General features: G+C 61.5%; 108 protein-coding genes, 2 tRNA genes, 12 pseudogenes, 1 riboswitch and 1 other annotated feature (1 of these 124 only partly in view). Of the genes and pseudogenes, 61 read left to right on the top strand and 61 right to left on the bottom strand.

The genetic code is table 11. The annotated features are described in order from the left end of the window. Window positions 1–837 carry the 5' portion of a sterol desaturase family protein gene (locus NKI67_RS02700; RefSeq protein WP_023674312.1) on the bottom strand. Its footprint begins 207 nt before the window's first position, so only the first 837 of its 1,044 coding nucleotides appear in the window; it begins with the start codon at window positions 835–837; the stop codon falls past the left edge of the window. Between the two features lie 195 nt (window positions 838–1,032). On the opposite strand from NKI67_RS02700, the gene NKI67_RS02695 reads away from it, so the two are divergent. Next, on the top strand, window positions 1,033–2,067 hold the full coding sequence (locus NKI67_RS02695; RefSeq protein WP_023674313.1) for a LacI family DNA-binding transcriptional regulator: 1,035 nt from the start codon (window positions 1,033–1,035) through the stop codon (window positions 2,065–2,067). 649 nt (window positions 2,068–2,716) lie between these two features. Then, entirely contained in the window at window positions 2,717–2,980 is a 264-nt protein-coding gene (locus NKI67_RS02690; RefSeq protein WP_023674314.1) for a hypothetical protein, read from the top strand. A 1,148-nt stretch (window positions 2,981–4,128) separates the two neighbouring features. Here NKI67_RS02690 and NKI67_RS02685 read toward each other — a convergent pair. From NKI67_RS02685 to NKI67_RS02620, 14 genes are all read right to left on the bottom strand, one after another. After that, entirely contained in the window at window positions 4,129–5,196 is a 1,068-nt protein-coding gene (locus tag NKI67_RS02685) for an ABC transporter ATP-binding protein (protein ID WP_352571235.1), read from the bottom strand. Next, window positions 5,197–5,985: an ABC transporter permease gene (locus NKI67_RS02680; protein WP_023674318.1), complete on the bottom strand. Its 789-nt coding sequence runs from the start codon at window positions 5,983–5,985 to the stop codon at window positions 5,197–5,199. Continuing rightward, window positions 5,985–6,854, bottom strand: coding sequence for an ABC transporter permease (locus NKI67_RS02675; RefSeq protein WP_031211130.1), 870 nt, complete (start codon window positions 6,852–6,854; stop codon window positions 5,985–5,987). The genes NKI67_RS02680 and NKI67_RS02675 overlap by 1 nt, the downstream gene beginning before the upstream one ends. A 68-nt stretch (window positions 6,855–6,922) precedes the next feature. Further along, complete coding sequence (locus NKI67_RS02670) at window positions 6,923–7,984, bottom strand: ABC transporter substrate-binding protein (protein ID WP_352644417.1); 1,062 nt, start codon at window positions 7,982–7,984, stop codon at window positions 6,923–6,925. Window positions 7,985–8,023: 39 nt separating this feature from the next. Continuing rightward, window positions 8,024–9,010, bottom strand: coding sequence for a PfkB family carbohydrate kinase (locus NKI67_RS02665; protein WP_023674321.1), 987 nt, complete (start codon window positions 9,008–9,010; stop codon window positions 8,024–8,026). Further along, entirely contained in the window at window positions 9,007–10,041 is a 1,035-nt protein-coding gene (locus NKI67_RS02660; protein WP_352644415.1) for an ADP-ribosylglycohydrolase family protein, read from the bottom strand. The genes NKI67_RS02665 and NKI67_RS02660 overlap by 4 nt, the downstream gene beginning before the upstream one ends. Window positions 10,042–10,068: 27 nt before the next feature. Beyond that, window positions 10,069–10,794: a GntR family transcriptional regulator gene (locus tag NKI67_RS02655; protein ID WP_023679209.1), complete on the bottom strand. Its 726-nt coding sequence runs from the start codon at window positions 10,792–10,794 to the stop codon at window positions 10,069–10,071. A 411-nt stretch (window positions 10,795–11,205) separates the two neighbouring features. Beyond that, window positions 11,206–11,979 carry a hydroxymethylpyrimidine/phosphomethylpyrimidine kinase gene (locus NKI67_RS02650; RefSeq protein WP_023679208.1) on the bottom strand — a complete coding sequence of 258 codons (774 nt, stop codon included), beginning with the start codon at window positions 11,977–11,979 and terminating at the stop codon, window positions 11,206–11,208. Further along, entirely contained in the window at window positions 11,970–12,575 is a 606-nt protein-coding gene (locus tag NKI67_RS02645) for a thiamine phosphate synthase (RefSeq protein WP_023679207.1), read from the bottom strand. The genes NKI67_RS02650 and NKI67_RS02645 overlap by 10 nt, the downstream gene beginning before the upstream one ends. Continuing rightward, on the bottom strand, window positions 12,572–13,345 hold the full coding sequence (locus NKI67_RS02640) for a thiazole synthase (RefSeq protein WP_352644413.1): 774 nt from the start codon (window positions 13,343–13,345) through the stop codon (window positions 12,572–12,574). The genes NKI67_RS02645 and NKI67_RS02640 overlap by 4 nt, the downstream gene beginning before the upstream one ends. Window position 13,346: 1 nt before the next feature. After that, window positions 13,347–13,544: a sulfur carrier protein ThiS gene (gene thiS, locus NKI67_RS02635; protein ID WP_126104944.1), complete on the bottom strand. Its 198-nt coding sequence runs from the start codon at window positions 13,542–13,544 to the stop codon at window positions 13,347–13,349. Continuing rightward, complete coding sequence (gene thiO, locus NKI67_RS02630) at window positions 13,513–14,514, bottom strand: glycine oxidase ThiO (RefSeq protein ID WP_352644411.1); 1,002 nt, start codon at window positions 14,512–14,514, stop codon at window positions 13,513–13,515. Before thiO ends, thiS begins: the two co-directional genes overlap by 32 nt. Continuing rightward, window positions 14,511–16,346, bottom strand: a complete 1,836-nt coding sequence (thiC, locus tag NKI67_RS02625; RefSeq protein ID WP_352644409.1) for a phosphomethylpyrimidine synthase ThiC — start codon at window positions 16,344–16,346, stop codon at window positions 14,511–14,513. Before thiC ends, thiO begins: the two co-directional genes overlap by 4 nt. Window positions 16,347–16,450: 104 nt before the next feature. After that, a riboswitch (TPP riboswitch) is annotated at window positions 16,451–16,567 on the bottom strand. Between the two features lie 182 nt (window positions 16,568–16,749). Further along, window positions 16,750–18,294: a Fic family protein gene (locus NKI67_RS02620; RefSeq protein WP_023679202.1), complete on the bottom strand. Its 1,545-nt coding sequence runs from the start codon at window positions 18,292–18,294 to the stop codon at window positions 16,750–16,752. 1,142 nt (window positions 18,295–19,436) lie between these two features. Here NKI67_RS02620 and NKI67_RS02615 point away from each other — a divergent pair. Next, the gene (locus NKI67_RS02615; RefSeq protein ID WP_352644407.1) at window positions 19,437–19,670 is read left to right on the top strand and encodes a YybH family protein; all 234 of its coding nucleotides are present in this window, start codon (window positions 19,437–19,439) and stop codon (window positions 19,668–19,670) included. Window positions 19,671–19,688: 18 nt separating this feature from the next. Next, window positions 19,689–19,892, top strand: a complete 204-nt coding sequence (locus NKI67_RS02610; protein WP_352644405.1) for a YybH family protein — start codon at window positions 19,689–19,691, stop codon at window positions 19,890–19,892. A gap of 965 nt (window positions 19,893–20,857) precedes the next feature. Here NKI67_RS02610 and NKI67_RS02605 read toward each other — a convergent pair. Then, window positions 20,858–21,103 carry a DUF6074 family protein gene (locus NKI67_RS02605; RefSeq protein ID WP_084641544.1) on the bottom strand — a complete coding sequence of 82 codons (246 nt, stop codon included), beginning with the start codon at window positions 21,101–21,103 and terminating at the stop codon, window positions 20,858–20,860. A gap of 118 nt (window positions 21,104–21,221) precedes the next feature. Next, on the bottom strand, window positions 21,222–21,569 hold the full coding sequence (locus NKI67_RS02600; RefSeq protein WP_352644403.1) for a hypothetical protein: 348 nt from the start codon (window positions 21,567–21,569) through the stop codon (window positions 21,222–21,224). Here NKI67_RS02600 and NKI67_RS02595 point away from each other — a divergent pair. Further along, window positions 21,568–21,930, top strand: coding sequence for a cysteine hydrolase family protein (locus tag NKI67_RS02595; RefSeq protein ID WP_352644401.1), 363 nt, complete (start codon window positions 21,568–21,570; stop codon window positions 21,928–21,930). The two genes, NKI67_RS02600 and NKI67_RS02595, sit on opposite strands and share 2 nt — an antisense overlap. Continuing rightward, a complete protein-coding gene (locus tag NKI67_RS02590) occupies window positions 21,927–22,241 on the top strand; it encodes a cysteine hydrolase family protein (RefSeq protein ID WP_352644399.1) in 315 nt (104 codons plus the stop codon). Before NKI67_RS02595 ends, NKI67_RS02590 begins: the two co-directional genes overlap by 4 nt. Window positions 22,242–22,377: 136 nt before the next feature. Here the strand turns inward: NKI67_RS02590 and NKI67_RS02585 are convergent. The 3 pseudogenes from NKI67_RS02585 to NKI67_RS02575 form a co-directional block, all read right to left on the bottom strand. After that, a pseudogene (locus NKI67_RS02585) lies at window positions 22,378–22,519 on the bottom strand (transposase domain-containing protein); the annotation flags it as partial. Window positions 22,520–22,635: 116 nt separating this feature from the next. Beyond that, a pseudogene (locus NKI67_RS02580) lies at window positions 22,636–22,854 on the bottom strand (tyrosine-type recombinase/integrase); the annotation flags it as partial. Window positions 22,855–23,247: 393 nt separating this feature from the next. Then, window positions 23,248–23,770, bottom strand: a pseudogene (locus NKI67_RS02575) (IS3 family transposase); the annotation flags it as partial. Next, window positions 23,515–23,629 (bottom strand) — a sequence feature (AL1L pseudoknot). (Overlaps the previous pseudogene by 115 nt.) A 127-nt stretch (window positions 23,771–23,897) precedes the next feature. On the opposite strand from NKI67_RS02575, the gene NKI67_RS02570 reads away from it, so the two are divergent. Continuing rightward, window positions 23,898–24,449 carry a hypothetical protein gene (locus NKI67_RS02570; protein WP_352644397.1) on the top strand — a complete coding sequence of 184 codons (552 nt, stop codon included), beginning with the start codon at window positions 23,898–23,900 and terminating at the stop codon, window positions 24,447–24,449. A 383-nt stretch (window positions 24,450–24,832) separates the two neighbouring features. Here NKI67_RS02570 and NKI67_RS02565 read toward each other — a convergent pair. Further along, window positions 24,833–25,040, bottom strand: a pseudogene (locus NKI67_RS02565) (IS66 family transposase); the annotation flags it as partial. A 261-nt stretch (window positions 25,041–25,301) separates the two neighbouring features. Then, window positions 25,302–25,562, bottom strand: a complete 261-nt coding sequence (locus tag NKI67_RS02560) for a hypothetical protein (protein WP_352644395.1) — start codon at window positions 25,560–25,562, stop codon at window positions 25,302–25,304. 497 nt (window positions 25,563–26,059) lie between these two features. Between NKI67_RS02560 and NKI67_RS02555 the strand changes: the two genes are divergently transcribed. The 4 genes and pseudogenes from NKI67_RS02555 to NKI67_RS02535 form a co-directional block, all read left to right on the top strand. Further along, window positions 26,060–26,359 (top strand): DUF1236 domain-containing protein, encoded by a 300-nt coding sequence (locus tag NKI67_RS02555; protein ID WP_352644394.1) that lies wholly within the window; start codon window positions 26,060–26,062, stop codon window positions 26,357–26,359. Between the two features lie 237 nt (window positions 26,360–26,596). Further along, window positions 26,597–26,854, top strand: coding sequence for a hypothetical protein (locus tag NKI67_RS02550; RefSeq protein ID WP_352644392.1), 258 nt, complete (start codon window positions 26,597–26,599; stop codon window positions 26,852–26,854). A gap of 796 nt (window positions 26,855–27,650) precedes the next feature. Next, window positions 27,651–29,087, top strand: a pseudogene (gene traG / locus NKI67_RS02540) (IncP-type conjugal transfer protein TraG); the annotation flags it as partial. Continuing rightward, window positions 29,060–30,478, top strand: a pseudogene (locus NKI67_RS02535) (transketolase-like TK C-terminal-containing protein); the annotation flags it as partial. The pseudogenes traG and NKI67_RS02535, both read left to right, overlap by 28 nt. 104 nt (window positions 30,479–30,582) lie before the next feature. On the opposite strand, the gene NKI67_RS02530 reads toward NKI67_RS02535, so the two are convergent. Genes NKI67_RS02530 through NKI67_RS02500 form a run of 7 tightly spaced genes read right to left on the bottom strand, consistent with a single transcriptional unit; the run spans window position 30,583 to window position 38,254 of the window. After that, a complete protein-coding gene (locus NKI67_RS02530; protein ID WP_352644390.1) occupies window positions 30,583–31,335 on the bottom strand; it encodes an ATP-binding cassette domain-containing protein in 753 nt (250 codons plus the stop codon). Window positions 31,336–31,344: 9 nt separating this feature from the next. Next, a complete protein-coding gene (locus NKI67_RS02525) occupies window positions 31,345–32,544 on the bottom strand; it encodes an alanine racemase (protein WP_352644388.1) in 1,200 nt (399 codons plus the stop codon). A 12-nt stretch (window positions 32,545–32,556) separates the two neighbouring features. Beyond that, window positions 32,557–33,531, bottom strand: coding sequence for an ABC transporter permease (locus NKI67_RS02520; RefSeq protein ID WP_352621950.1), 975 nt, complete (start codon window positions 33,529–33,531; stop codon window positions 32,557–32,559). A 35-nt stretch (window positions 33,532–33,566) separates the two neighbouring features. Further along, window positions 33,567–34,628, bottom strand: coding sequence for a substrate-binding domain-containing protein (locus NKI67_RS02515; protein ID WP_352644386.1), 1,062 nt, complete (start codon window positions 34,626–34,628; stop codon window positions 33,567–33,569). Between the two features lie 60 nt (window positions 34,629–34,688). Continuing rightward, entirely contained in the window at window positions 34,689–35,750 is a 1,062-nt protein-coding gene (locus NKI67_RS02510; protein WP_352644384.1) for a substrate-binding domain-containing protein, read from the bottom strand. 33 nt (window positions 35,751–35,783) lie between these two features. Then, on the bottom strand, window positions 35,784–37,043 hold the full coding sequence (locus tag NKI67_RS02505; RefSeq protein WP_352644382.1) for a M20 family metallopeptidase: 1,260 nt from the start codon (window positions 37,041–37,043) through the stop codon (window positions 35,784–35,786). Continuing rightward, window positions 37,040–38,254 (bottom strand): ROK family transcriptional regulator, encoded by a 1,215-nt coding sequence (locus NKI67_RS02500; RefSeq protein ID WP_352644380.1) that lies wholly within the window; start codon window positions 38,252–38,254, stop codon window positions 37,040–37,042. Before NKI67_RS02500 ends, NKI67_RS02505 begins: the two co-directional genes overlap by 4 nt. 218 nt (window positions 38,255–38,472) lie before the next feature. Between NKI67_RS02500 and NKI67_RS02495 the strand changes: the two genes are divergently transcribed. After that, window positions 38,473–38,554: transfer RNA gene (locus NKI67_RS02495), tRNA-Leu, on the top strand. A gap of 193 nt (window positions 38,555–38,747) precedes the next feature. Here the strand turns inward: NKI67_RS02495 and NKI67_RS02490 are convergent. The 8 genes from NKI67_RS02490 to NKI67_RS02455 form a co-directional block, all read right to left on the bottom strand. Beyond that, window positions 38,748–39,440, bottom strand: coding sequence for an amino acid ABC transporter permease (locus NKI67_RS02490; RefSeq protein ID WP_023679368.1), 693 nt, complete (start codon window positions 39,438–39,440; stop codon window positions 38,748–38,750). 20 nt (window positions 39,441–39,460) lie between these two features. Next, window positions 39,461–40,177 (bottom strand): amino acid ABC transporter permease, encoded by a 717-nt coding sequence (locus NKI67_RS02485; RefSeq protein WP_023679367.1) that lies wholly within the window; start codon window positions 40,175–40,177, stop codon window positions 39,461–39,463. A gap of 68 nt (window positions 40,178–40,245) precedes the next feature. Beyond that, window positions 40,246–41,073 carry a transporter substrate-binding domain-containing protein gene (locus NKI67_RS02480; protein ID WP_352644377.1) on the bottom strand — a complete coding sequence of 276 codons (828 nt, stop codon included), beginning with the start codon at window positions 41,071–41,073 and terminating at the stop codon, window positions 40,246–40,248. A 23-nt stretch (window positions 41,074–41,096) separates the two neighbouring features. Further along, window positions 41,097–41,837 (bottom strand): amino acid ABC transporter ATP-binding protein, encoded by a 741-nt coding sequence (locus tag NKI67_RS02475; RefSeq protein ID WP_023679366.1) that lies wholly within the window; start codon window positions 41,835–41,837, stop codon window positions 41,097–41,099. A gap of 168 nt (window positions 41,838–42,005) precedes the next feature. Then, window positions 42,006–42,572 (bottom strand): peroxidase-related enzyme, encoded by a 567-nt coding sequence (locus NKI67_RS02470; protein ID WP_352644375.1) that lies wholly within the window; start codon window positions 42,570–42,572, stop codon window positions 42,006–42,008. Beyond that, the gene (locus tag NKI67_RS02465; protein WP_352644373.1) at window positions 42,569–43,051 is read right to left on the bottom strand and encodes a CMD domain-containing protein; all 483 of its coding nucleotides are present in this window, start codon (window positions 43,049–43,051) and stop codon (window positions 42,569–42,571) included. Before NKI67_RS02465 ends, NKI67_RS02470 begins: the two co-directional genes overlap by 4 nt. Continuing rightward, a complete protein-coding gene (locus NKI67_RS02460; protein ID WP_352644371.1) occupies window positions 43,048–44,517 on the bottom strand; it encodes an NAD(P)-binding domain-containing protein in 1,470 nt (489 codons plus the stop codon). The genes NKI67_RS02465 and NKI67_RS02460 overlap by 4 nt, the downstream gene beginning before the upstream one ends. Next, on the bottom strand, window positions 44,514–45,485 hold the full coding sequence (locus NKI67_RS02455; protein ID WP_352644369.1) for a LysR family transcriptional regulator: 972 nt from the start codon (window positions 45,483–45,485) through the stop codon (window positions 44,514–44,516). Before NKI67_RS02455 ends, NKI67_RS02460 begins: the two co-directional genes overlap by 4 nt. Before the next feature lie 319 nt (window positions 45,486–45,804). Here NKI67_RS02455 and NKI67_RS02450 point away from each other — a divergent pair, with 319 nt between their 5' ends. The 4 genes from NKI67_RS02450 (at window position 45,805) to NKI67_RS02435 (ending at window position 49,103) form a co-directional block, all read left to right on the top strand. Then, window positions 45,805–46,875, top strand: coding sequence for an NAD/NADP octopine/nopaline dehydrogenase family protein (locus NKI67_RS02450; RefSeq protein ID WP_352644367.1), 1,071 nt, complete (start codon window positions 45,805–45,807; stop codon window positions 46,873–46,875). Between the two features lie 142 nt (window positions 46,876–47,017). Continuing rightward, window positions 47,018–47,299 (top strand): metal-sensing transcriptional repressor, encoded by a 282-nt coding sequence (locus NKI67_RS02445; RefSeq protein ID WP_352622689.1) that lies wholly within the window; start codon window positions 47,018–47,020, stop codon window positions 47,297–47,299. Window positions 47,300–47,309: 10 nt separating this feature from the next. Further along, window positions 47,310–48,644, top strand: a complete 1,335-nt coding sequence (locus NKI67_RS02440) for a cation diffusion facilitator family transporter (RefSeq protein WP_352644365.1) — start codon at window positions 47,310–47,312, stop codon at window positions 48,642–48,644. A 24-nt stretch (window positions 48,645–48,668) separates the two neighbouring features. After that, window positions 48,669–49,103: a YqaA family protein gene (locus NKI67_RS02435; protein ID WP_352644363.1), complete on the top strand. Its 435-nt coding sequence runs from the start codon at window positions 48,669–48,671 to the stop codon at window positions 49,101–49,103. Window positions 49,104–49,314: 211 nt separating this feature from the next. Here NKI67_RS02435 and NKI67_RS02430 read toward each other — a convergent pair whose 3' ends face one another. From NKI67_RS02430 to NKI67_RS02415, 4 genes are all read right to left on the bottom strand, one after another. After that, window positions 49,315–50,088, bottom strand: coding sequence for a sulfite exporter TauE/SafE family protein (locus NKI67_RS02430; RefSeq protein ID WP_352644502.1), 774 nt, complete (start codon window positions 50,086–50,088; stop codon window positions 49,315–49,317). Window positions 50,089–50,312: 224 nt separating this feature from the next. Then, window positions 50,313–51,200 carry a DUF1259 domain-containing protein gene (locus NKI67_RS02425; protein WP_352644361.1) on the bottom strand — a complete coding sequence of 296 codons (888 nt, stop codon included), beginning with the start codon at window positions 51,198–51,200 and terminating at the stop codon, window positions 50,313–50,315. Window positions 51,201–51,269: 69 nt separating this feature from the next. Then, complete coding sequence (locus tag NKI67_RS02420; protein WP_352644359.1) at window positions 51,270–51,710, bottom strand: chromate resistance protein ChrB domain-containing protein; 441 nt, start codon at window positions 51,708–51,710, stop codon at window positions 51,270–51,272. Then, window positions 51,707–52,681 (bottom strand): Fe-Mn family superoxide dismutase, encoded by a 975-nt coding sequence (locus NKI67_RS02415; RefSeq protein WP_352644357.1) that lies wholly within the window; start codon window positions 52,679–52,681, stop codon window positions 51,707–51,709. The genes NKI67_RS02420 and NKI67_RS02415 overlap by 4 nt, the downstream gene beginning before the upstream one ends. Window positions 52,682–52,793: 112 nt before the next feature. Here NKI67_RS02415 and NKI67_RS02410 point away from each other — a divergent pair, with 112 nt between their 5' ends. The 4 genes and pseudogenes from NKI67_RS02410 to NKI67_RS02395 all read left to right on the top strand — a co-directional run bounded on the left by NKI67_RS02410 (window position 52,794) and on the right by NKI67_RS02395 (window position 57,189). Beyond that, a complete protein-coding gene (locus tag NKI67_RS02410) occupies window positions 52,794–53,771 on the top strand; it encodes a chromate resistance protein ChrB domain-containing protein (RefSeq protein WP_352644355.1) in 978 nt (325 codons plus the stop codon). Between the two features lie 17 nt (window positions 53,772–53,788). After that, on the top strand, window positions 53,789–55,201 hold the full coding sequence (chrA, locus tag NKI67_RS02405) for a chromate efflux transporter (RefSeq protein WP_352644500.1): 1,413 nt from the start codon (window positions 53,789–53,791) through the stop codon (window positions 55,199–55,201). A 155-nt stretch (window positions 55,202–55,356) separates the two neighbouring features. Then, window positions 55,357–56,522: pseudogene (locus NKI67_RS02400) on the top strand (MFS transporter). A gap of 160 nt (window positions 56,523–56,682) precedes the next feature. Then, on the top strand, window positions 56,683–57,189 hold the full coding sequence (locus NKI67_RS02395; RefSeq protein WP_352644353.1) for a hypothetical protein: 507 nt from the start codon (window positions 56,683–56,685) through the stop codon (window positions 57,187–57,189). Here the strand turns inward: NKI67_RS02395 and NKI67_RS02390 are convergent, their stop codons facing one another. Continuing rightward, window positions 57,190–57,771, bottom strand: coding sequence for a TetR/AcrR family transcriptional regulator (locus tag NKI67_RS02390; protein ID WP_352644351.1), 582 nt, complete (start codon window positions 57,769–57,771; stop codon window positions 57,190–57,192). 152 nt (window positions 57,772–57,923) lie between these two features. On the opposite strand from NKI67_RS02390, the gene NKI67_RS02385 reads away from it, so the two are divergent. Next, window positions 57,924–58,808, top strand: a complete 885-nt coding sequence (locus NKI67_RS02385; protein WP_352644349.1) for a class I SAM-dependent methyltransferase — start codon at window positions 57,924–57,926, stop codon at window positions 58,806–58,808. A gap of 135 nt (window positions 58,809–58,943) precedes the next feature. Beyond that, window positions 58,944–59,135, top strand: a pseudogene (locus NKI67_RS02380) (DUF1007 family protein); the annotation flags it as partial. A gap of 88 nt (window positions 59,136–59,223) precedes the next feature. Here the strand turns inward: NKI67_RS02380 and tnpA are convergent. Further along, window positions 59,224–59,586 carry an IS66-like element accessory protein TnpA gene (tnpA, locus tag NKI67_RS02375; RefSeq protein ID WP_352621733.1) on the bottom strand — a complete coding sequence of 121 codons (363 nt, stop codon included), beginning with the start codon at window positions 59,584–59,586 and terminating at the stop codon, window positions 59,224–59,226. 392 nt (window positions 59,587–59,978) lie between these two features. Between tnpA and NKI67_RS02370 the strand changes: the two are divergent. The 3 genes and pseudogenes from NKI67_RS02370 to NKI67_RS33845 form a co-directional block, all read left to right on the top strand. Then, window positions 59,979–60,188, top strand: a pseudogene (locus NKI67_RS02370) (biotin/lipoyl-containing protein); the annotation flags it as partial. A gap of 167 nt (window positions 60,189–60,355) precedes the next feature. After that, complete coding sequence (locus NKI67_RS02365) at window positions 60,356–60,811, top strand: Ros/MucR family transcriptional regulator (RefSeq protein WP_352644347.1); 456 nt, start codon at window positions 60,356–60,358, stop codon at window positions 60,809–60,811. A gap of 45 nt (window positions 60,812–60,856) precedes the next feature. Beyond that, window positions 60,857–61,693, top strand: a complete 837-nt coding sequence (locus tag NKI67_RS33845) for a hypothetical protein (RefSeq protein ID WP_502897604.1) — start codon at window positions 60,857–60,859, stop codon at window positions 61,691–61,693. Here NKI67_RS33845 and NKI67_RS02355 read toward each other — a convergent pair. The 3 genes and pseudogenes from NKI67_RS02355 to NKI67_RS02345 all read right to left on the bottom strand — a co-directional run bounded on the left by NKI67_RS02355 (window position 61,662) and on the right by NKI67_RS02345 (window position 62,496). After that, window positions 61,662–61,924: pseudogene (locus tag NKI67_RS02355) on the bottom strand (hypothetical protein). The gene NKI67_RS33845 and the pseudogene NKI67_RS02355 overlap by 32 nt on opposite strands. A gap of 171 nt (window positions 61,925–62,095) precedes the next feature. Next, on the bottom strand, window positions 62,096–62,305 hold the full coding sequence (locus NKI67_RS02350; RefSeq protein ID WP_352621742.1) for a hypothetical protein: 210 nt from the start codon (window positions 62,303–62,305) through the stop codon (window positions 62,096–62,098). Window positions 62,306–62,316: 11 nt separating this feature from the next. Continuing rightward, the gene (locus NKI67_RS02345) at window positions 62,317–62,496 is read right to left on the bottom strand and encodes a hypothetical protein (RefSeq protein WP_352621744.1); all 180 of its coding nucleotides are present in this window, start codon (window positions 62,494–62,496) and stop codon (window positions 62,317–62,319) included. 379 nt (window positions 62,497–62,875) lie between these two features. On the opposite strand from NKI67_RS02345, the gene NKI67_RS02340 reads away from it, so the two are divergent. From NKI67_RS02340 to NKI67_RS02330, 3 genes are read left to right on the top strand one after another with little or no spacing between them, the layout of a single operon-like run. After that, window positions 62,876–63,118: a hypothetical protein gene (locus tag NKI67_RS02340; RefSeq protein WP_352644344.1), complete on the top strand. Its 243-nt coding sequence runs from the start codon at window positions 62,876–62,878 to the stop codon at window positions 63,116–63,118. A gap of 35 nt (window positions 63,119–63,153) precedes the next feature. Beyond that, window positions 63,154–63,816: a nucleotidyltransferase domain-containing protein gene (locus NKI67_RS02335; protein WP_352644342.1), complete on the top strand. Its 663-nt coding sequence runs from the start codon at window positions 63,154–63,156 to the stop codon at window positions 63,814–63,816. After that, a complete protein-coding gene (locus NKI67_RS02330; protein WP_023722279.1) occupies window positions 63,813–64,229 on the top strand; it encodes a hypothetical protein in 417 nt (138 codons plus the stop codon). The genes NKI67_RS02335 and NKI67_RS02330 overlap by 4 nt, the downstream gene beginning before the upstream one ends. Window positions 64,230–64,270: 41 nt before the next feature. Here the strand turns inward: NKI67_RS02330 and NKI67_RS02325 are convergent, their stop codons facing one another. Next, entirely contained in the window at window positions 64,271–64,600 is a 330-nt protein-coding gene (locus NKI67_RS02325) for an FCD domain-containing protein (RefSeq protein ID WP_352644340.1), read from the bottom strand. An 866-nt stretch (window positions 64,601–65,466) separates the two neighbouring features. After that, window positions 65,467–65,778, bottom strand: a complete 312-nt coding sequence (locus NKI67_RS02320) for a hypothetical protein (RefSeq protein ID WP_352644338.1) — start codon at window positions 65,776–65,778, stop codon at window positions 65,467–65,469. A 448-nt stretch (window positions 65,779–66,226) separates the two neighbouring features. Between NKI67_RS02320 and panB the strand changes: the two genes are divergently transcribed. Together panB and panC are read left to right on the top strand one after the other, a co-directional pair. Next, the gene (panB, locus tag NKI67_RS02315; protein ID WP_352644336.1) at window positions 66,227–67,063 is read left to right on the top strand and encodes a 3-methyl-2-oxobutanoate hydroxymethyltransferase; all 837 of its coding nucleotides are present in this window, start codon (window positions 66,227–66,229) and stop codon (window positions 67,061–67,063) included. After that, window positions 67,060–68,019: a pantoate--beta-alanine ligase gene (gene panC / locus NKI67_RS02310; protein ID WP_352644334.1), complete on the top strand. Its 960-nt coding sequence runs from the start codon at window positions 67,060–67,062 to the stop codon at window positions 68,017–68,019. The genes panB and panC overlap by 4 nt, the downstream gene beginning before the upstream one ends. 140 nt (window positions 68,020–68,159) lie before the next feature. Here the strand turns inward: panC and NKI67_RS02305 are convergent, their stop codons facing one another. Continuing rightward, window positions 68,160–68,840, bottom strand: a complete 681-nt coding sequence (locus NKI67_RS02305) for a GntR family transcriptional regulator (RefSeq protein WP_352644332.1) — start codon at window positions 68,838–68,840, stop codon at window positions 68,160–68,162. A 240-nt stretch (window positions 68,841–69,080) separates the two neighbouring features. Here NKI67_RS02305 and NKI67_RS02300 point away from each other — a divergent pair, with 240 nt between their 5' ends. The 7 genes from NKI67_RS02300 to NKI67_RS02270 all read left to right on the top strand — a co-directional run bounded on the left by NKI67_RS02300 (window position 69,081) and on the right by NKI67_RS02270 (window position 77,538). Next, on the top strand, window positions 69,081–70,208 hold the full coding sequence (locus NKI67_RS02300) for a sugar ABC transporter substrate-binding protein (protein ID WP_352644330.1): 1,128 nt from the start codon (window positions 69,081–69,083) through the stop codon (window positions 70,206–70,208). A 72-nt stretch (window positions 70,209–70,280) separates the two neighbouring features. Then, entirely contained in the window at window positions 70,281–71,819 is a 1,539-nt protein-coding gene (locus tag NKI67_RS02295; protein WP_502909316.1) for a sugar ABC transporter ATP-binding protein, read from the top strand. Then, a complete protein-coding gene (locus tag NKI67_RS02290; protein ID WP_352644328.1) occupies window positions 71,816–73,888 on the top strand; it encodes an ABC transporter permease in 2,073 nt (690 codons plus the stop codon). The genes NKI67_RS02295 and NKI67_RS02290 overlap by 4 nt, the downstream gene beginning before the upstream one ends. A 13-nt stretch (window positions 73,889–73,901) precedes the next feature. Continuing rightward, window positions 73,902–74,708: an SDR family oxidoreductase gene (locus NKI67_RS02285; protein ID WP_352644326.1), complete on the top strand. Its 807-nt coding sequence runs from the start codon at window positions 73,902–73,904 to the stop codon at window positions 74,706–74,708. A 9-nt stretch (window positions 74,709–74,717) separates the two neighbouring features. Then, a complete protein-coding gene (locus NKI67_RS02280; protein WP_352644325.1) occupies window positions 74,718–75,665 on the top strand; it encodes a 3-hydroxyacyl-CoA dehydrogenase in 948 nt (315 codons plus the stop codon). Next, window positions 75,662–76,624: a 3,5-dioxohexanoate:acetyl-CoA acetone transferase gene (gene kce / locus NKI67_RS02275; protein WP_352644323.1), complete on the top strand. Its 963-nt coding sequence runs from the start codon at window positions 75,662–75,664 to the stop codon at window positions 76,622–76,624. The genes NKI67_RS02280 and kce overlap by 4 nt, the downstream gene beginning before the upstream one ends. Before the next feature lie 35 nt (window positions 76,625–76,659). Beyond that, window positions 76,660–77,538: an SMP-30/gluconolactonase/LRE family protein gene (locus tag NKI67_RS02270; RefSeq protein ID WP_352644321.1), complete on the top strand. Its 879-nt coding sequence runs from the start codon at window positions 76,660–76,662 to the stop codon at window positions 77,536–77,538. Window positions 77,539–78,076: 538 nt separating this feature from the next. Here NKI67_RS02270 and NKI67_RS02265 read toward each other — a convergent pair. Then, a complete protein-coding gene (locus NKI67_RS02265) occupies window positions 78,077–78,925 on the bottom strand; it encodes a nucleoside phosphorylase (protein WP_352644319.1) in 849 nt (282 codons plus the stop codon). A 23-nt stretch (window positions 78,926–78,948) separates the two neighbouring features. Then, window positions 78,949–79,617, bottom strand: coding sequence for an ArsR/SmtB family transcription factor (locus NKI67_RS02260; RefSeq protein ID WP_352644317.1), 669 nt, complete (start codon window positions 79,615–79,617; stop codon window positions 78,949–78,951). A 73-nt stretch (window positions 79,618–79,690) separates the two neighbouring features. Between NKI67_RS02260 and NKI67_RS02255 the strand changes: the two genes are divergently transcribed. The 6 genes from NKI67_RS02255 (at window position 79,691) to NKI67_RS02230 (ending at window position 84,279) form a co-directional block, all read left to right on the top strand. After that, window positions 79,691–80,431 carry an MBL fold metallo-hydrolase gene (locus tag NKI67_RS02255; protein WP_352644315.1) on the top strand — a complete coding sequence of 247 codons (741 nt, stop codon included), beginning with the start codon at window positions 79,691–79,693 and terminating at the stop codon, window positions 80,429–80,431. Between the two features lie 9 nt (window positions 80,432–80,440). Further along, a complete protein-coding gene (locus NKI67_RS02250; protein WP_502909315.1) occupies window positions 80,441–81,733 on the top strand; it encodes an MFS transporter in 1,293 nt (430 codons plus the stop codon). Window positions 81,734–81,917: 184 nt separating this feature from the next. Beyond that, complete coding sequence (locus tag NKI67_RS02245; RefSeq protein WP_352644312.1) at window positions 81,918–82,355, top strand: EF-hand domain-containing protein; 438 nt, start codon at window positions 81,918–81,920, stop codon at window positions 82,353–82,355. 487 nt (window positions 82,356–82,842) lie between these two features. Continuing rightward, a complete protein-coding gene (locus tag NKI67_RS02240; protein WP_352644310.1) occupies window positions 82,843–83,196 on the top strand; it encodes a DsrE/DsrF/TusD sulfur relay family protein in 354 nt (117 codons plus the stop codon). A gap of 4 nt (window positions 83,197–83,200) precedes the next feature. Continuing rightward, a complete protein-coding gene (locus NKI67_RS02235) occupies window positions 83,201–83,554 on the top strand; it encodes an aminotransferase class V-fold PLP-dependent enzyme (protein ID WP_352644309.1) in 354 nt (117 codons plus the stop codon). Further along, a complete protein-coding gene (locus tag NKI67_RS02230) occupies window positions 83,551–84,279 on the top strand; it encodes a cysteine desulfurase family protein (protein WP_352644307.1) in 729 nt (242 codons plus the stop codon). Before NKI67_RS02235 ends, NKI67_RS02230 begins: the two co-directional genes overlap by 4 nt. On the opposite strand, the gene NKI67_RS02225 is transcribed toward NKI67_RS02230, so the two are convergent. The 4 genes from NKI67_RS02225 to selD all read right to left on the bottom strand — a co-directional run bounded on the left by NKI67_RS02225 (window position 84,201) and on the right by selD (window position 87,940). Further along, a complete protein-coding gene (locus NKI67_RS02225) occupies window positions 84,201–85,208 on the bottom strand; it encodes a hypothetical protein (protein WP_352644305.1) in 1,008 nt (335 codons plus the stop codon). The genes NKI67_RS02230 and NKI67_RS02225 overlap by 79 nt on opposite strands. A 132-nt stretch (window positions 85,209–85,340) precedes the next feature. After that, a complete protein-coding gene (locus tag NKI67_RS02220; RefSeq protein WP_352644303.1) occupies window positions 85,341–86,030 on the bottom strand; it encodes a DUF899 family protein in 690 nt (229 codons plus the stop codon). Continuing rightward, entirely contained in the window at window positions 86,027–86,395 is a 369-nt protein-coding gene (locus NKI67_RS02215; protein WP_352644301.1) for a sigma-70 family RNA polymerase sigma factor family protein, read from the bottom strand. The genes NKI67_RS02220 and NKI67_RS02215 overlap by 4 nt, the downstream gene beginning before the upstream one ends. Window positions 86,396–86,863: 468 nt before the next feature. Beyond that, window positions 86,864–87,940, bottom strand: a complete 1,077-nt coding sequence (gene selD / locus NKI67_RS02210) for a selenide, water dikinase SelD (RefSeq protein WP_352644299.1) — start codon at window positions 87,938–87,940, stop codon at window positions 86,864–86,866. A 477-nt stretch (window positions 87,941–88,417) separates the two neighbouring features. On the opposite strand from selD, the gene fdnG reads away from it, so the two are divergent. The 9 genes and pseudogenes from fdnG to NKI67_RS02165 all read left to right on the top strand — a co-directional run bounded on the left by fdnG (window position 88,418) and on the right by NKI67_RS02165 (window position 98,913). Continuing rightward, a complete protein-coding gene (gene fdnG, locus NKI67_RS02205; RefSeq protein ID WP_352644297.1) occupies window positions 88,418–91,504 on the top strand; it encodes a formate dehydrogenase-N subunit alpha in 3,087 nt (1,028 codons plus the stop codon). A 12-nt stretch (window positions 91,505–91,516) separates the two neighbouring features. Then, a complete protein-coding gene (gene fdxH / locus NKI67_RS02200; RefSeq protein ID WP_352644295.1) occupies window positions 91,517–92,467 on the top strand; it encodes a formate dehydrogenase subunit beta in 951 nt (316 codons plus the stop codon). Continuing rightward, window positions 92,454–93,152 carry a formate dehydrogenase subunit gamma gene (locus tag NKI67_RS02195; RefSeq protein ID WP_352451684.1) on the top strand — a complete coding sequence of 233 codons (699 nt, stop codon included), beginning with the start codon at window positions 92,454–92,456 and terminating at the stop codon, window positions 93,150–93,152. The genes fdxH and NKI67_RS02195 overlap by 14 nt, the downstream gene beginning before the upstream one ends. Before the next feature lie 114 nt (window positions 93,153–93,266). Beyond that, window positions 93,267–94,187: a formate dehydrogenase accessory protein FdhE gene (fdhE, locus tag NKI67_RS02190; protein ID WP_352644293.1), complete on the top strand. Its 921-nt coding sequence runs from the start codon at window positions 93,267–93,269 to the stop codon at window positions 94,185–94,187. Window positions 94,188–94,194: 7 nt separating this feature from the next. After that, entirely contained in the window at window positions 94,195–95,616 is a 1,422-nt protein-coding gene (selA, locus tag NKI67_RS02185; RefSeq protein WP_352644291.1) for an L-seryl-tRNA(Sec) selenium transferase, read from the top strand. After that, window positions 95,603–96,391, top strand: a complete 789-nt coding sequence (locus NKI67_RS02180) for a tetratricopeptide repeat protein (RefSeq protein WP_352644290.1) — start codon at window positions 95,603–95,605, stop codon at window positions 96,389–96,391. Before selA ends, NKI67_RS02180 begins: the two co-directional genes overlap by 14 nt. After that, window positions 96,388–98,223, top strand: a pseudogene (gene selB, locus NKI67_RS02175) (selenocysteine-specific translation elongation factor); the annotation flags it as partial. The gene NKI67_RS02180 and the pseudogene selB, both read left to right, overlap by 4 nt. Before the next feature lie 123 nt (window positions 98,224–98,346). Further along, window positions 98,347–98,442: transfer RNA gene (locus NKI67_RS02170), tRNA-Sec, on the top strand. Window positions 98,443–98,562: 120 nt separating this feature from the next. Then, window positions 98,563–98,913, top strand: a complete 351-nt coding sequence (locus NKI67_RS02165; protein ID WP_352644288.1) for a hypothetical protein — start codon at window positions 98,563–98,565, stop codon at window positions 98,911–98,913. A gap of 563 nt (window positions 98,914–99,476) precedes the next feature. On the opposite strand, the gene NKI67_RS02160 is transcribed toward NKI67_RS02165, so the two are convergent. The 3 genes from NKI67_RS02160 to NKI67_RS02150 are packed head-to-tail and all read right to left on the bottom strand — an operon-like array spanning window position 99,477 to window position 102,572. Next, on the bottom strand, window positions 99,477–100,349 hold the full coding sequence (locus NKI67_RS02160; protein ID WP_352644286.1) for a carbohydrate ABC transporter permease: 873 nt from the start codon (window positions 100,347–100,349) through the stop codon (window positions 99,477–99,479). Then, complete coding sequence (locus tag NKI67_RS02155) at window positions 100,346–101,236, bottom strand: carbohydrate ABC transporter permease (RefSeq protein WP_352644284.1); 891 nt, start codon at window positions 101,234–101,236, stop codon at window positions 100,346–100,348. The genes NKI67_RS02160 and NKI67_RS02155 overlap by 4 nt, the downstream gene beginning before the upstream one ends. A gap of 43 nt (window positions 101,237–101,279) precedes the next feature. After that, window positions 101,280–102,572, bottom strand: coding sequence for an ABC transporter substrate-binding protein (locus NKI67_RS02150; protein WP_352644282.1), 1,293 nt, complete (start codon window positions 102,570–102,572; stop codon window positions 101,280–101,282). 323 nt (window positions 102,573–102,895) lie between these two features. Between NKI67_RS02150 and NKI67_RS02145 the strand changes: the two genes are divergently transcribed. The 7 genes from NKI67_RS02145 to NKI67_RS02115 are packed head-to-tail and all read left to right on the top strand — an operon-like array spanning window position 102,896 to window position 109,161. Continuing rightward, window positions 102,896–104,161, top strand: a complete 1,266-nt coding sequence (locus NKI67_RS02145) for an extracellular solute-binding protein (RefSeq protein ID WP_352644280.1) — start codon at window positions 102,896–102,898, stop codon at window positions 104,159–104,161. Between the two features lie 27 nt (window positions 104,162–104,188). Further along, a complete protein-coding gene (locus NKI67_RS02140; protein WP_352644278.1) occupies window positions 104,189–105,121 on the top strand; it encodes a carbohydrate ABC transporter permease in 933 nt (310 codons plus the stop codon). A gap of 2 nt (window positions 105,122–105,123) precedes the next feature. Continuing rightward, the gene (locus tag NKI67_RS02135) at window positions 105,124–105,957 is read left to right on the top strand and encodes a carbohydrate ABC transporter permease (RefSeq protein ID WP_352644276.1); all 834 of its coding nucleotides are present in this window, start codon (window positions 105,124–105,126) and stop codon (window positions 105,955–105,957) included. Beyond that, complete coding sequence (locus NKI67_RS02130; RefSeq protein WP_352644274.1) at window positions 105,954–106,694, top strand: PIG-L deacetylase family protein; 741 nt, start codon at window positions 105,954–105,956, stop codon at window positions 106,692–106,694. Before NKI67_RS02135 ends, NKI67_RS02130 begins: the two co-directional genes overlap by 4 nt. Next, window positions 106,691–107,566 (top strand): ROK family protein, encoded by an 876-nt coding sequence (locus NKI67_RS02125; protein ID WP_352644272.1) that lies wholly within the window; start codon window positions 106,691–106,693, stop codon window positions 107,564–107,566. Before NKI67_RS02130 ends, NKI67_RS02125 begins: the two co-directional genes overlap by 4 nt. Beyond that, window positions 107,563–108,333 (top strand): GntR family transcriptional regulator, encoded by a 771-nt coding sequence (locus NKI67_RS02120; RefSeq protein ID WP_352644270.1) that lies wholly within the window; start codon window positions 107,563–107,565, stop codon window positions 108,331–108,333. The genes NKI67_RS02125 and NKI67_RS02120 overlap by 4 nt, the downstream gene beginning before the upstream one ends. 36 nt (window positions 108,334–108,369) lie before the next feature. Then, entirely contained in the window at window positions 108,370–109,161 is a 792-nt protein-coding gene (locus tag NKI67_RS02115; RefSeq protein ID WP_352644268.1) for a sugar isomerase domain-containing protein, read from the top strand. A gap of 51 nt (window positions 109,162–109,212) precedes the next feature. Here NKI67_RS02115 and NKI67_RS02110 read toward each other — a convergent pair. The 3 genes and pseudogenes from NKI67_RS02110 to NKI67_RS02100 all read right to left on the bottom strand — a co-directional run. Continuing rightward, window positions 109,213–109,841: pseudogene (locus tag NKI67_RS02110) on the bottom strand (IS5 family transposase); the annotation flags it as partial. Window positions 109,842–109,998: 157 nt separating this feature from the next. After that, entirely contained in the window at window positions 109,999–110,427 is a 429-nt protein-coding gene (locus NKI67_RS02105) for a type II toxin-antitoxin system VapC family toxin (protein WP_023678722.1), read from the bottom strand. After that, entirely contained in the window at window positions 110,427–110,672 is a 246-nt protein-coding gene (locus NKI67_RS02100) for a type II toxin-antitoxin system VapB family antitoxin (protein WP_352644266.1), read from the bottom strand. The genes NKI67_RS02105 and NKI67_RS02100 overlap by 1 nt, the downstream gene beginning before the upstream one ends. Before the next feature lie 401 nt (window positions 110,673–111,073). Here NKI67_RS02100 and NKI67_RS02095 point away from each other — a divergent pair, with 401 nt between their 5' ends. Then, window positions 111,074–111,322, top strand: coding sequence for a hypothetical protein (locus tag NKI67_RS02095; RefSeq protein ID WP_352644264.1), 249 nt, complete (start codon window positions 111,074–111,076; stop codon window positions 111,320–111,322). A 122-nt stretch (window positions 111,323–111,444) separates the two neighbouring features. Further along, window positions 111,445–111,546: IS630 transposase-related protein (locus tag NKI67_RS02090; protein ID WP_352644496.1), on the top strand; the 102-nt coding region annotated here is incomplete at its 3' end.

The raw sequence follows: 111,546 nt of genomic DNA, 5'->3' as shown, positions 1-111,546 counted from the left end.
ATGGCTATCGAGATTCATCTTGTCGGTGAGTTCGAATGTCTCGAAGCCAAGATGGCCGTTGACTGCGCCGAAACCGGCGCCGTGCAGCGTGAAATAGGCACAGACCGGGTTGGATGGGATCAATAAGTGCAGCCAAGCCTCGGCATGGTACAGGAAACCCTCGACCGGATGCATGGACAGAGACGACCACGGGCTCGGGTTGATCGAGTTGTGGTGGACCGAATGCACCCATTTATAAAGGGGTGGCCAATGGATCGCGCGATGCAGCAGAAAGAAATAAACCTCGTGCACAAACGGTCCGATCAACACCAGGAAGGACAAGTAGAGCCAATTGGTTGTCCAGGGCAGCCAGGCCGCCCAGCTGTTGGCATAGACCCACAGCATCATGATCTCGACCACGGTCCACAGCGGGATGGTCACAAAGAAAGACCGCAGGAAATTGTCTAGGTTCTGGCGCTGGAACCAGAAAACGTCGGACGGCACATCAGACGGAAATTTCGCATTGTATTTGAAGCGCGTCCCCTGCCGGCGATGAACGTAGTAGCGCAGCTCGAAGAAACCATAAAACAGGAAAATGCCGGCGGCGTTCAGACCGTATAGCCAGAAATAGTTGAGTAGCGACAAGCTTGCGAGGCTCTGCCAGCTCGGGATGAGCAGGTTGACCCAAAGGATCGCTGTGGCGATGTGGAAAGCGTTCCATGGCCAAAAAAAATCGGGAATCCAGGCAACCACCTTTTTTGCATTGAACGGACAATGCCACAACGGCGCCGGCTCTGCACGGCGGTGCGGTGCCCAATTGCCGCGTTTGTCGCGTGTTCCATACTGAAGGTCATCCATCGTAACAGCACCTCCTTGCCCGGATCAGTCGTGTGCTTGCGGGTCCAGTCGCCCCGGGGCTCATCATCAAATTGAGCCCTAGCTCGGCACGTTTTATATCGGAGGGTTGATATTTGTAGAAGTCGAAAATAATATCAAAATGACATTTGTATCATTTAGCTTCAATCATGATGATACAAAAGAGGGTTAACATTCATGAAACGGCCGACAATTCGCGATCTCGCTACCGCCGCAGGCGTATCTACAGCGACTGTAAACAGAATTCTGAGTGGGACCGTTTCCGTACGCCCGAAAACCGTTCAACGCGTCCAAAGCGCGGCGGAAGAAATAGGGTTTTACGCTATCGGAGCGATTGATAACCGGGCCCGTCAGCTATCGCCCCAGTACCGATTAGGTTTCCTGCTCCAGCAGTCCACCCGCGACCTCTACCAGCTGTTCGGGAAGAAAATCGTCGGCGCCTGTCGCGATCGTCGGGACGAGGTGATTGAACCTGTCGTCGACTTTGTGGATCTGCTGACGCCAGAGACTATCTCGAGCCGCCTCATCGCACTCGGCGACGCATGCGATGCCGTCGCGGTGGTCGCCGCAGATCACCCGATCATTGGTCAGGCCATCCGTTCATTGAAGGAGATGGGGAAACCAGTCGTTTCTTACATTACGGACCAATCAGCGCCGGAACGGGCGGCGTATGTGGGCACCGACAACTGGAAACTGGGGCGCACTGCAGCCTTCCTGATTACCCAAACGACCCATGGTCCTGGTCGCATTGCGGTTTTCATAGGGAATCATCGGTATCAATGCCAAGACGTCGCAGACGCTAGCTTTCGCTCCTACTTGCGCGAGCACGCTCCAAGGCTCACGGTGGAGGAAAGTCGCCCCACCCACGAGGAATCGAGCGAGGCTTACCGAATGGTGGCCGAGTTGCTGAAGGCGACTGACGATCTTGTGGGAATTCTGATCGTCGGCGGCGGAATAACCGGTGTACTTCGCGCACTGAGGGAGGTTCCTTCCGAAAGGCGGTCGGGGATCAAGTTGGTTTGCCGTGACATTGGCCCCGAGACCCGAAAGGGATTATCTGAAGGGTTGATCACCGCAGCCCTTTGTCATCCGCTGGAGGCGATCTCTGCACTTCTTGTGCAGACAATGATTGATGTCATGGGGCCACAAGCACCGTTCGCTACGCTTCAGCGGTCCATACCTTTCGAAATAGTCACGCCGGAGAATATTTGAGACAAATATCTCGGCGGATGAATCAGGAGATCCCTCGGGATAGCTCAACCGGTGCAAGCTTCAGACTGCCAATTCGCGCTTCCAGCAGTGAACGCGCAAATGCGCATCCCGACCCCGACCGTATCGATCCGTCAAGCGGTCGACCGCAATGCTTCGCCGCCGAGGTCGCGGTAAAGAATGATGGGCCCAGCAACTGTCAGATCGCCAACGTTGGCAAAGCATCGTCAGCTAGCGGTCAGCGTCAGCCATCAACTTTGTGATCTGAACGGCACCAAAGGCTCCTTTTCGACGAGCCGCCGTCGTACGACATACCTTGCCTAGACACAGGTTGTGAAAACGCGTGATAAGGTCGGCCCGCGCTAGACTCAAAGATGGCCCGGGGCACCAGAAGATGGCACACCGCATGTGCAACGCAATGCTTGGCTTCGCGGCGCTTGCTTTAGCCGCGTGCCAATCGGCTCCTGAAACGCCGTAACCCGCCACTCTCGAACCTGCGTTAGAACCTGATAGTATTCCTTCACAACCTGCCTTGGATCCTGGCGCTGTTCCTTCCGGCTCAGCGATCTTAGATCAATCCGTGGCGGTCACTCCCCCTGGCAAGGGCGTTCCAACAAAGTATGCTGCTTTTTCGGGTCTATGGGCCGGACAATTGGACGGGATCTATGACGCCAAACTTGCCGTTCAGACGATTTCTTCCAATGGAAAGGTGACGGTCACCTATGCGTGGGGAAATCTGGGCGACAACTATCCGGGAGAGGCCGCCGGCGCTGGAAGAATTGTAGGGAGCACGTTGAAGCTTGAGCGCTTACCGAATGGCGCGGACGTCAGTTTTGTCATGCGGCCCGACGGGGCCCTGGCCGGAACCGTTACGCTTGCCGGCCAGACCTACACGGGCGCGTTCCTCAAGCAATAATCAAAGACGCATCTGAAGGGCTATGCAGAGGGCCAGGCGACTGTTCCATATTGCAGTTGCCTGTTGTTACCGGAGTGGAGGGCCGTTCAAGGCCCAAACTGGTCGTCTACGACACTGGCGGACATCTTCTGGTTGGACAGCAGCAGGATGTTCGCATCGCAGTTCGCAGGTTCCTAGCTGGCGCCGGCCTCATCTCGTCATCCGACAGACCAAGACGGTGATACAACATCCGCTTGGGGCAGTACCGCTTCACAGCTCGTTCGTTGCTGTCGCCGATCGAAGGAACAATCGCACGGGGAGGGGCAGCGCATCATGCCGGCGCTCGCCTTCGTAGCCGGTTGTGAGCTAAAAGATTGATATGATCCGGGACTAACCGTTTCATAGCCTAGGCGCGGCTCCGATTTGTCTTTCGGGACCGCGCTGGAGACAGTTCCGGTTGAACGGCAATCCAAATCTGTTCCCCTCTTTTTCTTGACCGTGCCTGACAAGTCGGGGCAGGCTGACGTGACTTCTGTTCTGACCACCATCTTCTTCTCGTGCGCAACGGTGGCGGTGGATCCGGCAATCACAATTGCCGCACAAATAATCGTCAATCTCATTGAATTTCCCCCTTAGAGCGCACCGCAAAAAATGTCGTCGGCTGTCTTGAGACAGTGGCGGAGACGGTACTCGCGCTTGGCCGGTCGATGCGGCTTCCGGCTTGATAAGATTGTAATTACATTAGCTACAGCGCAAGTAATCATTTCGGACTAGGAACGGGCTCACGCGCCTACCACCTTGAAAGCCCTTCGATGGAAAGCGGCTGAGCTGCGGCGAAAAGGGGGGCGTTTCAGCCTTTTCCGTCATGCTCCGCTAAGGGCCGACGGTGCCAAGACCTATAACGCCATAGAGGGCTCGGAAGGCCCATCGGCTTCGCCGTCGATCTGCCGCGCTGAGGTCGAGCCGTGCATGAATGCGCCGAAGATGCTGCGCCCCATGCCGGCAATGCCGTGGCCGAGGAACCAGAGCCGGTAAAGAAGGAAGGCATGCCCATCGTCACCACGACGCGAGAGGTGCGGCCGCGAAGCAGCGTCTTGGTAAATCCGCCACCCTTGCCCGGATAGGCCACCGCGGCAACGCCGACGACAAAATCGACGGTGATTGTCAATCTAACCCGCCGCGATCAAGACCGTGCTTTCTGGCGACCAGCTCAGCACGACGTCCTGACCTTCCGCCAGCCTGCCAGCGCCGGTGTTCTGCACAATCACCTTGAGTGTCTGGCCGGCACGCTCGACAAAGTAAGTGCTGCTATTTCCGGCGAAGATGCGTTTGGACACTTGCCCTCGCAGCACATTCGCATTGGCCGCATCCGGAGCCTCGGCATCAATGAAGATGCGGAGGCGTTCGGGCCGCACGGCGCAGCTTGCCTTGGCACCAGCGGCAAGCTTGGCACCCGCGCCAGCGGCAATCGCTGTGCCGTCCGGCAGTCGGATGCCGTTGCCCGTGCTGTCGCCGCGAAGGATGTTGGCGTCGCCCAGGAAAGTGGCGGCAAACTCGCTCTTCGGCCGATCGTAGATCTCCTCGGGCGAGCCTTCCTGCACCAGCTTGCCATCGCGCAGAATGCCGATGCGGTCGCTCATCGTCAGCGCTTCTTCCTGGTCGTGGGTGACGAAGATGGTGGTGATGCCGATCTCGCGCTGGATGCGCTTGAGCTCGATCTGCATGTCGACGCGCAGCGCCTTGTCCAGCGCGCCGAGTGGCTCGTCAAGCAACAGCACGCGCGGCCGGATGACGATCGCGCGAGCGAGCGCAACCCGTTGGCGCTGGCCGCCGGACAGCTGGTGCGGCCGGCGGCCGCCGAGCCTGCCGAGTTGCACGAGGTCGAGTGCGCGCTGTACCTCGCTGGCAATCACTGCCTTGGGCTCGCCGCGTACCGACAGGCCGAAGGCGACATTGCCGGCAACACTCATGTTGGGAAACAGGGCGTAGTTCTGGAACACCATGCCGATGCGCCGTTTTTCGACCGGCACCCGCTCGACGCTCTCACCACCTATGGTGATGCGGCCGGAATCGGGAAAGTCGAAGCCCGCGATTTGTCGCAGCAGCGTGGTCTTGCCGCTGCCTGACGGCCCGAGCAGGGCATAGAAGCCGCCATCGGCGAAATCGATGGAGACATCGTCCAGCGCCTTATGGGCACCGAAAGCGCGCGACACGTTCGCTACTTGGACGCCAGCCATTTATTTCTCTCCGCCGAATTTGAAGAAGCGCGCCGTCAGCAGCATCAGTGCCATCGACACGACAATGATGATCGTCGAGACCGCATTGATCTCGGGTGTGAATCCCTTGCGGATCGCGGCGTAGATTTCGACCGGCAGCGTCGTCTGGCCGGGCGTCGACAGGAAGTAGGATACGACGAACTGGTCGAAGGACACGGCGAAGGCGAACAGCCCGCCGGCAATGACGCCCGGCATGATCCAGGGCAGCGTGACGCGGTTCGTCACCTGCCATTGATTGGCGCCGAGCGAGCGCGCCGCCTCTTCCAACTCGGGCGCGAAGGTCTGCAGTCGGGCCGACACGACGACAATGACGTAGGGCAGCGCAAGCGCGACGTGCCCGAGCAGGATGGCGAACAGGCCGCGCCCAATGCCGACGCCGAAGAAGAAGATCAACATCGCCGTGCCGGTTATCAGCCACGGAATGGCGATTGGCGGAAACAGCAGCGCCTGCAGGAATTTCTTGCCGCGAAACTCATAGCGGTAGAGCGCAAGTGACGCGGCCGAGCCAAGCACGACGCAGATGATGGTGCTGATGACTGCGATTTCGACGCTGTTCCAGGTGGCTGAGATAAGCTGGGCGTTCTGCCACAGCGAGACATACCATTCCGTCGTCCACTCGAACGGCAGCTGGTAGAAGGGCGAAACGTTGAAAGACATCAGGGCCATGATGACGATGGGCACATAGAGGAAGGCGAGCAATAGCCAGATGTAGAGGCGGCCGAGCCATTCGAGAACACGTGTCGTCGCCATCACGTAGCCCTCCGCAGCACCGGCGAGGCAACCGCCAGGATGACCAGCACGACGGCCAACAGGATAAAGGAGAGCGCAGCACCCAGCGGCCAGTTGAACACTGCGACGAACTGGTCCTCGATGACAGTGCCGTAAAAGGTGCCGGTACGGCCGCCGAGGATGCGCGGTTCCATGAACGAACCAACAACCGGGACGAAGATGAGCGCTGCGCCCGCCACCAGCCCCGGCAACGACAGCGGAATGATGACCCGATTCAGCACCTGCAGCCGCGAGGCACCGAGCGAGCGCCCGGCCTCTATCAGCGAGTCATCGATGGCCTGCAGGGTCAAGTAGCAGGTCAGCACCATGTAAGGCACGTAGGAGTGCACCAGCCCGATGATGACCGCCGGATAAGAATACATCAGGTCGATGTTGATCTTGAACGGCAGCACGGCGTTGAGCGCGGTGTCGAGAATGCCTCCTTCACGCAGCACCATCGCCCAGGAGAAGATGCGCACAAGCCCATTCGACCAGAACGGCAGGATGACGAGAAGGAAAATCGCCTCTCGGCTGCGGCCTTTCAGCACCTTGGCCAGCACATAAGCGGCGGGATAACCGATGACGATGCACCACAGCGTCACCTCGAGGCCGAGGCGCAGCGAGGCCAAAAGCAATGTCAGATAAAGGCTTTGTGAAAAGAAGGCGGCATAGTTTTCGAGCGTGAACGCCCACGGCTTTCCCGACAGCGGCAGGTCGGTCATGAAGGAGAAGAAGACCATGGCTGAGAGCGGCAGGAAGATCGCAACCGTCAGCCAGAGATAGGCAGGCGCCAGCAGTGGCAAGGCCGATCTCAATCCGCTGCGCGACGCGGCCGCAACCTGTGCTGCCATGACATCCACCTCCCAGGATGGGGAAGCATCAGCCGACATGGATGGTCGGCTGATCCCGGCTTCTGCTGTTACTTCACGTCGACCTTGAGCTGCTGCCAGAGCGACAGATAGGTTTCGCGCTGGGCGTCTGTGATCGGCGCCTGGAACTGAATGCGCTTGGCGACTGCCGGGTCACCCATCACCTTGCGGTTGAACGCATCCCCGGGAAGTGCTTCTACAGCCTTGGTGTTGGCGGATACCGGGGCTCCGACCTTGGTGACCCATTCGACATAGAACTTCGGGTCGATCATGTAGTTGATGAAGGCCTCGGCGCCGGCGACATTCTTGGAACCGACCGGAATGGAGAAGGCGTCGAGCCAGGCGACAGCGCCCTCCTGCGGGATCACGAGCGCGACCGGCAGCTTGAAATGGGTCTTGGCGCGGTCGGCCGAGCCGCTCCAATAGGTGCCGATGTCGATCTGGTTAGAGGCAGCCATCTGGTTCCAGTCGTTCTCCGAGCTCCAGAACGTCTTGATCTGCGGCATCAGCGAGGTGAGCTTCGCCTTGACCGCCTCGATATCCTTGATGTCGTTGATGTTCTGGCCGGTGGCAATGGCGCCGAACTGAACCGCCTCGACGGCATCATCACGGATGGTGACGCGGCCTTTGTGAGCGGGATCCCACATTTCGGCGATGCTCGTCGGCGGCTTATCGAAGGATTTTTCATTGATGGCGAGCGCCGTCAGCCCCCAGACCCACAGCACGCCATAGACCTTGCCGTCATGGACGAGCATCGGCGATCCGGCCTTGTCCTTGCTGATGTCGGGAAAGTTCGGCAGCTTGGACGTGTCGATCGGCTGGATCAGCTTTTCCGCCATCGCCTGGTCGTTGAAGGCGGCGTTGATCATGACGACATCGTAAAGGCCGGGATTGGTCCTGAGCTTGGTCAGCATCTCCTGTTCGGAATTGAAAAAATCGTTGACGACCTTGTTGCCGGTCGCCTTCTCGAAGGCTTCGATGGCCCACGGCTCGTCGGCGCCGTAGCCCTTCCAGTTGAGTACGTGCACCTCGTCGGCCTTGGCGGCAAATGCGAGTGCGGAGGTGAAGACGGCGGTCGCCGTCAGCAGGGCAGTCAAGTCGGGCATGCGCATGTTCGTTCCTCTCTGTGTTTGCCCGCTTCCCGGGCTTTGTCAGGCTGTCGGGCGTTTGGCCTCTTGCTTCCGGCCATGGAGGCCGATCGGCGGACCGCCGGCATGGCTTAGGAATGTCTGGATCTCGTGGTCGGTCGGCGCTGATGAACCACCGTGGCGGGTGACGGAAATGGCCGCCGCCGCATTGGCGTAGCGCGCTGCTTCAAAAGGCGGCACGCCGCGCGCCAGCGCACTCACGAAAGCGCCGATATGGGTGTCGCCGGCGCCATTGGTGTCGATGGCGTCGACCTTGAAGCCGGCACTCGTTTGCGCCGAGCCATCGGCCAGCCGTATGTGGCAGCCTTTCGCTCCGGCGCGAATAACGACGCCGACGGCCTTCGGGGAGTGGTCGCTAAGAAGCCGTGACGCGAGTGTCTCGACGCCGCCCGGACCGGCAATCGCGGCCGCTTCCGTCGTGTTGCAGCTCAACCAGTTGGTGCGGGCGAGTATCCGCGACAGGATAGGGCGGGGAATGTCGACGACGACAGGTGTCGGGTCGAGGACAAGCGGTGTGTCGGCCGGAAGTGCCTCGATCCAGTCGACAAGCGCGTCTCGGCTTCCCGGATAGCTAAGCGTATAGCCGGAGGTGAACACCCAATCCCCCGGTGCGACCGAGACGGGCGCCATCATGTCAAGGCTGAGCAAGCTCTCCGCACCAGGCCACGAGACGAAGGTGCGCTCGGCATCGCTGCTGATCATGGCGACGCAATTGCCGCTGTCCATGACGGGCGATGGCGGCGTCAGTGTCTCGATCCCCTCACTGGCTAAGGCCGTGCGCAGGAAGTCGCCATTGGGTCCGCTGCCGAGCTGGCCGCCGAACACCACCTTCATGCCGGTGCGGCTGGCCGCGGCCATCATGTTGAAGCCGCCGCCGGCGACTTGCGTGTAGCTCGACGCCGTCTTCTCCGTACCCGGCGCCGGCAAGGCGTCGATGCGATAGACATAGTCGACCACCGTGCTGCCGACATGGACGAGACGCCCACTCATGCCGCCGCATCCTTGCCGGGACCGGTCCTGTCCGCACGGCGCTTGGATATACGGGCCGCAACAAGGTCGGCGGTGAGCGCGCCAACCGCCGCTATGTCGATGCCCTTGAGGTCAGCAATGCGGTTCTGAGGCAATCGGGAAAAGCCGGTGCAGGCGCCGGCCATGCCGGTCGCGATGGCGCCGATCGTATCGGTGTCGCCACCGAGATTGGCACTAATCACCGCCGCTTGCCAGGGATCACCGCCGGCGATTTCCAGCACCGCGAATGCAGCCGGAATGGACTCCTGACTGGCGACGCCGGTGCCGACCAGATCGGTGATCAGCCGGATCGCGTCCTTCGTCGCCTTGCCGCGCACAAGCTCCTGCGCCCACCCAATGCGCGCGGCAATGTCACCGCCGGTCACCCAATGGCCGAGCGTTGCTCCGCCCCTCGCCGCGGCGATGGCGCTGTCGGAAGCGGCGCGCCAGTCGCCGCCGGCGACGCCGCGGCTGACGGCCGCCGCAACGGCGGCTGCGGCCGCAATGGCAATCGAGGTGTTGTGCGTGGCCCGGCAGGTCTCGGCAACTTTGGCGACCAGCGCGTCCAGCGGCTCTGGCGGCATCATGATGCCGACCGGCGCAATGCGCATGGCCGCACCATTTGTGTCGCCGCTGCGCCCCGCTTCCTCGGCCGGCACGCCATTGTTGATGGCGTCGATGGCGCGTTTGGTCGATGGTCCCAGCAGATCGTAGCTGCCGCGCGCTTTGACGTCGCGCTCCCAGTCGAGCAGCGCGTTGACCCACCGCGTATGATCGAAGCGGTTACCGGATTCGACCAGGATACGGCCAAGCAGAAGCGCCTGTTCGGTGTCGTCGGTGATCGTTCCAGCGGGAAGCCCCTTCGACACCGGATGGTCGGCGAAAGGAGCAATGAAGCCCTCTACATGGGCGTAGAGTTCGGCAATCCGGGCCGGCGACAAAAGCTGCGTCGGCATGCCCAGCGCATCCCCCAGTGCCCCGCCGACAAGCGCCCCCATGGCCCGATCAGTCATATTCCCGGTGTTGTCGTCCGGCATCACTCAGAACCTCATATGCAGCGCAAAATGCGCCGGGTTGAGCAGGCTGGTCACATATTCGATCGGCCGGTCATCGGCGGCGCGGGTCAACCGGCGACCGCGAAGGAACGGCGTGCCTTGCGGGCAACCGAGGATTGCAGAGTCCTCGGCGTTGAGCATTTCGATGCCGACCCATTCCTCGCCATGGTCGGGAATGAGGCCCGCGCCGCGCAGCGTCTGGTGCAGCGAGCCTTCGCGCAGGCCGCGCAACGGCACATCCTCCAGTTCCGGCGATAATGGCAGGCGGCTGCGCTCGATGGAGATGGCGTGGCCGTCGCTGGCATTGGTGCGCACCCGGTCGACAGCGATGAAAAACGGGTTTTCTATACCAAGCAGTGCGGCAAGACCGGGGTCCTCGATCACCTCGAGCCGCAGCGTCCGCGTCTCGGCGTTGGCGCCGGCGTTGGCGAGCGCCCGCGACCAACCGATGGAGTCATCAACGGGTTTGCCATCGAAGGTGACGAAAGAGCCGATGCCGACTTTGGTGGTGATCAGCCCGCGGTTGGACAGTTCCTCGAGGCCTTTGCGGACGGTGTTGCGGCTGACGGAGAAACGCTGGACGAGCTTGTTCTCGCTTTGCAGCCGGTCGCCGAAGCCGAGAACACCGGAGCGGATTTCATGTTCGAGAACGGTGGCGATCTGTTCGGGTTTGCCCGTGCCGGGAGACAGTTGAACCGAGCGCCGCTTCATATGGTACCTGTTCAGTGAGCCTGTATAATCCTGTTCATATCACGGCAGGCTTGTCAACGAGTGCCGCATGGAGCAGTTCGTGATCCCGAGTCCGGTTCAACAGGACGGCATAAGGAGCGTCAGCCTAGCGCCGCCGCAGCCGAGACGCGGGATCGACCGCTCCCGTCGAGGGGCGTCGTTTAGCAGGAGCTCGCGACCAAGGTGAATTCCAGGATCGCAGTCGGATGTGGGGAAAGGATGCCACACAACGCACTAGATACGGCGCACGACGGCCGCCTCGCCATCGTTGATCTCGCGGTCGCCGCCTGGCGAGGCCGTCAAACTACTCCTGTCGAGTGAGGTGAATTACGAAGGGAAATTACCAGCCCGGACCCGCGAGAGGCAGGCGTGTCTTTCGAGAGTTGGAAAATCTTACAAGTTTCGTCGGTCTGCTGCATTCTTCTTAAACATGGCCAAGACAAGCCGCTTGCCTTCGCGCACACTGTCTTCGAGCGGCTTCGCCTTCGCCAGATGCGCCGCAATCGCGCTAGCCAGCATGCAACCCGTCCCGCGCATTGATGCGACAAGACGAGGTGCGTCGAAGCGGATTGGTTCTTGATCCGAACGCAACAGAATATCGGTTGATCGAGGTCCTGATGCGTGGCCCCCTTTGATCAGCAGGCCCGGCACGCCGGCTGCCAGCAATTTCCGTCCCAGTCTCACCGCGTCGCTCTCGTCGGCTGGCGGTTCCGCACCAACAAGGAGCGCCAGCTCGAGGAGATTGGGGGTCACAAGGCAGCAAAGCGGCATCAGATCGCGCCTCATGGCAGCGATGGCACCTGCTTCCAGAAGCCCCCGGCCGGAGCTCGAGGCCAGCACCGGATCGAGCACTGCCGGCACCTGCGGATTTTCGCGCAGCACGCCGGCAATGGCAACGACGATCTCAGCCGTTGCGAGCATGCCGATCTTAATTGCCGCCACCTTGTTGGCCTGCAGCGCGGCGCACATCTGATCGGCCACAAGATCGGGCTGCGAAGGATGGATTTCCATCACGGCTTCGTGCGTCTGCACCGTCAGCGCTGTGACAGCCAGGCAGGTGCGCACGCCAATGGAAGAGATCGTCTCGATATCACGTGCAATTCCAGCCCCACCGCTGGAGTCTGATCCGCCGACCACGAGCACATGCGGTTCTCGCCTCAGCGCCATGGCTTTGTCTTTTCGATCCATTCTCGCGTGCGCGCTTCGGGATCGGCATTCAACGTGATGTCGGTGACCACCGCCGCGCTGTCCGCACCAGCCTCGAAGACACCGTCGAGCCGGTCGGGGTTGAGGCCGCCGATGGAGACCAATGGGATCGGCGCCACCCGATACTTCCACTCGCTCATCCGCTCGAGCCCTTGCGGCGCCCATTTCATCTGCTTCAGGATGGTGGGATAGATAGGGCCGAGCGCGATATAGTCGGGCTCGGCAGCGATCGCCGTTTCCAGTTCGAGATGATCGTGCGTGCTGAGCCCGAGCTTCAATCCGGCGTACTTAATCGCCAGCAGGTCGGCCGCGGCCAAATCCTCTTGGCCGAGATGGACGAAGTCGCAGCCTTCCTCAATGGCGAGCCGCCAATAGTCGTTGACGATCAGTTGGCAACCATGGACCGCGCAGACGTCGTTCGCGCGGCGGATTTCCGTCCGCAGCGTGGTCTCGTCCCTATCCTTGATGCGCAACTGAACCAGCTTGACGCCAAGTGGCACCAGCCGTTCGATCCAGGCGGCGCTGTCGACGATCAGGTAGAAGGGATCGAGCTTCATGAGAAAACCGCCCTGCCGAATGTTGGTGTCGATGGCACCGCGACGTCGCGGGGTTCGAGCATCCCCGAGCTGAAAGCTTCTCGACCGGCCTCGACCGCCTTGCCGAACGCACACGCCATGCCGACCGGATCGGCCGCCTTGGCGACCGCTGTGTTCAGGAGCACAGCATCAAAGCCGAACTCCATGACTGTTGCCGCGTGCGATGGCCGTCCGAGACCAGCATCCACGATCAGCGGGACATCAGGGAAATGTCCGCGCATCGAGCGCAGCGCCATGATGTTGACCGGCCCGAGGGCGGAACCGATCGGTGCGCACCAGGGCATCAAGACCTTGCAGCCCGCCGCAAGCAGCCGCTCGGCGACGACAAGGTCGTCGGTAGTATACGGGAACACCGCAAAACCGTCCTCGCACAGGATGCGGGCGGCTTCGAGCAGACCGAACACGTCCGGCTGCAGCGTGTCGTGATTGCCGATCACTTCGAGCTTGATCCAGGGCGTGCCGAAGACTTCGCGCGCCATTTGTGCGGTCGTGACCGCTTCCTTGACGGAGTGGCAGCCAGCAGTGTTGGGCAGGATTCTGACACCAAGCGAGCGGATCAACGACCAGAATTTTTCGCCAGCCCTGCCGCCTGCCATTTCACGGCGCAACGAGACGGTCACCACCGAGGTGCCCGACACCTTGACCGCGTCGGCAAGGATGGCCGGCGAAGGGTATTGAGCCGTGCCCAGAAGCAGGCGAGAAGGAAGCGTCGTCCCGAGAAGGTCGAACATGCTAGCCTCCCTGCATGGGCGAGAGGATTTCAATCCGGTCGCCATCGCTCAACCGGAATTCTGCCCGGTTGGCCTTATGTACGAGGTCGCTGTTGACGGCGGTCGCCAGCCAATCGCCCTCATAGTCAAGCGCGGCAAGCAGCTCGGCCAGCGTGGTGGCGGCAACCTCATGCGCTTCGCCGTTGACCATCAGTTTCATGAGCAAGCTCCTTGGTTCTGTCTTGATTGAAAACCAGGTCGGCAGCCTGGCGCGCCATGGCGGGGGCGAGAAGAAAACCGTGACGATAGAGCCCATTGATCGCGATGATCTCACCGTTCGTTTCGACGCGCGGCAAATTGTCGGGAAAGGCTGGACGGACGCCGACACCGGCTTCAACGATCTCGGCCTCGCCAAAGGCCGGATGAAGGGCATAGGCGGCACCCAGAAGCTCCATCATCGAACGCGCCGTGACTGGTCGGGCGGACTGGCTTTCAATCATCGTCGCGCCGATCATGAAACGGTGGTCGGTGCGCGGCACTGCATAGAGTGGAAAGCGCGGATGCAGCATCCTGACGGGGCGCGACAGCGAGAAGTCTGGCGTGTTTAGGATCAGCATTTCGCCGCGAACGCCGCGAAGCCTGTCATCGACGGCGGCCATCCCCGGGCAGTCGATCTGACGATCGAAACCGGAAACATGCCGGGCGTCGGTGCCGAAGTGGAATTTGACACCCATGGCTGCGAGCTTGTCATGAAGTGCTGCCATCGCCTGGCGCGGGTCGAGATGAGCCTCATCTGGGAAGAGCAGTCCGCGCCGGAAGCGGCCGGCGAGGTCGGGTTCCAGGAGCGCAATTTCGTCTTCATCGACACGCCGATGGCCCGACGTGCGGCTGGCGAAGCGGTCGAGCTCGCCGGCATCACGCGGGGGGGCCACGACAAGTGTTCCGCCCCGTGTCACCTGACCCGGCAGCACCGCATCCCACCAGTCGGCAGCGTCACGTCCAAGGTCCAGCACCGGCTGCTCGGCGCTTTCACGCTCGCACCATGGCGCCAGCATGCCGCCGGCGAACCACGACGCATTGCCTCCAAGGCCATGCCGGATCTCGGCGACAGTGACCGTCGCGCCGCGGGCGGCGAGTTCGAAGGCGGCGGTGAGGCCGGCGACGCCGGCCCCCTTTATCAGCACCTTCATGATGGCTTACCTGGCTGAGGCGTGAGCGGTGCGCCGGTCTCGTCCGCTGGCACGTAGAGATCGCCGCCCTCGCGGTATTTCGCCGCCATCGCCGCCATGCCCTCTTTCTGTGCCTCGGCGCGGATGTCGTGAGAGATGCGCATCGAGCAGAATTTCGGTCCGCACATCGAGCAGAAATGCGCCAGCTTGTGCGCCTCCTTGGGCAAGGTCTGGTCGTGGAAGGACCGTGCGGTTTCGGGGTCGAGCGACAGGTTGAACTGGTCCTCCCAGCGGAACTCGAAGCGCGCGCGGGAAAGGGCGTCATCCCTGACTTTCGCCGCCGGGTGGCCCTTCGCCAGGTCGGCCGCGTGCGCTGCGATCTTGTAGGTGATCACGCCGGTCTTGACGTCATCGCGGTCGGGAAGGCCGAGATGCTCCTTGGGCGTGACGTAGCAGAGCATGGCCGTTCCGAACCAGCCGATCATCGCCGCGCCGATGCCGGAAGTGATGTGGTCGTAGCCCGGCGCGATGTCGGTCGTCAGCGGTCCAAGCGTATAGAACGGCGCCTCGCCACAGACGGCGAGCTGCTTGTCCATGTTCGCCTTGATCTTGTGCATCGGCACGTGGCCGGGCCCCTCGATCATCACCTGGCAATCTTTCGCCCAGGCGATCTGCGTCAGCTCGCCGAGCGTTTCCAGCTCGGCGAATTGCGCCGCGTCGTTGGCATCGGCAATCGAGCCGGGACGAAGGCCGTCGCCGAGCGAAAAGGACACATCATAGGCGCGGCAGATGTCGCAGATTTCAGCGAAATGCTCGTAGAGGAAGCTCTCCCGGTGATGGTGCAGGCACCATTTGGCCATGATGGAGCCGCCGCGCGAGACGATACCCGTGACCCGGTCAACGGTCAGCGGGATGTAGTGCAGCCGCACGCCGGCATGGATGGTGAAATAGTCGACGCCCTGTTCGGCCTGCTCGACCAGCGTGTCGCGATACACTTCCCAGGTCAGGTCCTCGGCAATGCCGCCGACCTTTTCGAGCGCCTGGTAGAGCGGCACAGTGCCGATCGGCACCGGCGCATTGCGCACGATCCATTCGCGGATGTTGTGGATGTTGCGGCCGGTCGATAGGTCCATCACTGTGTCGGCGCCCCAGCGGATCGCCCACACCATTTTTTCGACCTCTTCCGCCATCGAGGAGGTGACGGCGGAATTACCGATATTGGCGTTGATCTTCACCAGGAAATTGCGGCCGATGATCATCGGCTCGCTCTCGGGATGATTGATGTTGGCGGGAATGATCGCGCGTCCGCGCGCTACCTCTTCGCGCACGAATTCAGGCGTGACGAAGTCGGGGATCGCCGCGCCGAAGGCCTCGCCGTCGCGCTCAAGCTTGCCGTGCAGGATCTCGCGACCAAGGTTCTCGCGGATGGCGACGAACTCCATTTCGGGCGTGATGATGCCAGCGCGCGCATAGGCAAGCTGTGTCACCGCCTTGCCGGTCTGGGCCCGGAGTGGCCGGTTGCGGACTGGAAATTCCGGTGTTAGGCGCTCGCCCGCCGCAAACCCATTGTCTTCTGGCCGGACGTGGCGGCCGTCATAGGCTTCGACATCGCCGCGCGCGGTGACCCATTCATGGCGAAGCCGTGCAAGGCCGTTTTCGATGCTGGTTTCGACAGTCGGGTCGGTATAGGGGCCGGACGGATCGTAAGCGGTCACCGGCGGCTCGCCTGCCGTCGGATGGACGGAGATTTCGCGCATCGGCACCCTGAGCTGCGGGTGGATGGTACCGGATTTGTGGATTTTGCGTGAGGCAGGCAGCGGTCCCGTCGAGACGGCGGGGGTGAGGGCATTCATCTTGAGGCTCCTTTGCTCGTTGCATTGGAGACCCAGTTCTGTGCCGGAAGGATGAAAAGACGCTTCTAGCGACCTGCTGAAACAGGACCTCGGGCGTAAACTCCCGCAAAGCGCTTGCACCGTCCCTACGCCAGTATGAACTGGATCAGGTTCAACGGGTCACTGCGCCGCGAATGCCAGCAGTATCTCAGCCCCTTGCCGGGACTCCCCTGGTGAATGCGTGAGGTTGGACGGGACGGCTCCGGTTTGTCAAGCGCGTTCTGGCCGCGGCTGATCGGCGGCCGGTCAGACCGTGCGGAAAAAATCGTGCATGTCTCGGCGACAAGTCAAGCGTCGGAGATGAAGGCAGGGACAAGGGAATCGCAAACCGTCGGACTAAAAATCAATCCTGATGATCACACCTTCAATGGGCACCAAAGGTTTGCGCGTAGATCGCCTCGATTCTTCCTGCCTCGTCACTGGTCAGCGCGGCGAATTCCTTTTCGCGCGCGCGGTTCGATAGATGTCCATCATTCTGGTGAAGAAAACGGAAGAGCAGATCGGTCAACCGCTCGGGCATGTCGATAAAGGCGTCCACCTGCTGCCGGAACTGATCGTAGCGCTGCAGAAATGCGGTTTCCTCGGGAAGGTCCCGTTCGATCGTCCGCTGAACGCAAGCATAGAGGAATTCGGCGTGCGGGGTTGCATCGAAGAACCGGTAGAAATCACCGGTGTCATTCAGCACCCGGACGTTGAATTGCGGCGTCGGTTCCCATTCCACCAACGGCAGAAGGCGCTGCGAATAGCTCTCGAGCACGCCCCTGTACTCGTTGATCTGGTCCAGGATCGCGGCCGAGACGGGAAAGACCACTCCCGGCGGATTGAAGCCGCGCATGGCAAGGACGTGGTGGATTAGGTAGCGGTGAATGCGGCCGTTTCCGTCCTCGAACGGGTGAATGTAGACAAAACCGAAGGCGAGGATTGCGGCGGCTACGACTGCATCAAGCTTTTGCGCGGGGCCCTGATCGAACGCCGCCATTCCATCGATTAGCCGCGGCAGGTCCTCGGGCCGAGCGCTGATGTGATCGGGCAAGGGCGTGCCGTTGTCTCGGTCATGCTCACCGACGAAACCTCCTTCTTTTCGGAAGCCAAGTCTTACGAAACGAGCGTCACCAAGTACAATTCTTTGCAGACGCAGCAGCTCATCGCGATCGATCGGCCAGCGGCCGGCTTCGCCGATGGCGCGGCCCCAGCGCTGGATGCGATCTTGCGGCGGGTGCTCGCCCTCGATCGCATAGCTTGATCGCGAGTCTTTGAGCAAAAGAAAGGCGGCGGTCCGAGCAAGGAGGTCGCGCGGCACGTCCGCTACGATTGCCTCCGCGCGCCGCGGTAGTTCAAGGCCGATGAATTTTTCGAGAATCTTGGTGCGGAACACCAGAGGGCAGAACTCACGCGTGCCGGGGAGATTGTCCCTTACGCGATAGCGCGAAGCGGTCTTGTCGGGTCCGGGCCACTGCAGCTCGGGATCGACAACCGGAATGTATCGTCCGGCCTCCGCGTCAGGCAGATCGATACGCGCGCCCCTCAGCCATTCATATAAAAACCAGATGCGGCGGGCATAACTGCCGGTCGGGCTTTCACGGACCAGCGCCTCGATCGGCGCGGGACCGGTCACTTGGAACAGCCGCTTGAGGACGGCAAGGTCCAGTCCCTCGTACTTGAGCGCAAAGGTCAGGTGGCCTTCGAGGGTAGGATTTGGGGCATGGCGGGGGGTCATGATCCGCCAGCCTTCCCGTTCGGTAATGCGATGATGCTCGCCAGTGGCGAACAACCTACGGGGCAAGGGCGCGGCGAGCCTGTAGGCTCCGATCAGGGCGCTGTACCCGGCCGGGGTCGCCGTTTCAGGAAGGCGGATTTCCTGAAAAACGGTAACAGGACCTGAAAATTGGTGCTGTTGCACCGCAGGCATGAAAAGCGAATCCTTCCATCGAATTTTGGTTTAGTCGGCCAAAACCTACGAAAAATGATCCTATCCCATGAAAATTGATGCCACAAGACAAATTTTCCGAAAACCGATTCTAAAACGGTGCTGAAGTCGATCAAGCAAGAACTCCGCCACCGGCTCAAGGAAGCGACTTCAGACCAGAAAGGTGAGTCCAGGAACCGCCATTCGCCCGTCTCTTAGTCACGAGGCCGGCACAGATGGCCCGCCTTACGTCGAGCCGGATTGCTCGAGCGCGCCGTTCGGGGCTCACTCATAGAGCGCTCCGGTGCGCGATCCCGATTTGATAGCCGCGATCACGCTCGCGACCGATCTTGGTGACGTGGCGGCGTCGGAGTAGAAAAGTGATGCAGGATCTCGGTGGCGTCGTGTGTGTGTGTGACCTGAAGTGAGTTCTCTGCGGTATGGGGGGCGGCACGCAGCGCGCGCGTCTTCTCGGCAAACAGATCGACGAAGCGGCACCGAAGGGAAGTTCCTGGCATTCATTCTCGCCATCGCTGCCCCAATTTGCCGACCGGACTGCCGATCGATCTCGCCCAATACTTTGCGCGCCCAAGGGCCGAAGCTGAACTGGGCGGCACCTGCTCATTCGGGAGCTGACTCATGCTTGGCGCGCTAGCCCGAGAGAGCTGTGCCTGATCGAATGCGTGAAATCGTAGCTCGGGGTGGAGAGGCTGACGCGGTCATCTGTCACCCGCCTTCGGGCTGTAACGGAAAGCGCGACATCGTCTCCAATGCTCGTTCCCCACGTCGAGGGGCCCAGCGGCTTGGCTGCGGGGGGACTGTCAGCTAGTGGCCGCTGGGCCTTGACGACCAGCGAGCGTAAGAGGAGGCCCTGTGCTGGCTGACGAAAACTTGCGAGCAAAGCCACGGAAAAGCATCATTCGAACGAACTCTTTCGTCGAGACGAGGAGGGCAGTGAGGCGGTAGCCGCCGCTTTGAAGCTCTCCGGCAGCTGCTACGCTGGTCGTTCAGAGGGTCGCAGCTGCGCTTGCGCCGTCATATCAGATAAGTCTAATATAATCCGCGCCTGGCCATCGAACGCCGCGGCGCCCTCGGGTCGGCGCTATTCATCGGGTGGGCATGTCGGGCACGCAAGGGAGGACGAAATGAGACTGGTTCAGTCATTTGCATTTGCTGCTGTGCTGCTTCTTTCGTCTGCATTGTCTGCGGCCGCCCACTCGGCTCGTGAGGACATCGAAGCGGCGTTGGTAAAATTCATGGACGCCTTCAACAGCGGAAACGCAGCAGCGGTAGGTCAAATGTATACCGACGATGCCGCCCTGCTGCCACCCGACGGCAAACGCGTCGATGACCGCAAGGGCGTGGAAGAATTCTGGTAGGGCGCAATCAAGGCCGGGATGAAGAATCTCACCCTGAGGGCGCTGGAAGTGGAAGGGAGCGGGAATCTCGCCTACGAAGTTGGCGCATTTACGCTCGGTGTGCCGAGCAAAGGCGGCGCCCTCTCCACCGTCGCGGGCAAGTATCTCGTCGTCTGGAAAAAGGGCGACGACGGGACATGGCGCCTGCATCGGGACATCTGGAACTTAGGTGCGGCCGAATAGGGATAGATATCCAGGCCCTCATCGACCGTCTTGCGAAGGGTAGGGCGGCTGTATTGACCGGGATCTGGTGCTCTATTGCCAGCGCTGTCGAGTGGCAGGACGATGGGGACCGGCTAACCGCGCGGTATAGCTTCGGTCTGGCGCGCTTTCCAATGGATTTGCCGCCAATTTGGCGGATCGCTGATCAGTCGCGGTGATTGCGACCACGTCGCCAATTCCAATTCCCCGCTTCATGAAACGAGTCTGGAGCGTGCACGGCCTTAAGCAAGGGATTGCTAATGTGCGAGACAGCACGCTTCGCTCTAGCGGGTATGGCCCAGCGGCTTGGTTGAGGGGGGACTAGCAGCTAGAGGCCGCTGGGCCTTGACCAGCAGCATGCTTAAGAAGGGGCGCTGGCTGGCTGGCCAAAAACTTGCGCTCAAGGCAACGCAAAAGCATCATTCGAACGGACACTGCCCGCCAGAAGCTTATTCCAGCCGATAGAGCCACCATGGAATGCAAGCCCAGCAAACCAGATTCACCAAACATCGCATCAGGACCTGCGCTTGCCCGTCCATGGCCGCGCCAGTCCTTCGGCAATCAGCATTGCGACGCGGAGCAGCCAGCCGACCCATTATAGACCGCGACGGACGGTGATTAGGGCCAGCGCGGCGATAGGCAGCGAGCTTAACCGTTGGCGTAAGTGGAGTGTTTCACGATCTCAATTGGTTGGCTCCGCCAGGTTTCCAGCTGGCTGCCACCGGGCACGTGCCAGCTGGAGTAAACAATGAAATATTCGAAACCGGCTTTTTGGGCGGGAGCCGCGCTAGCTGCCTGCCTTTTGCCGAAACCGGCTTGGCCGAGCCAGTTCGGCTGCGCATATTGCAATGAGGGGTGAGAAACCTGGCATTCGACGGGAGCAGTGCAGTAACATGTGCGAAGCCTAGTCGAGTCTGCAAGCGGCAATCATTCGTCGTGAGTCGACGCTAGTGTGTGCGTTTCGCAGCACTCCGGCTGGCTATCTCGCGTAAGACGGCATGAAGAAGCGTTCCAATTTCCTGTTCGGCGCGCCCGGGTGCAATTCCTGATTCGGACAACTGAACGAGAATTGTCTTGGCGGTGCTGCGCCAGAACGCATTCGCCTCCTCGCCGTTCTTGGATTCCAGCACGCGGGCAACTCCCTCGACCAACTTCCGCCGCCGATACAGCGGAAACGCCCTTATGTTTGACACCGATCACCTCACCCATTCAGTCTCGCGATTAAGCATTGGCGGGTTAGAAAATCTGGTTAACGGCGTATTCTTTTTGGTAGTAGTAAGAGTTCTGTGCGGGCGGTGAACGGTGCCGCGATTAGCCAATGAGCGCGATGGCTTGGGCGCAAACTGTCGGGCAGGAATGGGTAAGAGCGGGCCGATCTCCGCTCTTCAGGGCCGGAAAAATCTCGACAATGCTCCCAATCGATTCCAGATCGAAGACGACGTCGTCAGAGCCGGTGTCATTGGCTGGCGTTCCGGAATAGCCGATGTCGTCACAATAGGATTTGATCGTCGCTGCTGCGCGACGGAGCAAGCCCGCACGCTCCGGCATCGTCAGCCGATCGACTTCATTGCCCCGCGCAGCAGTATAACCGCTGTTCCTGGGGCTCCCAAGCAGGATGTAGCTCCCCCTTTTGTTGACGCGATGTAGGTGGCCGATCATGATAACCAAGGGCGCAAAGAGCGACCCTCATGCTGGTGGGAGGATAAAAATGCAGCCACTTGTCATAGACGCGAAGCCTCAACCTATTTCAATTGATCCCGCTAACGCTGCAGTTCTCGTGGTGGACATGCAAAATGACTTCGGCTCCAAAGGTGGAATGTTCGACAGAGCCGGAATCGATATCTCCGGGATTCAACGGGCTGTCGACCCTACTGCCAGCGTAATAGCTGCCGCTCGCAATTTGAGAGTGCCCATCGTCTGTCTGAAGATGGGGTATTATTCCGACCTCTCGGACCTTGGGACATCGGACGCCCCCAACCTATCCGACATCTCCAGATCTTTCGGGTCGGTGAGAGCATGACAGCCCCGGACGGTAGCGAGGGCCGGATTCTGATCCGCGACACCTGGGGAACAGATATCGTTAACGACCTCAAGCCAGAGGCAGGGGATGTCGTCCTCTACAAAACGCGGTTCAGCGGTTTCTACGAGACCGAACTCGATTCTGTTCTGAAGACCGCAGGCATCAAACACCTCATCATGACAGGATGCACGACCAGCGTGTGTGTGGAGTCGACAATTCGGGATGCCTTCTTCAGGGACTATCACTGCATACTGCTAACGGATTGCACTAGCGAGCCCATCTCCTGGGAACGCCTCAAGGAGCAATCATGACGCCTCGATCACGCTCGTGCAGATACTCTTTGGATGGACATCGACGTCCGACCATTTCCTGAAGGCGATCGAGGAGCGAGTTCAGGGGGGTCTTGAACTAGCCGAATGAACTGGCGAGGCCGCGTATCACCCGAATTCAGATCACGGCCTTGAGATTGGGTGCGGTGACGTAGGCCCATGGCAGGAGATCGTCGATTCGGCTGTTAATAGCCGTTGACGATCCTAGTGAGGACGTCGGCGAGATAGCCGAGCGGCTCGATGCCGTTAAGTTTGCATGTTTATGCCGACCGTCGAACTATGCCGAGTGCCTCTTTCACCATGGCGGTCAGAGCGTGCTTCTCCCGCCGTTTTTTGGCCGCAGGCCAGTCGTTGACACTCGGCATAATTCTCATGCTCAAAGGGCGTTCAGGAATTCCAGAAGCCGGTCGTTTGGTCGAAATCGCTCGGCTTTGGCGCGTTCGTACGGCTTCAGCTTGGCGAGTGCGGATTCCTTCAGCTCAAGATGTGCGTGAAGATAGATCAGCGTCGTTTCCATCGTCTCATGGCCCAGCCACAGGGCAATGACCGAGCAATCGACACCGGCCTGCAGCAATTCCACGGCGGCGGTGTGCCGCTTATGTCTTGGTCGACATAGACGGCACACCTGCGCCATGCACACGCTGCAGGCGACCCGGGATGTCCGCAAAGTCTCGCTCTGGCTCGGTCACGCCAGCCTCCAAAGCACTGAAATCTACCTGCGGGCCGAGCCGACCGCTTGCCGCGATGGCGCCACCGTCGCTCAAGTCGGGTCGCTTCCGCACTCCCGCCAGGCTGCTGGCAGTGCTGAAGTCCGTCAGCCGATCGGCAGATTATGTCGAGTGATCGCTGCTCAAATACCGCAGGCGGCAAGCAATTGCCGCTGCGGACTCCGCATAATCAGACGCTCCACATAATTCCGGAAGTCGACTGGCCTCGTCGCCACCATGACCTTGACCGCACCAGTCGGCCCGATCACGACGTCACCGGGCGCGGCCTTGTCGCTGATCGTGGTTCTGAACGGCCTGCCGCGGATGGCGCCGTTCAGCCCGGTCTCCCGCATCAATCGTTCAATGGTGCAGCGGGCCACATCGAAGCCTTCGCGCTTCAATTGCCGCCACACCTTGCGCACGCCATAGACGGCGAAGTTCTCTGCAAACACTCTTGTGATCTCCGGCTTCAGAGCTAAATCCCGTTTCGCCCGCAATGACAGGCGGGAAGGATCGTGGTGTTGTGCCGCACGCGCGTGATAGGTGGACGGGGCAATCGGCAGAACCCTGCAGATTGGCTCGATCCCGTAGTCGCCACGATGATCATCAATGAAGGCGATCATTTTGAACGGGCGGTCGAGCTCCCCCTTGGCAAAATAAGCGGCTGCTTTCCGCAGGATCTCATTGGCCTGCCGAAGCTCCCGGTTCTCCCGCTCCAGAGCCTTCATCCGCGCCGTCATCTCGGTGGGGAACCCCTGCACGTTGGCCGCTGTCCACCTCCATCCGCTTCAGCCAGCCATCCAGTGCGGCTGGCGTGAGATAACGAGCCGCCACGTTTCACTCAGAACCCCGGCCCCCGCCGGGGTTTTTCATTTGCCCGGGTGATGCTAGGCTTGATAGTCTCTCTTCCGCATTTGCTTCGGGGGATGCCATGCGCACGATCGTTTTGCTGTGCAGTGCCGTGCTTTTCTCGCTCGCCCACATCCCGGCCCGCGCCGAGGAACCTTCGGTCGAACGCGGCCTCTACGTCTCGATTACCGGCAGCTGCCACGACTGTCACACCATGGGTTATCGGGAAAGCGGCGGGAAGATCGACCCGGAGAAGGCGCTCAAGGGCAGCAACATCGGTTTCCAGGGTCCATGGGGGACGAGCTATCCGGCCAACCTGCGGCTCATGGTGGCAGACGACGGCGAAGATGAGTTCGTGCGCATTGCCCGCTTTTTCGACGCAGCGCCGCCAATGCCCTGGTACAATCTCCGCAAGATGGACGAAACCGACGTGCGCTCGCTCTACCGCTATATCCGGTCGCTTGGCCCCGCCGGAGCGGCAGCACCGCAGCTGGTTGCGCCCGGCGAAAAGGTGATGACGCCCTTCATCGTGCTGGAGCCGCCGCAGATGCCGCCGCCCTGCAGTCGCGATCTCGATTGCGGCATAGGTGAAATCTGCGGCACAGCGGAACCGCGGATGTGCGTTAAGCGGTAGGCCTCAGAACAGCCGTCTGGCTCCGGTCGGGGTTTTTATTTGTCGCCATGGTGATATGTTGCCCGCATGGCGAAGTTTCGCAGGTTCTGGAGGCCAGGGGAACGGGGGAGAGGCAAAGATAGCCCCGGCCATAATTGCTCCCATCATGACCGAAATTGCTGCGGCAATGGACGTCCAATTTGCCCACACGGCGCCGGCTTTTAGTGTTTGACCGTGCCTTCAACTCTGCTGTCATACACGGATATCGCCACTCTCACGCTGCTGACGACGCCATGCTTGGACCAATGGGCACCTTCCGGTTGCGTTCGAACGCTTCGGCGCCCCATGTTTTGAGGCACAGCGCTGCCATGGAGCTGCTGCAGGCGGGCGTCGATTGTTCGGTCCCGCTCGACGGTGTTGCTGTCAATCTCGATGCGACCGTCGTCGAGGAAGCGCGAGAGGCCCTCCCAGCGCGTGAGAGTGTAGCGGATCGTCTCGGCGAGCTTTGTCTTGTGGCTGATCAGGCCGAGCTTCTCGCGCAGCCAAGGTTCGAGATCGGCGACGATAGCGCGGCTCCTTTCCTGGCGACGCACGGCGTTCGTCTGCCGACCTCGTCACTCCAAACCTGGTCGAAAACGCGTTGGCGAAGCTCTGGATCGGACGGGTATAAACCGGCCTGTTGAAAGGGATTTTTGGAACCCCCATGCTTCAGAAAGGCCGTCACTGGTGATCAAAATTAGCGCCCGTCGGGATGAACGAGTGAACGGTATGTAAAAGGAGGACATTTGCAATGATTGTCCGCCCCAACCGGCTACGAAAATTGTCCCCAACTGGCGGTTGGTAGACGCCAAGCAGCCCCGCACGTATCGTTTGTTACGATCGGTCGCACCGGGCACAGCCCACCCCAGCGCCCACGCCCCCGTGCTCGGCGCATCGATCGACCCGTCGTGCTGTAGAGTGCGGCGGGTTTTTCAATGCCGATCGCGCACTCTTCACTGCCTTGGTGAGGGTCAGACGGTCCTTGCCGTTCTTTTTGATCAGCTTGCTGACCTGGCTCGGCAACACGCCATTTTCCCGCGCGAAATGTTCCACCTCATAAAGCGCATCGACCGACAGGCGGCCTCGGTCGAACAAGTGAACAAGTCTCGATTGCTTTTGTTCTCGTCCATTTCCGTTCCTACTCACTCGACATCCGACGCAGCTGGGAAATGAGGATCCGCCCGCCAATCGAGGAATGTCGGGCGGATCCTATCAGCGCAGGAAGGGACTTTTCTGCGCAGATACAAATTCGGGGCTGTTGGAGCGTCATTTCTGGCTAGCGAGCATCAGCTAGCAACCATTCCTATCACCAAGAAGGTGATGGAGACGGCGAAAACCGGTGCAAGCAGCCAGCGAGCTTGGTGGACACTGTTCTCCATAGGCTCCTCCGTTGAGCGACGCCAACGAGTACGAACAGACACAGTTCCGGGTGGCTGCATGTGCGGGGCTATTGCGCGCTGCAGCGAAGACTTTGGTCCTACGCACGGCCAGACCGAAGGCTCGGTGAGGAACGTCTGCACAAGCTTCAGGTTTGGGGGAGCTTTGGCGCAAAGTTTCGCGTCCAGTGCAAGAGAGCTCACAAGGAGATAGCTATGAGAATGCGTCTTTCCACCGCAGCCGCGGGATTTCTGCTGCTGGCTGGTGTCGGTGCTGCCGCCGCTCAGGACGTGGTGATCGACCCGGAACAGGAGACGGTGATTAAGGAATATGTGAAAAAGCAGCCACTCGCTTCGGTGAAAATTCCTGGAGTGGAGCTCAACATCGGCTCAACCCTGCCCGACACAGTCGAGCTTCATGAGGTCCCGAACGTCAAATACCGCTACGTCGTCGTCGAAAACCGGACCGTTGTCGTTGATCCAGGCACACGCAAGATCGTCAAAGTCATCCAGTGACCTGAACGATTTGGGGAGGAGAAGCCCGCCGTTACCAAGTTAGGCGGCGCGGGGACGAAGCGTGTTTGATAGGCTGTCGGGCGGCAATCGATTTATAGATCTGCCAGCACGAGGCCTTGGGCAACGCTTGATCAACCCGCCGTGCTCATGGGCACGGCGGGTTTTTCCAGATGGAGGAGGATTTAGAACACGTTGTTAATTTATGATAGCTTTGCCGCGACGGGAGGCGACCAAATCATGGACAAAAGGGTCGAGGGAGACTCGGAGGAACTGGCGCGGGGCGAATTCGAGCTCAGAGCCGAACGGTATGGCGTGAACGCCTTCCTTCTCGTTGTCGAACTTTTAAACCTGCTGGAAAAGCGCGGAACCATCAGCAGCGACGACGTCGCGAAAATGGCCGATGCCGCAGCACTGGCTGTTGCCGCATCCAGTCAACCTGACATGAGCAGCATTAATCTCTTGCAGGCCATCGCTGCCGCGCGCCAGTCCAAATAACGGCTGTCGAGAGCGTTTTTCAGCTATTCCAAGTCCATGTCCAAACGGGGTTGCGAGGAGGTCCTATCGATTGCGCACTAAGCGTCCTTGCTGGCCGCGCCCCCGATGATCTCGTCGGCGCTGCGAGCATCGAGCACGGGCAGGGCGGCCCAGCGCCGGCGGCTGGCAGCTAGGTCTTCCAGCATTGCCGGCTTGCGAGCGTCGGATCCGAATCGACGTAGGCGCCCCTCCAGCGCGCTGCGAAGCGGAGCTAAACCCAACGCACGGATTCGTTCCCGATAACGTCGCGCTTTGGCGCGGTTGCGGCAGTCTCCATTGAGAACCAGCGACGGTCCTGCAGCCGGCTTTCGTCGACAAATAGCCACCGCAGCCGCGATCATCTTGCAATTTGCCGATCTTATGCGCGGCTGCACGTGATCAGGTCGTCGGCAGACAGTGCGATCGGGCACAAGAGATCGAGCGGCTCTGGGCCGGACGTTCCATGTGCCAGGTGTCGGACCCCTTTCCCATTCGAGGCGCAAGTGGGATAGTTGTGCAGATCTGCGATTTAGTTGATCTCCTTCACGACCACCAGAATGAGAACAGTCACGATTGTTCCATGGTGGCGCAATGGCAACGACCCGACTCTGATCTCTCTGCCCAAGTGAAATACTTTCCAAATAAGTCTCGCACCGAATTCTGCAAGTCTTTCTATCTCACAGTACGTCCTGCCGCTTTTGACAACTCCTTCCGCTTGCATATCTCGACACTCGGTCTTTCTTCGTTGTTCGGGTGATTCAGATCGGAGAAACGACAAGTGCCGGCAACCAAGATTTTGTGGGGACAGGTCCTCACCACCCTTGGGTTCGTCCTCGTGACAACATGGGCAGCGACACAATGGACGGCATGGCGGCTCGGCTTTCAGAGCCAACTCGGTTCGTCCTGGTTCGAACTGGCGGGACAGCCCATTTATCCCCCGCCGGCATTTTTCTGGTGGTGGTTTTTCTATGACGCCTACGCGCCGAAGGTCTTTGTTGAGGGCGCGGCGATTGCGGCAAGCGGCAGCCTGATGGCGATCGCCACCGCGATCGGGATGTCGGTATGGCGCGCGCGCGAGGCAAAGGACTCCGCGACCTATGGCTCGGCACGCTGGGCGACGCGAGACGAAATCAGAGCCGCAGGCATAGTCGGTCCTGATGGCGTGGTGCTCGGCAAGCTCGACCACGACTATCTACGCCATGACGGTCCCGAACACGTGCTGTGTTTTGCGCCGACCCGAAGCGGCAAGGGTGTTGGCTTGGTCGTGCCGTCGCTGCTGACTTGGCCGGGTTCGGCAATTGTCCACGACATCAAAGGCGAAAACTGGGAACTGACGGCCGGATGGCGGACACGTTTCGGCCGGGTGCTTCTGTTCGATCCGACCAATGCCGCATCCGCGGCCTATAACCCTCTGCTGGAGGTGCGACGAGGCGAGCGGGAAGTTCGAGATGTGCAGAACGTGGCGGATGTCCTGGTCGACCCGGAAGGCACATTGGAACGCCGCAACCACTGGGAGAAGACCAGCCATGCGCTGCTGGTCGGCGCCATACTGCATGTGCTCTATGCGGAGAAAGACAAGACCCTTGCCGGCGTGGCGAACTTCCTCTCCGACCCACAGAGGCCAATCGAGACGACGTTGCGCGCCATGATGCTGACCCGGCATTTGGGCGAAGCCGGCCCGCACCCGGTCGTGGCGTCGGCTGCCCGAGAACTGCTCAACAAATCCGAAAACGAGCGCTCCGGCGTGCTCTCGACGGCCATGAGTTTTCTGGGCCTCTACCGCGATCCGGTTGTGGCCAAGGTGACCTCATGTTGCCACTGGCGGATCGCCGACCTTGTCGAGGAGAGACCGACGAGCCTCTATTTGGTCGTGCCGCCATCGGATATCAGCCGCACAAAGCCGCTAATCCGCCTCGTGCTTAACCAGATCGGCCGCCGACTGACGGAAGATCTCCATGCGAAGGATCATCGACAGCGTCTGTTGATGATGCTCGACGAGTTCTCGGCGCTCGGCCGGCTTGATTTCTTCGAAAGCGCGCTGGCCTTCATGGCCGGCTATGGCATCAAGTCGTTCCTGATCGCACAATCGCTCAATCAGATCGAGAAGGCCTACGGACCGAACAATTCCATCCTCGACAATTGTCACGTACGGGTAAGCTTCGCCACCAATGACGAGCGGACAGCCAGCCGCTCGCCGGCCACAAAGACAACCACGCCGGCCTGATGACCAGGGATCAGATGGCGGTCCTCCGCGCCTCGATGTCGGTCGGCGACGGGCGGGAGTGGAACGCCTTCGAGGGATTGCCTGTTGGGGATTTGGAGCTGCAACGGTTCCTCGATGCCGTTCCGTTCGCGGCAAAGGGCCAGCGGCGCCGGCGCGCCCAGCGCATCGTGGTCCCTGGTCGTCTCGTCGCGGAAGCCAAAGGCAGCGTCTCCACGCAGGTCGGCTTCGGCAGAATTCTGGACGAGATTGCGCGGGCTGGCGGGCCGCTCGCCGACGCGATCGTCACGGCATCGCCCGATGTCACGGTTTCGACCAATCTCGGCCCCTGGGTCAACCGGCGCGGCCTGTTCGCGCGTCAGTCACTCGCCGACACTTTCCGCAGCGAACGCATCGCCTCGGCGCAGAAATGGGAATTCGGCACCTCCGGCCAGCACATCGAACTCGGCATCGCCGAGAACAATCTGTTCATCCTGCTGTCGGCCCTTGGGCTGTCGCATTCGATTTTCGGCAAACGGCTACTGCCGATCGGCACGCTCTACGATCCGTTCATCCAGCGCGGTCTCGATGCGCTCAATTACGCCTGCTATCAGGACGCGCGCTTCCTGCTGGTCGCCACGCCGTCCGGGGTCACATTGGCGCCGGAAGGCGGGGCGCATCAGTCGATCGCCACACCGTTGATCGGCATAGCGCAAGACGGGCTTGCCGCCTACGAGCCGGCTTTCGTCGACGAGTTGGGCGTCATCATGCGCTTTGCGCTGGATTATATGCAGCGCGACGGCGACGCCGTGCAGTCGGAGCGCACGTGGCTGCGCGACGAGACGGGCGGTTCGGTCTATCTGCGGCTCTCGACGCGCCCGGTCGAGCAGATCACGCGTAGCGTGACGCCCGTACTCGAGCAGGACATCGTCGACGGGGGCTACTGGCTGCGGCCTCCGGGTCCCAATGCCGAAGTGATTGTTGCCTATACCGGCGCGGTTGCGCCGGAGGCCATCGAGGCTATCGGCATGATGGCGGAGGACCGTCGCGATGTCGGTCTCCTGGCGGTGACCTCGGCCGATCGGCTGAACGCAGGCTGGACTGCCGCGAGCCGGGCACGCGAACGCGGCCTTGTTCACGCCAGGAGCCATGTCGAAAGGTTGTTTGCCGACCTCCCGGCGCATTGCGCCATCGTCACCGTCACCGACGGCCATCCGGCCGCGCTCGGCTGGTTGGGCTCGGTCTACGGCCATCGCACGCGCAGTCTCGGCGTCGAGCATTTTGGCCAGTCGGGCACGATCGGCGACCTTTACCGCCACTTCGGCATTGACGCCAATTCCATAGCCACAGCGGCCGACCGGATTGCCGGTGGCCGCCCCATCCGCTATCTGCGCGCTCTAGATTGATGCTGGCGACATTCTCTGGCCGAGGCCTGATCGTGGATCTGAAGTCATCCCACTCGCTGCTCGGGTAACGCAATATCTGAACGGCGCGCCTCTGTCGGACCGGGCTAGTGCTGAAGCCCGGTGATCATGGCGACGATCTCGTTCTTGTCGGTCTCGCAGGTCCTGCGCACGCCGATCTGTTTGCCACGTCTCAGAACACAGATCCGATCTGAGAGCCTGAACACCTGGTCGAGGCTGTGGCTGATGATCAGCACGCCAATGTTGCGCTGCTTCAGCGACAGAACAATCGTCTCGACCTTGGCGGTCTCGGCAACGCCGAGCGCGGCGGTTGGCTCGTCGAGCAGGATCAGCTTGCTTGCCCAGTGCGTGGCGCGCGCGATCGCCACGCCCTGGCGCTGCCCGCCCGAAAGATCGCGGATGGTGGCGTGAGCCGATGGGATGCGAACGTCGAGATCCTTCACCAGCTTTTCGGTGTCGTCGATCATCCGGCGTCGGTCGAGCAGGCCGAAGCGGTTCACCGGCTCGCGGCCAAGAAACATGTTCATGTAGACGGTCTGCTGATCGGCGAGCGCCAGGTCCTGATAGACCACCTCAATGCCGTGGGCGCGCGCCATGGTGGCGCTCGACATTGCCACCGCCTGCCCCTCGATGATGATCGTCCCGGATGTCGGAGCATGCACCCCCGTCACGATTTTGACCAGCGTCGACTTGCCGGCACCGTTATCGCCGACCAACGCCACTATCTCGCCGGGATAGAGCTCGAGCGAGAAATTTTCGATGGCGGTGAGGCCGCCGAAATTCTTGCGGATGTCGCGCAGCTGCAAAACAGGGGGCGTGCCGGTCGTGGTCGCGTTCATCACTTGCTCCTAGACAGGCCAGGCAGCGGTTTCGCCAAAACCGTTTTCGATCGTTTCGACTTGGGGCGCCCCCTTTGAGACACCGGAGATGCCGACCACGTAGGCGCGGGTCACGAACGCCTGGCCGCGAAAGCCGAACACCGCCGTGTCGCCGGGGCGTGGAGCATTGGCGCCGCTAGCGTCAATCATTGCGTAATAGTCGATTGCCGCAGGCGGCGGCACCTCGACGCTTCTGAGCGCGGCGGCGGCCGTGGTGGGTTCTGCGGACACGATTGCCTTCACCTCGTAGTCCGGAAAGATCGGATCGATATAGAAGCCGCCACCCAGGCAGTAGGCTTTGCCGCCAGACAAATGCGAGACCTCGGTCAAATACAGAACGGCAGGGAGCTCCGGCAGATCCTCCATGACGTGCAGCGCGGTGGTGCCGGCCAAGCCATTGCCCGGTTCACATTGCGTGGCGCCGGCTTCGGCCAGCGCGCCAATCAGGACACTCGACGTTGTGCCGGGCGCGTTCACCTCTATGTTGCTGCGGCCGGACTTGGCGAGCGCTTCGGCAGCTCTGCCCAGTGTCGCCAGATTGTGTGTCGGCAGGACCGTTCGCGTGGTCTGGTCGAACAACAGCGCCGGGAAGGTGGTGATACCAGCGAACCGTGCGCCGTCGAGACCATCCAGTTTTTCGGCGACCGCGGCGATATCGGCCGCCTCAAAACCACCTTCGTGGCCGCGGTAGAAAACGTCACCATCGGCGCGGATGCGGGCAAGCAGGTTTTGCGTGTACCCGGCGAGCCTTGCGCCGGCAGCGGCTTCTTCAGCCTTGGTGTCGTTGAAGACGGTCCAATAGTCCGGCCTGAACGTTTTGGCCGCCGCATTGGCCTCGTGCCTTGCGATCTGCTGCAGGTGGCCAAGATGACCGAGCCTCAGGCCGGCTCTGTGCGTTGCCCGCGCGCAGGCCATGTCGACGGCAACGGCCTGATCGATGCCGCCACGCTTGAGCGCATGGCAGAACGAACTGGCGCGGCCGACCTGCTTGGTCATGGCGAAAATCTTCAGGCCGAACCGGTCGGCGTCGCGCTTCAGGACCCGAGCGTTGCTTTCGACGGCATCGAGGTCGAGCACATAGGAATTAGCCGGCAGCTTTCCTTCCTGGTGCAGGCGCGTGGCGCTTTCTACAAAGCTCGGATTGCGGCGCCGCAGAACATCGAGGAACATGATAAAACTCCTTCAACGGGACTTTTCGCGCAGCGATACGGCGACGGCCGCAAGAATGATCAAGCCGCGCACGATCATCTGGTCCGAGACGGACAGGCCCATCAGGATGAGGCCGTTGTTCAGCATGCCCATCATCAGCGAGCCGACCAGCGCACCGACAATCGATCCCTTGCCGCCGTTAAGCAGGGTTCCGCCGACAATGACGGCCGCTATCACCGTCATAAGGTCGGTTTCGCCGAGCGTGTATTTCGCAGCCTGCAGCCGGCCGGCATAGAGCAGCCCGGCAAGGCCGGCGAGCCCGCCGCTTATGGTCAGAACGGCCAGCCTTATCTGCGCCACGCTGATGCCGGAAACACTGGCGGCACGGCTGTTGTCGCCGGTGGCCAGCACATGGGCGCCGAAGCGCGTCTCGCGAAAGATGAGATGCGCGATCGCAACGGCAATGACCGTCCACCAGATCAACGACGGGACACCCAGCAAAGAACCCGAGCCGAAGAAGCCGGTGAAGGCGTCGTTGGTGACCGGGATCGACCGCAAATCGGTCATCGAGCGAGATACCCCGGCAAACAACCCGAGCGTCGCCAGCGTTACCAGGAATGAAGGCAACTTGACGTAAGCCACGAGGGCGCCGTTGAGCAGGCCGATCAGCAGGCCGGCGCCGAGGCCGGCCAGCACCCCGGCCAACAAGCCGTAGGCGTTTATCGCCACCGCGGCGGCAAGGGCTGCCACGGCAACGATCGAACCTATCGAAAGATCAATCTCGCCCGCCGACATGACAAAGACGAGGCCGATCGCCATGATCGTCACGGGTGCCGTCTGCAGCACGATGTTCGATAGGTTGCGGACCGTCAGAAAACCGCTGTCCTTCAGTACGATCGCGAAGAACAGGAAGATCGCCAGAAATCCGAGATAGACGACATATTGCTGCAGGTTGAAGCGGCTGACCAAGCTCGCTGCCCGGCCGGGGCTGGTGTTGATACTCGACATTCTCACTTCCTCCGGCGGGGCGCCATTGTCTGCCGCTACTTCATGGCGGCCGCGACGGTCGCGGGCACGTCCTTGTTGAGGGACCGCTTCCACCCGTCCTTGACAGTGTCCTTGGTGACGGCGAGGGAATCGACCACGATGAACGGCGCGGCCTTCTTGCCGATCAACGAGGCGGCCGTGGCGCGCGCCAGCGTCACGCCGATGTCGTAGGCTTCGTCTGCGATGAGTGCTGCAACGTTGCCGCCTTTCACCATGTCCAATGCCGCCGGTTCGTTCAGGTCGAGCGTGACGATTTTGGTGTGGCTGTTGCCGGCCGCCCGCAATGTGGACAGCACGCTAAGCGCCGGCTCAGCCCAGGTAACGTAGATACCGTCGAGGTCTGGGTGCTGTGTGATCATCGCCTGCGCGATTTCCTCGCTGCGCGCGGGGTCGGCCATTCCGGCCTCGGCCACGATCTTCATGTCCGGATAGTTCTGCTCGATCGTGTGCTTGAATGCTCCATCGCGCTGGTTGGTGACGTAGAAATCGGCATCGTGAAAGATGTAGCCGACCTTGCCCTGCTTGCCGAGCGCGTCGGCCATTGCGATCCCGGCCTTGTTGCCCATCTGGAAAAGGTCGTCCGAAACGATGGTCACATAGTCCTTGTCCTGAACGTAGCCTGCCGGCGAATTGTCGACGAATCCCAATTTCACGCCGGCCTGGCGCGCAGGATCATAGACGGTGGCCGCACTTGCGGGATCGACCGGTAGGGACAGTATGATCGACGGCTTTTTGGCGAGTACTGTCTCGACGTCGGATTTCTGCCGGGCTGCATCAAAGCCAGCGTCGGTCTGAGCGACCACCCTGATGCCGAGCCGCTTCAGCTCGTCCTGGGCGCCGCTGTTCACCGCGTTGGTGTATTCGCTCATCTCATGCCAGACCAGCGCGGCGGTGTATTTGCCGTCCTTGATCTGCTGCTCCTCAGCTGGTGTGAGCACGACGCTCTTTGCCGGCGTCGGCTTTTCCCCGTTCGGTCCCGTGGTGGTGCCCTCAGCTGCGAAGGCGTTGGCGGCGACGAGCGCTACCAGTGCCGACAACATTCCAATTGCTGTGCGCATGTCAGTTTCCCTTGCTTTTATGGTGTCGGCGGCCCTGATTGGCCGCCGGGCATTCGCCTGTCACTTGGCCGCGTCGAGCACCGATTGCGGCGCGTCGCGGTTCAACGAGTCCTTCCAGCCCTGCGCAACGTTCTGCTTGGTCACGGTAAGCGCCGGGGCAACGACGAAGGCCGGCGTCTCCTGGCCGAGCAGCGCCTTGACGCCGACAGCGGCCATGGCGCGACCGAGCTCATACGCCTTGTCGGCCACCAGTGCGGTCACGTTGCCGCCCTTGACCATATCGAGCGCGACCGGTTCGGCGAGGTCGAGCGTAACGATCTTGGTCTTGGTATTTCCGCCTGCCCGCAAGGCCGACAGCACGCCGTCGGCCGGTTCGGCCCAGGTGACGTAGATGCCGTCAAGGTCGGGATGCTGCACGAGCATGGCGCTGGCCAGCTCTTCTGCCCGCGCCGGATCGGAGATCCCCTGCTCGGCGACGATCTTGATACCGGGATAATCCTTCTCGATCGTTGTCTTGAAAGCCTGGTCGCGCTGGTTCGTCACATAGTAACTGGCGTCGTGGAAGATGTAGCCGACCTTGCCCTTGCCATCGAGCGCCTTGGCCAGTGCATCGGCCGCCTGCTTGCCCATCTGGAACAGGTCGTCAGTGACGATGGCGGCATAGTCGGTTCCGTGCTTGTAACCTTTCGGCAGATTGGAAAGGAATACCAGCTTGGTGCCGTCGGTGAGCGCCTGACGGAACGCCTCGGCCGAAGTGACCGGATCGAGGGGCAGCGACAGGATGACGTTTGGCTTCGCCGCGAGCGCGGTTTCGATGTCGCTGCGCTGGCGCGCGGCGTCAAAGCCCGCGTCGGTGGTGGCGACGATTTGAATGCCGGCACGGGCAAATTCATCCTTGGCACCGGACGTGACCGCATTGGTGAAGTCTGAGGAGGTGTGCCACAGCAGCGCCGCCTTGTAGCCCTTCTCCTTTACTGCGGCCAGGTCTGCGTCCGACAATCTAACCTCGGCGCTGGGTGTCGCCGTCTCGCCGCTCGGTCCCACTGTCTGTGCGCCGGCTCCGCCGGCCAACAGCATAAGGCTGCCTGCAAGTGCTGTAGCAACAAGTCTGTCTATCAGCATGGTAGTTCTCCCATTTTCGCTCTCAGTTGTCCTTCATTCCGTAACGCCGCAATACTCCACCATGAACCGGGCGAAGCCTACGACGCCCGCCAGATATTCCTCGACATCGACGTGTTCGTCGAAGGTGTGGCAGTTGCGAATGTCGCCTGGCGCGCAGTACACGGCGGGGATGCCGAGCCGGTGGGTAAAAAATGATGACTCTGACCAGAATGGCGCGCCTTCGATGGCCCCGCGACCAGCCATCGATCGGGCCATGGCGGCAGCAAGAGCGCCGACCTCCGGCCTGTCGGGTGCAATCTCGGCGGCGTTACCCCCGAGCGGATGATCGCGGCCTGCCGGATAGGCGAACGCCAACATGATTTCGGGATCGGTGATGGCGCCGCGCACCACTGCCTCGATTTCGGCGGCGGCCTCGTCCAGCGACTCGCCGGGCAACAGCTTGCGGATCAGCGACAACGTGCAGCGTTCGGGCACCGCGATGTAGCCGCCGCCCGCAAGGCCGGTGATCAGCAGGAAGCCACGCCCAATCAGCGGGTGCTCGGCTCTTGTTGCAACATCTTCCGAATGCTTCCACAGCGCGCTCATGACTGCGTGGCTTGCACGCAAGGCATCCTTGCCGAGTTCGGGTACGCCGAAATAGGCTGATCGTCCGGTGATGGTGATGTCGCTAATGAAAAAGCCAATTTGGGCCGGATAAACCGAAAGGCGGGTAGGCTCCACATAGACGACGAAATCGGGCGCCACGACTTCGCCTCTCTCGATGCGGCCGACGAAGTCCTTGATGCCGGCGGAGACGCCGGTTCCAGGCTGGCCGCTCTCCTCGTCGCCGACGAAGGCAAAGGCAACGTCGCCGGCCAGTTGGATCTCGGCGGTGTCGAGCAGAGAGAGTGCCGATAGCGCGGAGCAGATGCCGGCCTTGAGGTCGCCGGCGCCGCGGCCCCAGATCTGCCCGTCGATCATTGGCGCGGCAAACGGATCCTGCTTGGTGGTGCCAGCCCAGTGCCCGCGCCAGCCCTCGACATGGACCGTATCGGTGTGGCCGATGAAGAGCAGCCGCTTGCCGGCGCCGGCACCTTTGCGCTCACCCCAGACGTTGGGCCGGCCGGGCGCGAATTCCGCACGCCGAATTTCGCTCAAGCCAAGCACGCGCATCCGGTCTTCAAGGAAGGCGACAAAGTTTTCTTCGTGACCGGTTATGCTTTCGCGGCCGATTGCCCCCTGCAGAAGCTCCACCGCTGCGTCGCAATCGAGGGCGGCGCGCAAGCGGGCGGTGATGTCCTTTGAGGCGGTCATAGCGTGGCCTCGCGCAGCACGGCCGAACTGGCTGGGGGAAGCGAAATGCGTCCGTCGGGCGCGTCGACGCCGAACAGTGTGTTGTGCAACTGGCCGAGCCCGATGGCGGCAGCGCCGATGAGCGCTGCCCGCGACCCGAGTTCGCTGGCCTCAACGGCGATAGGATAGGGGAAGCAGCGCGGCAGCAGGTCCCTAACGCGCAACAGGATTTCCGGCCGCAGCCCGATCGAGCCGCCCAGGACGACCTTTTGCGGATTGGCAATTGCCGCTATGGCCACAATGCCTTGCGCCAGGTAGCGCGCGGTTTCGTCGAGCACCGTCGCGGCATGCCTGTCTCCGGCCAATGCACTGTGGAAAATCGTCGGCACGTTGACGATGTTGCCCGTCAGCGCTGCGTAGCGTTCAACCATGGCGTTGGTTGCGACCACGCGCTCGAAAGCGCCGGCGCGCAACGATGTCGGCGCGAAAGGATCGGCGCCAATCGGCAAAAAGCCCATCTCGCCGGCTGCATTGCTGGCGCCCCGCACCAGATTGCCTCCAACCATGAGGCCGCTGCCGATACCGGTACCCAGCGCTATGAAGGCGAGATTGTCGATACCGCGGCCGCACCCCTGCCAGTTCTCGCCGAGCACCGCCAGATTGACATCGTTCTCGATCACTACATGAAACCCGAATGCCTGCTCGAAAGCGCGAACGACATTCATCGTGCCAAAGCCGGCAATATTCGGGGCAAGCAGGACGCGGCCCGTCTTCTTGTCGGGTGCGCCGGGAACACCAATCACCGCCAGCCTTATCTTTGTGCGCGAGATTCGGTGCCTCTCGGCCGCCTGAAGCGCTAGGTCCACGATCTGGTCGACGATGAACTGTCCGCCCCGAGGATCGGTCGGCGCCGTTTCCTCCGCGAATATCTGGCAGGCAAGATCGGTGAGGGCGACCCGGACTTTGGCGCCGCCAAGGTCGACGGCCGCGATGTAGGCCGCGTCAAATACGAGTTCGTAAGTGACAGCCGTGCGTCCGACATGTCCGCTCGTGCGCCCTGTCTCCTGCACCCAGCCTTCCTGCTCGAGTGTCCTGACGATCTCGGAGATTGTCTGCTTGGACAAGCCGGTCTGCTTTGCGATCGAAGCGCGCGAGATCGGCCCGCCTTGCACGATCGCCTCCATGACGGAGCGCTGCGAGAACTGACGAGAAATGCGCGGCAAGTCGTTCAACAGCAGCTCCGATTAATTCGTTCTATGACCGAACTTAATAATCATTTTGGACGGCCGTCAACTGGCCGCTCAAAATCAGGATGCGTCTAGCTTCAGCACGCAGGGCAATAGGATTAGAGTTCAATAGGTTAGGAGTTGACGGCCGCCTAATTCTCAAACTGCCACTTTCTACCTAGGTGCAGTATGAGAGCGTTAAGAGGTCAATGAGATAGCACCTTGCGGGTGTGGTGAAACTGCTAGACGCGCTGGATTCAAAATCCAGTTCCGAAAGGAGTGTCGGTTCGATTCCGACCACCCGTCCGAGCATGCACATCGTAGCGTCGTCGGGCGGGATGGTGATGGCGGAGGACCGCTATCCACGGAATCGCGTCAAATCACCAGTACCTACATCGGCTATTTGAGGTTCGCCTCAAGCTTTTCATCCCCAAAAGAATTGCCTCCCAGGTGCGGCTCGATATCCGAAGCTTGGCTATCCTGTGCCACATGCTTGCCCTCACGTTCGCACCCTAAGGGCTTGCTCCAGTCTGTCGGCGATCTGTGTGACGATATAGGCAATCACCATGTAGATCACGACGGCAATCACGAACGCTTCGAGGTAGTAGTAATTCAGCGCGGCGGTCAACTGGGACTGGGCGAAGATGTCGACAACCTCGATGGCGAACCCGAGGGAAAGCGCCTTCATGATCACCATCATCGAGGTTGTCAGGTCTGGAATTGCGGTGAGGGCCACCTGGGGAAATAGGATCCGTCGGAACAGTTGGCCGCTTGTATAGCCCAGCGAATGGGCGGCGTCCGACTGACCGGTATCGAAGGCGTTGAGGGCTCCTTTGATGATCTCCGCTTGGAACGCCGCAACACAACCGGTGACTGCAATGACAAGGATTACCCAGTTGGGCGTTTCGTGGGCGTTGAAGTTGATCCCGAGCAACGAGAGCAGGAACTGGAGTGCCGGGGGCAGACCGAAATAGGCGAGGAAAATCACGATCACCATCGGAACGCCCTTGAAGACGACCTTGTAGGCCATGATGAGCTCTCGCAGCACGGGGATCCGCCTATGTTCGACGAGCGCAAAAAGGCTGCCGACGATCGTCGACAGGACGAAAATCGTGAACGCCATGGCAAGCGTTACGGGTACGGCGCCCAGAATTTCCCGCGAGTCTTGGAGCAAAATGTCGGTATCAAACATGGTCGAATACCCTCGTTACGTCACACGCTCGCGACGGCCGCGTTCTTGATCTGAGCTGTTGTCGTTGTCTCTGGCGCTTGCATCGGGGAGCGGAGCTCGAAGAAGCGCACGACGAGCCACGCGACAAGGCACATCAGCGAATAGATAACCGCCAGCACGAGGTACGTTTCGAACTGGTACTGGTTATAGTCGCGCTCCATGATCAAGTGCGCGGTCGCCATCACGTCCGCAGCCCCGATGTACATGACCAGCGCAACGTTATGGATCAGGTAGATGATGGAGTTTCCATAGCCCGGCAATGCGAAGTGCACCGCTTGCGGGCCAACGACGCGGGTGATTTTCTGGCGGAAGGTATATCCCAGACTGTCGGCCGCATCATGCTGGCCGCGATCGACGGCCAGGTATGCAGGTCGCATGACTTCCGACAGATACCCTCCATGATAGAGGCTCAGCCCCACCATCGCAGCGATCGTTGCAGAAATAAAATCCTTGGCGCCGAACAGGATCACCAACAAGGGCAGCCCATAGAACGCGACGAACAACTGCAGGACGACGGGAACACTCCGGGCATAGGACACGTAGAGGTCAGTCAGATGACTGATTACCGGTATCCTCCGAACCCGGAGTGTTGTCGCGACGAGAGCCAAGCAAAAGCCGACGACCATGGCCGTAAAGGTAATGGCGAGCGTCAGCGGCAACGCCGAGAGCAGCTCGGGAATCATAGCAGAAACATCCACTTTGAAACGCTCCTTCTTTCAATTCAGCCTTACCGCTGGCTATCGCTATAGTGTGGCGAAAGGTCCTGTTACTTCATGTATTTGACGATGTCCTCGCCGAACCATTTCTGCGAGAGTTTTTCGATCGTGCCATCGTCTTTTAATTCCTTGAGAACCTTGTTCACGTCGTCGGCTAAAACCTTGTTTTCGTCCGACCTGTGAATCAGCATGTAGGTGTTGTTGCTGAAGACCGGATCGGATGCCACAATATCGAGCTTCTTTTCCTCGATGACGGTCTGCTCACCGAGATTAGACGGCAAGACAAGCGCGTCGAATTTGCCGTTCTGAACTTCGTCCAGGCGGTTCGGATAGGGAATACCGGCGCTAGATGCCGTTACTTCAAGCTTGTATTGTGGATTTTCTTTTTGCCAATTCATGATGAACTTGTATGTTCCACCGCCGGCCGTGGTCGGAACGATCCTCTTGCCGACCAAGTCCTTCATTTCCTTTATGCCGCTGCCTTTTTTGCTGTAGATCTTCATCAGGCTGGCGCCCATGGGGTTTTCCGGAATGAAGAACTGCTTGGCGCGCTCAGGCGACTTGTAGTAGCCACCGACCGCGATGTCGTACTTGCCCGTGGCGAGGCCGGTTTCCTGCGCGATATCCGAAACACCTTCCATCTCAAACTTGTACTGCGGGAGCTTTGCGTTGATCGCTCTCAGAAGATCGGGCTCATAGCCTTGCGGCTCGACGCCGATCGCGCCCCATGCCAGCGGCTTGGATTCGGCAGACGTCGCGATCTTGATCGTGCGAACGGTCTGACCATAGCTGATCCCTGCGGTTGCAAGGGCAATTGCGATGCTGCCAGCGACAGCCAAGGCATAGCGACGGGAAAAATTGGATTTGATAGCAGACATTTCTTGGTTCCCTTCTTGTTGGACTATTGAAATGCGAGTTCTGACTGCAGGAATTGAGCAAGTCTTGGGCTGGAAGGTGCATCGAAGATCTCAGCCGGACTGCCATCGGCGGCAACGACGCCCCGATCCATGAAGACGATGCGGTTTGAGATGCTTTTTGCAAATTGCATCTCGTGGGTCACAAGCAGCGAAGTGATGCCAGAGGACGTGACGTCTCTAATCACCTTCAGAACTTCGCCAACAAGTTCAGGATCCAGCGATGACGTGGGCTCGTCGAAGAGGATCACATCCGGACGAACTGCCAACGCACGTGCAATACCGGTACGCTGGAGCTGACCGCCCGAGAGCTGGGATGGGTAGCTGTCTCGCTTCGAGGAGAGGCCAACCCGCTCAAGCTCCCGTTGGGCGATTTCCTGCGCTTCTTCCCTGGATTTGCGCTGCACCACAACGAGCGGATCCATAACGTTCTGAATCACCGTCATGTTCTTGAAGACGTTGAACTGCTGGAAGACCATGGCTGTTCGCAACCGTATCGCCTGGACCGCGGTCTTGTCGGCATGCTGGTAATCCATCTGGATCTGATCGAACCCGATGGTCCCGGATGACGGCTTGGCCAGGTAGTTGATGCACTTCAGCAGCGTGGTCTTACCGGTGCCGCTAGGCCCGATAATCGACACCACATCTCCGCGTTTCACCGAAAGATTAACGCCGTTCAGGACCTGCGTGCTTCCGTAGGACAGTTTTATATCTTTGAGTTCGAGCATTTCTGATTGGTGTCCTTCATTTCCTAGAGGAGGGACAAACAGCCAGAACAGCTGGATGATTGCGGAGCAGCCAAGAACTCATCTGCATTGGTTCCCTCTTATCCTTATGAGCCACCAGTTCAGCTGGCTCTGATTGGAGACGCCTGGGCGTGGTGATGATACGCAATGTCATTTCCCGGTCTCCGCATGGCCGAGAACGTGCATCAGCCGGTTTGCCCAGCCGAAGATCGAGATGGCGTGGATAAGGTCGATGATCTCGGCATCATTCATGCCGACGGATCGCAGCGTGGCGATATCGTCTGCGGTCGCTTCCGAAGGCGCCGCCGACAGCCGGCGGGCAAAGCTGTAGATTGCCGCATCGCGCGGCCCAAGCTTTTCGGGTTCGTCGAGGTACAGCGCGGTGACCACATCGTCGCTCTTGGTCAACTCCGCATGTCGGCGGGCGTGAACAACGGCACAGAATTTGCAACCATTGACCATCGAGGCGCCCAAGGCGCCAAGCTCGCGATCGGGACGGGCGAGCCCACCCTCGACGTACATGATCGCGTTGAACAAGATGGTGCGGGCAAGATAGCTTTCCGGATCATGCACAAGGGTCCGTACATATTCCGAAACTTTCTTGGCGGAGGGTGTAACCTTCATCGCATCGAGCTGTTCCGGCGTGGCCTCGGATAGCTCGACCGGCGCGATGTATGGCTGCCAGTTCAGCGGCTTCAGGCGCACCGAGGAAATCATGCCGACCTCATCAGGCGCAAGCCGGTCGCCACCCGTGTCTGGAAGTTGATGAAGGCGATCAGCTCGGAGAGCGCGACTATCTGAGGATTGTTCAATCCAGCCTTCTCCAGGAGAGCGATATGGCTCGCTTCCGCCTTTTTCGGCGTCAGGGTGATCAGGTCAACATGACGGACGATGGTCGCCAGGGGTTCAATCAAATCCGTTTGGCCGTGGGCCAAGGCCAGAAGCTGCTCGGTCGGACCAAGCTGAGCCAGCTGCACATCATATTCGGCCACCAGGGCCGGATCGGCGTTCAGGGCGGCCATGCGACGGGCAAGAGCAACACGCAAATTCGGCGCCAGCCCCTGATGGTTTGCCGGCTGCAGCACCGATAGGCGACATTCTTCCGCCCCCTGCACGAATTCGGGCCGAAACCGCCTTACGGCGAAAAGGGTATCATCCGGTGAAAGGCCGGCAGCCTTGTCCATCGCGTCGATCACAACGCGGCCTCCTTCTGCAGCAAGGGTGTTGAATCGACCCATTCGTCGCCCAGAAGTTCGGGCGTGTCGTAGGCGATCAGATTGGCGAAGTGGGTTTCGACATCCTCGGCAAACAGCGATGCGGCAATGCCGCGGACGAGACGGTCGGCCCCGGCGCTGACGGCCGGGATATCGCCAGAGACCTTGCCATGGGTCAGCATGGCGGCGTCGTTGAAGCAGTGGATATGCGCCAGCATCGGGCAGGAGCCGGGGACGCGTTCGCGAAACTCGAAGGCCGGACCGAGATCCGGCGCGTCCGACATGCCTGCACGAGCCGGCCCCATATCCGGCCTATATCGGCCATCCGACCAGGTGCGGATATGTGGGGCGATCGCCGCAAATTCCGGGCGGCCGCTGAAGTCATTTGAAAAGCCGGTTGCCGCGATCAGGAAGTCGTAGCGAATCGGCCCCTGCGTGGTTTCCACCAGCAGGGTCCCTGCTTCCTCCTTCACCGCAACTATGCCGCAGTCAAGAAGGAACCGAGCATTGGGGTGGCGAGACACGCGGAGTGTCGATGAACGCGGCGGCGGTGTCTGGGTCGAGGCGGTATAATCGAAGAATTTCCACTTCCAGGCATCGGGCAAGTGATGCATGCCGAGTACAACACCCGGGCTGCCAATGCCGGTCAGCTTGTTGATGCGCGGCATTTCCTTGCGCCGGATCAACATGTCAACAGAGCCGACTCCCGCCTCGAGTGCCGTTGCGGCATTATCCATGGAAGAGGCACCGGCACCGATCACCGCCACGCGCTTGCCTTTCAGCGCATCGAAATCGATGTCGTCGGCAGAATGGGCCCAATAGGCACGATCGATGCCGCTGAGGAAATCGGGCACGGCAAAACCGCCCAAACCGGACCGACCGGTGGCCAGAACGAGACGACGGGTGAGGACCTGGCCGGTTTCCGCGCCCTCGACATCGATCGCAATCAGATCTCCAACGGGTGCCAGTCCGGTCATGCGCACGCTGTTGCGCACCGGCAGACCGAGAACCTTGCGGTACCAGACCAGGTAGTCCATCCACTGGCCCTTGGGGATTTTGTCCAGCGACCGCCAGGCCTCAACGCCCCATTGCGCCGTGAACCAGGCGCGGAACGTCAATTGCGGCAGGCCAAGCGACGGACCGTGCAGGGTTTTCGGCGACCGGAGCGTTTGCATGCGGGCAAACGTTACCCATGGTCCTTCGAGCCCGGCCCTAGCCGCATCATAGGCCACGACATTGGTTATCCCGGTCAGTACCAGCTTTGCCGTGGCAGCAAGTCCGCACATGCCGGCGCCGATCACCACGACATCACGGACCGGCACGCCATCGCGCGAACGCGCGGGAACCCATGGCTTGGCGGGCAGTTCGAGAAAGTCGAGATCCTGCGCGAACTGTGCTTCGAGCGCAGCAAGACCTGTCGACGTTGGCGCGGCGGGGGTATGCTTCATATTCCCGTTCCGTGATTTGTGCCGGATGCAGGATCGTTCACCAATTCGCCAGCGAGGGTCGGATCTAGTTTCTTGAAGCCGACGATCGACCGTTCAGCCACCGCCTCGACCGCATCCATCAACGCCTGCGCGACTGGACGGAGGGGGCGTTTCTCGGCAGCCACAACGCCCCAATAGAAAAGAACGGTCACGTCGATCGGGCGAATGACGACCCCGGGCAAGGCCACGCCATAGGCGGTGAGAGGATCGATGACAGCCGCAACGCCAGTCCGCCGAACGATCTGCAACGCGCCATATGCTGTATTCGTCCGGATCACTGGCCCGGTGTCGATGCCCCTGGCCGCCAATGCCTTGGAGACATGCAACTGGAAACGTAGGGGGTTGAGCAATGTGGCGACGCGGCGACCGGCAAAAGCGGAAAGCGGTATGACGTCAAGTTCAGCCAGCGGATCGTCCTCCCGCACGGCAGCAACATCAGGCGCCGAATAGAGCCTCAGGACATCCAGACCGGGCGTATCGAGCGGCAGGCTCGAAAACCCGATCTCGGCACGTCCGCTGCGCACTTCCTGCGCGACGATCGAGGGGAGAAACTGCCCGAGATGCGTCTCGTCTGGAAGCTCGACACCGTTGAGCTCGGCCATAGCCGTCGGGATCAAGCCAGTTCCGATCGCAGAGGTCGCAACGATTTGCAGAATCCGACCTTTGCCGGCGGCAATCATCTTGGCCCGCGCCGCTAGCTCGGTGAAGGACATCAGCAAGCGCCGCGCCTCCTCCTCGAAGGCCACACCCTCCTCGGACAACTGCACCCGCCGACCGACACGGTGCAGCAATTCGAAGCCGAGCTCCGCCTCGAGATCCTGAATGGTGCGTGTCACCGAAGGCTGGGAACACCCGAGCATCTCGGCAGCCTTGGTGATGCTGCCACTGGCAGCAACAGCAAGAAAGGCCTGTAGATCTCGTGTTTCCATTTACGCCTACATGCGCGTTGTGTATGAATAAGATCGTCTCATGCGGATTTGATATATGTCAAGGCGGAAATAATATGGCCGGAGACGCCTCGGTGATTCGCCGTACGGTCGGAATGATTCGCAAGCCCACAGAGCGTCGCCGGCCGTCTCGGCCGTGTGGCTCGAACGCGTTCCAGCTGAACCCCATGGATGACGATTTCATGGGTAGCCAGGCTCAAGGAAGCGATAGGTTTCGATCGAGTTGTGCCTGCCTGCTGGGCGTGCATGCAATGGCGGTCGCCGCGCTGCGATACATAAAGACTGGAACAGGAGAAATCCTATGAGGGTGAGTATTCTGGGGGCCGGCGCAATTGCTTACGGCCTTGCTGCCTACTTGGCGGAGGCGGGGCACGATCCAATGCTTTGGTCGCCGTCGGGAGAGCGCACCAAGGCACTGGCCACCGGCGAATCGCTAACGGCTACGGGCGCTATCGAGGCAACGGTGTCGGTGCGTATCGCCAAGGATTGTAAAGATGCCATTGCCAATGCGGACGTGGTGATGATCGCGCTGCCGGCTTACGGCCACAAGATGGTGATGGATGCTGCCACTCCTTATCTGAGCGAGGGTGTACCGGTCATCATCAGCTCGCATAGTTCTTTCGGGGCGCTGTATCTCTCCAAGCAACTGGCAAAGCGCAAGGTCAGCCTGCCGATCGTCGTCTGGGGCACAACGCTCGTGACCGGCCGCCAGCTCGGACCGACTGAAATCGATGTTGTCACCGTTCGCCAGAAGCTTGATGTTGCGACGCTGCCTTTCGATGCGCTGGACCAAGGATTCGAGCTTTGTACGGCCCTGTTCGGCGATCGTTTCGTCAAGCGCGACGGCCTGCTTGCGATCGCGCTCAGCAACCTCAATCCGCAGAACCATCTGGGGATTGCCCTTCTCAATCTCACACGCATGGAGAAGGCCGAGCAGTGGAGCCAGGGTGGAAACGTCACGCCGGCCGTCGGACGCTTTGTCGAGGCTCTGGACGCCGAACGATTGGCGATCGCCGCCCATTTTGGAATTGCCGTGCGCACAGTTGAAGAGCATTTTTCATTGTCGTTTCACGTCCCCATTGGCACCGTTTCGGAAATGAACCAGGAGATGGATCGCCAAGGCCGCGGCGGCTTCGGCCCGTCAACTATCGAAAGCCGCTATGTTCTCGAGGACGTTCCTTTCGGGCTGCTACCGACGGTACTTTTGGGGAAGATCAGTGGAAATCCAGCGATCCTCCATGAGTCTGGAATCAACATATTCTCGGCAGCCTATGGTCGCGATCTCAAGAGAGACAACAATATCCTTCCAGCACTCGGCATCGAAGGACTGGCAAAAGCGGATATTGAAAACCTTTGCCGTAAGGGATTTTGACGAGACAAAGAGCTGCGCCGCTGATCCGATTCGGCATGAGCGGCGACTATTCTCCAAATCCTAACGAATGGTTGTTGCTTAAACCAGAATCGAGGCCGCTCTGAGGCTTGTCATATCCCCTCCAGGAGGATAGTATTAAGATATGAGCCAGCAATCTCACGTCCACGAAACCCACCCCGATATCGTCAAGCGCCTGAAACGGGCCGACGGACATCTCAAGGGCGTCATCGAAATGATCGAAGCGGGTCGGCCCTGCCTCGACCTTGCCCAGCAGCTTCATGCTGTCGAGAAGGCCATTTCGCAAGCCAAGAAGACCCTGATCCAGGATCATCTCAACCATTGCCTTGAAGACGTCGTCGGGCCGCTGGCGCGCGAGCAGCGCCGCTCGATCGACGAGTTCAAGGACATCACCAAGTACCTGTGAGAAGCGCCAGATGGACAAAGTTCGCGATTGGTTCGGGTTTGGCCCGATGACGCATGGCATGGGCGGCCACGGACATGATCACGGTGATGGCGGCCATGGCCACACACACGGCGTCATCGATCCGACGATCGCCACGACAACGCGCGGCATCTGGGCGATCAAATGGTCATTCGTCGTTCTGGCCATTACGGCAGGGCTTCAGCTCGTGGTAGTGTTCCTCTCCGGCAGCGTGGCGCTGCTGGCCGACACGATCCACAATGTCGGCGACGCGGTTACTGCTATTCCGCTGTGGATCGCGTTCGTGCTGGCCCGCCGCAAACCGAGCAAGACGTTCACCTATGGCCTGGGCCGGGTCGAGGATCTGGCCGGGATCGTCATCGTTCTCATCATCCTCTTCAGTGCCATCGTCGCTGGCTATGAGGCGATCGACAGGCTGATCAATCCGCGTCCCATCGCATTTCTCGGCTGGGTCGCCATCGCCGGCCTCATAGGCTTCATCGGCAATGAAGCGGTCGCCGTATTTCGTATCCGCGTCGGGCGAGAGATCAACAGCGCTGCGCTGATCGCGGACGGCTACCATGCTCGCACCGACGGCTTTACCAGTTTGGCGGTCGTGCTGGGCGCTATTGGCGTATGGCTGGGCTTTCCGCTTGCCGATCCGATCATAGGACTGCTGATCACCGTGGCGATCTTCGCCATCGTCTGGCAGTCGTCGAAAGCCGTGTTGACGCGCATGCTCGATGGTGTCGAGCCCGCCATCATCGACGAAATCCATCATGCCGCCGAGCATGTGTCGGCCATCGGGCGCGTTGAAAGCGTGCAGGCACGCTGGATCGGACATCGCCTGCATGCCGACGTCGCCATCAGTGTTCCGGAGATGGCGACGGCCAAGGACGTGCTGGGCGTAACCGATGCCCTCAAGCAGGAGTTGTTCGCCCATTTGCCGGCGTTGGTGGAAGCCAATGTCCGCCTGTTGAGCCCGGCCGCGCCGGCCGTCACTGGCGCGGAAACCTCTCATGCTCACCATCATGCGCCGGAGCCCTTTAAGGTCGCCTGCGGTCTGGCTGCGGGGACGTTGGAAATCGTCGACACACCGGCCGGCGAGCGGATACGGCTGACCATCGATCGCCACGCCGACGATCTGGCAGCGACGGTGATCATCGACCGGCCCGGCGGGCCGGAGACGCTTCGCCTCGAACCTGTCGGCGACAACCATCACCGCCTTGAGAGCACCGTCGCCCCTGCCGAACCGCATGAGTTCCAGGCAAGTCTGGTGCTGACCGCGAAAGATCGCGAACAGGTGCTGCCGTTCAAGATGGTCGAACCCGAAGGTCACCATCATTAGGTCGACTGGCGGATATGCGGTTCAATGACCGATCTCGCGGCCTATGCTGGTCTGTTCCTGGCGGCCTTGCTCGCCGCTACGATCCTGCCGATGCAATCGGAAGCAGTGCTGGTCGGGCTGCTGCTTGCGGATTACTCGCCCTGGCTGCTCATCGGAGTCGCGAGCGTCGGCAACGTGCTTGGATCGGTGATCAACTGGCGGCTCGGGCGAGGCATCGAGCGCTTTCGGGGCCAACGGTGGTTTCCGATGAACCACGCGCAACTCGACCGCGCGCAAATGTGGTATCGGCGCTATGGAAAATGGTCGCTCCTGCTGAGTTGGCTGCCGGTTGTCGGTGATGCCCTGACTGTCGTCGCGGGCGTCCTGTGCGACCCTTTTCGGGTTTTCCTTTTGCTGGTCACTGCCGCCAAGGTCGGCCGTTATCTTGTTCTTGCCGCCGTGACGCTGAGCGTGATCTGACGTCGCGAACCTTCTCGAAGCTGAGCTGGTTAGGTCGGCTGGTTCGAAGGAACCAGCCCAAGAGCCCCGTCTGATGCACGCGGACGGGAAGCCTAGCTCTTTTTGACGGCGACCTTGTCGAGGGCTGCGCGCAGGCCTTTCGCCAGCTTCTGCGCATCGCGCGACCGGCCAACCAAGCTACGGCGCAGCGCTCCAGCCAACAGCGACATTGTTAAGACATTCCCGTGGCCGCGCGCCAGGCCTGCATAACGAAGCTGTGCTGGTTCCAGATCATCAGCGCTCCACTCACAGCCATGAGCGCGACCACAAGGCCGCGGAACTGTCGTCCACTCAGGCGTTCGAGCCAGCGCTTGGCCAGCAGATTGGCAAGCGCAGCGCCCAAACCCGCGGCTGCGCCGTACATGACCGCCTGACCACCGAGCGCGCCGAGTCCGGTGAATACCGCGATCTTGACGACATCGGTCACAAACGAGTTCACCGATTTCGTGGCGACCAACGTCTCCTTCTCCGAACCGTAGTTCAGATAGAGCGAATTCAAGACGGGTCCCACCGTGCCCATCAGCGCCGACAACAGCGCGACGATCAGGCCGGCCGGGAGGAACCACCAGCGGCGGGCTCGGTAGCTCCGCTCGCGCGCGCCGCCGCGAAATTCCCAGACCGCACTGATCAGATAGATCCCTATGAGTATCTGGAGCCATTCCGCCCGACTGTTGGCGAAGAGCCAGGAGCCCGCCGCGGCACCGGCGATGGCGCCGGGCAGGTACCAACGGACCAGGCTCCAATCGATGTCGCGCCGGAAGGCCAGGGCGCGGATGGGATTGCCGATGAGCTCGGTCAAGGTGATGACCGGCGCAACCGCCGCGCTCCCTGTGATGAAAGTCACGGCGGGGATCAGCAATAGGCCTCCGCCTCCGGCCGAGAGGGTGTTCAGCGTCCAGGTGAGAAACCCCGCCAAAGCCAGGAGGCCTAGTCTAACCCAGTCCATCCGATCAGAACGAAGCGGGCCTTCGATCGTTCCGAACGCGTCGGTTCGCAAAAGCCCGGGCCGCCCCTTGAGTCTCGTGTGCGATGGAAAGGTGATCTCTGGCGCAATGCTGGTGGCAGAAAGACGCCGTGCCAGCGAACCATTCCCGAGGCGGCGGGAAGAAGGCCGACGATCCCTCCGAGTCGGCCGAACTCCGCCGTTGGACGCGCGCGCGGACGCCCAATCTAGCTCTTTTTGACGGCGACCTTGTCGAGGGCTGCGCGCAGTCCTTTCGCCAGCTTCTGCGCATCGTCGTACGCCCAGAAATGCATGAAGAAGAGCCGCGGTTGCTCATCGAGCATGTGGCTATGCAGTGCGGTGATCTCGATGCCGTTGTCCTGCATGGCTTTGATAACCTGATTGACCTCCTTTGCTGTCAGCACAAAATCACCCGTGATCGCCGCCTTGCCGCCACCTGTCGATTGGAAGTTAATCGCTATTGCCGAGCCCATGGCCGCCGGCACTTCCATTCCATTTTCCTCGACCGGCTCAGCGCGCGAGATCGTGAACTGGTAGACCGCACCATTGGCCTTACCCTTATAACCGACGGTTTGGTCGACACCGGCCGTGTCGAACTCGATCTGTGGTGCGGCTTGCGGCTGGGCGCCGCCTCCCATCGGTGTTTTGCTCAGCGCCAATCCGGCATGAAGCGCTGTGGCGAGCGTAACCGGGTCGCCCTGGCCGAAGACGTGCATGTAGAGTGTCATCGGCTCCGCGCGCAGCAAGTGGTTGTGTACCGCAGTGATCTCGATCCCGCTTTCTTCAAGCTTCTTCATGACCGGGTTCACCTCGTCCTGCGTCAGAACGATGTCGCCCACGACCATTGCCTGATCTCCCATGGGTTCGAACGCGATCCAGCCTCCAAGCGCAAATCCGGGTTTCAGGGCCACGCCGTCGAGCGAAACCTTCAGGTCCGTTCGCGGCAGCCCGACCCGGTAGACGCCATCAGGCGTCTCGGTTCCGGATTTGCCGAGCGCCTTAGCGATTGTTTGCCAATCGGGTGCCGCCGATGCCGGTTGGAGCAGCGCCGACATCGCGATCAGCATTGCTCCGGTCACGAGTTTTGCATGCATGGGATTTCTCCTTGTGATCTGCCCCCATTGCCCAATTCGTCATGCGGCTGCTGGCTTCGTGGCGGGAGGTCAGCTGTGCGTTTCCGCTCTGCGGCCCGAAGCCCACGCGTAGAGCGCGTCATAGATGACGAAGCCGTGCTTCAGCACCTCGTGGTCGTCAGGCGTCAGGTCCCGCAAACCCATGGAGATCGCCAGCAGCCCCGCCGACTGTGGCGTGAGATCGTGCCGGTCCGTGTCGGCACCGCGCACTATCGCGGCAATGGTCACGATCGCCGGGTCGCGCTCGAGGCCGTATTTCGAAACGAAGGTATCGAAACTGCAGCCGTCGCCGACATGGGTGAATTCGACGCCAGGCACGTCGTACGGCGTCGCGCCCGTTTCCTGGGCGACACCGACCACTTGATCTGGCGGCACGAAGAGGAACTCAGGTTCCTTGTCGATAAAGCGCGCAATCAGCCAGGGGCAGGCGATGCGGTCGATGACCGGACGTTCTCGGGTAACCCACTTCATGACGCAATCCTTTCTTCGCTCATCACCAGAGGGACAGTTGGCGCGCCGATCGCATGCCAGGCGGCAATGCCGCCTGAAAGCGCGCTTGCATCGACGCCGCGGCGGCGCAGTTCGGCAACGGCATCACCGCTGACCTGGAAGCCATAGACGCAATAGACGATGACCGGTCTGCCCTTCGGCAGTTCACCCGCCCAATCGGCGATCTTCTCGGGTGCTCGCAGCTTGGCCCCTGGCAGCATATCGCTGCGCTTTGCCAGATCCTCGGCGAGGCAGACGTCGAGCACTACGAGATCTTCTCCTCGATCGAGGCGCGCCCGCAGTTCCTCCGGCGCGATTACTGGAACCGTGTCGTCCGATGCCGATCCTGTTGAAGGATCACGCTGCGCGACGGTTCGGCGGTGGCGGGCAGCCACTCGTTCCCAATGGATGTTCTTCATGAAGGCATCGACATAGGCGCCGGCCTTGGTGCCGAAATCCATGTGGTAGGCGTGCTCGTACATGTCGAGCGCAAGGATCGGCATGCCGCCGGCGAGACAGTTGGTGTGATCCGCCGCCCATTGGATCGTCAGCCGATCGCGGCGCTCCGACCACACCAGCAGGGTCCACCCCGAGCCTCCGGCCTGCGCCTTGGCACAGGCCATGAACTTGGCGCGCCAGGCGGCCACGCTGCCGAAGTCGCGCTCCAGCGCTGTGGCGAGATCGCCTCCGGCATCGCCGGAGCCACCGAGCCCATCGAAATAGATCTCGTGCAGGATCGCTGAATTGGCGGCGACCAGTTCCTCGCGCTTCAGACCGTTGATGTCGAAGACTGGCGCCGCGCCCCAGTCGAGCCCGTCGAGCCGCTGTTCGATGGCGTTGAGGCGACGAACGGCTGCCCCGTAGTTGTTTTCGTAGTGGCTTGCCAACAGCCGCTCGGAGAGGCCGACGAGCCGAGGCGGCTTGAACGGCAGCGGCATGATCTGGTGTGGCATCGGTTTCCCCCCCGCTCTGCGGCACGGCCCATCCGTGAGGAGGCGAACGCTATGCCTGAATCGAATATGATACAAGTGTTGCATTTGGCTTTGTTCGTGATACGGTTCACTTATGAGTGAGGGGCAATCACAGGAGCAGCGCTGGCTGCTCCTGATCCATCAGCTGCCAAGCAAGCCCGCCTACTTCCGGGTGAAGATCTGGCGACGTTTGCAAGGTATCGGCGCGGTCGCAGTCAAAAGCACCGTTTACGCCCTGCCGGCCAATGCCGAGATGCAGGAGGATTTCGAATGGCTTCTCAAGGAGATCGTCGCTGGCGGCGGCGAGGCGATGATGTGCGAGGCGCGCCTCGTCGATGGTTTGTCCGACGTGCAGGTCCGCGCGCTGTTCGACGCAGCCCGTGACGCCGACTTTGCGGAGATCGTCGAGGAAGCGCGCGATCTGGCCGCAGCGATCAAGACCGACGCGACATCGGAAAAACATGCGGAGGCGCGTCCGCAACTCGGCCGCTTGCGCAAGCGGCTCGCCGAAGTCGTGGCGATCGACTTCTTCGGCGCCAGCGGGCGGCTCGCCGCCGAGGGACTGATCGCCGAGCTCGAGGCTCAGCTTATAGAGGACAAGGCCATGACCAACGAACCGAAGAAGGCGGCCGAGCCGGGTGAGCTCAAGGGCCGGACCTGGGTCACGCGCCGGGACGTGCATGTCGACCGCATCGCCTGCAGCTGGCTCATCCATCGCTTCATCGATGCCGATGCAACGATCCGCTTCGTGGCGGGCAAGGGATACGCGCCGAAGGAGGGAGAATTGCGCTTCGACATGTTCGAAGGCGAAATCACCCATGAGGGAGACCGCTGCAGCTTCGAGGTGCTGCTCAATCGTAGTGGCATAGTCGACCCGGCGCTGCAGGCCATCGCCGAGATTGTCCACGACATCGACCTCAAGGACGCCAAGTTCAGTCGCGAGGAAACCACCGGCATCGCCAGCCTGATCGCCGGGATCGCCATGGCCGATGCGGGAGACGAGCAACGGATCGCCGAGGGCGCTTCGGTGTTCGACAACCTCTATCGATATTTCCGCTCGAAACGAGGGTGAAGAAAATGAACGAGCCGATGAGGGTGAAGAGTATCGACTCGGCAACAGCTCCGCATGCGGGCATACCCGCCCACGGCATTTCGTTCGGAGAAGCTACTCGGGTTTGGGCGCGTGTCGCCGCGTTGAGCTTCGGCGGCCCGGCTGGTCAGATTGCCGTCATGCACCGGATCTTGGTCGAGGAAAAGCGGTGGATCGGTGAGACGCGGTTCCTGCATGCGTTGAACTACTGCATGCTGCTGCCGGGCCCGGAAGCCCAGCAACTCGCTATCTATATTGGCTGGCTCCTGCACAAGACCAGAGGTGGGCTGGTGGCGGGCATCCTCTTCGTGCTTCCAGGTGTTATCACCATCATGGCGCTGAGCTGGATCTACGCGCTTTTCGGCCATGTCGGCGCAATCCAGGCGTTGTTCTTCGGGCTGAAGGCCGCTGTGCTTGCGATCGTGCTCGAGGCTGTCGTCCGCGTCGGCAAGCGTGCGCTGAAGAACAACGTTATGATCGGGCTCGCGGCGGCGGCTTTCGTGGCCATCTTCTTCTTCCACGTGCCCTTTCCGCTGATCATCCTCGCCGCCGCAGTCATCGGCTTTGTCGGCGGCCGCGCGAGACTGGCTCCGTTCCTAACCGGCAATGGACACGGCAAGATCACAGGCAAACAGGTGGCTGATGCCGATACCGCGCTCGGCGAAGACGTGCCTGCACACGCCCGACCGTCCGTTGGCTGGGCGCTGAAGATCGCCTCGGTGTTTCTGCTGCTGTGGCTCATACCCGTTGTCGGCTTGCTGGTGTTTGTTGGCCCCGGCAACGTGTTTAGCGACATCGCCTTGTTCTTTTCCAAGATGGCGGTCGTCACGTTCGGCGGGGCCTATGCGGTCCTCGCTTATGTCGCGCAGCAGGCCGTCGATACTTACGGTTGGCTCAAGCCCGGTGAGATGTTGGACGGGCTTGGGATGGCCGAGACGACACCCGGCCCGCTGATCATGGTCACCCAGTTCGTCGGATTCATGGGCGCATTTCGTGCGCCGGCTGGCCTCAATCCACTGCTCGCAGGCACGCTTGGCGGTCTCCTGACGACCTGGGTTACCTTTACGCCTTGCTTCCTCTGGATCTTTCTCGGCGCACCCTTCATCGAGGCGCTCCGCGGCAACAAGGCCCTCTCGGCTGCCCTGGCGACCATCACGGCAGCAGTGGTCGGTGTTGTCCTGAACTTGGCGGTGTGGTTCGCGCTTCACGTCCTGTTCAGCGAGCTGCGTGAGGTCAGCTGGCTTGGCATGACGCTGGACGTTCCCGTGTTCAACTCCATCAACCTGCAGTCTCTGGTGCTGACGCTCGGGGCGCTGCTCGCGGTATTCCGTTTCAAGATCGGCATGATCCCTGTGCTCGCGACATGCTCGATCCTCGGCGTGCTCTATGGTGTTGCAACGGGATCGATCTAAGCTGTGCCGCGGGCGCAAACCCCTCTGCGGCAGGAGGCATCCCTGACAGCCCAGACGCCGACGAATGCTTCGCGCGAACCAGCGGTCAAACAGCGGTTTTCGCTGCTGCCTGCCGGTGCCAGGCCGGCAGCTGCCCTTCTGTTGATTCCAGGGGATTGAGGGCATTCGGCGACGGACTCGTCAGTCTTCTGCTTCCCGCCTATTTGGCCACACTTGGTTTCAACGCTTTCAAGATCGGGATTCTCACGACAGCGACGCTCGCGGGTTCGGCGGCGCTCACCTTGACCGTCGGGTTTGTCGCACACCATTTCTCCCGCCGCTCCCTGCTGATCGCAGCTGCCCTCCTGATGGTCGCCACCGGGATCGCCTTCGCGTTGGTTCAGGATTTCTGGCCCTGCTCCTTGTCGCATTCGTCGGAACGCTGAATCCATCCTCTGGCGACGTCAGTGTGTTTTTGCCGCTGGAGCATGCGCAACTCGCCCATAGTGTCACTGACCGCGACCGCACCGCGCTCTTTGCACGCTACAGCCTTGTCGGCTCACTTGTAGGGGCGGTCTGTGCTCTTGCGGCCGGAGCCCCTGACATTCTCCGACAGGTTGTCGGCCTGGATATCAAGCAAGCTCTCCAGATCGCCTTCCTGCTTTATGCCTTTCTGGGACTAGGAGCGCTGCTCCTTTATCGGAAACTGCCGGACGAGCCGCTCGATGCGAGTGCGGTACCGGCGGAGCCACTACGCAAATCCCGAACCATCGTCCTCACGCTCGCTGCGCTTTTCAGCCTTGACGCTTTTGCGGGCGGTTTCGTGGTTCAGTCATTGTTGGCTCTTTGGCTTTTCCAACGGTTCGGCCTATCGCTCGCCGCGACGGGCACAATCTTCTTCTTGACGGGTATCCTTTCGGCTGGGTCGTATCTGGTGGCCGTACAAATCTCTAAACGGATCGGGCTGGTGAACACGATGGTGTTCACGCACCTGCCATCCAGCCTTTGCCTTTTGCTCATTCCCTTCATGCCGAGCCTCGGTCCCGTAATCATACTTCTGCTGATCAGGAGCGCCTTGTCGCAGATGGATGTGCCGACCCGCACCTCCTACGTCATGGCCGTGGTATCGCCTGGTGAGCGGGCCGCAGCCGCGAGTGTCACCGCTGTCCCGCGCAGCCTCGCGGCAGCCGCCAGCCCGATGCTTGCCGGCTCGCTGCTCGCAATGTCCGGTTTCGGTTGGCCGTTGCTCATCGCCGGCGCCTTGAAGATTGTCTACGACATCCTTCTGCTTGCGATGTTCCGCAAGGTTCGTCCGCCGGAGGAACGACGAGACGGGCCATAGTAGCCCGCAGCATGCCCGAGCCAACATGAGAGGCGCGCCCATGTTATTCTGCAGGTCGACGCCTTGGCCACCGCTTGACCAGGGTACCAATGGGTCCATCTTAATCGTACCGGTGGCTCGCTCTTCAGCGCGAGGTGGAACTGATATGTGGAAAGCCCTCTTGGCTTTTGCGCTCGCAGGCGTCTGCCTGACGCCGGCGCATGCCGACAATGTCGATCTGGCGCTAGAAGCTTTTCACGAAACCTGTCTTGCCCATGGTCCAGACTTCGAGCGAACCGCCGCAGTGGCCAAGACGCGTGGATGGACACCGCTATCCGGTGACGCAGCGCTTACTCCAGTCGATGACGTGGATGCCTTTCAGGGATGGACGGTGACTGGCAATGATCTACCTGCCGGAACCATGATCGCGGTGACCAAAGCCACCTTAAGCGGCAAGGCCGTGCAGACCTGCTCCATCAGGCTGTTCGACGTCGACCGCGCGACATTCGAACAGCGTTTCTTCGCCCGGACGGACGCCGAAAAGATCAGCGAGGACCGGAATGGAGATCAGGTCTCCAAACTTTATGTATTGATTGCAGGCAACCGAAAACAGCTTGTCCATTTGACATCGCCGGTCGACATGGGGCGATCGGATTCGATCATTGCAAGCTCGATAGCCGACGACTAGTCAGGCGCCAATGCCTTTTCCGGCCATCCTCTGGAACAGGTCGTCTGCTTGTGCCGGTGAAAGGTTCATGTCGGTGGCGACCCACCAGGCGAGGACCGCAAGAAATGCGCCGGCGATGAACTGAATGGCGAATTCGGCAGGCATGCCGCGATCGCCGATCCGTTTCTCGACGAGTTCTTCCCGGACGCCTCGCCGGATACGCTCACGCAATTCGTCGTGGATCGTATCGCCGCTGCTTGCAAGCAATGCGTGGTGAAGCGGTCGGAATGCATGTGCGTGCTCGAACATGGGCAGGCTGAACTCGAACAGGCGGCTACCTGTTTCTTGACTTGCCGCCTCGCGCCTGCGGCCTATCGACCGCAGATGCGCCTCGATGGTCGCGCTGCGCAGAGCATCCTTGTCGGCATAGTGGGTATAGAAGGTCGACCTGCCGACATTGGCCCGCTGGCAAATGTCATCGACTGTGATGGCAGCATATCCCTGCTCCGGGATCACGGCGATGAGCGCGTCCTGCAGCAGGCCGCGCGTCCGCGCGACGCGTCGATCGATCGCGTTCCGCTCGCCCGCGCGTTCGATTTTCATGGCCATGGCCCTCTGCGGTGCCCGGTTTCGGACATTCGGCGGTCCGGTGTCCGACAACAGCATTTCCAGACATTGTGTCCATTATGATACGCCAAGTCCAGGAGCTCAAATCGGGTTTGGGCACGCCGCAATGAAGCAGAAGGTCGCCAGACATGCGCTCATCTGATCATCACGCCGGTAACGGACCGCATTCGCGCAAGAGGGTGATTGCGTTGGCCCTGCTTGCCAAGCTGTCGCTGGTCGCCGGCTTCCTCGTCCTCGCCGAATTGGGCATGGGCTATGTTCAGGCCGGCGCCTGGACGGCGGCATTCCACGGCCTCGTCCTTGCGGCGATCGCGGGATTGGCGCTGTGGGGCAGCCTGCGACACAGGGGGCTCGTCGGCAACGGTGCGCAGAGCGCGAGCGACAGGGGCATCGGCATCGTCCTGCATCGGGCGGCGGCCTATGACTTGCTTGCGCGCGTTCTGACCTTTGGGCGCGAGGGCCGCTTTCGCGAGCTCATGCTTCGCCTGGCAAAGCTCCAGCCCGGCGAAGCGATGCTCGATGTGGCCTGCGGGACGGGAACCCTTGCCATTGCCGCGAAGCGGCTGGTCGGTTCGGACGGAAGCGTCACCGGCGTCGATGCGTCGGTCGAAATGGTTGAGAGGGCGCGCGCCAAGGCCGAGCAGTCCGGTCTCGATCTGACTTTCGTCAACGGGACGGCGCAGCAGCTTCCCTTCCAGGACGCGCAATTCGACATCGTCGTCGGCACGCTGATGCTGCATCACCTGCCGAAGCCCGTTCGATCGGCCTTCATCCGCGAGGCAGCACGCGTCTTGAAGCCCGCAGGCCGGCTGTTGCTCATCGATTTCGGCAGGCCCATGCGCAAATCCAGATTGCCCAGGCTTCACAAGCATGGTCATGTCGATATGCATTCGGTCGCCTCGCTGTTGACCGAGAGCGGATTCCAGGTCAGCGATATCGGCGCCGTCGGAACCAAGAACCTGAACTATATTCGCGCAACGATGAACAAGGACCAGCCAGGCCAGGCGTCGTGATCATGCTCAGACGCTAGTTGCATGACGACCTGTTCTGGTATGTCCCATTTCGGCCTGCTTGCAATGGCAGGTGTCCTGCCTGATCCGGAATCGACGATCGAAATGTGAGCGAAAAATGCGACTGACAGGCATGGTATCAGGCGCGGCGTGCTCGCTTCCGCCGCGGCGGCGAACGCCCATCCGCATGTGTTTGCCGAAGCGAAGCTGGACCTGACCGCCGGTCCAGACAGGGCGGTCAAGTCGCTTCGGCATTCCTGGCGTTTCGACGACCTCTTTTCCAGCACTGTGCTGATGGAATTCGACAGGAATTCCGACCTTGTCGTTGATGCCAATCTTGCTGGGGTTCCTTCGGCAACCATTTCGGTCGCCAATAGAAAGCGCCGCGGCGAGCTTCTCGCCGCAATGCAGGCGTCATTCATGGTGAATGCGAAACGCCCAGCGCCTTCACCATCGCCGCCGCCAGTGTCGGCGGCGTGGTCAGCGGAATCCGCAGCCGCACCTTGCCGGCGACCTCCAGCTCGATCACCGCTGGTGGCGCCGCCGGCCGCGAAACGGCGACAGGCTCATCGGGAGCCACGACAACTTCGGCAAAGCCCGTCTCGCGGGCTCTCACCGTGCGGCGCCACTTATAGATCAGGCTGGTCGCGACATCGTACTGACGCGCCACCGCCGCCACTGTGGCCCCGGGCGCGAATGCCGCGGCCAATATCCGGCACTGATCCGCTTCACTCCAACGCCGACGCCGCTCCGGCCCGGTCAATAACGTCACATGGCTCATGCTGTGCTGCTAACTTCGCTCGTAAGGACGACTTTAAGAGCGCAGCCTCGCTACCGTGCCATCCTCTCGCAAGGCGGCCTTCGCCCGAGGCGTACCCTAACAGTGCATTTTGAATTTTGCTCCATGACCGCAAGGCGACGGCTGGATCGCATGTATCGACAGGTACTTTTTCGCGGTGAAGGTAGAGTCGAACGCGTAAACGCCGGCCTGACCTAATGAGCTATGATGGGCCCGTTGGAGAAACTGGGCGCCGCATCCAGGCACCCATGGCCTGCATGCTCGGCGGCGATAGGGCCCCGGAGATTGCCCGCGTGGCATTTCTCAGCGCCGCCAAGGAAGCGAAAAGCTTGAACGCCTGACATCTCCCGAATGCACGTTGCCATCCTGGGCTGTGTTCGCGTGTCGGCGCGCCGAGGCCTGGCGTCGTCTCGGCGCTCTCGGTCGCTGGCCTCCAGGCGATGAAGGCCGGCAATCTGCTTCTTTCGGTCGAAGCGATGAGATGGAACGGCGCTGCATGCCGAGCGCGACAGCACCATCGCCGAAGTGCAGATCAAGGCCGGCGACCAGACAATGCCAACGATCTGCTGATCGCATTCGGGTGAATGAGGGTGCTACACCTGAAGGGAAATCGGCCACACACACGCATGGCGCAGGAGATGACCAGCACAGTCGACCTTGGAGTAATCTAGCGTCAAATAATCATTGTTTGCAATTGCGCAGGCCGAATTTTCCAAATAGGAACGCCGGAGATCAACACGGAACGATTTTGATGGATGAAGCAATTGGGCAGCGAAGGGCTGATCTGCTAGGGATGACAGCAGATATCGTCGCAGCCTATGTCCAGAGCAACGCAACGCCCGTGGCGGATCTGCCGAATTTGATCGCCAGTGTTAATTCTGCGTTGTCTGGCCTGGCTGAGTCGGTCGCTGCACCATCGCCAATACTTACGCCCGCGGTAAATCCTAAGAAGTCGATCTTTCCCGAATACATCATAAGCCTTGAGAACGGGCGCAAGTTCAAGTCGATGAAGCGCCACCTGGGCTTGCTTGGCATGACACCTGATGAGTACAGAGCCAAGTGGGGTTTGGCGTGGGACTATCCTATGGTAGCGCCCAGCTATGCGGCTCAGCGGTCTGCGCTTGCCAAAGCTGCCGGTCTCGGCCGCAAGGCGGTTGCCAAGACGCCGCCAAGGAAAGCACCAGCAAAGCGCAAGGCCAAAGCCTGACAGTGCACGACGTTCGGGCCATGCCGTCAGGTCTAGATGGTCTAGGTGGCCTGGCTGGGAAAGAGCTGCCTGGCTTCGCGGTTCAGTAAGCGCCGCTCACGCCACAACACAAGCTTCAGCACGGCTTGCGTCTTCACGTCCTCGTATCCTGATGGGGCAGGAGAGGTCGATCAACGTGCGATCGACAAGTCGAGCCGATACATCGTCGCCCTCGACAGACAATCAAATAATATCGATAAAATCGCACTACATCGATACGTCACGCTCTGCTCGATGCCACAAAGCAACAAAGCCGCTGAATCCAGCAGCGCTCCGTGCTTCAAGGGCATGCCCATACGGGTGCTGGGTAAGCTAAATTTCTTCCCCGAGCAGTATCCTGGCCTCCTTGGCAGCAGCGATGAACGCCTGGCGCGCTATCCTTGGTGGTTTTTCTCCACGGATTACGGCAAGGCATGCTTCGATTGCGGCGAGCCGCGACTTGCCCTCCGGCCTCGGCCAATCCCTCAGCAGAACTTCGGCCGCGTCGGATACCGACGCAACAACTCTGTCGCGATCGATCCGGCCGGGTTGAACGACGACGGGCTTTCTGAAACGTTTCGTACGCACGACAGCCTCCAAGAACAAAATATGTTAGCTTCTGCTGATCCTTTGCGCCACATCAAACGTCCGCAAGCAACAGAAGGCATCCGCTTGGCCCAGAAGCCGCCGCCGCGACGCTGGCCAGTGCTTCAGCCGTCGGGCTTGGCCCCGACTTCGAAGAGCGCATCGCCAATAGCGGCGTTAAATGATCCACAAATACCCAGTGAAGGGGAGTTCTCCGAACACTGCGAAATGGAATCTCGGGCTGAATTTACTCCATATCCGGCACGTCACCGCAGGTGAATAGCACGGTCGGCGGGCCATAGTCGCCAATAGCCGGGCCGGCGTCGCGGCTCCATGCGATTACGCCAACGTGCTTCCCTGCGAGCGCCTGACCGGTGCGGATGGCGCGTTCCTCGCTTTGCTGATCGGCCGGACCAAAGGCGGAAACAGTTCGCCGTCCTCGCCACGATCGAACGCCACGACGACGGTTAGCTTGGGCTTCTTTTGACCGGGCAGAATATGATCAGACATGGCGGGAACCTATCACATGACCGAGGATTGAGTCGCGTTCGAGACTCGGGAGGTGCGCGTGCAAGGGCAAACGTGGCAAAGGCGGCCGGGTTCGCCAACACCAGCACCACGTTGACTTCTAGAAAAGTGATAAGGTCCTGCATGGTCTGTTTGCTCTGGCCTCCGCCGTGATCACCCCAACACAGGTGGCGTGTCGTTGTAGCTGACCTGCACCAGCTCCGGGTGTCGGTAAGCGAGGGTAAGTATTTGGGTCTCAAGCTCGCAGTTGTAGGCCATGAGCGCCTTGACGGTCTCCAGGCGACTCTCGTAGCGGGCGATGAGCTTCTCCGCCTCCGAGTGCAGTTCGGCTTTAGCCGCCGCGTCCAGGTGCATGATGCTCATCGGGGTCCCTCCTAACATCTTGCCCGACGCCGAGCCGAGAGTTCGTCAAGGCGATCGTGAAGGTGGCCATTGAGTACGATCATTTCCTTGAGCGCCTTCACCGCGTCGCCCTTGTGCTGGGCAATGAATTTGTCGGCGACGGCCTGGAGGGCTGCTTCTTGGCGGCTGTCCAGTGTCACGATGTGGTCCATGGCGATTGCTCCAAACGTTCCTGGCCACAGAGAACAAAAACGGAACAAAAGAGTCAAGGACTAAGTGACTCAGCGAGGAATAGGTTCGTATTTATTGACGGCACGTGAGGCGGTGCTCACAGCCATGGAGAGCCGCATGGGCAGACGAAAAAGCCGGTATGACAGACTGTTTGCTCGGGACGTTGAGGGGATCATAAGGGAAGCACTAAGCCTTCGCGAGGTGGCGCTTTCGGCGCAACTCAACCTCAAAGCGAACGGTTGGGCTGGTCGACAAATTGCACGAGGTGTTGGCCACTGTCGCGGAGAAGGAGCCTAACTACCGCATGCCGAACCTTGGTCTCCTACCGCTCTCGGAGGACTACTCCACGCGGAAATGACCATGGCCGGGCCGATGGAGTGCGTATGGCGTGCCGCCAAGGCCAACATGCTGCTCATCGTCGAGTGCGGCACTGCTACCATGTCGGCCGCTTCAGGGCCAATGACGTGGCCACATGGTCGGCTGGAACAAGCCGCTAAAACCCATCAGGTCCAGATGCAAACGTGGCGCAGCAACCGTCCAGGATTCAGACAACAGGACGTTCGTTTAGAAAACAAAACATCCGATTTGATATCCGACGAGTGATGTGCTATGAGTCCACAGCAGAGGGAACTTGCGCCATGGCACGCTCGACCGCTCAAAGCGCTTTGCGCTATCCACTCACCATTATGCTCGGCACCGAAGCAAGCGTAAGATTGCTCCGGGAATTGTCGCGCCACGGCGGCTTGCTTTCTTCTCCATTGCTTGCGACTCGTAGCGGGCTTGCAAGGGCAAGCGTGTGGTCTGCTCTCGCAACCTTGGAAGGGATTGGCATCGTATCTTCAGAGGGAACGGGCAGGGCTCGTCTTTACCGGTTGAATGATCGCCATCCGCTGGCGACATCACTGGAAGCCCTCTTCGAGCAGGAGGCGCTTCGGTATTCCAATATTCGCGCCGTAATCACTGAGGCGGTCTCCGCAGTTCGGCCGAACGTACTCGCGGCCTGGATTTACGGCAGCGTAGCGAGGGGCGAGGACCGTCCAGACAGCGATCTCGACATCGCAGTGGTTACGCCATCCGAAAAGCTAGAAAGCGCGCTCCAAGAAATCCGTGAGGCACTGGTGACCCAAGGTCAAAAGCTTGGCTTCAATCCCTCGGTCGTGGGACTCACTCCGGAGGATGTGGCAAGGCTGTCGAGCACGCGAGACCCGTGGTGGGGCGGGGTCGAAGCCAATGCCCTGCTCGTCTTGGGTTCACGCCCGGACGAACTCGCAACAAAAACTCGCCGGAAGGCGTTGGCATGACCAGAAGAGGTGCGACGAAAGCAGTCGAGACAGGCTTTGGCGAGGGGCGATTGCGCATCGCCCGCTCATATTTGAAGGCTGCCCGTTTAGAGGTGGCAATGTCCGGAACGGGTGACATCGGAAATCCGGCTATGTCGCAGATCGTGAATGCGGCAATAGCATACGCCGATGCGCTCACTGCCCGATTTGCAGGAAAGATCAACCGCGCGGATCATGCGGCCGTGGTGAAAACCATGCGCGACGCGCTTGGAAATCGCCTTCCTGCAGCGCAGGCCAGCAGGTTGCGGAGCATCCTCGATGAGAAGGACGAAACTCAATACGGAATCAGGGCAAAATCATTACCCGAAGCGGAGAGCTTGCTCGACAAGTTGGAAAAGTTCGCGGAGTGGGCGGAAAAAGAACTGGAAGTCTGATCAGCAATGGAGGCGGCATGTCGCTTATGGCGACCTGAATGTTACTTCAGCAGTTTGATCAGCACTGTGAAAGCCGCGTCGATGTCAGCGCGAACCGCGGCCCGGACCGCTTTCGCGTTGCGGTCTCGCAGCGCTGCAAACATCTGCTGATGGTGCTGGTTGGCAGTCGAATAGTTTCCGGAATCGTGCAGCATGTTGAAAAAGGGACTGATCTGCAGCCACAGGTTCTCGATGATGTTGAGCATGTTTTCCGAGCCCGCGGCTCGATAGATGGAGAAATGAAAGGCGTAGTTAGCCCTGAGGTAGGATCCGGAGTGGAACAGCGGGTTTTGACGAAGGTTGGGCACCAGCAAAAAACGTAGGTGAAGCATGGCTGCTCATCAGGAAAGCAAGGACCGCACTGAGCGTACGGCACGGGAGGCAAAAACGGCCAGACTACGGGAACAGCGGCTGAAGACTGGGACTGCTATGCAAGAGCGGAATGATGAGGGCGCAAAACGACCGTCAACACAGCGACGCCGCAATCGGTGACGCCTATCTTGTTGGCAGTTAGGGCCTCGTTAGCTCCCGGGCCTGCTCCGGGGACAAGGCCGAATGGGTCAAGCCCGACCTTGTCGGTCGGGTGAAATTTTGCTGCTCAATTTCCTCGATGAGACCTGACTGCCTTTAGCAGTTCGCGCTCATCAGTGTGAGCATTTCGAAAAGTCGCCACTACCGTTTCCGCCAGGATTTTGCCCTGTTGGCTTAAAGGGTCGAGGTCTTCGTCTGCGCAAATCCGATCGAAAACGCGCTGGCAAATAGCCAAATCATAAGGACTAAGGCAGGTGCGATTGGTACGCTGGCGCTGCGGCATGTGCGAACCCTCAGGCCCGCTGCCCGTGCAGAGCAGCGGGCCTTTACAGCCAGACTGGAGAACGGAGGAGAGTTCAGTCTCGCGCAAAAAAACGTTTGATGTAGAGTGCTTGTTCCCGGCTAACGAAGTTGGTAATTTTCGTACAGTGCGCCCTCTGGGGCCGATTGCCTTCCCGCCAGCAGTTAGCCGTTCAACTGTTTCAATGATAGCCTTGGCAAGCGCCTCACCCTCATGCATGGGCTCTTGGCCATAAGAGCAGGAAGACAGCCTCCTCGATCGGCAGCACGCCGGCCGGGCAGGTCTCCTCGATGCCACGCGCACCAGAGCAAGGGCGGCCAGGCCTTCCGGACTTGTCTTCGGCATCGATGGTTTGATCTGCGTTCGCTAATCCGCCTCATCTGTGAGCGACATCTTTTTGCGGCGGACAGGCGTCCAGTCGGTGATCGTATCGGCATCCACGGTGATTAGCCCGCCAGCTTTCACGGTCACCCTTCGATTTTCCTCGTCGACCCGCGTGACCTCGCCAGTGAGCTGGAGCTCGTCACCTGGTTTGGACTTTTTAGCAGCAGGGATCGAATGCGGAAAACCATAGGAGGGGATGCTGACGCTAGCTCTTCCGTCGTCCAGGAGCTTCAGCACCGTCACGGTGATCGCCACCTCATCGCCGATATTGATGTCCGCAATTTCCCAAGCCATGCCCATGATTCTGGAGCGGCTTTGACGGTAGTCAAGGGATTGCTAATATGCGGAAAATGCCAAAGCCGCCAGCGTGCACCTTGTTTCGGAACCGATTCGAACCAGCGATATTGATTCAAATCGTAGTGTCTGGAGTGCGGGCGCATGCTTCCGTCACAACCCATTTCGGGTAGGCTTGCAACCAAGGTCGCTTCTGGCGTGAACCGCCGTGCGGCAGTTAAACTGTTCGAGTTGAAAACGGCCGGAGCCCGATTGCTCAGCCGATCAGCAACCACGGTCGTCGCGCAGGATCACCCAAGCAGAGAAACGCTGGCCCTCTGTCCTTGCTTTGCGGAGAGCCTGCTTCGCAACGCACAAACTTTTCTGATGCAGCGCGGTTTTGGCCTTCGCACCTGCACAGAACTATGCAAAACCGTCACCGCTGGAACTTGACCCAAGGGAATATGCCGTGAGTGTGGCGGTCGAAACAAAGGCGCTGACGCCGCCGGACATTGCGGCCCGAAAGCACAAGAAGCCGATTGTCTGCTTAACAGCGTATACAACGCCCGTTGCGCGCCTCGCCGATAGGCATTGCGACGTGGTCCTGGTCGGCGACAGCGTCGGCATGGTGCTTCATGGCCTGACGTCAACCCTCGGAGTTACGCTGGAGATGATGATCATGCACGGCAAGGCCGTGCGCCGCGGTCTTGAACGGGCGCTGATGGTCGTCGACATGCCGTTCGGCTCCTATGAGGAGGGCTGCGAACAGGCCTTTCGCAACGCCGCCCGGCTGATGGCGGAGACCGGATGCGCCGCGGTCAAGCTGGAGGGTGGCGAGAGCATGGCTGACACGATCCGCTTTCTCACTGCCCGCGGCATCCCCGTCATGAGCCATGTCGGGCTGACACCGCAAGCGATCAATGTGCTTGGCGGCTACAAGGTCCAGGGCAGGGGCGGAGACGGCGACAGGATTTTGCGCGACGCTGTCGCTGTTGCCGAATCAGGCTCATTCTCCGTTGTGCTGGAAAAGCTGGCCGAGCCGCTCGCACGAAGAATAACCGAGGAGGTTACGATTCCAACCATCGGGATCGGCGCCTCCGCCGCCTGCGACGGCCAGGTTCTGGTCGTCGACGATATTCTGGGCATGTTCACCGGTTTTCGTCCGAAATTCGTCAAGCGCTATGCCGAACTGGGCTCAGAGGCCGAAGGTGCCATTGCGGCTTACGCGGCTGATGTGCGGGAAGGGCGCTTTCCGGCGGCCGAACATCTCTTCGCCGACGCGCCGCAGGCCGGAGAAGCCGCGTGAGCGCGCCGATCGTCCGCACCATTGCCGAGCTTCGTACCGCTGTGGCGGGATGGCGCCGTTCCGGTGTCAATATCGCCGTGGTGCCTACGATGGGAGCCTTGCATGAAGGGCATTTGAGTCTCGTGCGTTCTGCGCTTCAAAAGGCCGATCGCGTGATCGTGACGCTGTTCGTCAATCCCAAGCAGTTCAACAGTGCGGCGGATCTTGCCGCCTATCCCCGCACGGAAGACGAAGACGCTGCAAAGCTCACGCGGCTGGGCGCCCACCTGCTTTATGTTCCGGATGCGACTGAGATGTATCCTGACGGCTTCGCCACGACCGTGTCCGTGTCCGGCGTCAGTGAAAGCCTGTGCGGTGCGTTCCGGCCCGGCCATTTCGATGGGGTGGCGACCGTCGTTGCAAAACTCTTCCTGCAGACCGGCGCTGATTTCGCCTTTTTCGGAGAGAAGGACTTCCAGCAGCTTCAACTTATCAGGCGCATGGTCCGGGACCTGGATATTCCGATCACCGTCGTCCCCTGTCCGACAGTCCGGGAAGCCGATGGTCTCGCTTTGTCATCGCGCAATGTCCGGCTCTCGCCGGCAGAGCGCGCCGTCGCCCCAAGGCTAGCATCGGTCCTACTCGATACGGCGTCGGGGCTCTCGAACGGCTCTCCCGTCCTGCCAACGCTTGCCGAAGCGCGCGCAGCGATCCTGTCCGCGGGCTATCGCGAGGTCGAGTACCTGGAACTCCGTGGCGAGGCAGATCTGCAACCGATAGCAAGCCTGGATCGGCCGGCACGCCTGTTTGCAGCGGCCTGGCTCGGCGAGACGCGGCTCATTGATAACGTCAGAACACTGCCGTCTCCCGTTCTTGTTGACAAGCCGCTCGGGCATGCCTTCACCCGTGCCGACGGTCACACCGCAACGCCAGCGATTAAGGATGAGCTTGTAGGCTCTGGCAAGCGCTACCCCTGACCAACTCGGCCCTGTGAGCGCTGGATCGTCCCTTCTGGATGAATCACCGCAGCAGGGCGCCGGAAATGCCCGCTGATGCTCGGCGGTTCGGTTCGTGGTGAGCATCACCGTCCTGCCATGTCGCGCTTGGCGACCTCACCCTATTTCAGCAGTTTGATCAGGACAGTGAAAGCCGCGTCGATGTCAGCGCGAACCGCGGCCCGGACCGCTTCCGCGTTGCGGTCTCGCAGCGCTGCAAACATCTGCTGATGGTGCTGGTTGGCGGTCGAATAGTTTCCGGAATCGTGCAGCATGTTGAAATAGGGACTGATCTGCAGCCACAGGTTCTCGATGATGTTGAGCATGTTTTCCGAGCCCGCGGCCCGATAGATGGAGAAGTGAAAGGCGTAGTTAGCCCTGAGGTAGGATTTGACGTCGCCGGCGGCATTGGCCTGTTCGAGTGCGTCCAGATGCTGGCGCAGCAGCATCACGCCTTGATCGTCCATGCGTTCGGCGGCCCATGCGGCGGCGATCGCCTCAATTTCGAACCTGACGTTCCTGAGATCGATAAGCCGCGCGCGGCTTAATGCAGGGATACCAATCGAACGGCCCGAAACCACCATCAGGGCGTTGGCGGCGCTCAGACGCCGCAGTGCCTCTCGAACCGGCATCGGGCTGACGCCGAAGGCGTCGGCAAGGCTCTGCACCGTCACCATTTCACCTGGAACGATACTGCCGTCGAGGATCAACTCGGTGACGTGCCGGTAAACCCTGTCCTGCAGGGTTTCCCTGGAAAGCGGCGTGATCTCGACGCCCGGCTTCCTGAATGCCGCCCCAGCCATCTCTGCCTACCTTTCCCCATACGGCGACATACGGCGACGCTCTTGTCCTACCCGGCGCCTGTGCCCGGAATGCAAGGTTCGGATTGCCGCGTCAAGCGCCGGTCTATCCGGCTTTTACTTATTAGCTTTTCATCATTGATCTTTGATCAAATCATGATACGGTCAGCTGCATCGAATGACAAGGAGCACGTTTCGTGCCCTTGGGAGGCATTCGGTCGTCTGAACTGGGAGGAGTTTTGAATGGGTATCGGATCGAAAGCCCGGCGGTTTGCGCTGCTTGCCGGCATGGCTGTTTGCGTTCTTGGTACGTCCGCCGCCGAAGCGGCCGGAAAGCACAAGATATTTCTCAGCATGAGCTTCATCGGCAATGATTGGCAGGCCGAGGCCGCCAACATGGTCAAGGCGATGGCGTCGCACAAGAGCATGGCCGACAAGGTGGACCTCCAGGTCCAGGTTGCGGGGCCGAACGCACAGCGCCAGATCCAGCAGATCAATGCCATGGTCCAGGCAGGCGCCGAAGCCATCGTGATCTTCCCGATCTCGCCGACCGCGCTCAACCAGGTGGTGAAGAACGCCTGCGACAAGGGCGTGAAGGTGTTTGCCTACGATGCCGAGATCACGGAGCCTTGCGCCTACAACGTCCATATCGACCAGGAAGAGGCTGGCCGCGTGACGGCGGAGTGGCTGGTCAAGAAGCTCAATGGCAAGGGCAACATCATCGCGGTGACCGGCGTTCCCGGCACCTCGGTCGATGATCTGCGCACCAAGGCCGCGAAGGAGGTGTTTGCCAAGCATCCCGACATCAAGATCGTCGGCGAGGCTGTCGGCATGTGGAGCCAGGCGGTGGCCCGTACCGAACTTTCCAAGATATTGGCGACGCGCAGTTGGGACGACATCAACGGGCTGTGGATGCAGGTCGGCTGCTTCACCGCCAATTCCATGCAGCTCGAGGCCGGCAAAAAGGTCAGCGAACTCCTGCCTTGCGCCGGCGAGGGTTCCAATGGCGGGCGTATCCAGATGCTGCCGGAGGGCACGGAGGTCGAGGGCGCGACCTCTCCCTATGCGCCGCTCGGCGCGCCGCGCATTTCCTACGCGTCGCCGCCTTATTCCGGTGCGCTGGCCCTCAAGCTTGCGGTCGAGGCGCTTGACGGCAAGGAGGTTGCCAAGAAGACGATCCTGCCACTGCCGGTCGTCACCAACGAGACGATAAAGCTTTGTGACGAAGGCACCTGGGCGGAGATGAAGGCTGGTTGCAACGCGTTCAAACCGTCGCTGGTCTCGAACCCAGGCTGGTTCGCCTCGATCTTCTCCGATCAGACACCGGAAATCGGTCTCGCGGCCGCCCTTGTAGGCCAGCCCGAGGAGTAGGCCCTCCCGAAGTGGGTGTGGGGTGCTTGCGAGGCGCTCCACGCACCTTTCATGCAGGCCGGGACTGGGATCATGATGTCAGCGCATTCGACAGCTGTCGGCATACAGGGCGTCCGCAAGGCGTTTGGCGCAACAGTCGCCCTCGATGACGTTTCCTTCGAGATCGCTTCGGGCAGCGCGCATGCCTTGCTTGGCGAGAACGGTGCGGGCAAGTCCACGCTCGTCAAGCTGCTGTCGGGACTGGTGCGGCCCGACGAAGGGCAAATCACCGTTCTTGGTGAACCGGCGCCACTCGGTTCGCCGCGCGCCGCGCACGCCAAAGGCGTGCAGACAGCCTTCCAGGAAATGACGCTGGTGCGCGATCTCAGCGTTCTCGACAACATGCTGCTGCCCTACGCGCCTGTCGGCCCGATCGGCCTAATCAAGCGGTCGGCCGCGCGCAAGGCGGTGCGCCAGCACATTTCAGATCTCGGCTTTTCGGTCGATCTTGATGCCGAGGTCGCGACCCTCGATCTCGCCGTCCGCCAGAAGATCGAGATCGCGCGCGCGCTCTATCGCAAGCCGCGCATCCTCCTGCTCGACGAACCGACCTCGACGCTGTCGGGCGGCGATGTCGAATGGCTGGGCGGCATCATCGCGCGACTTAAGGCCGCCGGCACAACGGTCGTGTTCATCACCCATCGCATGCGCGAGGTGCGGGCCTTCTGCGATATGCTGACCATTCTCAGGAACGGCCGTCATATCGTGACGGCGCCGGTTGCCGACGTCCCGGATGGAGAAGTGATCGAAAAGATCATCGGTCGCAGCATCGCCCAGACCTTTCCGCCGAAACCCGAAAGCGAGGCCGTCTTCGGTCCTCCGGTACTCGGCGTGCGCGATCTCAAGGCCGGGAGGAAGCTCGACGGCGTCGGTTTCGACCTACGCAAGGGCGAGATCCTCGGCATTGCCGGGCTTCAGGGCATGGGCCAGCTCGACCTGTTCCTCGCCTGCTTCGGCATGGCCGAGATCGAGCGCGGCCATGTCCTGGTCGACGGCCGCATGGTTTGGCTTGGATCGCCCGCCGATGCGCTCAAGCCCAACATGGCGATCGGGCTGGTACCCGAGGACCGCAAGACCGAAGGCCTGTTCCTGAAACTCTCGGGCCGGCAGAACGTATCGCTGCCGGTCGTCGCGCGTTTTACCCGATTTGGCCTGATCAGCAGGCACGAGGAGGCGCGGGCCGTACAGTCCGCCTTCTCGACGGTCGAGGTCGACCACCGCGCCATGTGGACGAGGGCGGGGGCGTTTTCGGGCGGTAACCAGCAGAAGATCGCCATCGCCAAATGGCTGGTCGCCGAAAGCCGCATCCTGCTGCTCTTCGACCCAACCCGCGGCATCGATGTCGGCACCAAGCACGAACTCTATGTGATGATGCGCGACTATGTGGCGGCCGGCGGCTCGATCCTTCTGCATTCAACCGAAATTCCCGAGCTGGTCCATCAATGCGACCGGGTGCTCGTCCTCTATGACGGTCGCCTGGTGGCGGAGCTTGCCGGCAACGACATCACGGAAGGCGCGATCATGCGACCGGCGCTGGGACACGGCGACTTGGTCCGGGAGGCGGCGGAATGAGCGTGACGAGTTTGCCCGCCGCGGCACCGGCCGCGACATTGTCGCGGCTTCTCGCGCGGCACAGCGGCGCGATCATCGCGGCGATCGTCTTTGCGGTGCTCCTGGTTATCGTCGATCTGGTCAGTGCCGGGCGGCTCACCTATTTCGACATTTCGTTTCTCTCCAGCGGCGGCGCCACCTCGGCACTGGCGGCGATCGGCCAGACCGTGGTCATCCTGTCCGGCGGTTTCGACCTGTCCGCCGGCTCGGTGATCTCGCTGGTCAATGTCGTCCTGGCAAAAGGCATGGATCCGATGGCGACCGGCACCAGTGTCGCGCTGTGGACCTTGGCCGGAATTGGTGTCGGCATGCTGGTCGGCGCCTTCAACGGCTTCTTCATCGCCGTCCTGCGCATGCAGCCAATCGTCGTCACGCTGTCGACCATGTTCATCCTACAGGGGGTAACGCTGCTGGTTATGGACAAGCCGGGCGGCTTCGTCTCTCCCGATCTTGGCGCCTTCTATCTCGGTGATGCCATCGCCGGCTGGATACCGATGCCGCTGGTGGTTATTGGTGTCGTCCTGCTCGGCTGGTTCTGGCTCAAAGGCACACGCTTCGGGACGGCTCTCTATGCGATCGGCAGCGATCCGGATGCGGCCGCATCGGTCGGCGTGCGCGTCGTTCTCGTGCGCTTCCTGGTCTACGTCGTAGCCGGCGGCTGCTACGGGCTTGCCGGCGTCTTCATCAGTGCCCAGACCGGCAGCGGCGATCCGCTCGTCGGCAACCCGTTGTTGCTGTCGATGTTCGCGGCGGTCGTTGTCGGCGGTACAAGGCTGGGCGGCGGTCAAGGCGGGCCGGTTGGCACTGTCTTTGGCGCCTACATACTGATGATGGTCGTCAACATCCTGCTCGTACTCAACGTCTCGGCCTATTATTCGACGATCGCCGAGGGCACAATCCTGATCCTTGCCGTGCTTGCCGGCTCGCTGTCGCATGGCTCCGTACTCGCCCGCCAACTGCGTGCGCTACGGGCGCGGTTGGCCGCATGGCGCGCCGGAATGCTGCCCTCGCAGATCGATCGCACCGACCGGCGGCTGAGAATCGCGCGTGGCAGCACCAACGATCAGCAGGCGCCGCAGCCGGCCTTCCATATCCGCAATGCCGAGACGCTGCGTTATGCGCTGCCGGCCTATGTCTGCCTGGCCATCGTCGTGATCGTCACCCAGATCTGGCTCGGACGCGCCATTGTCAACGTCACCTACTGGAACTCGCTGTTCGTGCTGTCGAGCTTCCTCGCCATCCTCGCTCTTGGGCAAGGCAGCGTAATCCTCACCGGCGGGCTCGACCTGTCGGTGCCGTGGACGATCGGTCTCTCGGGCATCCTGCTTGCCGGCATGGTCAACGGCTCGGATGCTGCACTTGCCTATGCGCTGCCGGCGGTGCTGCTCATCGCTTGCCTGATCGGTCTTGCCAACGGCATCGGCATCGTCTTCCTCGGCATTTCGCCGATCGTGATGACGCTGGCCACCAACGGCATTCTGCAAGGCGTCGCGCTGCTCTACTCGCAGGGTACGCCGGCCGGCTTCTCCTCGCCGATGCTGCGCTGGTTCATGACCGGGAAGGTATTCGTTGTGACGCCGGTGGTGCTGTTCATGATCGCGTTCGTCGTCTTTGCCGTGCTGCTGCTCGGCCGCACCGCTTTCGGCCGCCGGGTTTATGGCATCGGCAACAGCCTGCGCGCCGCCCAGCTCTCCGGCATCGCGGTCGGGCGCACGCTCATCCTCATCTATGTGCTGTCGGCGGTCTGCGCCGGGCTCGTCGGCATCATGCTGACCGGCTTTTCCGGCCAGGCCAGCCTCGGCATGGGTGACGACTATCTGCTGCCCTCGATCGCCGTAGTCGTCGTCGGTGGTGCGCTGATTACCGGCGGACGCGGGCACTATCTCGGCATGCTGGGGGGCGTGCTGCTTTTGACCGCGTTGCAGATGCTGCTCGCCGGCACGACGCTGCCTTATGCAACGCGGGCGATCCTGTTTGGGCTGGTGGTGCTCGGTGCCGTCATGGCGCTGCGCGAAAGGCGAATTCAGTGAAAGGAATGGAACGATGAGCTCAAGCGCACCGGCATCGGCGGACGAATTCCTGACCGGGCTCAAAGGCCAGCGCGTGCTGGTGACGGCGGGTGCCGGCGGCATCGGGTTTGCCATTGCAGAGACGCTGTCGCGGCTCGGAGCGCGTGTCGTGATCTGCGACATTTCCGACGAAGCATTGGCTGCCGCTCCGAATAAGATAGCGCTTGCCGCCGCGGTCAAGGCCGACGTCTCTCGCGACGACGATGTCGACCGGCTGTTCGAGACCGTCAAGGAGAAGCTCGGCGGGCTCGACGCCCTGATCAACAATGCCGGCATTGCCGGGCCGACCGGCGGGGTCGATGAGATCGATCCGGCAGACTGGCGGCGCTGCATAGATATCTGCCTGACCGGCCAGTTCCTGTGCGCGCGGCGTGCCGTGCCGCTGATCAAGGCGGCGGGCGGGGGCTCGATCGTCTCAATGTCTTCCGCCGCCGGCCGCCATGGCTACGCGTTCCGCACGCCGTATTCGGCTGCCAAGTTCGGCGTTGTCGGCCTGACCCAGAGTCTTGCCAAGGAACTCGGACCGCATGGGATCAGGGTCAACGCCATCTTGCCCGGCATCATCGAAGGGCCGCGCATCGACAAGGTCATTGCCGACCGGGCAAAGCAGCTCGGCGTTTCAAACGAGGAGATGACGCAGCGCTATCTGCAAAACATCTCGCTGCGCCGCATGACCAGCCCATACGATGTTGCCGCGATGGTCGCCTTCCTGCTTTCCGATGCGGGCGTCAATATTTCCGGCCAGTCGCTCGGCGTCGACGGCAACGTTGAGACACTCTGAGGGGAGATCATGGCGAAGGCAGCAATTGTCGGAAGCGGCTTCATCGGGCGAGCGTGGGCGATCAGCTTCGCTCGTGCAGGCCATGATGTGCGCATGTGGGACCAGGCGCCGGCCGCGGCCAGCGGTGCGCGCGACTATATCGCTGGCGTGCTCGGCGACCTTGCCGCCAACGATTTGCTGCGGGGACAGGCGGTCGATGCCGTGCTTGGCCGCATCACCATTGTGGCGGAGCTTGGCGACGCCTTGGCCGATGCCGTCCACGTCCAGGAGAACACGCCGGAAAACCTCGAGGTGAAGCGGGAAGTGTTCTCCCGGATCGACGCACTTGCCGGTCCGCAGGCGGTGATCGCCAGTTCCACCTCAGCGCTGTTGCCGTCGAAATTCACCGATCATCTTGAGGGGCGGCACCGCTGCCTCGTCGTGCACCCAATCAATCCGCCCTATCTCATCCCGGCGGCGGAAGTCGTGCCGGCGCCATGGACCTCCGCCGAAACGGTGGAAAGGACCCGCGCTTTTCTTGTCGAGGCGGGCCATGCGCCACTGGTGATGAAGCGCGAGCTCGACGGCTTCATCATGAACCGCCTGCAAGGCGCACTGCTGGAGGAGGCATTCCGGCTTGTCTCCGACGGCTATGCCAGCGTCGAGGACGTCGACACTGGCTTGCGAGACGGGCTGGCGCTGCGCTGGTCGTTCATGGGTCCGTTCGAGACGATCGACCTCAATGCACCAGGTGGTGTGCGCGACTATGTCGAGCGCTATCAGACGATCTATTCCAACATCTTCCCGCAGATGCTGCGCCGCGTCGACTGGGCCGGCGAAGTCATGGAGACTGTCGAGGCCGAGCGCCGCAAGCGGCTGCCGCGGGAAGAACTCAGCGAACGGCAGGTCTGGCGCGACCGCCGGCTGATGGCACTGGCGGCGCACAAGAAAAAATCGGATCAGGAGTTTGGACGATGACGCAAACAAGCCGCAAGCCCGGCGCCCAGCAACCCAGCGGCAAGGTCATCATCACCTGCGCGGTGACGGGGGCGATCCATACGCCAACCATGTCGCCCTATCTGCCGATCACGCCGGACCAGATCGCCCGCGAGGCGATCGCGGCGGCAGAGGCGGGTGCGGCGATCCTGCATCTGCATGCCCGCGACCCCGAGACCGGCAAGCCCGACCAGACGCCAGAGGCGTTCGCGCGTTTCCTGCCGCGCGTCAAGCAAGGCACCAATGCCGCCATCAACATCACCACCGGCGGCAGTCCTTACATGAAGGTCGAGGAGCGTGTGCGGCCCGCCGCCCAGTTCAAACCGGAAGTCGCCTCGCTCAACATGGGCTCGATCAATTTCGGGCTCTATCACCTCGTCGGCAAATACGAGACGTTCAAGTTCGATTGGGAAAAGCCGCATCTGGAAGCGACGCGTGATCTGGTCTTCCGCAACTCGTTCAAGGACATCGAATACATACTGGCAACCTGCTATGACAATGGGACGCGCTTCGAGTTCGAGTGCTACGACATCGCCCATCTCTATAATCTCTCCCATTTCGCCGATCGCGGGCTGGTGAAGCCGCCGTTCTTCGTGCAGTCGGTGTTCGGCCTGCTCGGCGGCATCGGCACCCATCCGGAAGACGTCGCCCATATGAAGCGTACCGCCGATCGCCTGTTCGGCGATCAGTTTCGCTGGTCGGTTCTGGGTGCGGGCGCCAGCCAGTTGCGCATAGCCGCACAATCGGCAGCGCTTGGCGGCAATATTCGCGTTGGGCTCGAAGACAGTCTGTGGGCCGGCAAGGGCAAGCTTGCCAAGTCAAATGCCGAGCAGGTGGTGCTCGCCCGCAAGATCATCGAAGGCCTCGGCATGGAAGTGGCAACGCCCGACGAGGCCCGCGAAATCCTGTCATTGAAAGGCGGCGACCAGGTCGCGTTCTGACCGGTTTCTGCAAGGTTCGAACAGAGGAGGACGGCATGAAGATCGAAGTCGTGGTGGACGTGAAGACCACGCTGGGCGAGGGACCGCTGTGGGACGTTGAACAGGAGCGCCTCTACTGGATCGACAGTTTCGACGGGCGTGTGTTTCGGGCGACCGCCGACGGGAGCGAGATCCGTTGCTGGGACGTGCCGATGAAGATCGGTTCGATGGCATTGCGCAAGGACGGCGGTGGCGCGGTGGTATCGCTGCAGCGCGGTTTCCATCTGCTTGATTTCGCCACCGGCGAGGTGACGCCGATTCACGATCCGGAGCCGGACAGGCCGATGAACCGGCTCAATGACGGCAAGGTCGATCGGCGCGGCCGCTTCTTCGCCGGCTCAATGGACACGATGGAAGAGGGACCCTCCGGCGGGCTCTACCGGCTCGATCCGGATTTCTCCGTTACCAGAATAGATTCCGGCATCATCTGCTCGCACGGTCCGTGCTGGAGCCCGGACGACCGCACCTTCTATTTCGCCGACACCTGGACCGGCGAGATCTGGGCCTACGACTATAATATCGAAACGGGTGCCGCCAACAACCGGCGCACCTTCACCCGCGTCGATACCAGCAGGGGAGGGGCGGCTGACGGCTCGACCGTCGATGCGGAAGGATTCCTGTGGAACGCGCTGGTCTATGACGGCAGGCTGGTGCGTTACGCGCCCGACGGCAGCGTTGATCGCATCATCGACATGCCCGTCAAGAAGATCACCAGCGTCATGTTCGGCGGGCCGAAGCTCGACACCCTGTACGTCACTTCGATGGCCAAGCCGCCGCTGCCGCGCTTTCCAAGCGACGGTGTCTTGCGCGGCAGCCTTTTTGCCATCACCGGCCTGGGTGCAACGGGAGTTCCGGAGCCAAGATTTGCCGCATAAATCGGTGTTTAATGGCGATCATTCTCCCCGCCTCTTGGCGCCACCCCAACCTCCCGCCGCAGGGCAACCGGCGCTGGAAGCTCGTGCCGTGCGGTTCTGGCGTGGGGTCGTGTCAGGAACTAAGAGCACCAATGGCGGCAGCACGGCAGGCGCTGCGCGAGCCATCACCAGTCCCGTGTTGAGGCATGTGGGTTTCCGCCATCAACCGCTTCGTCATCGACCACAAGCTGCACGGACAGCGGTCTCGTCCAGTTCAACGCGATCGAGTGGCTCGGCACCGATCGCGACAAAGATTGCAGTTTTCATTCTCAAATTTCCTCTGATCAGGTTCGGCAACATGCCGGACTTGAGCATTGGATCAGGCGACGGACGCGAATGCGGAAAGGCCGCGTGCAATATTTTTCGACCGATTTGTTGCGGTGGATGCGGCGTCCATTCTCGGCGTCGCAAAGTCCATCGATGACGGAGAGATGGCTAGGCCGGGTCGTTCGGCGCCGCGCAAATCGTCGAGGGCGCCGCATAGGCGCCCCGCATCTGCTCATTTCTCGGCGGCGATCGCAGCGGTCGACCAGGCGCGCGCCGTCGCCGCGATGACTGCGAGCGTTGCCGTGGTTCCGTCCGCCTCGCCTTTTTCAAAGTCGCCTTCACTCCGCGCCATGGCATTGGTTACATGCGCGAAGCAGACGACCGACCGTTTCATCGCGGTTGCAAACGCATACAGGGCGGCAGCCTCCATTTCCACGGCAAACGCGCCCAGCTCCCGTGCAGACGCAATCGCGATCTCGGTTTCGCGATAGGGCGCATCCGTCGTCCAGGTCGCACCGCGATGGACAGTGACGCCGGAAAGACCCGACAAAGCCCTCTCGATGCCAGCGAGAAGCCCTGCGTCGGGGGCTTCGGCGAAGGTCGCTGGCGGAAGATAGTGGTAGCTCGTGCCCTCGTCGCGCAGGGCGCGATCGATCAGCACGAAGTAGGGCGTCGCTCCGTTGTCGGTGACCTGGCCAGCGGACGTAACGCTGACGAGCAGGCGGCAGCCCGACGCAAAAAGCTGCTCGGCCACGAGCACTGCAAAGGGAGCGCCCACCGCGCAGCCGATGATGCCGATCTCGCCGATGTCGTCGAGATCGAAGGCAAGAAGCTCGGTGTGGTAGCAGGCCCACCCCTCATGGATTCGTCCCGTGCCCGTTCGTCTGAGGTGCCGCACCACGTCGCCATCGGGATCGAGGACACACACTGGAGGAACGGCGATGAGCGGCAGTTCCTTCTGTCGACGCGCTTCGCGCAGCAGAGCCTCCGGCCGGAACACGGAGGGAGACGCATGGTCCTTGCCGTTCACGATCGGCCACGCCGCGCCCTCTCTTCCCGTTTCGCCTGCTTTCCGATCCATGGGACTAGCGCGTGTGTCTCGTTTCAGCCAACCGCTTCGACCGGCAGCCCTGCAGCCTTCCATTCGGGATAGCCGTCCTCAAGCCGACGGACGAGATAACCCCGCTCTCGCAAGGCGGCGACCGCTTCGAACGAGAGAACGCAATAAGGGCCGCGGCAATAGGCGATCACTTCCCGATCTGCCGGAAGCTCGCCCAGGCGGCGCTCCAGCTCGGCCAGCGGGATGTTGAGGGCGCCCGGGAGATGTCCGACCGCAAACTCATCCTCCGGCCGCACGTCGAGAACCGTGACCGCCCCGTCATGCAGCCTCGAGACCAGGTCTTCGCGCGACACCGGCTCCAGCGCATCGCGCGCACGAAAGTAGTCGGCCATCACGCGGTCGACCTCGGCCACGTTTCGCTCGCCGACACGGCCGAGCGCCTTGATCAGTGCCACCACCTCGGCATCACCGGCGAGGTTGTAGAGCACATGCTTGCCGCGGCGCGCCGTCTCGACGAGGCGCGCGCGCCGCAGGATCTGCAGGTGGCGCGACGTGTTGGCGAAGCTCAGGCGGGTTCGCGCGGAGAGTTCCTCGACGCTGCGCACCCCTTGCGCCAGGTGCTCCAGAAGCTCGAGCCGGTGGGCATGGCCGAGCGCCTGCGCCACCTCGGCGAGGCTTTCGTAGATCGCTTGTTTCGGTCCGATGCTTGACACGGCAGCTCCTCAGTGGAACAGTCAGCGGAATGATTGAATGTTTCTAACCCTTCGCAGCAGGGAGTGCAACCCCATGATCCTTCGCCAATTCCTCCACACAGATCCGGTCGGCATCTCCTATCTTTTCGGCTGTGGCGGCAAGTCGGCCGCAGCCGTCGTCGATCCAGTCGGCGACATCAAGCCTTACCTGCGCGCAGCTGAAGACGCCGGCATGCGCATTCATTTCGTCATCGACACGCATGTTCACGCCGACCATCTCTCCGCCGGCCGCGCGCTCGCCGAGGCTACCGGTGCGGAGTACGTGCTGTCGACCGAGGCGGACGTCTCGTTCCCGTTCAGAGGAGTACGCGACGGCGACGTCCTCCCGCTCGGCAACGTGAGCGCGACGGTCATGCATACGCCCGGGCACACGCCTGAGCACATCTGCCTGCTCGTGAGCGACCGCACGCGGGCCGCCGAGCCCTGGTTTGTGTTGACCGGCCACACTCTGATGGTCGGCGATCTCGGCCGCACCGAGCTAGCGGTCAGCGCCGAAGAAGGTGCCAAAGACCTCTTCCGGAGCGCCGGCCGCCTCAAGGCTCTTCCCGACCATGTCGAAGTCCTTTCCGGGGCCTATGCCGGCTCGGTCTGCGGCCGGCGTTTGAGCGGCAAGCCCTGGTCCACCATCGGCTTCGAGAAGCGCCATAACGAGGCCTTCGGAATCGAGGACGAGGCCGAGTTCATCTGCTTCATGCTCGCCGAGATTCCGCCGGCCCCGCCGCAGGCCGCGCAGATCAGGACCGCCAATTCCAGCCACACGGCTGCCGCGGCCTGACCGATGAGAGTGGCAAAATCGGATTCTCGGTCGGCGAGCTCGGCAGTCAGGCTGGGCCTTAGAGAGAACTGGCCGCAGTTCGCGCTGCTCATCCTGATCAACGCCTTCGTCGGCGGCATGGTCGGGATCGAGCGCACCGTTGTGCCGCTCATCGGCGCCGAGGAGTTCCACATCACCTCGACGACGCTCGTCGTCTCCTTCATCATCAGCTTCGGCCTGGTGAAGGCCTTTGCCAATCTCGTCTCCGGGCAACTCGCCGATATCTGGGGCCGCAAGCGCGTTCTCGTCCTCGGCTGGCTTGTTGGCCTGCCGGTTCCCTTCATGATTATCTGGGCGCCGAACTGGGAATGGGTCATCGCCGCCAACGCGCTTCTCGGCATCAACCAGGGGCTTGCCTGGTCGATGACGGTGATCATGAAGGTCGATCTCGTCGGACCGAAGTCGCGCGGCTTGGCCGTCGGCCTCAATGAGTTCGCCGGCTATCTCGCCGTCGGCGTGACCGCGTTTCTGACTGGCTATGTCGCCTCGCGATATGGCTTGCGCCCGGCGCCGATCTATCTCGGCATCGGCTATGCAATGCTGGGAGCCGCGTTGTCGATCCTGCTGGTGCGCGATACGCGAGACCATGTCCGGCTGGAGGCCTCCTCGCACACGCAGAAGGCTGCGCCGATCCGTTTCCGGGAAGTCTTCGCGCTCACGTCGTTCAAGGACCGTAATCTCTTCGCCGCCTCGCAGGCCGGCCTCGTCAACAACCTTAATGACGGCATGAGCTGGGGTATCTTCCCGCTGTTCTTCGCCTCCTTCGGCCTCGGCGTCGAGCGCATCGGCATTTTGAAGGCGATCTATCCCGCGACGTGGGGCATCTTGCAGATCGCAACCGGCCCGTTGAGCGACCGTTGGGGCCGCAAGGGCCTGATCGTCGCCGGCATGTGGGTGCAAGCCGCGGGCCTATTCCTCACGGCCGCAACGCGCCAGTTCGAGTGGTGGCTCGTCGGCAGCCTCCTTCTTGGCCTCGGCACCGCCATGGTCTATCCGAGCTTGATCGCCGCCGTCTCCGACGCCTCGCATCCGACCTGGCGCGCCCGCTCGCTGAGCGTCTACCGCTTCTGGCGCGACCTCGGCTACGCGATCGGCGCGCTCTCCGCCGGGCTCATCGCCGATCGCTTCGGTTTTTCGTGGGCGATCGCTTCGATTGCCGCCCTGACATTTCTCTCGGGGTTGGTCGTGGCCGTCGCGATGCGCGAACCCGCTCTCTCTCGCGCGTCTTCGATGCCGCATCCATCCTCGAGGCGGGCAACCTGACGATGATAGCAGATCGAAGTCCGACTGGCCGAGCAGTTGATCCGGCGCAAATTCGCCGCGCTGCTTTTGACCTAGACTGCGGTTCAAATCGCGACCGCGACTTGCCGGTTTTTGCGTTTGGAAGCCGCAGCCGCAAGCGGGTTGGAACGGGTTCCGCTGAGCTCTGCACAAGAAGGAGGTTCCCATGACGTTGACTGCACTATCACGCGCGACTGCGTTAGCTGCCACCATCGCCACCGGCATGACGGCCGCAGACGCCGGGCAAACAACCGCCGTCGACCCGCACCACCCCGATTCGAGGACTGCACAGGCCACCCCACCTGCTGAGCCTGGAGATGCGGCGGGACAGGACCAAGGAGCACAGCCCGCTCAGCCCGGCGGGATGCCTCCTGGAATGATGGGCCAAGGCATGATGGGTCAAGGGATGATGGGAGGCATGCCAATGATGCGCATGCACGGGCACATGATGAAGATCATGTTCGCCATTGCCGACACGAACGGCGACGGCGGGCTTTCCTTCGAGGAGATTACGACCATCCAAAAGCGAATCTTCGACAAGGTCGACGCAGACAAGGACGGCAAAGTGACGCCCGAGGAGGTTCAGACCTTCATGCGGGAGTAGCCGCACGTCGGGCGCGGGCGAGCTTCGCGGCCGCGCCGCCCATCCAATGCTGATCCATGATGAAGGTTCTGGTTCCGATATTCGTCGCTGCGGGCGCGGTCCTCCCGCCAAATGCTCTGTGGGCTCAGGCACTTTCGGACGCCGAACGATACGCACGGGGGGCCTCATATGATGGGGTGGGGTGGAGGCTGGCCCATGATTTTCGGGCCGCTGTTCATGATCCTCTTTCTCGCTGTGCTGATCGCGGCCGTGTCGTCCGCTGGGTCGGCGGCCCGTGAAGACAACGGCGCCACCGCATCACACGCTGCCGGGCCGCACGCCGCTCGACATTCTCAAAGAGCGCTTTGCGCGCGGCGAGATCGACAAATAGAGTTCGAGGAGCGGCGCCGCGTTCTCGGCGAATAGGGCGGGCTCGTCGCACGGCTGATGGTTGCGGAAGTCGCCTTTTGATGGAGGCGCATTCGAAGAACCGAAGAAAGGGACACCTGTGCAGATCCGGTTCATCCTGAATGACCCGCCCTATGGCACCGAGCAGTGTTACAACGGCCTGCGCCTGGCTCTTGCTCTCATCAAGAACGAGCGCGGAACCGGAGTCACAGTGTTCCTGATGGCCGACGCCGTGGTGGCCGCAAAGGCGGGTCAGAAGACTGCCGACGGCTACTACAATGTCGAGTGCATGCTGAAGGGGGCAATTGCCGGCAAGGGGCAGATCTTGCTGTGTGGCACTTGCATGGACGCGCGCGGCCTGACTGAAGCCGATGTCATGGCTGATGCAAGCCGCAGTACAATGAATGAACTCGCGGCCGCCATCATCGCCGCCGACAAAGTACTGGTGTTCTGATCCGATGGCTCAGATCTATCTCGACTACAACGCCAGCACGCCGATCGATCCCGCGGTGGCAACGGCAATGCAACCCTTCCTCGACGAAGCCTTTGGCAATCCGTCCAGCGGCCATTGGGCGAGCACGCCGGCAAAGGCCGCACTGGAGCGCGCCCGCGGCCAGGTCGCCACGCTGCTCGGCGCGGCGCCCGACGAGATCGTGTTCACAAGCGGCGGCAGCGAGGCCAATAACCTTGCCATCAAGGGCACGTTCTTCGCGCTCAAGCACAAGGGCGAGCACATCATCACCACCGCCGGTCGAGCACCCCGCCGTTCTCGCCCCCCTGTCGGTTTCTCGAGCGCCTTGGCGCGACGGTGACCTATCTGCCCGTCGGCTCGACGGGTGGGGTCGATCCCGAAGCCGTGCGCCGTGCCATCACCCCGCGCACCGTCCTGATAAGCGTGATGCACGCCAACAACGAGGTCGGCACGATCCAGCCGATCGAGGACATCAGCGCCATCGCCCGGGAGCACGACATCCGCGTTCATACGGACGCCGCGCAATCGGTCGGCAAAATTCCGATTAGGGTCGATGCACTCGGCGTCGATCTGCTCACGATCGCCGGTCATAAGCTTTACGCACCGAAGGGTGTGGGCGCCCTCTATGTCCGCCGAGGTGTCGAGTTGGAGCCCCTGATCCACGGCGCCGGCCACGAGCAAGGCCGGCGCGCCGGCACCGAGAGCGCACTGCTCGCTGTCGGCCTCGGCGCGGCCTGCATCTTGGCGCAGGACCTCGCGCCAATGGAACGCGTCCAGGCTCTGCGCGATCGCGCAGAAAAATACAACCGCCTTGCGGCGCTTAAAGCCCGCTTCGATCCTTCAAATCTCTTCCGGCTGAACCAGAATATTGAACCGACGCCTTCACTCGTTGCGGGCATCGAAGAGCAGGTCGCACGCGGCCCCGCCGATGATCGCGTAGTGATCCTCATGTTGGGCGAAATGCTCCCGGAACTTCTCGATGCCGGTTACCATGCGATGTTCTCCAACAGATGTTCTGCCGCCATGGAGACACGCTCGTCACGGTGGTCCCTGAACTGCGCATAAAGTGACAGCGGGTCCACGGTGTCGGTATCAGACAAGGCGGCAGGGTCGTACGACCATGTTTCGATGACGAGATCGGCTTGATCGCGGGAGGTTTCAACGAAGCCGGAGGCTTGCGCGATGGCTTTCCAGTTGCCGGCGGCGACGGCGTAGGTAATTATCGACGGCCGGGACAAATCGGTCAGCGCGGCAAGCGCCCATTCGCCCCCCTGCTTGAGCGGTGCCTGGGAGTGATCGCCTCGGACGAATTTCACCGCGCGTACCGGGCTGCGGAGGAGATCGCGCGCTGCCTCGAACAGCTGGCGTCCTTCCGCCTTGAATCGGATGTGTCTTTCCTTGCCGTGCTTTTCGGTGCGTGCGAGGCCCGATGCAGCCAGATCGTCGAAAGCACGACCGATCGACATTGCCGAGTAGCGCAGTCGCGCGGCAATGAGCGACGGGATCATCGCCTTGTCGGCGTGCCGCAAGAGATGGTCGAACAACACAGCTTGCGCCGCCGGTGATAGACCGTCGTCATGCCGCTGTCTGGGGGCCCGAAAATGCTCACGCAAATCCATGGCGAGGTCAGGGATGTAGAGCTGGTTCCCGGGAACGACGAATGGGACGCGTTGACCGATCAGGCGTGCGCGGTTGTGTGCGCTCAGTGATGGAGCAGCGAATATGACGATTGCGTCAATCGAGTTGCGGACCAAACCGACGTGCTTGGTAATGTCGGAAGGGGTAGCGGCACTGTCCAGGGCGGCAAGGAAGACGCACCGTCTTCCCGCTATCCGCGCTTCGTAGAAATAGTAGGCCCGATCGAGGAATGAAGGAAGGTTTTGTGGGGCTGTAGATTCCTGAACCCGAACGTGGTCATGAAGCGTATCTCCGAGATAGCGCTCAAGCGTCTCGGCGAACGCTCCTTCAGTGCTGATCCGGTCACGTTCTAACATTGATCTGCACGCTAACCTCGTTAGTGTTATTATGCAAGTGTGATGTTAGAAGCAAATCAGGCAGCAGCTCCGTCCTATGGGGATTACATGACCGCATCGATCAGGCGGGCGTGCGCACCGAAGTTGCGGATGTCACGGCTTTGGCACGAACTCGAGCAACGGCGCGTAGGGCGGCCCCACCAGCGGCGGATAGCGGCGGTAGGTGTTGTAGACCGCTCCGTCCTCCATCGCGAAGACGCTCCACCCTGCGCTCACCGACACGGCCGACTGGAGGTCCGGCGCACCGACGTCGTCCCGGTAATCCTGCAGCCATTGCGGCGCCTCGCGGAGCAGCTGCCCCATGTCGAACTCGTCGCGGGCGATTCCGGACATCTCCTCCCGGCGGAATGCGAAGCCGTAGTCGAACAGGAAGTCGTCGCCGCAGGCCGACACGTAGGGCATCGTCCACCCGCGCTGTGCCTTAGTTGCCATCAGCTTCTCCAGCGGCGCCAGCGACATCGCGATGAGCGTCACGTCGCGGTCGTTCACGTGCGTGATCATGCCGCCCAGCCCATCGCCGACCGAGGTGCAGCCCGGGCACGCCATCTTCCAGTCCTCCCCGAACATCAGGTGATAGATGAGGAGCTGCGAGCGGCCATCAAACAGCTCCGGCAAGGACTTGGGCCCGTCGTCGGTGGCGAAGGCGTAGTGCTTCTCGACCGGAACCCAGGGCAACTCACGCCGCTGCTTGGTGACGCGCTGTTCGTGCGCCGCCAGCTCCTGCTCGGCCGCCAGCAGCTCCTTGCGGGCGGCCTGCCACTCCTGCTCAGTCGCGACCTTCATCCGATCTTCCTATGTTCGACCTCGTCCTTGTTGAAACCGCGCGGGAGCAGAAATCTCATCGGCACCTGGAAGTCGACGGCCTCCGCGACCCGTCCGTCCTCGAGGTGCAGGACGCACAGGGCGAACGGATGGTAGCCCGGCTCGCCCGGCGGGCACAGGTACACCGCGACGGCGGGCTGTAGGTTCGCCGCGGCCGGGACAAGGAGATGCGGCCCGGGCGCGGCGTGGTTGTCGCTGCCGCGGCGGAAGGCATCAAGGCTGTCGTACCACTGCGGACGCGGGCCAGTCAATTTGCGAGCCGCGATAGTAGCGCCGGCGCTGTCGCCGGCACTCACGCCGACGTTACAAGTTTGCACGTCGTGCATTGCACGCCAACGGTGTTGGACTGATCGATATTGACGACACCCCTCGTGCCGAAATCCAGATCGCTGACAGTCTGAACTTGCATTCAGCTTGGATCATGTTGCGCACGGTCAAGTTGCCGGTCGCCATGGCGGCAAACGCCGGTCTAGCCAGCACAATCGGAGCAAGCGCTGCGATACTTGGCGGGAAAAAGTGGTTCGATCACGCGTTCCAACGCATGGCCAAGTGGAACGAGATTCTCCGGATAGAGGAGCTGATGTTTCAAGCTCGTGCCTGGCGCCCAGTCATGATCTGGCGAACTCAGGCTCGCTCGGATCATCCGGTCACCAAAGCAGTCGCAGCGTTCGCCGCCAATCCAGCGTGGACAGGGCAGGCGGCGTCTTTGCCTGCCGATCCAGTGGTGGCAGGAGGTGGAGTGCCGCGGACTGGAGGGCGCGCCCCGTCATCTGGCGGGGAAGCGGAGCGGCCGTTCAGGCCTCTACTACTATTGTCGGCGCGCCGGGTCTGGCATGGCCGATGATGCGAGCCAAAGGATAACCTTCCGCGACGATCCTCTCGACGAGCGCCGCTGCGCGGTCGGTCTCGCAAGCAACCAGCAACCCGCCCGAAGTCTGTGGATCCGTGAGAAGATGGCGTCGCCACTCGGGCATGCCGGGAGGTAAGCTTACCGCGTCGCCATAGCTCGCCCAGTTGCGCCGCGATGCGCCGGTGACGTGGCCGTCGACCGCGAGCGAGGCAGCTTCGGAAAAGAGCGGCACGTCGTGGCTGCAAATTATCAGCGTGCACCCGGAACCGCGTGCCATCTCGAGGGCATGTCCGAGCAAGCCAAATCCGGTCACGTCGGTGACGGCGTGGACGCTCGCGTCCTGCGCCAGCTCCGATCCGATCCGGTTGAGAAGGGTGGTGGAGGCGATCATTTCGCGATAGCCGCTCTCGGAAAGCGCCTGCTTCTTGATGGCGGCGGAGTAGATGCCGACGCCGAGCCCTTTCGTCAGGATCAAGGCGTCACCCGGCCTGGTGTCAGAATTGCGTCGGATATCTCCGGGTCGGCATGTGCCGATGACTGCGAGGCCATAAATCGGCTCCGGCGAGTCGATCGAGTGGCCACCTGCAACCGGGATTCCGGCGTCGGCGCAGACAGCTTCACCACCTTTCAGGATTTCGCGGACCATGAGCATCGGGATCTTGTCCAGAGGCATCCCGAGGATCGCCAGCGCCATGATCGGCCGGCCACCCATCGCATAGATATCGGACAGGGCGTTGGTTGCGGCAATCCGGCCGAAATCGTAGGGGTCATCTACCATAGGCATGAAGAAGTCGGTGGTCGCGATGACGCAAGTCGCGCCGTCGAGTTGCCAGACTGCCGCATCGTCGCCGGTCTCCGTGCCGACGAGAAGCTGATGATAGGGACTGGCAGCCGCCGGATTAGCGAGAAGCTGCTGCAGCACTGACGGTGCCAGCTTACAGCCGCAACCGCCGCCATGGGCGAGGCTGGTCAGGCGCACAACGGGCGCATCGGTTTTTTCGGGCGAGAGGGCGATTGCCATAGTCGTCGAGCCTCCTCTGCTGGCACGCTTTAGTAGGGATCAAGGTCAACCGGAATGGAAAATACGATCGCGCCAACGCACAGCGCGTTTGGAGCACGCTTGCTCTCAGCGGATTTCATTAAGTTAGGAAAGGCAAGCACCGTATCCGGCGTGCGAGGCATCGCCGTCATTGGGTATCGATCGAAAGGCGCCCCGACCCGCGGGAGCTGTTTCATCACCACGCTTTACTGTATGGTAATGCGTTCGTTTTCGTCAATCGCAGTCGCGGTCACGAAAAGATGACAAGAATATTCAACAATAATACACAATGCCGATTTGCGGGCATAACCTGTTGCAGGAAGGCGGTTCGGAGGGGCACTTTTGCTGCACCGTACGCACCTCGTTCTTGGCATTGATTTTATTTGGCCCGAGACTAGTTACTCGGATTGAACCGTTGGTTCGAGTTGCCTTGTGGGGCATCGGCTTCGGGAGGAACCCATGAACATCGATCTTTCTCGACGCGCGTTCCTGCAAACAGCAGGCGCGGGTTTCGCCGGTACTACGCTTGGAGCCCTCGGCTTCGGCGATAGCGAGGCCGCACACGCGGCGGCTATACGGCCCTTCAAGCTCGCGAACACCACCGAAACACGCAACACCTGTCCATACTGCTCGGTGGCTTGCGGCATAATCTTGTATTCGAAGGGCGATCTCAGAAAGGGCGAGCCGGCCGAGATCACCCATATCGAGGGTGATACTGATCATCCGACCAATCGCGGCACCTTGTGCCCCAAAGGGTCGGCCCTGCTCGGATTTGTCAAGTCGCCGACCCGTCTGCAACATCCGATGATCCGCAAACCGGGCTCGGACAAGTTCGAGCCGATAAGCTGGGAAGACGCGCTCGGCCGCATCGCCCGCCTGATGAAGGACGATCGCGACAAGAACTTCGTCGCGACGAACAATGACGGCGTGACGGTCAACCGGTGGATCACCACCGGCTTCCTCGCCGCCTCGGCTTCGACCAATGAAACCGCGTTCGCGACCTACAAGGTGGTCCGCAGCGCGGGCATGCTGGTGTTCGACAACCAGGCACGTGTCTGACACGGCCCGACGGTGGCGAGTCTCGCCCCAACATTCGGCCGCGGCGCAATGACCAATTCCTGGACCGACATCAAAAACACGGATCTCGTCGTCATCATGGGCGGCAATGCCGCGGAAGCGCATCCTTGCGGCTTCAAATGGGTCACAGAGGCGAAGGCCAACCGCGGCGCCAAGCTCATCGTCGTCGACCCGCGCTTTACGCGCTCAGCTTCGGTGTCGGATCTTTACGCGCCGATCCGCCAGGGAACGGACATCGCCTTCCTGCTCGGGCTGATCAACTACTGCATCCAGAACGACAAGGTGCAATGGGACTATCTGAAGGCCTTCACCAACGCGACGTATGTCGTCAAGGAGGGCTTCACCTATCAGGACGGCCTCTTCTCCGGCTATAACGAGGCGAAGCGAGACTATGACAAGTCCAGTTGGGACTATGACATAGGCACGGACGGCTTTGCCGTTGTCGACGCGACATTGGCCAATCCGCGCTGCGTCTGGAATCTTCTCAAGAAGCATGTCGCGGTCTACACGCCGGAGATGGTCGAGCGCATCTGCGGCACACCGAAGGACCGGTTCCTGAAGGTGGCCGCGATGGTCGCCGAGACATCGTCTCCGACCAAGGCGATGACCTCGATGTACGCGCTCGGCTGGACCCAGCACTCGAAGGGCTCGCAGAACATCCGCGCCATGGCGATGCTGCAGCTTGTTCTGGGCAATATCGGTATACGCGGCGGCGGCATGAACGCGCTTCGCGGTCACTCCAACATCCAGGGGCTGACCGACCTCGGGCTGATGTCGAACCTGCTGCCCGGTTATCTGACGCTGCCGACTGAGAAGGAGGTCGATCTGGCAGCCTACATGTCGACCCGAGGCTTCAAGCCGCTCCGGCCGAACCAGATGAGCTACTGGCAGAACTACAGGAAGTTCTTCGTAAGCTTCCAAAAGTCAATGTGGGGCAACGCGGCAACGCCGGAGAACGGCTTCGCCTATGACTACCTGCCGAAGCTCGACCTGCCGGGCTACGATCTGCTGCGGGCTTTCGAGCTGATGCACCAGGGCAAGATGAACGGCTATTTCTGCCAGGGCTTCAACCCGCTACAGGCAGCTCCGAACAAGAAGAAGGTGATTGAGTCCCTCTCGAAGCTCAAATACCTCGTCATCATGGATCCGTTGGACACGGAGACGGGCCGGTTCTGGGAGAACCACGGGCCGTACAACGACGTCGATCCGTCGCAGATTCAGACGGAAGTCTACCAGCTTCCCTCCACCTGCTTCGCCGAGGACGACGGCTCGCTGGTCAATTCGGGGCGCTGGCTGCAGTGGCATTGGGCCGGCGGCACGCCCCCCGGCGAGGCCAAACGCGATACCTGGATCATGGCGCAGCTCTATCTGCGCCTGAAAGAGCTCTACAGCAAGGAAGGCGGCGCCTTCGCCGAGCCGATCGTCAAGCTCAACTGGCCTTATGCCGATCCCGGCGATCCGACGGCCGAGGAGCTTGCCCAGGAGATCAATGGTAGAGCGCTCGCCAGGGTAACCGACACGGCCGACCCGACAAAGGTGCTGGCCGAGGCCGGAAAGCTCTTGCCGGGCTTCGCCGCGCTGCGCGACGACGGCTCCACCTCCTGCGGCTGCTGGATCTATTCCGGCTGCTTCAACGAAAACGGCAACAACATGGCCAGGCGGGACACCACCGATCCTGACGAAACCGGGGCCTATTCCAAATGGGCGTTCTCATGGCCTGCCAACCGGCGCATTCTCTACAACAGGGCGTCGGCTGACCTCACCGGAAAGGCTTGGGATCCAAGCCGCAAGGTGATTGAATGGGACGGCACGAAATGGTCGGGCTACGATGTCCCCGACATCTTGCCAACGGCAAAGCCCGATCAAGTAGGCCCGTTCATCATGAATCCGGAAGGCGTCTCGCGCCTCTTTACCCGGGGCATGATGCGCGACGGACCATTCCCGGCGCATTACGAGCCATTCGAGTCGCCCATCGCGAACCCGATAGCTCCCAAAGTTCGCGGCAACCCCGCAGCGCGGGTGTTCGAAGGCGATATGGCCCAGTTCGCCGAATCGGCTTCGCAGGAGTTCCCCTACGCGGCGACCTCCTACCGCCTGACCGAGCATTTCCACTTCTGGACCAAGCACGTCATCACCAATGCGGTGATGCAGCCGGAGTTTTTCGTGGAAATTTCGGAACAGCTTGCGGCCGAGAAGGGCATCACCAAAGGCGGCTGGGTGCGCGTCTGGTCGAAGCGCGGTTCCGTTGTGGCGAAGGCCATGGTGACCAAGCGGATCAGGCCGCTCACCTGCGATGGCAAGACCGTCCACATCGTCGGAATACCATTGCACTGGGGCTTCACGGGAGCGGCGAAGAAAGGCTTTGGCCCGAACGTGCTCACCCCCTTTGTCGGTGACGCCAACATCGAGACGCCGGAATACAAGGCGTTCCTTGTCAACATCGAGCCCATCGCCGGGCCTGTAGCGTAGGAGGAGTAAGCGATGTTTCCTCCACTTCCAAATCCTTCGACGACGGATACCGCACCGCGTTTTTCCGACAAGGACCTCATCCGCCGCTCTGCCTCGACGGTTCCCGCGCCCGAGCAGCAATTGACGGAAGTCGCCAAGCTCATCGATGTTTCGAAATGCATCGGCTGCAAGGCGTGCCAGACGGCCTGCATCGAGTGGAACGACACGCATCCGGAGATCGGCTTCAATGCCGGCGTCTATGAGAATCCTGCCGATCTGACGCCGGACATGTTCACGCTGATGCGCTACAGCGAATGGGACAATCCCGAGACGAACGAACTCGAATGGCTGATTCGCAAGGATGGCTGTATGCACTGCGCTGACCCGGGCTGCCTCAAGGCTTGTCCGGCACCAGGCGCCATAGTGCAGTATTCGAACGGCATCGTCGATTTCGTCCATGAGAACTGCATTGGCTGCGGCTATTGCATCAAGGGTTGCCCGTTCAACATTCCGCGCATCTCCAAAGTCGATCACACGGCCTACAAATGCACGCTCTGCTCCGACCGCGTGGCTGTCGGCCAGGGACCAGCCTGCGCCAAGGCCTGCCCGACCCAGGCAATCGTGTTCGGCACAAAAGACGAGATGAAACAGCACGCCGACGGCCGCATCAAGGACCTGAAATCGCGCGGCTATTCGAATGCCGGCCTCTACGATCCGCCCGGCGTCGGAGGGACGCATGTGATGTATGTGCTGCACCATGCCGACCAGCCGGAACTCTATTCTGGTCTGCCGAAGGAGCCGAAGATCAGTCCGCTCGTGGAGGCGTGGAAGGGCGTGACCAAATATGCCGGCCTCACCATTCTCGGCGTGGCGGCTGGCGTCGGCCTGCTTCACCATCTGGTGATGGGACCGAACAGGGTCTCCGAGACGGATGAGGAGCATGCCGAAGAGCTGACGGAAGGCGACAACGATGGCCGCATATGACGTGAAGCCGAACGAGCAGGTACATCCCGGCAAGCCAGTCATCGTGGACCGCTACACGGTGAGCGCGCGGATCAACCATTGGATCACGGCGGCCAGCCTGATCCTGCTCGCCTTGTCCGGCCTTGCCATGTTTCACCCGAGCCTGTTCTTCCTGTCGGGGCTGTTTGGCGGCGGCCAGTTCACGCGCTTCATTCACCCATGGATCGGCGTCTTGCTCTTCTTCAGCTTCCTTGGGCTTTTCCTTCGGTTCTGGAAGGCCAATTTGTGGAGGCCCGAGGACGGAACGTGGCTCGCACGCTTCCGTGACGTATTGTCCAATCACGAGGACAACGTCCCCGACGTCGGCAAGTACAATGCCGGCCAGAAGCTCGTCTTCTGGTCAATGTCGATCCTCATCATCATCCTGATTTCGAGCGGCATCGTCATCTGGCAACAATATTTCGCCGCTTACACCACGATCGGTCAGCAGCGGGTGGCGCTGCTTGTTCATTCGATCGCTGCCGTGGCGATCATCGGCGTCTGGATTATCCATTTCTATTCGGCCATCTGGGTACGCGGCACCATTCCCGCCATGACGCGCGGACGGGTGACCGGCGGCTGGGCTTGGCGGCATCATCGCAAATGGCTGCGTGAACTGATCGCAGGCAAACCGGACGGACGTTCGGGATCGAATCCCGCCGAATGAGCGGGTATTTGTTTTTACGCAATTCCGGACGGAAAACCGTTATACACTTTTCGTGGAATTGCTCTGGAGCAGTATCAAGCCGACCACGTGGCCCGTGAGGTTCGTGAGGTTGAAATGCCAAAGCAACAAGATCCGTCACGCCCTGACCCGACTGTAATCGGCGAGGTCTCGGCTCCACCCTTTGCGCGCCTGCCTGATCCGCGGACCTTGTTCATTCGCCGCTCCGAGCGATTGGATGTGTTGGCGGATGACCACCAGCTCGGCCCCTATCTCCGCTTCCTCTCTGCACTGACGGATGCGCAGCACCGCATCCAGGACGGCTTGCCGGAGATCGAATTGCCGACCGCGGAGGCGCGCGAGCGCGCACGAACCTTCGGTATGCCGCCGCTCGATCGCAACCAATCCACTTCGGATGCCGCCCTTGGAATGACGCTCGGCCGCCTGTTCGAAGTGGCAGCCGCGATCGAAAAACCCAAGGCGGCCGCAGCCGCCTTGGACAGGCTGGCGAATATCGATGCGTCCGGGGTCGACTCCATGGTGCGCAATGTGCTCACCGATGCGATCCCAATGAACGCGCTTGCCGAGCATGTCTATGTCGCGGCCGCGCTGCAGGTTCACTTTGCCCGCCTCGCGGCATGTCTCGACAGCTCGAAGCTGGTTCCGGTTGCCGACGGCGCCTGTCCGGCCTGCGGTGGGCCGCCCGTATCCTCGATCATCGTCGGTTGGCACGGCGCACACGGGGCGCGGTTCTGCGTCTGCGCGCTGTGTGGAACATTGTGGAACCACGTCCGTGTCAAATGTACGCTGTGCGGCTCGACCAAGGGGATAGGCTATCAGGAAATCGAGGGAGGCCCTGGCACGGTCAAGGCCGAGACCTGCGATGCATGCGGCTGCTATGTAAAGATCCTGTACCAGCACAAGGATCCGGCTCTCGATCCGGTCGCCGACGACGTGGCGACGCTCGGCCTCGACCTGCTCGTCCGCGAGGGTGGCCATCGCCGCGGATCGTTCAATCCGTTCCTTGTTGGCTATTGAGGATACGATGACCGCTTCATCGGCAAACCCTTTGCGCAACCTTCCGTCGGTCGACCAAGTGCTGAGGACCCCGCTGGCGGCGGCCGCAATCGAGCGCTTCGGACGGCAGGCCGCGACGGAGGCCATTCGCCGAGCCGTCGCCGATGCACGAATGGCCTCCCGCAATGCCGCAGCCGTCGTGCCGGAGGCAAACGATCTTGCCGGCGACGCGCTCGTGCAGCTCAGGGACGGCGAACGCTCTTCCCTGCGTCCCGTTTTCAACCTGACCGGAACGGTGCTGCATACCAATCTCGGACGAGCCCTCCTCGCGAAAGAGGCGGTCGAGGCTGTTCGGCTGGCGATGCGCGAAGCGGTGGCTCTCGAATTCGATGTCGAGAAAGGCGAGCGCGGCGAACGGGACGATCATCTTCGATCGCTCGTTTGCGAGCTGACCGGAGCCGAGGATGCAACCGTCGTCAACAACAACGCGGCTGCCGTCCTTCTCGTGCTCAACACGCTGGCGCTCGGTCGCGAAGCGATCGTTTCGCGAGGCGAGTTGATCGAGATCGGCGGCTCTTTCCGGATGCCCGAGATCATGACGCGCGCCGGCGCCAGGCTTGTCGAGGTCGGCACCACCAACCGCACGCATCGCAAAGACTATGTCGCGGCGATCGGCCCGGAGACCGGGCTCATCCTCAAGGTGCACACGTCGAACTACCGGGTCGAAGGATTCACGGCCGAGATCCGAGCACCCGAGCTCGCTTCAATCGCCAAGGCGCATGGGGTACCGCTGGTCCATGATCTCGGTTCGGGCACGCTGGTCGATCTAGCCCGCTACGGCCTTGGGCGCGAGCCGACCGTGCGCGAGGCGGTCGCCGACGGCGCCGATCTCGTCACATTCTCCGGCGACAAGCTGCTTGGCGGTCCGCAGGCGGGTTTCATCGTCGGCCGCAGGGACCTGCTCGCAGCGATCAGCCGCAACCCGATGAAGCGGGCGCTCAGGGTCGACAAGCTTCGTCTGGCCGCGCTCGAGGCGACGTTGAAGCTCTACCGCGACCCCGACCGCCTGGCCGAGCGCCTGCCGACGCTAAGGCTGCTCTCGCGCTCGGTGAGGGAGATTGCAGCGCAGGCAAAGCGCCTTGCTCCCCTGGTTGCTGACGCCGTGGGCGAAGCCTTTGCGGTCGACACGGTGGAGTGCCGGAGCCAAGTCGGATCCGGCGCGCTGCCGCTCGAAACTGTGCCAAGCGCCGGGCTTGCTCTCAAGCCGCGCTCAGGGAGCGGCCGGGCGCTCGAAGCGCTTGCGGCTGCGCTGCGTGGGCTGGGCGTTCCCGTGATCGGGCGCATCGAAAACCAGGCGCTCGTGCTCGATTTGCGCTGCCTGGAAGACGAGGCGAACTTCATCGCCAATCTAGCCGGCTTAAATCTGGGAGGAACCGATGCGCTGGCTTGACCGCCTTGCGCGCCGCCCAGCCGAGACGCCTGTGGCCGCACGCATGACCGAGGCCCTCGAAGCCGCGCGGCGAGGCGATCATGCCGTGGCTCTCTCCATATGGGAGCCGCTGGCTCACCTGGGCGTTGCCCGCGCTCAGAACAATATCGGCGCCTGCTTCGCCGAAGGGCTCGGCGTCGAGCGTGATGCGGATATGGCCTTTCCCTGGCTGGCGCTCGCCGCCGAGGCAGGGGATCCTGTCGGACAAAGGAACCTGGCGTCGCTCTATTTCCGCGGCGAAGGAGTCGAGCAGGACTTTCGCCGGGCGGCCGAGCTCTATCGGGCCGCAGCGGAAACTGGCGACGGACCGGCGCAGGATATGCTGAGCTGGATGCTGCTGGAGGGCGAAGTGATAGCTCCCGATGCCGGCGAGGCGCGACGCTGGGCGCTTGTCGCGGCCGATCAGGGCATCGCATCCGCTATGACCCGGATCGGCATGCTTTATCACAATGCGCTCGGCGTGCCGCGCGATCCGGACGAGGCTGTCCGCTGGTGGCGCCGTGCTGCCATGCGAGGAGACGCCGAAGGGCAGGCAATGCTCGGCGCCGCCTGCCATCTTGGTACGGGCGTGCCGGCTGACGCGGTCGAGGCGCTGGTTTGGCTCCTGCGTGCCGAGGCAGGCGGCAGCGCCCTTGCCCGCCGCTATCTGGCTGCGGTGCGGGCCGAATTGAGCGCGGGCGATGCCGCCGAGGCCGAGCGTCGCGCCGCCGCGCCGTTGCCGGAGACCGCATCATGATCGTCGGCACGGCGGGACATGTCGATCATGGCAAAACTGCGCTGGTGCATGCGCTGACCGGTATAAACACCGATCGTTTGCAGGAGGAAAAGACACGCGGCATGACGATCGATCTCGGCTTCGCCTATTTGCCGGTGCCGGGTGGGGATAGCATCGGTTTCGTCGATGTTCCCGGGCACGAGCGTTTCGTACACACGATGCTCGCCGGCGCCAGCGGCATCGACTTCGTGTTGCTCGTGGTGGCCGCCGACGACGGCGTCATGCCGCAAACCCGGGAGCATCTCGCCATCGTCGACCTGCTCGGTGTCAAGCGCGGCGCCGTCCTGCTCACGAAATGCGATCTGGCCGGACCCGAGCGCCGCACTGCGGTGGCGAACGATTTCCGCTCGGTGCTTGCCGGGACGATGCTTGCCGAGGCCCACCTGATTCCCGTCTCGGTCGTTACAGGCGAAGGTATCGATGAACTCAGGTATCTCTTGGTCGAGGAGGCGTCGCATCTTGCCCGGCGTGCAGTTTCGGGCCGTTTTCGACTAGCGGTGGACCGCTCGTTCACGCTGCGCGGCGTGGGCACCGTCGTGACGGGCACCGTGCTTTCGGGTTCTCTCGGTACTGGGGACAACGTGGTCGTAAGCCCGTCAGGATTGCTTGCGCGGGTCCGATCGATCCACGCCCAGAACCGGCCGGCCGAACGTGGTCGGGTGGGAGACCGCTGCGCGCTCAATCTGACCGGCGAAAGGGTTTTCAAGGAGGCGATCCGGCGCGGCGACGTAATTGTCGATCCGAAGCTTCACGCGCCGTCGGACCGGATCGATGCAAGCCTTCGCGTTCTGCCGGGTGAACGCAAGCCGATCGGCCAATGGTTTCCGGTGCGGCTCCACCATGCCGCGACGGAGGTGGGAGCACGCATTGTACTCCTCGGAGACGAACCGATCGGGCCTGGCGGCACGGCCAATGTTCAATTGGTGCTGGACAGTCCGATCGCGGCCGCTGCCGGCGACGTTTACGTGGTGCGCGACACCTCCGCGCAGCGAACCATCGGCGGCGGACATTTTCTCGATCTGCGGGCGCCCAGCCGCAAACGCCGCGCGCCGGAACGGCTGGCCCAACTCGATGCCCATGCGCTATTGGCGCCCGAACTGGCCGCCGCCGCACTCCTTGATGCGCCGCCCCACTATTTCGACCTGAAGGCTTTCGCGCGCGACAGGGCGCTTCGTGACTGCGAGATGGAAGGCCTGATCGATCAACTCGGGCTTGTCCGTTTTGCCGTCGGAGAAATGCTTCTCGTGCTGTCGCCAGAGCGCTGGTTGCGATTCAAGCGCGACTTGGCCGCGACCCTGGAGAACTTCCATGCCGACAATCCGGATTTGCCGGGCGTAGGAATGGAGAGACTGCGTATTGGGCTTGATCCACGTCTGCCGGCTCCCTCTTTCATAGCAGTTCTGCGGAGCCTTTCGCACGCTGGAGAAGTTGCCTTGGACGGCGCCTGGGTGCGGCTGCCCGGTCATGAGGCGCACCTGACGGCAAAGGATGAAACTCTCTGGCTGCTGATCCAGCCTCTCATCGGCGGACCCGAACGATTCCATCCGCCGAGAGTGTGGGATATTGCCGAGGTGCTGGCCGCGCCGGAGACAGAAATCCGGCGGCTTCTGAAGCTTGCCGGCCGCATGGGGAAGGTCCATGAGGTCGCTCATGACCACTTCTTCCAGCGCGAGGCGTTGGCGCAGATCGTGGAGATCGCGCGCGACCTCGCTGCGTCGATGCCCACAGACGAGTTCACCGCTGCTCAATTTCGCGATCGCGTGGGCAGCGGACGCAAGGTCGCCATCCATATCCTCGAATTTCTCGATCGGCACGGCGTGACGCTGCGGCGGGGAGACTTGCGCCGTCTGAACAGGCGCAGGCTGGACCTGTTCCGCCTGACAGGCGAGGGTGAGCCGCCGATGGCGCAAATTTCTGGAGGAGCATCGTCCCCGGTGGGGCGTCCGGACTTCAAATCCGGGAGGGGCCGCGAGTCGGTCTCTGGTGGGTTCGACTCCCACTCTCTTCCGCCATCCTAGTGAGCCAAGATGAACCCGACGGCTTCCTTTCTGAATGACCTGAAAACGACGGCTGAGACCGCCAGGACAACCGAGGCAAGCTTCAGGCGACAAGCGGCCAATCAGATCGCGGTTTTGGAACAGGAGCGCGCTTTCGCCTTCAGGCGGCTCAACCTCATGCAGGCGATCTCGGACGCCGTGGCCTCAGCCGAAAGTGAGGAGATCGCCGTGGCCAGCGCTTTGGCCGTCCTGCGCTTGCGGCTCGGCTGGAATGCGGACAGCGAGGCGCGCACGGAAGCGATCACGCATTTTGGCCCCGTTGCGCTTGCGTTGTTCCAGGCTGCGAGGCTGCCCGAGGACGAACCCGCCACCAATATCGGCGAGGCCCTTGCGATTTTTGAGCATTGGTACTCCGAATCCCGGGGATCGCCGTTCTGGTTGCTATTCGAGCACCAGATCGTGGACACGCCGCTGGTCGACTTTTGACCGACGGACTTTTCGGCATACCCGGATGTGAAAGCAGAGAGCGCAACGTCGCTTTATTACCGACGACACGATGCGGTAACCGGCGCCTCGGTCACCGCCGCAAGCAGCTGCTTTGGGGGCGGACGCCGGAAGGCGTTCACTCCCATGACATAGGAGCCATATTCGAGCCTTATGTCGTCGAGGTTGACAAATTGACCGGCTACCTAGAGATCGCGCGCGCTCTCAAGCCAGGGGATATGTCACAGAACGAAAGGCGCTCGGCGCCAGGAACGGCGCGCAAGAAGACAGAGAGCAATCAGCAGGCGCCCGCGGAGCGCGGCAGCATGGCCATTCGCACTTCCTCTTTGGTGTCGAAACCCGGCAGAATCCGGCTAACTGAGCCAATGGTGCGTGGCATTTGGGCATTGACAGGCGATGTACGCGGAAAGGCGAGCTGGCCGACCATGCACCAGGACATAGGTGGTTGAGTTTGTTCGGTAAGTGACAACAACGTACGTCCGACGTTCACTTTGTGAGGCATTCGCATCAGATTCGCGACAAACAGATAGCCAGTGCCGCCGACGCTATCCCTTGACCGCCGAGCCGACGATCGAATCCACGAAGAACCGCTGCAGCAAGACGAAGAGCACCAGTGGCGGGAGCACGGCAAGTGTCGCGCCAGCCATCACCAGTCCCGTGTTGAGAGCGCCTCGATTGTAGCTGAGCAGGCGACTAAGGCTGATGACGATCGGATATTCGTGTGCATTGCCCTGTAGAACCGTCAGCGGCCACAGATAGCTGTTCCAGTGATAGACGAAGGCAAACAGCGCCAGTGCCGCGATTGCCGGCGCCACGCTCGGCGCGACGATCTTGAACAGGATCAGGAGTTCCGACGCCCCATCCATCCGTGCTGCGTCGATCAGATCGTCGGGCACGCCGGCTATGAACTGGCGCATCAGGAAAATGCCGAACGCATTGGCGAGATTGGGCACGATGATGCCGGCAAGGCTGGCGTTCAGGCCGATTGATCCGACGAGACGGTAAAGCGGGATCAGCGTGACGATCGGCGGCAGGAACATGGTGGCGATCAGCACCGAAAACAGCAGTGAGCGGCCGGGAAAGTGATGCTTGGCGAAAGCGTAGCCAGCCATCATGCTGGTGACCAGAATGCCGGCGGTGGTGATCGTGGCGATCACCAGCGAATTCCACATCGAGCGGCCGACATTGATGACGCCGGACACTTTCTCGTACGCTTCGAGGGTGGGCGTGCGCGGTATCCACACCGGCGGCACCTGCATGGTTTCGGCCGGCGTTTTCAGGCTGGAGAGCACCATCCACAACAGCGGGAAGGCGGAGGCCACGGCAACCAGCAGCATCAGCGTGGCGAGCAGCGCTCTGCGGCCCGCCAGGCGTTTGCGCGCCAACCGGCTCGATGCTGAGCGGCCCGGCGCGCTCATTCGTCATCCTTCCGGTTGGCGAATGCAAACAGCGCACACACAATGACGATCAGCGCCAGCATCAGCATCACTGCCATGGCCGAGCCCAGCCCGCCTTGTGCCCGCTCGATGCCGACTCGGCGGATATGGTAGGTCAGCACGTTGGTCGAGCCGACCGGCCCGCCTTGGGTGATCAGCGCCACCGGCTCGAACACCTGCACGGCGTTTATGATGGCAATGACGGCGCTGAACAAGAGCGTGCGGCTCAATAGCGGCAAGGTGATGAAGCGGAACTGTTCGCGCCGGTTGGCGCCGTCAAGCGTCGCCGCCTCGTAAAGACTGCCCGGGATCTGGGTCAGCCCGGCAACGGCCAGCACCGTAAAATAGCCGATCTGCTGCCAGACATTGAGGACGACGATCGAGATCAACGCCGATCTTGGCGAGGACAACCAGAGTTGCGGGCCGATGCCGGCGAGACCGAGCACCTGGTTGAGCGGCCCCTCGCTCGGCGAATAGAGCTTCGACCAGACCAGCGTCACGGCGATCATCGGCACCATGTAGGTGGAAAACAACACGGTCCGCAGCGCCGTGCCGCCTGCGACATCGCGCTGGTGGACCATCAAGCCGAACACTACCGAAAGGGGCAGGATGAGCATCACCGACAATGCCGTGTAGATGGCGGTGTTGAGCAGCGCTCGCTTGAAATCCCGCCCGACCGAGGTCGGCCCGAATATTTCGCGAAAATTGTCGAAGCCGATGAAGCTCGCATTGGAAAAAGGCGTCTGCGTCGACCAGTCCTGGAATGACAGCCAGATGGTGAGCAGCATCGGCAGCAGGATGAAAACGCCGATCAGTGCCACGGCGGGCGCCAGCATGATGCCCGCCGAGGCACGATAGGTCTTGATCATCGCTCTGCTTCCAAAGCGTCGGGCTCTCGAAACAGCGCCTTCGCTATTTGGCGGCACGCTCCAGGATCGAGACGGCATCGGCCTGCGCGTTCGCCTGCACATCCTTGGCCGAGAGCTGCCCATACTGCAACGCCTCGAGCGTCTGCTGCAGCGATTCGCTGAACTCCTGGCCGCCCGGGACGACAGGGAAGGGCTTGGCGTCGGCAAGCACGCTGACATAGCCGGACAGGAACTCGGAACCGAGCTTGTCCTTATGGGCTTCGATGTCGGAGGTCCGCGTCGGCAGGATGCCCATCGACATCAGAATATCCGACATTGCCGATGCGCCGTTCTTGCCGGACTTCGGACTGTTCAGCCATACCAGGAAATCCCATGCCGCTTTTTGTTCGGCCTGACCGGCATTGGCGTTGACGACGGTCATCCATGAATAGGAGATCGAGTGCGGCTTGTCGCCGCTCGGACCGACCGGGATGGGTGCGGTGGCGATATTGGAGAACTTGTCGCCCATGCCGCTCTTCAATGCGCTTTCCCACCAGTTCGCCATGATGATCATGCCGGTCTTGCCGGAGACGAAATTGTCTAGGAAGGGGCCGGTTGTGTTGGCGTCGGCCGTGGCCATCGCCGGATCGCTGGCGCCGGACTTGATCAGGTCCTCGTAAAGCTGGAAAGTCTCACCGGCTTGAGGACTGTCGAGCATCGGTTTGCCGTCCTTGACCAGCTCGCCGCCATTGGAGACCAGCAGCGAGGCGAAGGGATGGACGACGCCCGCCGCCCAGGAATTGATCATGCCGAAGCCTTGCTGGCCGGCATCTTTCCTGGTCAGCTTCTGGGCCGCATCCTTCAATTCGGACCAGGTCTTCGGCGCGGCTGTGATGCCTGCCCGTTTGAACAGCTCCTTGTTGTAGTTCAGCGCATAGACGTCGATCTCGTTTGGAATGCCGTAAAGCGTGGCGCCAACAGAGGCCGCACTGACGACACCGGCCGGCCACGCACTCTTGACCTCGCCGGCAACCACATCGGGGGCCGGCGCGACCAGCTTGTCTCGCGCCAGTTCGGGCAGCCACAAATCATAGATGCCGCCGATCGTCGGCCCGTCCGAGCTGCCGCCCTGAGAACGCAGTGTCGTCAGGAGATCGCCGAAGGGGACGGCGCGCACGGTGACGGTCACATCCGGATTGCTCTTGGCGTAGTCCTTGGCCGCGGCGTCCAGCAAAGCGACCGTTTCGGGCGACCAGTGGGTCAGATAGGAGATGTTGACCGATTGAGCCCAACCAATGGTGGGCGAGGCCAACAACCCTGCAGCCAACGCCAGTTTCGAAATCCAAGCCAAAGACATCCGGCCCTCCGCATAGCCACACAGCGATGTCCATGACGTTATGACAACGTGAAGCAACGATGCAAGCGCTATCTTCGTGGAGAGCTCCTGCCGGTGTTGCGGCGTTTTCTCACTGCGGTCCACAAAGCATGAGAGATTACATTGTGAAAACAACAAATTCTCTGATACAGTTCGAGCTGATTCTCGCCTGCCGGCCATGCCCGAACATAGTGCAAGGCACTTGCGGTCGAAGTCATGTCGTTATAATGAGATGAGAAAAGCTTATGCCTCTCGGCTTTTGAACCGCCGTGGGAATGACAATCGGCAAGAATGGGAGACTGAGTATGTTTTCAATTCATCGACGCGCCGCGCTCGGCCTGATCGGCGGCTTTGCCGCAGTCTGCACCGGGGTCTTCACCGCACTGCCGGCAAAGGCTGACGACACCGTGACCCTGTGGAGTTGGCGCACCGAGGACGAGGCTGCGATGCGCCGCATCTTCGATGCCTTCGAGGCCAAGACTCCCGGCATTAAGGTCAACATCCAGTTCACCCCCGACGCCGACTACCAGAACCGGCTGAGCACGGCGCTGCGTGGCGGCCGCGGGCCTGATATCGCCCAGCTCAAGGCTTACGGCGAACTGCAGCCGTTCATCGAGGGCAGCTATCTCGACGCGCTCGACGACAGCGTGCCGGAGCTGAAGAGCATGCCCGATAGCGCGCTGGGCGGCGCTCGTGGCCGCGCCGACGGCAAGATCTATGGCGTGCCCTATTCGGTGCCGATGATGGGTGTCTTCTACAATCAAGACATCTTCGCCGCCCAGGGCATCGAAATCCCCAAGACCCACAAAGATTTCGTCGCCGCCTGCGAGAAGCTGAAAGGGGCGGGGATAACGCCAATAGCCGCCGGCGGCGCCAACGGCTCCGCCTGGGCGCTGGAGATCGGCGTCGGCGTCGTCGGCCCGACCATCTATGGCCCGGGCTTCTACGACGAAATGATGAGCGGCAAGGCGACCTTCGAGGATCCGCGCTACGTGGCTGCCCTGAAACGCTATGCCGAGTTGAAACCGTATTTCTCCGACGGCTTTGCCGGGGTCGATTACACCACCTCGACACAGCAATTCATCGGCGGCAAGGCGGCCATGTTCTTCGGCGGCTCGTTCGAGAACGGCAGCTTCAAGGCGCAGAACCCGAAGCTGAAATTCTCGATCTTCCCGTTCCCCGCCGACGATCCTGCCACCAAGCTCTACACCTCGGCCTTTTCAGACGGCTCCTATGGCCTGGTCTCTGAAAGTACCAACAAGGAGGCAGCGACCAAGGTGCTCAACTTCATGGCTTCGGCCGCGTTCGCGCAGCTCTTCGCCGACGAGTTGGGCTGGCCGCCGGCCCGTACCGACGTCACCGTGAAAGACCCGGTACTCGCCACGATGATGGAGATGTCGAAGAATTCCACACCCTATCTGACGCTTGTCGGCTTCCGCTGGCAGACGCCTACGGCCTCCTCGATCTTGCAGTCCGAGATCATCGACATGGTCGAAGGCAACATCACGCCGCAGAAGCTGGCGGCGGACATGCAGGCCGCCGTCAGCAGCTGGTTCAAGCCGAAGCAGTAGGCGCTCACACTCTGCGCGAAACAGCACATGATCGCCCGTCGCCGCAAAAGCAGCCTTCAGCGCACCCAGCAGCGCATGGCCGTGCTGTTCATCGTGCCGGCGCTGGCCATTTATGCGCTGTTTGTCCTTTATCCGCTGCTGATGTCGCTGTGGGGCAGCTTCTTCGTCTGGAGGGGCCTGCGCATGCTGGAGTTCGCCGGCCTGTCGAATTTTACCCGCCTGTTCGTTTTCCCGAGCGGTGGGCGGCTCTACGGAGCGCTCTGGCACAACGTCGCCTGGTTCTTCGGCATCATGCTGTTCCAGAACGGCCTTGGTCTGCTGTTGGCCTGGCTGCTGTTCCTGCGCGCCAAAGGGGCGGCCTTCTTCCAGTCGGTCTTCTTCTTCCCGGCAGTGCTGAGCCCGGTCATCGTCGGCGCCCTGTGGCGGCTTCTGCTGGCGCCCGGCGGCACCATCGAATGGATGCTCAACGGCCTTGGCCTGCATCAAGGCAGCCTGACGGTTCTCGGCAACAGCCACACGGCACTCGTGATGCTGATCGCCGTCGACGCCTGGAACTGGATGGGCCTGCCGGTGCTGATCTACACCGCCGGCCTCAGGCAGATTTCGTCCCAGATATTCGAGGCTGCCAGGCTGGATGGCGCCGGCAGCGGCCGCATGCTGGTCTCGGTTGCCCTGCCTTTGCTGATGCCGGCCGTCGGCACGTTGACGACGCTGTCCTTCATCAACACCTTCAACCAGTTCGACATCGTCTATGTCATGCAAGGCGTGCAGGGCAATCCGAGCTATTCCACAGACACGCTGGTGACCTATTTCTACCGGCTCGCTTTCGGCGCCGAAGGCGCGGTCGGTATCACCGATATAGGCCTGGCGCTGGCGCTCGGCACGCTGCTGTTCCTGATCCTGAGCATCGGCACGCTTTTGATGTTGCGCTTCTTCGACCGCCGCACGGTGCAACTGTGAATATGCTCGCCGTTCCTCAACAGCTTGCTCGGCTGCCCGGCTGGACGGCGCTCGTCTTGTGGACCGCGGCGGTGCTGCTGCCGCTCTACATTCTCGTCGTCTCCTGTTTCAAGACCACGGCGGAGATCTACGACAACAGGCTCGGCCTGCCGCAAAGCTTTGCCTTCGACAATTTCGTGGCGGCCTGGACGCGCGCCGATCTCGGCCAGAATTTCGTCAACAGCCTGATCGTCACCGGCGGCGCGGTGATCCTGACCATTGTCGTGTCGGCAATGGCCGCCTATCCGCTGAGCCGCTACCGGCTGGGATGGAACGGCATCATGCTCGGCCTGTTCCTGGCCGGCATCATGCTGCCGATCCGGCTTGCCTCGGTGGAGCTGTTCACGCTGATGCGCAACCTTGGCCTGCTCGATTCGCTGACCGGCCTGATCCTCGTCTATTCGGCCATCCGCATTCCCTTCGCCGTCTTCATCTTTGCAAACTTCATGCGGGTGCTGCCGTCCGAGCTCGACGAGGCGGCGCGCATGGATGGGGCCGGCGAGGCGCGCATCCTGTTCCAGATCGTGCTGCCAATGGTGAAGCCAGCCGTATCGATCGTTGCCATCTTCACCGCTATCGCCGTGTGGAACGACTTCTTCTTCCCGCTGATCTTCATTTTCGACGACCGCTACAAGACTGTTCCGCTGGCGATCAGCGTGTTTGTCGGCCAGTTCCGCACGGATTGGGGCCTGGTGTACGCCTCGCTTGCCATCTCCATGGCGCCCATCCTGATCATGTACTGTCTGCTTGCCCGCCAGATTCGCGAGGGCGTTGGCTCTGGGGGAGGCGCGAAATGATCGAGGACAAGGTCTATGCCGCACGCTCGATCCTGGTCGTCGGAGCGCACGCCTTCGATGCCGAGGTGATTGCCGGTCCACTGGCGGCGACGGTGGTGCAAGGCGGTGCCGAAGTCACCTTCCTGCATCTCAGCATGGGCGAGCAGGGCCATCCAAGCCTCGCCCCCGAGCACTATTGCGTCCAGAAGGAGGAGGAGGCCGCAAAGGCCGCAGCCAGGCTCGGCGTTGCCATGCGCAGTCTCGGGCTGCACGACGCCTTCTTGCCTTGCGACGACGAGACGGCGCTCAAGGTTTGCGATGTTGTGCGCGAGTTGAAGCCGCAAATCGTCATCACCCACTGGCATGGCAGCTGGCACAAGGACCATCGCGCCGCGGCCCGACTGACACAGACCGGTATTTTTTTTGCGGCATTGCCAACGCTGAAGCGCGACCATGGCGCACACACGCCGCAACTGCTGCTGTTCGGCGAGAACTGGGAGGACGACGAGGGCTTTCGTGCCGAGCATCTCGTCGATGTCAGTGACGGCTTCGACGCCTGGAGCGAGGCGGTGCAGGAATACGAACTTGCACGTGGCCTGAGCAGTTTCCCCTATGTCGATTATTACAGCGCACTGTATCGGCTGCGCGGCTGCCTGCGCGGCACGCGCTACGCGCAGGGTTTTGTGGCAGCGTCGCAATCCTGGCATGCCGGCAGCGGGCTGTTCGCGCCGGCTGCCAATCGGAGCCGCTCTCGATGACACGCGTTCTGGCCATCGATCTTGGCGGCACCAATTTGCGCGCCGCAATCCATACAGGCGATGTTCGCTGGCTGGAAATGCTGAGCCGCGAGCCTGCGCCGGCAAGCCTTGATGCCTTCGTCGCCCGAATCGGTGCCTTGCGCGCCGAGGCCGGTCCGGTCGAGGCACTTGGCCTGGCGGTGCCGGGGCTTGTGGAGGGCTCGATCTGCCGCTGGGTTCCGAACCTGCCCTACTTCGATGGTGTCGACGTCGCGACCTTGTTTCCTCGTCTGCCTGTTGCCATTGGCAACGATGCGCAGATCGCCATGCTGGCCGAGGCGGTCGAAGGTGCCGCAAAAGGCCTGTCCGATGCCATCCTGCTGGCGATCGGCACCGGCATCGGCTCCGCCGTTCTGGCCAACAACCGCATCGTTGCAGGCGCACGTGGCGGCGCCTGCTCATTCGGCTGGGCCTGCGCCGACATCGAGGATGAAGGCGAGGACCGCAGCGGCTGGCTGGAGCGCTTCGCTTCCGGGCGGGCGTTCGACGCCGCGGCGCGCCAGATCGGGCTGGCCAATGGCGGCAGGCTGGTCGAGGCGGCCCGGAGTGGCAAGACGGCCGCCCTTGACGCATTGGAGCTGCCGGCGCGCCGGCTGGGCACTGCCTTGGCGGGTGCGGTCGCGCTGCTTGACACCCAGGCGGTCCTGATTTCCGGCGGGCTTGCCGATGCGCTGGACGTGGTCGGACCGCCGCTGCTTGCGGCATTGCGGCGTCAGCTGCCGCCGCATCTGCGCGATGTCGTGCTGCGGTCCGGCGAATTCGGCTCCCGCGCCGGTCTCGTCGGCGCCTCGCTGGCCGGTCTCGCCGGAGCACAGTGGAGGCAGATTAGATGAGCCAAGTCAGCTTCCAGCTGCCCGACCGCCGAAGGCCCGAGCCGCTCTGGTATCAGGTGGAAGAGGCCATCCGCGCCATCGTCAAGAGTGGCGAGTGGGCGACTGGCGACCAGATTCCGGCCGAAGACAGACTGTGCGCCCTGTTCGGGGTGAGCCGCATCACGCTGCGCCATGCGCTGCGCAATCTGGAGGAGCACGGGCTGCTACGGCGCGAACATGGCCGTGGCACCTTCGTGCGCTCCACCACGCTGGTCGCTGGCACCCGCGAACTCACCAGCTTCACGCAGGAAATGGGCAATATGGGCGTGGTCGCCGGCTCGCGCTTGCTCGACTGCAGCCTGACCACCGCCAATGCCGCCGCGGCCGGAGCGCTGGAGATCGAGGAGGGCGACCCGGTGGTGCGCATCCGGCGGCTCAGGCTCGGCAACAACGAACCGATCGGTATTCAGACTGCGCAACTCTCGGCCGCGCGCGTGCCCGGCTTTCTCGATGCCGGCCTGTTGCAGGGCTCGCTCTACGAAGCGCTGGAACGCCATTACGGCATCGTGCCGGTCGCGGCACGCGAAAACTACCGTGTTGGCGCGGTCGGGGCGGCGGATGCCGAGTTGCTCGATCTGCCTGCGGGGAGCCCCGCTTTCGTGGTCGAGCGCATCACCACCGACGAGCGTGGCGCATTCGAATTCACCGTCTCGGTGATGCGTGGCGACCGCTATGAAATCCGCTCGACGCTGCGTGCCGGTCGCGCCGCGCCAACCGCAAGAAGCTGAGCCATACCCAAGCCGACCCATAACAGGAGTACCGACGTGTCCGATCTTTACATACCCCGCCTTGCCGCCCTCATCGAACAGGCCTCGAAAGCCAATGCCGAAGCCTTTGGCGAAGCGGCCAGCCGCTTTGCCGACACGCTCGAGAGCGGCGGGTTGGTTCATCTTTACGGCTCGGGCCACTCGGTGTTGCCGGTCCAGGAAGTGTTTCCGCGCTACGGCAGCTATGTCGGCTTCAATCCGCTGACCGACCCGCGTGTCATGTGGCATAACGTGCTCGGCGCCGGCGGCGTGCGCGAACTTCTGTGGCTGGAGCGGACCGAGAAATACGCCGAGAAATTCCTCGACCACCAGCCGCTGAACAAAGGCGATTCGATCATCATCTTTGGCCACAGCGGCCGCAATTCGTCCGGCATAGACACCGCGCTTTATGCGAAAAAACGCGGCATCTTCGTCGTTGCGATAACTAGCAAGAACAATCTCGACAAGCCGGCGACGCACTCTTCCGGCAAACGGCTTGCCGATGCCGCCGACCTTGTCATCGACACCTGCTCGCCGATCGAGGATGCCATCGTGCCGGTCGAGGGCTGGAGCCGGCCGGTCTCCGGTTCGTCGACCGTGCTTGCCATGATCCTTGCGCATGAGCTGATCGCCCGCACCGCCGAGGCGCTTTCGAAACGCGGTATCGAGCTGCCGGTTTTTGCCTCGCCGACAATTGCCGGCGTCACACTGCACGACACCGACGTCATCTATGGCGTCTATCGCGAGAGAATGCTCGAGGCGCAGAAGAAGCACCTGCCGACCTTCCAGGCGACCATGCGCGGCGAATGACAACCGGGGAGGGCACGCAAAACGCCAGGACGTAGACTCATCACCGCGTAGCCAGATGCGAGTTGAGACGAGTTTCAGGGCAGCAAGGTAGTTTTCTGCCAGCTTGTCATATCGAGTTGCGATGCGACGCAACTGCTTGGCCTTGTTGAAGAAGCGTTCGACGAGGTTGCGGGCCCTGTAGAGGAAGGGGCTGAAGCACATCGGGTCCTTGCGGTTGGCCTTGGGCCGGGATGTTGGCCCATGCCTTTTGCTCGGTGACGGCATTGCGCAAGGCGTTGGCATCATAGCCCTTGTCGGCGAGCAGCATGGCACCCTCGGGCAAATCCTTGATCAAGTCCGCTGCGTAGGCGATGTCACTCATTTGACCTGCCGTGAGCGGCAGCTTGATCGGCCTGCCTTGGGCGTCGACAAGAGCACGGATTTTGGTTGTAAGCCCGTCTCGTGAACGACCGAGACAATGATCTCGGCCGTGGCGCCTTGCTGATGGACGCGAACAACGGAGGTGTCGATCATCTGCACTTTGTCGTCATGGGCTTTGGTAATGTCGTCCATGAGGCGGTCCCACACACCTGCTTTCCGCCATCGAACGAAGCGATTGTAGCAGGTGGTGCGTGGGCCGTATCGCTCCCTGGCAGATCGCGCCATGGCGCACCCGATCGCAGCACCCAGAAGATGCCGTCTGCCCGCTGTGCCTGGACGGTGATCGTGCCGAAGAAAACCAGTGCTGCAGCGAACGTTCCTCGTAATATTGCGTTTAACCATGAAAGACGACGATTCGCCCAAAGCATGCAAAAGGGCCCATCGGCTCTCGCGCCGCGATGCAAGGCCTGGAAAGCCTTACGCCAGATCAGTTTGTGAAAAGTCATTGCCCTTGTAAAGCAGGGCAAGCCGGTGAGCCTTCGCGCAAGCATAGGCAAAACAATCGCCGAAATTGAGATCGGCTTTGTGCCCGACTGCTTTGCCGTATTTCATGCTGGCTTCGATCGCCCGGTCGCCGATGTCGCCGGATATCATGATTTCCTTGCCGGCGATCTCGATCAAAAAGGCGTCGACGGTATCACGGGCTTGCGCCAGCATGTTGGCCGTGGGCTTGGCGTTCTTTTTGATGGCTTCGGCCGACGCTCGCGCGAGACCCTGGACTGCCTCGAACCGGACGAGCGGGGAGATATACAGCGGCTTGGTCGCGGCCGCGAGCCGCTTTTCCAGTTCTTCCGCGCCAGGTTCCTCGTTCAGGATGGCAACGATCACCGAGGCATCGACGAACATCAGTCGTCGCTCCACATTTGGTCGGTGAATTTCTTCATATCGAAATCAGGGTTGGCCGGCCCGATCCGCCGCGCCATTTCCTTGACTTTGGCAAGTCTCTCGCGCAGCGGGACGCTGCCGCGGTTGCGCTCGATCTCGTGGCGCAAGGCGGTTCTGACGGCCTCGGTCTTGCTGCGCGCGTTGGTAATCTGCTGCAGCTCGACGGCCATGGCGTCGACGTTGGGATCGCGAATGAAGAGCGGCATTTTGTATATCCTCATGAGTGATATATGTATATCACACCGGAGATATACTCGCCAGCGAATTCGCGAGCGGCGGTTTTGATAAGGAGGGAGGGAGGAATGCAGCTCGCGAAAATCCGTCGGGAGGTTCGGTTCTGGTGCTCAGTCCTTGGAATTGCTCGGCGTCTGAAACACGTCGCTCCGGCCATGTCATTGTCAACGCCCACATGCCCAAGGCGTATCGACGCTACGTGCGCCGACGCATGCGCATCCCAACATCCGCGGCGACCGATTGATGTCGATAGACCGCCCACGCGCCCGACGAGGCCAGCGCCAGCTGCATCGATTGCGTCAGGTTCATAACGGCCATAATCCCGGCCCAGCGAACTCTCTCGTTAGGGCAGCTCGGGGAGTGCTACGGCTGGATGCTCTTGGGAACATTCCGAGCGCATGATCCGGCGGCGAGGATAAACAATCTGAACCACGCGCTGCCTCCACATGATGGCGCCGGCGAACTCAACGAAGCCGTGTTGCCATTCGTGGTGAACTGGATAACACGGCCTATCTTCTCGCTCGAAAATTCGGCGGCCTCGACAATCATTGCCGGGGTTACCTCGACGGATCCCTTCGCCGTCTATCCGCGTCTCATCGGCTGTCGCGCTGATCCGGATTGACAGCCACCCGCAATTAAAAGTGCCGTTTGATGACACCTAGAGCGTCGGACGTTCAGTTTGAATCGCGAGGGATTCCAGTGAGGCGTGGTTCATGATTCACTTCCTGTAGGAGGTGATTTGCCATGCCCAAGCCCTATTCGCTCGATTTGCGTGAACGTGTTGTGCGGTTTGTCGAGGCTGGCCACTCGCGGCGTGCGGCGGCGGCACATTTTGGGGTGTCGGTT

It is taken from the genome of Mesorhizobium sp. M0408 (genome assembly GCF_040321495.1).
GTDB lineage: Bacteria > Pseudomonadota > Alphaproteobacteria > Rhizobiales > Rhizobiaceae > Mesorhizobium.
This window is presented reverse-complemented; position numbering and strand designations above follow the sequence as displayed.

What these genes read in the sequence shown, in the direction of transcription:
- NKI67_RS02695 (WP_023674313.1), top strand. Translation starts at nt 1,033, where the DNA reads ATGAAACGGCCGACAATTCGCGATCTCGCTACCGCCGCAGGCGTATCT.
- NKI67_RS02685 (WP_352571235.1), bottom strand. Translation starts at nt 5,196, where the DNA reads ATGGCTGGCGTCCAAGTAGCGAACGTGTCGCGCGCTTTCGGTGCCCAT.
- NKI67_RS02680 (WP_023674318.1), bottom strand. Translation starts at nt 5,985, where the DNA reads ATGGCGACGACACGTGTTCTCGAATGGCTCGGCCGCCTCTACATCTGG.
- NKI67_RS02675 (WP_031211130.1), bottom strand. Translation starts at nt 6,854, where the DNA reads ATGGCAGCACAGGTTGCGGCCGCGTCGCGCAGCGGATTGAGATCGGCC.
- NKI67_RS02670 (WP_352644417.1), bottom strand. Translation starts at nt 7,984, where the DNA reads ATGCGCATGCCCGACTTGACTGCCCTGCTGACGGCGACCGCCGTCTTC.
- NKI67_RS02665 (WP_023674321.1), bottom strand. Translation starts at nt 9,010, where the DNA reads ATGAGTGGGCGTCTCGTCCATGTCGGCAGCACGGTGGTCGACTATGTC.
- NKI67_RS02660 (WP_352644415.1), bottom strand. Translation starts at nt 10,041, where the DNA reads ATGACTGATCGGGCCATGGGGGCGCTTGTCGGCGGGGCACTGGGGGAT.
- NKI67_RS02655 (WP_023679209.1), bottom strand. Translation starts at nt 10,794, where the DNA reads ATGAAGCGGCGCTCGGTTCAACTGTCTCCCGGCACGGGCAAACCCGAA.
- NKI67_RS02650 (WP_023679208.1), bottom strand. Translation starts at nt 11,979, where the DNA reads ATGGCGCTGAGGCGAGAACCGCATGTGCTCGTGGTCGGCGGATCAGAC.
- NKI67_RS02645 (WP_023679207.1), bottom strand. Translation starts at nt 12,575, where the DNA reads ATGAAGCTCGATCCCTTCTACCTGATCGTCGACAGCGCCGCCTGGATC.
- NKI67_RS02640 (WP_352644413.1), bottom strand. Translation starts at nt 13,345, where the DNA reads ATGTTCGACCTTCTCGGGACGACGCTTCCTTCTCGCCTGCTTCTGGGC.
- thiS (WP_126104944.1), bottom strand. Translation starts at nt 13,544, where the DNA reads ATGAAACTGATGGTCAACGGCGAAGCGCATGAGGTTGCCGCCACCACG.
- thiO (WP_352644411.1), bottom strand. Translation starts at nt 14,514, where the DNA reads ATGAAGGTGCTGATAAAGGGGGCCGGCGTCGCCGGCCTCACCGCCGCC.
- thiC (WP_352644409.1), bottom strand. Translation starts at nt 16,346, where the DNA reads ATGAATGCCCTCACCCCCGCCGTCTCGACGGGACCGCTGCCTGCCTCA.
- NKI67_RS02620 (WP_023679202.1), bottom strand. Translation starts at nt 18,294, where the DNA reads ATGCCTGCGGTGCAACAGCACCAATTTTCAGGTCCTGTTACCGTTTTT.
- NKI67_RS02615 (WP_352644407.1), top strand. Translation starts at nt 19,437, where the DNA reads ATGAGACTGGTTCAGTCATTTGCATTTGCTGCTGTGCTGCTTCTTTCG.
- NKI67_RS02610 (WP_352644405.1), top strand. Translation starts at nt 19,689, where the DNA reads ATGAAGAATCTCACCCTGAGGGCGCTGGAAGTGGAAGGGAGCGGGAAT.
- NKI67_RS02595 (WP_352644401.1), top strand. Translation starts at nt 21,568, where the DNA reads ATGATAACCAAGGGCGCAAAGAGCGACCCTCATGCTGGTGGGAGGATA.
- NKI67_RS02600 (WP_352644403.1), bottom strand. Translation starts at nt 21,569, where the DNA reads ATGATCGGCCACCTACATCGCGTCAACAAAAGGGGGAGCTACATCCTG.
- NKI67_RS02590 (WP_352644399.1), top strand. Translation starts at nt 21,927, where the DNA reads ATGACAGCCCCGGACGGTAGCGAGGGCCGGATTCTGATCCGCGACACC.
- NKI67_RS02570 (WP_352644397.1), top strand. Translation starts at nt 23,898, where the DNA reads ATGCGCACGATCGTTTTGCTGTGCAGTGCCGTGCTTTTCTCGCTCGCC.
- NKI67_RS02555 (WP_352644394.1), top strand. Translation starts at nt 26,060, where the DNA reads ATGAGAATGCGTCTTTCCACCGCAGCCGCGGGATTTCTGCTGCTGGCT.
- NKI67_RS02550 (WP_352644392.1), top strand. Translation starts at nt 26,597, where the DNA reads ATGGACAAAAGGGTCGAGGGAGACTCGGAGGAACTGGCGCGGGGCGAA.
- NKI67_RS02530 (WP_352644390.1), bottom strand. Translation starts at nt 31,335, where the DNA reads ATGAACGCGACCACGACCGGCACGCCCCCTGTTTTGCAGCTGCGCGAC.
- NKI67_RS02525 (WP_352644388.1), bottom strand. Translation starts at nt 32,544, where the DNA reads ATGTTCCTCGATGTTCTGCGGCGCCGCAATCCGAGCTTTGTAGAAAGC.
- NKI67_RS02520 (WP_352621950.1), bottom strand. Translation starts at nt 33,531, where the DNA reads ATGTCGAGTATCAACACCAGCCCCGGCCGGGCAGCGAGCTTGGTCAGC.
- NKI67_RS02515 (WP_352644386.1), bottom strand. Translation starts at nt 34,628, where the DNA reads ATGCGCACAGCAATTGGAATGTTGTCGGCACTGGTAGCGCTCGTCGCC.
- NKI67_RS02510 (WP_352644384.1), bottom strand. Translation starts at nt 35,750, where the DNA reads ATGCTGATAGACAGACTTGTTGCTACAGCACTTGCAGGCAGCCTTATG.
- NKI67_RS02505 (WP_352644382.1), bottom strand. Translation starts at nt 37,043, where the DNA reads ATGACCGCCTCAAAGGACATCACCGCCCGCTTGCGCGCCGCCCTCGAT.
- NKI67_RS02490 (WP_023679368.1), bottom strand. Translation starts at nt 39,440, where the DNA reads ATGTTTGATACCGACATTTTGCTCCAAGACTCGCGGGAAATTCTGGGC.
- NKI67_RS02480 (WP_352644377.1), bottom strand. Translation starts at nt 41,073, where the DNA reads ATGTCTGCTATCAAATCCAATTTTTCCCGTCGCTATGCCTTGGCTGTC.
- NKI67_RS02475 (WP_023679366.1), bottom strand. Translation starts at nt 41,837, where the DNA reads ATGCTCGAACTCAAAGATATAAAACTGTCCTACGGAAGCACGCAGGTC.
- NKI67_RS02470 (WP_352644375.1), bottom strand. Translation starts at nt 42,572, where the DNA reads ATGATTTCCTCGGTGCGCCTGAAGCCGCTGAACTGGCAGCCATACATC.
- NKI67_RS02460 (WP_352644371.1), bottom strand. Translation starts at nt 44,517, where the DNA reads ATGAAGCATACCCCCGCCGCGCCAACGTCGACAGGTCTTGCTGCGCTC.
- NKI67_RS02455 (WP_352644369.1), bottom strand. Translation starts at nt 45,485, where the DNA reads ATGGAAACACGAGATCTACAGGCCTTTCTTGCTGTTGCTGCCAGTGGC.
- NKI67_RS02450 (WP_352644367.1), top strand. Translation starts at nt 45,805, where the DNA reads ATGAGGGTGAGTATTCTGGGGGCCGGCGCAATTGCTTACGGCCTTGCT.
- NKI67_RS02445 (WP_352622689.1), top strand. Translation starts at nt 47,018, where the DNA reads ATGAGCCAGCAATCTCACGTCCACGAAACCCACCCCGATATCGTCAAG.
- NKI67_RS02440 (WP_352644365.1), top strand. Translation starts at nt 47,310, where the DNA reads ATGGACAAAGTTCGCGATTGGTTCGGGTTTGGCCCGATGACGCATGGC.
- NKI67_RS02435 (WP_352644363.1), top strand. Translation starts at nt 48,669, where the DNA reads ATGACCGATCTCGCGGCCTATGCTGGTCTGTTCCTGGCGGCCTTGCTC.
- NKI67_RS02430 (WP_352644502.1), bottom strand. Translation starts at nt 50,088, where the DNA reads ATGGACTGGGTTAGACTAGGCCTCCTGGCTTTGGCGGGGTTTCTCACC.
- NKI67_RS02425 (WP_352644361.1), bottom strand. Translation starts at nt 51,200, where the DNA reads ATGCATGCAAAACTCGTGACCGGAGCAATGCTGATCGCGATGTCGGCG.
- NKI67_RS02420 (WP_352644359.1), bottom strand. Translation starts at nt 51,710, where the DNA reads ATGAAGTGGGTTACCCGAGAACGTCCGGTCATCGACCGCATCGCCTGC.
- NKI67_RS02415 (WP_352644357.1), bottom strand. Translation starts at nt 52,681, where the DNA reads ATGCCACACCAGATCATGCCGCTGCCGTTCAAGCCGCCTCGGCTCGTC.
- NKI67_RS02410 (WP_352644355.1), top strand. Translation starts at nt 52,794, where the DNA reads ATGAGTGAGGGGCAATCACAGGAGCAGCGCTGGCTGCTCCTGATCCAT.
- chrA (WP_352644500.1), top strand. Translation starts at nt 53,789, where the DNA reads ATGAGGGTGAAGAGTATCGACTCGGCAACAGCTCCGCATGCGGGCATA.
- NKI67_RS02390 (WP_352644351.1), bottom strand. Translation starts at nt 57,771, where the DNA reads ATGAAAATCGAACGCGCGGGCGAGCGGAACGCGATCGATCGACGCGTC.
- NKI67_RS02385 (WP_352644349.1), top strand. Translation starts at nt 57,924, where the DNA reads ATGCGCTCATCTGATCATCACGCCGGTAACGGACCGCATTCGCGCAAG.
- tnpA (WP_352621733.1), bottom strand. Translation starts at nt 59,586, where the DNA reads ATGAGCCATGTGACGTTATTGACCGGGCCGGAGCGGCGTCGGCGTTGG.
- NKI67_RS02365 (WP_352644347.1), top strand. Translation starts at nt 60,356, where the DNA reads ATGGATGAAGCAATTGGGCAGCGAAGGGCTGATCTGCTAGGGATGACA.
- NKI67_RS02350 (WP_352621742.1), bottom strand. Translation starts at nt 62,305, where the DNA reads ATGAGCATCATGCACCTGGACGCGGCGGCTAAAGCCGAACTGCACTCG.
- NKI67_RS02345 (WP_352621744.1), bottom strand. Translation starts at nt 62,496, where the DNA reads ATGGACCACATCGTGACACTGGACAGCCGCCAAGAAGCAGCCCTCCAG.
- NKI67_RS02340 (WP_352644344.1), top strand. Translation starts at nt 62,876, where the DNA reads ATGGCCGGGCCGATGGAGTGCGTATGGCGTGCCGCCAAGGCCAACATG.
- NKI67_RS02335 (WP_352644342.1), top strand. Translation starts at nt 63,154, where the DNA reads ATGGCACGCTCGACCGCTCAAAGCGCTTTGCGCTATCCACTCACCATT.
- NKI67_RS02330 (WP_023722279.1), top strand. Translation starts at nt 63,813, where the DNA reads ATGACCAGAAGAGGTGCGACGAAAGCAGTCGAGACAGGCTTTGGCGAG.
- NKI67_RS02325 (WP_352644340.1), bottom strand. Translation starts at nt 64,600, where the DNA reads ATGCTTCACCTACGTTTTTTGCTGGTGCCCAACCTTCGTCAAAACCCG.
- NKI67_RS02320 (WP_352644338.1), bottom strand. Translation starts at nt 65,778, where the DNA reads ATGGCTTGGGAAATTGCGGACATCAATATCGGCGATGAGGTGGCGATC.
- NKI67_RS02305 (WP_352644332.1), bottom strand. Translation starts at nt 68,840, where the DNA reads ATGGCTGGGGCGGCATTCAGGAAGCCGGGCGTCGAGATCACGCCGCTT.
- NKI67_RS02300 (WP_352644330.1), top strand. Translation starts at nt 69,081, where the DNA reads ATGGGTATCGGATCGAAAGCCCGGCGGTTTGCGCTGCTTGCCGGCATG.
- NKI67_RS02295 (WP_502909316.1), top strand. Translation starts at nt 70,281, where the DNA reads ATGATGTCAGCGCATTCGACAGCTGTCGGCATACAGGGCGTCCGCAAG.
- NKI67_RS02290 (WP_352644328.1), top strand. Translation starts at nt 71,816, where the DNA reads ATGAGCGTGACGAGTTTGCCCGCCGCGGCACCGGCCGCGACATTGTCG.
- NKI67_RS02285 (WP_352644326.1), top strand. Translation starts at nt 73,902, where the DNA reads ATGAGCTCAAGCGCACCGGCATCGGCGGACGAATTCCTGACCGGGCTC.
- NKI67_RS02280 (WP_352644325.1), top strand. Translation starts at nt 74,718, where the DNA reads ATGGCGAAGGCAGCAATTGTCGGAAGCGGCTTCATCGGGCGAGCGTGG.
- kce (WP_352644323.1), top strand. Translation starts at nt 75,662, where the DNA reads ATGACGCAAACAAGCCGCAAGCCCGGCGCCCAGCAACCCAGCGGCAAG.
- NKI67_RS02270 (WP_352644321.1), top strand. Translation starts at nt 76,660, where the DNA reads ATGAAGATCGAAGTCGTGGTGGACGTGAAGACCACGCTGGGCGAGGGA.
- NKI67_RS02265 (WP_352644319.1), bottom strand. Translation starts at nt 78,925, where the DNA reads ATGGATCGGAAAGCAGGCGAAACGGGAAGAGAGGGCGCGGCGTGGCCG.
- NKI67_RS02255 (WP_352644315.1), top strand. Translation starts at nt 79,691, where the DNA reads ATGATCCTTCGCCAATTCCTCCACACAGATCCGGTCGGCATCTCCTAT.
- NKI67_RS02245 (WP_352644312.1), top strand. Translation starts at nt 81,918, where the DNA reads ATGACGTTGACTGCACTATCACGCGCGACTGCGTTAGCTGCCACCATC.
- NKI67_RS02235 (WP_352644309.1), top strand. Translation starts at nt 83,201, where the DNA reads ATGGCTCAGATCTATCTCGACTACAACGCCAGCACGCCGATCGATCCC.
- NKI67_RS02225 (WP_352644305.1), bottom strand. Translation starts at nt 85,208, where the DNA reads ATGTTAGAACGTGACCGGATCAGCACTGAAGGAGCGTTCGCCGAGACG.
- NKI67_RS02220 (WP_352644303.1), bottom strand. Translation starts at nt 86,030, where the DNA reads ATGAAGGTCGCGACTGAGCAGGAGTGGCAGGCCGCCCGCAAGGAGCTG.
- NKI67_RS02215 (WP_352644301.1), bottom strand. Translation starts at nt 86,395, where the DNA reads ATGCACGACGTGCAAACTTGTAACGTCGGCGTGAGTGCCGGCGACAGC.
- selD (WP_352644299.1), bottom strand. Translation starts at nt 87,940, where the DNA reads ATGGCAATCGCCCTCTCGCCCGAAAAAACCGATGCGCCCGTTGTGCGC.
- fdxH (WP_352644295.1), top strand. Translation starts at nt 91,517, where the DNA reads ATGTTTCCTCCACTTCCAAATCCTTCGACGACGGATACCGCACCGCGT.
- NKI67_RS02195 (WP_352451684.1), top strand. Translation starts at nt 92,454, where the DNA reads ATGGCCGCATATGACGTGAAGCCGAACGAGCAGGTACATCCCGGCAAG.
- fdhE (WP_352644293.1), top strand. Translation starts at nt 93,267, where the DNA reads ATGCCAAAGCAACAAGATCCGTCACGCCCTGACCCGACTGTAATCGGC.
- selA (WP_352644291.1), top strand. Translation starts at nt 94,195, where the DNA reads ATGACCGCTTCATCGGCAAACCCTTTGCGCAACCTTCCGTCGGTCGAC.
- NKI67_RS02180 (WP_352644290.1), top strand. Translation starts at nt 95,603, where the DNA reads ATGCGCTGGCTTGACCGCCTTGCGCGCCGCCCAGCCGAGACGCCTGTG.
- NKI67_RS02160 (WP_352644286.1), bottom strand. Translation starts at nt 100,349, where the DNA reads ATGAGCGCGCCGGGCCGCTCAGCATCGAGCCGGTTGGCGCGCAAACGC.
- NKI67_RS02155 (WP_352644284.1), bottom strand. Translation starts at nt 101,236, where the DNA reads ATGATCAAGACCTATCGTGCCTCGGCGGGCATCATGCTGGCGCCCGCC.
- NKI67_RS02150 (WP_352644282.1), bottom strand. Translation starts at nt 102,572, where the DNA reads ATGTCTTTGGCTTGGATTTCGAAACTGGCGTTGGCTGCAGGGTTGTTG.
- NKI67_RS02145 (WP_352644280.1), top strand. Translation starts at nt 102,896, where the DNA reads ATGTTTTCAATTCATCGACGCGCCGCGCTCGGCCTGATCGGCGGCTTT.
- NKI67_RS02140 (WP_352644278.1), top strand. Translation starts at nt 104,189, where the DNA reads ATGATCGCCCGTCGCCGCAAAAGCAGCCTTCAGCGCACCCAGCAGCGC.
- NKI67_RS02135 (WP_352644276.1), top strand. Translation starts at nt 105,124, where the DNA reads ATGCTCGCCGTTCCTCAACAGCTTGCTCGGCTGCCCGGCTGGACGGCG.
- NKI67_RS02130 (WP_352644274.1), top strand. Translation starts at nt 105,954, where the DNA reads ATGATCGAGGACAAGGTCTATGCCGCACGCTCGATCCTGGTCGTCGGA.
- NKI67_RS02125 (WP_352644272.1), top strand. Translation starts at nt 106,691, where the DNA reads ATGACACGCGTTCTGGCCATCGATCTTGGCGGCACCAATTTGCGCGCC.
- NKI67_RS02120 (WP_352644270.1), top strand. Translation starts at nt 107,563, where the DNA reads ATGAGCCAAGTCAGCTTCCAGCTGCCCGACCGCCGAAGGCCCGAGCCG.
- NKI67_RS02105 (WP_023678722.1), bottom strand. Translation starts at nt 110,427, where the DNA reads ATGTTCGTCGATGCCTCGGTGATCGTTGCCATCCTGAACGAGGAACCT.
- NKI67_RS02100 (WP_352644266.1), bottom strand. Translation starts at nt 110,672, where the DNA reads ATGCCGCTCTTCATTCGCGATCCCAACGTCGACGCCATGGCCGTCGAG.
- NKI67_RS02095 (WP_352644264.1), top strand. Translation starts at nt 111,074, where the DNA reads ATGCTCTTGGGAACATTCCGAGCGCATGATCCGGCGGCGAGGATAAAC.